General features: G+C 71.4%; 76 protein-coding genes and 1 pseudogene (1 of these 77 cut by a window edge). 25 read left to right on the top strand and 52 right to left on the bottom strand.

The genetic code is table 11. The annotated features are described in order from the left end of the window. Together AC07DS_RS11150 and AC07DS_RS11155 are read left to right on the top strand one after the other, a co-directional pair. A protein-coding gene (locus AC07DS_RS11150; RefSeq protein ID WP_479144166.1) for a DUF5925 domain-containing protein crosses the window boundary here: on the top strand, positions 1 to 1,062 show its 3' portion. The gene continues 33 nt to the left of window position 1, outside the view; only the last 1,062 of its 1,095 coding nucleotides appear in the window; the start codon falls outside the window, past its left edge; its stop codon occupies positions 1,060 to 1,062. Between the two features lie 49 nt (positions 1,063 to 1,111). Further along, positions 1,112 to 1,882 carry a DUF72 domain-containing protein gene (locus AC07DS_RS11155; RefSeq protein WP_479144167.1) on the top strand — a complete coding sequence of 257 codons (771 nt, stop codon included), beginning with the start codon at positions 1,112 to 1,114 and terminating at the stop codon, positions 1,880 to 1,882. Between the two features lie 6 nt (positions 1,883 to 1,888). Here the strand turns inward: AC07DS_RS11155 and AC07DS_RS11160 are convergent, their stop codons facing one another. Then, positions 1,889 to 2,260: a GntR family transcriptional regulator gene (locus AC07DS_RS11160; RefSeq protein ID WP_479144168.1), complete on the bottom strand. Its 372-nt coding sequence runs from the start codon at positions 2,258 to 2,260 to the stop codon at positions 1,889 to 1,891. Between the two features lie 72 nt (positions 2,261 to 2,332). On the opposite strand from AC07DS_RS11160, the gene AC07DS_RS11165 reads away from it, so the two are divergent. Both AC07DS_RS11165 and AC07DS_RS11170 read left to right on the top strand, forming a co-directional pair. Continuing rightward, positions 2,333 to 3,262 carry a GNAT family N-acetyltransferase gene (locus tag AC07DS_RS11165; protein ID WP_479144169.1) on the top strand — a complete coding sequence of 310 codons (930 nt, stop codon included), beginning with the start codon at positions 2,333 to 2,335 and terminating at the stop codon, positions 3,260 to 3,262. Next, positions 3,243 to 3,743 carry a ribonuclease FAU-1 family protein gene (locus AC07DS_RS11170; protein WP_479144170.1) on the top strand — a complete coding sequence of 167 codons (501 nt, stop codon included), beginning with the start codon at positions 3,243 to 3,245 and terminating at the stop codon, positions 3,741 to 3,743. Before AC07DS_RS11165 ends, AC07DS_RS11170 begins: the two co-directional genes overlap by 20 nt. A 42-nt stretch (positions 3,744 to 3,785) precedes the next feature. Here the strand turns inward: AC07DS_RS11170 and AC07DS_RS11175 are convergent, their stop codons facing one another. Continuing rightward, a complete protein-coding gene (locus tag AC07DS_RS11175) occupies positions 3,786 to 4,406 on the bottom strand; it encodes a class I SAM-dependent methyltransferase (RefSeq protein WP_479144171.1) in 621 nt (206 codons plus the stop codon). Positions 4,407 to 4,544: 138 nt separating this feature from the next. Here AC07DS_RS11175 and AC07DS_RS11180 point away from each other — a divergent pair, with 138 nt between their 5' ends. Next, positions 4,545 to 4,679 (top strand): hypothetical protein, encoded by a 135-nt coding sequence (locus AC07DS_RS11180; RefSeq protein WP_145882693.1) that lies wholly within the window; start codon positions 4,545 to 4,547, stop codon positions 4,677 to 4,679. 28 nt (positions 4,680 to 4,707) lie between these two features. Here AC07DS_RS11180 and AC07DS_RS11185 read toward each other — a convergent pair whose 3' ends face one another. Together AC07DS_RS11185 and AC07DS_RS11190 are read right to left on the bottom strand one after the other, a co-directional pair. Further along, positions 4,708 to 5,157: a GNAT family N-acetyltransferase gene (locus AC07DS_RS11185; RefSeq protein WP_479144172.1), complete on the bottom strand. Its 450-nt coding sequence runs from the start codon at positions 5,155 to 5,157 to the stop codon at positions 4,708 to 4,710. 177 nt (positions 5,158 to 5,334) lie between these two features. Next, positions 5,335 to 5,718 (bottom strand): hypothetical protein, encoded by a 384-nt coding sequence (locus AC07DS_RS11190; RefSeq protein WP_479144173.1) that lies wholly within the window; start codon positions 5,716 to 5,718, stop codon positions 5,335 to 5,337. A 644-nt stretch (positions 5,719 to 6,362) separates the two neighbouring features. Between AC07DS_RS11190 and AC07DS_RS11195 the strand changes: the two genes are divergently transcribed. From AC07DS_RS11195 to AC07DS_RS11205, 3 genes are all read left to right on the top strand, one after another. Beyond that, on the top strand, positions 6,363 to 7,577 hold the full coding sequence (locus AC07DS_RS11195) for a cytochrome P450 (RefSeq protein ID WP_479144174.1): 1,215 nt from the start codon (positions 6,363 to 6,365) through the stop codon (positions 7,575 to 7,577). 253 nt (positions 7,578 to 7,830) lie between these two features. Further along, a complete protein-coding gene (locus AC07DS_RS11200) occupies positions 7,831 to 8,025 on the top strand; it encodes a hypothetical protein (RefSeq protein WP_479144175.1) in 195 nt (64 codons plus the stop codon). Between the two features lie 642 nt (positions 8,026 to 8,667). Continuing rightward, positions 8,668 to 8,850 (top strand): hypothetical protein, encoded by a 183-nt coding sequence (locus AC07DS_RS11205; protein ID WP_479144176.1) that lies wholly within the window; start codon positions 8,668 to 8,670, stop codon positions 8,848 to 8,850. Between the two features lie 336 nt (positions 8,851 to 9,186). On the opposite strand, the pseudogene AC07DS_RS11210 reads toward AC07DS_RS11205, so the two are convergent. From AC07DS_RS11210 to AC07DS_RS11220, 3 genes and pseudogenes are all read right to left on the bottom strand, one after another. Continuing rightward, positions 9,187 to 10,349, bottom strand: a pseudogene (locus AC07DS_RS11210) (IS3 family transposase). 377 nt (positions 10,350 to 10,726) lie between these two features. Beyond that, positions 10,727 to 11,107, bottom strand: coding sequence for a hypothetical protein (locus tag AC07DS_RS11215; RefSeq protein ID WP_479144177.1), 381 nt, complete (start codon positions 11,105 to 11,107; stop codon positions 10,727 to 10,729). 475 nt (positions 11,108 to 11,582) lie between these two features. Continuing rightward, positions 11,583 to 12,551 carry a hypothetical protein gene (locus tag AC07DS_RS11220; protein WP_479144178.1) on the bottom strand — a complete coding sequence of 323 codons (969 nt, stop codon included), beginning with the start codon at positions 12,549 to 12,551 and terminating at the stop codon, positions 11,583 to 11,585. Positions 12,552 to 12,796: 245 nt separating this feature from the next. Here AC07DS_RS11220 and AC07DS_RS11225 point away from each other — a divergent pair, with 245 nt between their 5' ends. The 3 genes from AC07DS_RS11225 (at position 12,797) to AC07DS_RS11235 (ending at position 15,446) form a co-directional block, all read left to right on the top strand. Beyond that, positions 12,797 to 12,979, top strand: a complete 183-nt coding sequence (locus AC07DS_RS11225) for a hypothetical protein (RefSeq protein WP_336113056.1) — start codon at positions 12,797 to 12,799, stop codon at positions 12,977 to 12,979. A gap of 305 nt (positions 12,980 to 13,284) precedes the next feature. Next, positions 13,285 to 14,001, top strand: a complete 717-nt coding sequence (locus tag AC07DS_RS11230; protein WP_479144179.1) for a tetratricopeptide repeat protein — start codon at positions 13,285 to 13,287, stop codon at positions 13,999 to 14,001. A gap of 443 nt (positions 14,002 to 14,444) precedes the next feature. After that, positions 14,445 to 15,446, top strand: a complete 1,002-nt coding sequence (locus AC07DS_RS11235; RefSeq protein WP_479144180.1) for a lytic polysaccharide monooxygenase auxiliary activity family 9 protein — start codon at positions 14,445 to 14,447, stop codon at positions 15,444 to 15,446. Positions 15,447 to 15,501: 55 nt separating this feature from the next. Here the strand turns inward: AC07DS_RS11235 and AC07DS_RS11240 are convergent, their stop codons facing one another. Next, the gene (locus AC07DS_RS11240; protein WP_145882690.1) at positions 15,502 to 16,365 is read right to left on the bottom strand and encodes an esterase/lipase family protein; all 864 of its coding nucleotides are present in this window, start codon (positions 16,363 to 16,365) and stop codon (positions 15,502 to 15,504) included. A 170-nt stretch (positions 16,366 to 16,535) separates the two neighbouring features. Continuing rightward, positions 16,536 to 16,982 carry a MarR family winged helix-turn-helix transcriptional regulator gene (locus AC07DS_RS11245; protein ID WP_479144181.1) on the bottom strand — a complete coding sequence of 149 codons (447 nt, stop codon included), beginning with the start codon at positions 16,980 to 16,982 and terminating at the stop codon, positions 16,536 to 16,538. Between the two features lie 85 nt (positions 16,983 to 17,067). Here AC07DS_RS11245 and AC07DS_RS11250 point away from each other — a divergent pair, with 85 nt between their 5' ends. Then, a complete protein-coding gene (locus tag AC07DS_RS11250) occupies positions 17,068 to 17,442 on the top strand; it encodes a cupin domain-containing protein (RefSeq protein ID WP_479144182.1) in 375 nt (124 codons plus the stop codon). 17 nt (positions 17,443 to 17,459) lie between these two features. On the opposite strand, the gene AC07DS_RS11255 is transcribed toward AC07DS_RS11250, so the two are convergent. The 9 genes from AC07DS_RS11255 to AC07DS_RS11295 all read right to left on the bottom strand — a co-directional run bounded on the left by AC07DS_RS11255 (position 17,460) and on the right by AC07DS_RS11295 (position 30,027). After that, positions 17,460 to 18,470: a DNA polymerase Y family protein gene (locus AC07DS_RS11255; RefSeq protein ID WP_479144183.1), complete on the bottom strand. Its 1,011-nt coding sequence runs from the start codon at positions 18,468 to 18,470 to the stop codon at positions 17,460 to 17,462. After that, on the bottom strand, positions 18,467 to 21,907 hold the full coding sequence (locus tag AC07DS_RS11260; RefSeq protein ID WP_479144184.1) for a DNA polymerase III subunit alpha: 3,441 nt from the start codon (positions 21,905 to 21,907) through the stop codon (positions 18,467 to 18,469). The genes AC07DS_RS11255 and AC07DS_RS11260 overlap by 4 nt, the downstream gene beginning before the upstream one ends. Positions 21,908 to 22,125: 218 nt before the next feature. Next, entirely contained in the window at positions 22,126 to 23,208 is a 1,083-nt protein-coding gene (locus tag AC07DS_RS11265) for a S1 family peptidase (RefSeq protein WP_479144185.1), read from the bottom strand. Between the two features lie 346 nt (positions 23,209 to 23,554). Next, complete coding sequence (locus tag AC07DS_RS11270) at positions 23,555 to 24,454, bottom strand: S1 family peptidase (protein ID WP_479144186.1); 900 nt, start codon at positions 24,452 to 24,454, stop codon at positions 23,555 to 23,557. Between the two features lie 201 nt (positions 24,455 to 24,655). Beyond that, positions 24,656 to 25,438: a DUF1684 domain-containing protein gene (locus AC07DS_RS11275; protein ID WP_479144187.1), complete on the bottom strand. Its 783-nt coding sequence runs from the start codon at positions 25,436 to 25,438 to the stop codon at positions 24,656 to 24,658. A 14-nt stretch (positions 25,439 to 25,452) separates the two neighbouring features. Continuing rightward, positions 25,453 to 26,643 carry an LLM class flavin-dependent oxidoreductase gene (locus AC07DS_RS11280; protein WP_479144188.1) on the bottom strand — a complete coding sequence of 397 codons (1,191 nt, stop codon included), beginning with the start codon at positions 26,641 to 26,643 and terminating at the stop codon, positions 25,453 to 25,455. Positions 26,644 to 26,654: 11 nt separating this feature from the next. Next, the gene (locus AC07DS_RS11285; protein ID WP_479144189.1) at positions 26,655 to 27,416 is read right to left on the bottom strand and encodes an amino acid ABC transporter ATP-binding protein; all 762 of its coding nucleotides are present in this window, start codon (positions 27,414 to 27,416) and stop codon (positions 26,655 to 26,657) included. Further along, positions 27,413 to 29,173 carry an FAD/NAD(P)-binding protein gene (locus AC07DS_RS11290; RefSeq protein ID WP_479144190.1) on the bottom strand — a complete coding sequence of 587 codons (1,761 nt, stop codon included), beginning with the start codon at positions 29,171 to 29,173 and terminating at the stop codon, positions 27,413 to 27,415. Before AC07DS_RS11290 ends, AC07DS_RS11285 begins: the two co-directional genes overlap by 4 nt. Continuing rightward, on the bottom strand, positions 29,170 to 30,027 hold the full coding sequence (locus AC07DS_RS11295; RefSeq protein WP_479144191.1) for an amino acid ABC transporter permease: 858 nt from the start codon (positions 30,025 to 30,027) through the stop codon (positions 29,170 to 29,172). The genes AC07DS_RS11290 and AC07DS_RS11295 overlap by 4 nt, the downstream gene beginning before the upstream one ends. Before the next feature lie 424 nt (positions 30,028 to 30,451). Between AC07DS_RS11295 and AC07DS_RS11300 the strand changes: the two genes are divergently transcribed. Both AC07DS_RS11300 and AC07DS_RS11305 read left to right on the top strand, forming a co-directional pair. Further along, a complete protein-coding gene (locus AC07DS_RS11300) occupies positions 30,452 to 31,399 on the top strand; it encodes an ABC transporter substrate-binding protein (protein WP_479144192.1) in 948 nt (315 codons plus the stop codon). A 239-nt stretch (positions 31,400 to 31,638) separates the two neighbouring features. Then, positions 31,639 to 32,076 (top strand): cell division protein SepF, encoded by a 438-nt coding sequence (locus tag AC07DS_RS11305; RefSeq protein ID WP_145882679.1) that lies wholly within the window; start codon positions 31,639 to 31,641, stop codon positions 32,074 to 32,076. A gap of 39 nt (positions 32,077 to 32,115) precedes the next feature. On the opposite strand, the gene AC07DS_RS11310 is transcribed toward AC07DS_RS11305, so the two are convergent. Both AC07DS_RS11310 and AC07DS_RS11315 read right to left on the bottom strand, forming a co-directional pair. Next, positions 32,116 to 33,300, bottom strand: coding sequence for an acyl-CoA dehydrogenase family protein (locus AC07DS_RS11310; protein WP_145882678.1), 1,185 nt, complete (start codon positions 33,298 to 33,300; stop codon positions 32,116 to 32,118). A gap of 67 nt (positions 33,301 to 33,367) precedes the next feature. Next, positions 33,368 to 35,017, bottom strand: coding sequence for an MFS transporter (locus tag AC07DS_RS11315; RefSeq protein WP_479144193.1), 1,650 nt, complete (start codon positions 35,015 to 35,017; stop codon positions 33,368 to 33,370). A 260-nt stretch (positions 35,018 to 35,277) separates the two neighbouring features. On the opposite strand from AC07DS_RS11315, the gene AC07DS_RS11320 reads away from it, so the two are divergent. Both AC07DS_RS11320 and AC07DS_RS11325 read left to right on the top strand, forming a co-directional pair. Beyond that, on the top strand, positions 35,278 to 36,483 hold the full coding sequence (locus tag AC07DS_RS11320) for a mannosyltransferase family protein (RefSeq protein ID WP_479144194.1): 1,206 nt from the start codon (positions 35,278 to 35,280) through the stop codon (positions 36,481 to 36,483). A gap of 238 nt (positions 36,484 to 36,721) precedes the next feature. Then, on the top strand, positions 36,722 to 37,756 hold the full coding sequence (locus AC07DS_RS11325) for a phosphatase PAP2 family protein (protein WP_479144195.1): 1,035 nt from the start codon (positions 36,722 to 36,724) through the stop codon (positions 37,754 to 37,756). Between the two features lie 113 nt (positions 37,757 to 37,869). Here AC07DS_RS11325 and AC07DS_RS11330 read toward each other — a convergent pair whose 3' ends face one another. The 3 genes from AC07DS_RS11330 to AC07DS_RS11340 form a co-directional block, all read right to left on the bottom strand. Continuing rightward, positions 37,870 to 38,085, bottom strand: a complete 216-nt coding sequence (locus AC07DS_RS11330) for an I78 family peptidase inhibitor (RefSeq protein ID WP_145882674.1) — start codon at positions 38,083 to 38,085, stop codon at positions 37,870 to 37,872. 389 nt (positions 38,086 to 38,474) lie between these two features. Further along, positions 38,475 to 39,473, bottom strand: coding sequence for a helix-turn-helix transcriptional regulator (locus AC07DS_RS11335; RefSeq protein ID WP_479144196.1), 999 nt, complete (start codon positions 39,471 to 39,473; stop codon positions 38,475 to 38,477). Between the two features lie 91 nt (positions 39,474 to 39,564). Next, a complete protein-coding gene (locus AC07DS_RS11340) occupies positions 39,565 to 40,266 on the bottom strand; it encodes a LysM peptidoglycan-binding domain-containing protein (protein WP_479144197.1) in 702 nt (233 codons plus the stop codon). 539 nt (positions 40,267 to 40,805) lie between these two features. On the opposite strand from AC07DS_RS11340, the gene AC07DS_RS11345 reads away from it, so the two are divergent. After that, positions 40,806 to 41,591 (top strand): hypothetical protein, encoded by a 786-nt coding sequence (locus tag AC07DS_RS11345; RefSeq protein WP_479144235.1) that lies wholly within the window; start codon positions 40,806 to 40,808, stop codon positions 41,589 to 41,591. Positions 41,592 to 41,738: 147 nt separating this feature from the next. After that, a complete protein-coding gene (locus AC07DS_RS11350; protein WP_479144198.1) occupies positions 41,739 to 42,134 on the top strand; it encodes a hypothetical protein in 396 nt (131 codons plus the stop codon). Positions 42,135 to 42,198: 64 nt separating this feature from the next. On the opposite strand, the gene der is transcribed toward AC07DS_RS11350, so the two are convergent. The 5 genes from der to aroH form a co-directional block, all read right to left on the bottom strand. Beyond that, positions 42,199 to 43,683 carry a ribosome biogenesis GTPase Der gene (gene der / locus AC07DS_RS11355; RefSeq protein ID WP_479144199.1) on the bottom strand — a complete coding sequence of 495 codons (1,485 nt, stop codon included), beginning with the start codon at positions 43,681 to 43,683 and terminating at the stop codon, positions 42,199 to 42,201. 77 nt (positions 43,684 to 43,760) lie between these two features. Beyond that, positions 43,761 to 44,348, bottom strand: coding sequence for a lysophospholipid acyltransferase family protein (locus AC07DS_RS11360; RefSeq protein ID WP_479144236.1), 588 nt, complete (start codon positions 44,346 to 44,348; stop codon positions 43,761 to 43,763). Positions 44,349 to 44,401: 53 nt separating this feature from the next. Continuing rightward, positions 44,402 to 45,097 carry a (d)CMP kinase gene (gene cmk / locus AC07DS_RS11365; protein WP_479144200.1) on the bottom strand — a complete coding sequence of 232 codons (696 nt, stop codon included), beginning with the start codon at positions 45,095 to 45,097 and terminating at the stop codon, positions 44,402 to 44,404. Between the two features lie 98 nt (positions 45,098 to 45,195). Then, on the bottom strand, positions 45,196 to 46,281 hold the full coding sequence (locus tag AC07DS_RS11370; protein WP_336111028.1) for a prephenate dehydrogenase: 1,086 nt from the start codon (positions 46,279 to 46,281) through the stop codon (positions 45,196 to 45,198). Beyond that, entirely contained in the window at positions 46,278 to 46,640 is a 363-nt protein-coding gene (aroH, locus tag AC07DS_RS11375; protein WP_145882667.1) for a chorismate mutase, read from the bottom strand. The genes AC07DS_RS11370 and aroH overlap by 4 nt, the downstream gene beginning before the upstream one ends. A 222-nt stretch (positions 46,641 to 46,862) precedes the next feature. Between aroH and AC07DS_RS11380 the strand changes: the two genes are divergently transcribed. Then, positions 46,863 to 47,243 (top strand): Rieske (2Fe-2S) protein, encoded by a 381-nt coding sequence (locus AC07DS_RS11380; RefSeq protein ID WP_479144201.1) that lies wholly within the window; start codon positions 46,863 to 46,865, stop codon positions 47,241 to 47,243. 21 nt (positions 47,244 to 47,264) lie between these two features. Further along, positions 47,265 to 48,008 carry a nucleotidyltransferase domain-containing protein gene (locus AC07DS_RS11385; RefSeq protein ID WP_479144202.1) on the top strand — a complete coding sequence of 248 codons (744 nt, stop codon included), beginning with the start codon at positions 47,265 to 47,267 and terminating at the stop codon, positions 48,006 to 48,008. On the opposite strand, the gene AC07DS_RS11390 is transcribed toward AC07DS_RS11385, so the two are convergent. The 12 genes from AC07DS_RS11390 to AC07DS_RS11445 all read right to left on the bottom strand — a co-directional run bounded on the left by AC07DS_RS11390 (position 47,934) and on the right by AC07DS_RS11445 (position 61,526). Beyond that, positions 47,934 to 48,683 (bottom strand): nucleotidyltransferase domain-containing protein, encoded by a 750-nt coding sequence (locus tag AC07DS_RS11390; RefSeq protein WP_479144203.1) that lies wholly within the window; start codon positions 48,681 to 48,683, stop codon positions 47,934 to 47,936. The genes AC07DS_RS11385 and AC07DS_RS11390 overlap by 75 nt on opposite strands. Positions 48,684 to 48,687: 4 nt before the next feature. Further along, positions 48,688 to 49,710 (bottom strand): ADP-ribosylglycohydrolase family protein, encoded by a 1,023-nt coding sequence (locus AC07DS_RS11395; protein WP_479144204.1) that lies wholly within the window; start codon positions 49,708 to 49,710, stop codon positions 48,688 to 48,690. Next, entirely contained in the window at positions 49,707 to 50,426 is a 720-nt protein-coding gene (locus AC07DS_RS11400) for an NUDIX hydrolase (protein WP_479144205.1), read from the bottom strand. Before AC07DS_RS11400 ends, AC07DS_RS11395 begins: the two co-directional genes overlap by 4 nt. A 197-nt stretch (positions 50,427 to 50,623) precedes the next feature. Beyond that, positions 50,624 to 51,745 (bottom strand): pseudouridine synthase, encoded by a 1,122-nt coding sequence (locus AC07DS_RS11405; RefSeq protein ID WP_479144206.1) that lies wholly within the window; start codon positions 51,743 to 51,745, stop codon positions 50,624 to 50,626. Further along, the gene (gene scpB, locus AC07DS_RS11410) at positions 51,745 to 52,398 is read right to left on the bottom strand and encodes an SMC-Scp complex subunit ScpB (RefSeq protein ID WP_479144207.1); all 654 of its coding nucleotides are present in this window, start codon (positions 52,396 to 52,398) and stop codon (positions 51,745 to 51,747) included. The genes AC07DS_RS11405 and scpB overlap by 1 nt, the downstream gene beginning before the upstream one ends. Beyond that, positions 52,395 to 53,525 (bottom strand): segregation and condensation protein A, encoded by a 1,131-nt coding sequence (locus tag AC07DS_RS11415; RefSeq protein WP_479144208.1) that lies wholly within the window; start codon positions 53,523 to 53,525, stop codon positions 52,395 to 52,397. The genes scpB and AC07DS_RS11415 overlap by 4 nt, the downstream gene beginning before the upstream one ends. Before the next feature lie 38 nt (positions 53,526 to 53,563). Next, positions 53,564 to 54,115 (bottom strand): hypothetical protein, encoded by a 552-nt coding sequence (locus tag AC07DS_RS11420; protein WP_479144209.1) that lies wholly within the window; start codon positions 54,113 to 54,115, stop codon positions 53,564 to 53,566. After that, entirely contained in the window at positions 54,100 to 55,233 is a 1,134-nt protein-coding gene (locus AC07DS_RS11425) for a ParA family protein (protein WP_479144210.1), read from the bottom strand. Before AC07DS_RS11425 ends, AC07DS_RS11420 begins: the two co-directional genes overlap by 16 nt. 413 nt (positions 55,234 to 55,646) lie before the next feature. Beyond that, complete coding sequence (ald, locus tag AC07DS_RS11430) at positions 55,647 to 56,771, bottom strand: alanine dehydrogenase (protein ID WP_479144211.1); 1,125 nt, start codon at positions 56,769 to 56,771, stop codon at positions 55,647 to 55,649. Positions 56,772 to 56,911: 140 nt separating this feature from the next. Next, positions 56,912 to 58,987, bottom strand: coding sequence for a tetratricopeptide repeat protein (locus tag AC07DS_RS11435; RefSeq protein WP_479144212.1), 2,076 nt, complete (start codon positions 58,985 to 58,987; stop codon positions 56,912 to 56,914). 163 nt (positions 58,988 to 59,150) lie between these two features. Beyond that, positions 59,151 to 59,777, bottom strand: a complete 627-nt coding sequence (locus tag AC07DS_RS11440; RefSeq protein ID WP_479144213.1) for an NUDIX domain-containing protein — start codon at positions 59,775 to 59,777, stop codon at positions 59,151 to 59,153. 99 nt (positions 59,778 to 59,876) lie between these two features. Next, positions 59,877 to 61,526: a CTP synthase gene (locus tag AC07DS_RS11445; RefSeq protein WP_479144214.1), complete on the bottom strand. Its 1,650-nt coding sequence runs from the start codon at positions 61,524 to 61,526 to the stop codon at positions 59,877 to 59,879. Positions 61,527 to 62,054: 528 nt separating this feature from the next. Here AC07DS_RS11445 and AC07DS_RS11450 point away from each other — a divergent pair. From AC07DS_RS11450 to AC07DS_RS11460, 3 genes are all read left to right on the top strand, one after another. Continuing rightward, entirely contained in the window at positions 62,055 to 63,857 is a 1,803-nt protein-coding gene (locus AC07DS_RS11450) for a glycoside hydrolase family 15 protein (RefSeq protein WP_479144237.1), read from the top strand. Positions 63,858 to 63,924: 67 nt separating this feature from the next. Continuing rightward, positions 63,925 to 65,307, top strand: coding sequence for an FAD-binding protein (locus AC07DS_RS11455; RefSeq protein ID WP_479144215.1), 1,383 nt, complete (start codon positions 63,925 to 63,927; stop codon positions 65,305 to 65,307). A 49-nt stretch (positions 65,308 to 65,356) separates the two neighbouring features. Then, complete coding sequence (locus AC07DS_RS11460; protein ID WP_479144216.1) at positions 65,357 to 67,042, top strand: PucR family transcriptional regulator; 1,686 nt, start codon at positions 65,357 to 65,359, stop codon at positions 67,040 to 67,042. Here AC07DS_RS11460 and AC07DS_RS11465 read toward each other — a convergent pair. The 7 genes from AC07DS_RS11465 to AC07DS_RS11495 all read right to left on the bottom strand — a co-directional run bounded on the left by AC07DS_RS11465 (position 67,039) and on the right by AC07DS_RS11495 (position 74,933). Beyond that, complete coding sequence (locus AC07DS_RS11465; protein ID WP_479144217.1) at positions 67,039 to 68,175, bottom strand: glycosyltransferase family 4 protein; 1,137 nt, start codon at positions 68,173 to 68,175, stop codon at positions 67,039 to 67,041. The two genes, AC07DS_RS11460 and AC07DS_RS11465, sit on opposite strands and share 4 nt — an antisense overlap. Before the next feature lie 331 nt (positions 68,176 to 68,506). After that, positions 68,507 to 69,262, bottom strand: a complete 756-nt coding sequence (locus tag AC07DS_RS11470; protein WP_479144218.1) for a hypothetical protein — start codon at positions 69,260 to 69,262, stop codon at positions 68,507 to 68,509. 10 nt (positions 69,263 to 69,272) lie between these two features. Further along, entirely contained in the window at positions 69,273 to 70,991 is a 1,719-nt protein-coding gene (gene recN, locus AC07DS_RS11475) for a DNA repair protein RecN (RefSeq protein WP_479144238.1), read from the bottom strand. A 134-nt stretch (positions 70,992 to 71,125) separates the two neighbouring features. Then, positions 71,126 to 72,688: a S53 family peptidase gene (locus tag AC07DS_RS11480; RefSeq protein WP_479144219.1), complete on the bottom strand. Its 1,563-nt coding sequence runs from the start codon at positions 72,686 to 72,688 to the stop codon at positions 71,126 to 71,128. 165 nt (positions 72,689 to 72,853) lie between these two features. After that, complete coding sequence (locus AC07DS_RS11485) at positions 72,854 to 73,756, bottom strand: NAD kinase (protein WP_145882649.1); 903 nt, start codon at positions 73,754 to 73,756, stop codon at positions 72,854 to 72,856. Further along, entirely contained in the window at positions 73,753 to 74,568 is an 816-nt protein-coding gene (locus AC07DS_RS11490; RefSeq protein WP_479144220.1) for a TlyA family RNA methyltransferase, read from the bottom strand. Before AC07DS_RS11490 ends, AC07DS_RS11485 begins: the two co-directional genes overlap by 4 nt. A 56-nt stretch (positions 74,569 to 74,624) precedes the next feature. Further along, positions 74,625 to 74,933, bottom strand: a complete 309-nt coding sequence (locus AC07DS_RS11495) for a hypothetical protein (protein ID WP_479144221.1) — start codon at positions 74,931 to 74,933, stop codon at positions 74,625 to 74,627. Positions 74,934 to 74,975: 42 nt separating this feature from the next. Here AC07DS_RS11495 and AC07DS_RS11500 point away from each other — a divergent pair, with 42 nt between their 5' ends. Beyond that, positions 74,976 to 75,323: an SCP2 sterol-binding domain-containing protein gene (locus AC07DS_RS11500; RefSeq protein ID WP_479144222.1), complete on the top strand. Its 348-nt coding sequence runs from the start codon at positions 74,976 to 74,978 to the stop codon at positions 75,321 to 75,323. Here the strand turns inward: AC07DS_RS11500 and AC07DS_RS11505 are convergent. The 4 genes from AC07DS_RS11505 to AC07DS_RS11520 form a co-directional block, all read right to left on the bottom strand. Then, positions 75,307 to 76,119: an ABC transporter ATP-binding protein gene (locus tag AC07DS_RS11505; RefSeq protein ID WP_479144223.1), complete on the bottom strand. Its 813-nt coding sequence runs from the start codon at positions 76,117 to 76,119 to the stop codon at positions 75,307 to 75,309. The two genes, AC07DS_RS11500 and AC07DS_RS11505, sit on opposite strands and share 17 nt — an antisense overlap. A 59-nt stretch (positions 76,120 to 76,178) precedes the next feature. Then, entirely contained in the window at positions 76,179 to 77,216 is a 1,038-nt protein-coding gene (locus AC07DS_RS11510; RefSeq protein ID WP_479144224.1) for a FecCD family ABC transporter permease, read from the bottom strand. Further along, entirely contained in the window at positions 77,213 to 78,256 is a 1,044-nt protein-coding gene (locus AC07DS_RS11515; RefSeq protein WP_479144225.1) for a FecCD family ABC transporter permease, read from the bottom strand. The genes AC07DS_RS11510 and AC07DS_RS11515 overlap by 4 nt, the downstream gene beginning before the upstream one ends. A 69-nt stretch (positions 78,257 to 78,325) precedes the next feature. Beyond that, positions 78,326 to 79,354: an HAD-IIA family hydrolase gene (locus AC07DS_RS11520; RefSeq protein ID WP_479144226.1), complete on the bottom strand. Its 1,029-nt coding sequence runs from the start codon at positions 79,352 to 79,354 to the stop codon at positions 78,326 to 78,328. 73 nt (positions 79,355 to 79,427) lie between these two features. On the opposite strand from AC07DS_RS11520, the gene AC07DS_RS11525 reads away from it, so the two are divergent. After that, positions 79,428 to 80,711 (top strand): DUF1015 family protein, encoded by a 1,284-nt coding sequence (locus AC07DS_RS11525; RefSeq protein ID WP_479144227.1) that lies wholly within the window; start codon positions 79,428 to 79,430, stop codon positions 80,709 to 80,711. Between the two features lie 74 nt (positions 80,712 to 80,785). On the opposite strand, the gene AC07DS_RS11530 is transcribed toward AC07DS_RS11525, so the two are convergent. Continuing rightward, positions 80,786 to 81,601: a tetratricopeptide repeat protein gene (locus tag AC07DS_RS11530; RefSeq protein ID WP_479144239.1), complete on the bottom strand. Its 816-nt coding sequence runs from the start codon at positions 81,599 to 81,601 to the stop codon at positions 80,786 to 80,788. Positions 81,602 to 81,943: the final 342 nt, after the last annotated feature.

Consider the following 81,943-nt stretch of genomic DNA (forward strand, 5'->3'; position numbering starts at 1 on the left):
CGGCTCCACGTCGACGACTCCGACTCCCCGTCCGACGTCGTCGACGCGCTGTTCCTCGGCCGCTTCGCGACGGGCGAGCAGCCTTACTCGCACGCGGCGAACATCGACCGCGTGCGCTCCGGCGCGACCCTGCTGCCGGATGGCGCCCGGGTGCTGCGGGTCGCCCGCGACGAGGACCGCAGCGCGACCCTCGCGGAGGGCGACGGCTGGACCCTGCTGGTCTCGCGCTGGAACCGCGGCGCGGACGTCACGGTGACCGCCACCAGCGCCGAGCTGGCGAAGACGGTCCTCGACCGGGCCACGGACGGCGCGGCCGACGAGCCGGAACCGCAGCCGGAGAACGTGACCATGGGCTTCTGGTACGTCTCCCCGCGGCGTGGCCCGCACCGCACCACCCGCCAGATCTCCGCGGGCACCTGGGACGAGGTGCGCCCCAACTACACGGCCCCCGTGGCGGACGCGATGGACCGCCTGATGAAGACGACCCCACAGGACATCGCGGGCCGGCTGCTCCTGCTGCACGGCCCGCCCGGGACCGGCAAGACCTCCGCGCTGCGCACGCTCGCCCGCTCCTGGCGGGACTGGTGCCAGGTGGACTGTGTGCTGGACCCGGAGCGGCTCTTCTCCGACGTCGGCTATCTGATGGACATCGCGATCGGCGAGGAGGACGGCGCGGGCAAGGGCCGCTGGCGGCTGCTCCTGCTGGAGGACTGCGACGAACTGATCCGCGGCGAGGCCAGGCACACCGCGGGCCAGGCCCTGTCCCGGCTGCTCAATCTCACCGACGGCCTGCTCGGCCAGGGCCGCAACGTCCTGGTCGGCGTCACCACCAACGAGGACCTGGAGCGTCTGCACCCGGCCGTGGTCCGCCCCGGCCGCTGCCTGGCCCGCATCGAGGTGGGCCCGCTGACCCGCCGCGAGGCGGTGAACTGGCTGGGCACCGAGGAGGGCGTAGGCCGCGAGGGCGCGACCCTGGCCGAGCTGTTCGCACTGCGCCGGGGCACGGCACCGACGTCGGTGCCGGGGGCGCGGGAAGACGCGGACGCGGGGCTGTACCTGTAGCGGCGGCGCTGTACCTGTAGCCGATCGCCGCCGGTGCTTTGATGGATGTATGACCCTGTTCGTCGGCACGTCCGGGTGGCAGTACAAGGACTGGCGGGGAGTCCTGTACCCGGGCGGCTGTCCGACCCGGCTGTGGCTGGAGGAGTACGCGACGCGCTTCGCCACGGTGGAGATCAACAACGCCTTCTACCGGCTGCCGACGAGGGAGAACTTCGAGGCCTGGCGGAACCGGGTGCCGGACGACTTCGTGGTGGCGGTGAAGGCGAGCCGGTACCTCACGCACATCAAGCGGCTGAAGGACCCCGAGGAGCCGGTCCACCGCCTGATGACCCACGCGGCGGGCCTGGGCGCCCGCCTCGGCCCGGTCCTGCTCCAGCTCCCGCCCACCCTGCGCACGGACCCGTCCCTGCTGGACACCTGCCTGGCCTGCTTCCCCGCCGGCACGAGAGTCGCGGTCGAGCCACGCCACGACTCGTGGTGGACACCCGAGGTGCGCAGGGTCCTGGAGTCCCGGAACGCCGCGCTGTGCTGGGCGGACGTCCAGGCCCACCCGGTGACTCCGCTGTGGCGAACGACGGACTGGGGCTACATCCGCTTCCACGAGGGCCGGGCCCGGCCGTGGCCGCGCTACGGCCGGCGGTCCCTGGAGACGTGGGTGGACCGCGTCGCGACGACCTGGCCCGACGCCGAGGACGTGTACGCGTACTTCAACAACGATCCGGGCGGGGCGGCGGTGGAGGATGCGGTGGCGTTCGGGAGGACGGCGGGCAGGGCGGGTCTGACGGCGACGCGCACACCGGAGCTGACGACCCACCGCTGACCCGGCTCAGCCCTCCCCGTAGGCCGCCCGCAGGGCATCGCGCACAGCGGCCGACGCCTCGTCCTCGGTCAGCCCGAGCCGCCGGACCCGCTCCGCGTAGGCCTGGGCGGCCAGCGACGCCTCACGCACCGCGGCCGAGCCGGCGGCAGCCACGAACGTGCCGTTGCGCCCCCGCGTCTCGATCACCCCGTCGCCCTCCAGCGCCCGGTACGCCTTGGCCACGGTGTTCACCGCGAGCCCCAGCGACTCGGCCAGCCCCCGCACGGTCGGCAGCCGGTACCCCGTCGGCAGCGCCCCGGACCGCGCCTGCTCGGAAATCTGCGCCCGCACCTGCTCGTACGGCGGCGCGCTGTCATCGATGTGGATCTTCAGGCTCACACGGCCGATTGTCCCGTACCCGCCGGAAAATCAGAGGCATCCGCCACACATCTCCCCGTACGGTGCCTGCTCATGACTGTGATCGTGCGCGACCTGCAGCCCGGCGTCCGAGCCGACGCCGAGGGCTATGCCCGGGTCCGCCATCTCGCCCTGCCGTACATCCTGTTCACCCCGGAGTCCGTCCGCCACACCCTCGCCCAGAGCCACCCCGACGCCCACTTCCGCGCGCTGATCGCGGTGGAGGACGGCGAGGTGATCGGCGTGGCCGGGGTCTCCCTGGCGCACGACAGCACGGAGCCGGGCCAGGGGTACCTCAACATCTACGTGCGCCCGGACCGCGTCCGCCGCGGTGCCGGCCGGCTCCTCGCCCGGACCGCCGAGGAGCACCTCGCCGCCGTGGGCGCGACCAAGCTGTACACCTGGGTCCTCGACGAGCCGGCGCATCGCGCCTTCGCCGAACGGCACGGCTACACCCGGGGCCGTCCCGCGCACCTCCTCCGTCTGGATCTGGCGCACGGCGCCCTCCCGCCGCTCCCGGAGGTCCCGCCCGGCGTGGAACTGCGCACGGCCGCCGACTTCGCGGACGACCCACGGCCGCTGTTCGAGCTGGACGCGGAGACCGTGTCGGACGAACCCGGCGAGATCAGCGTCGAGTTCACGGACTACGACGCCTGGCTGGAGCAGAACTGGAAGCATCCGCTGCTGCACCGCGAGCTGACCATGGCCGCGGTCGTCGACGGCCGCCCGGTCGCCTTCAGCGTGGCCCACACCGACGGCGCCACCGGCTACGCCACCGCGATGACCGGCACGGCCCGGGCTCACCGCGGGCGTGGCCTGGCCAAGTTCGCCAAGATCCACTCCCTGTACCGGGCGCGTGCCGCAGGCCTCACCGAGGCCTTCACGGGCAACGACGCCGGCAACGACCCGATGATCGCGATCAACAAGTGGCTCGGGTACGAAATCTGCGCGACGGAGGTCCGCTATGTCCGCGAACTCGGCTGAGACCACGGCCCGGGTGGAGGTCGTCCTGGTCAAGGGCGGCCGCACGAAGATCCGTTATCCGGCGGAGCTGCTGGCCGACAACGGTGTCCGCGTCTCGGTCCGCGCCCCGTGGGCGGGCGAGGGCGTGCGCGACTTCGGCTTCGTGCGGTTCGAGGCGGGCGACGTGTTCACCGAGCACTACTGGCGGGACCGCTGGTACTCGGTGAAGGAGGTCCGGGCCGGGAACGGCACCCTCAAGGGCTGGTACTGCGACATCACCCGCCCGGCCGTCCTGTCCGGCACCGAGCTGATCGTCGAGGACCTCGACCTGGACCTGTGGCGCTCCGCCGACGGCACGGACGTACGGCGTCTGGACGAGGACGAGTTCGCCGAGAGCGGGCTGGCGGAGACGGACCCCGAGGCCGCGTCCGCCGCCGTGGCCGCCCTCGACGAACTGGAGGCGCTGGCCCGCGAGGGCGGCTTCGAGAAGCTGCTGGCCTGACGCCTCGCAGACCCCGCCCGCCCGGCTGCTCCCCCGGGCGGTCTACACCGTCGCGACCACCGCATACCGCTCGTCGTCCACCGTCTTCCCCCACAGCACGGGGTCGTCGGAGAGCCGCTCCACGCGCACGTGCCCGGCCACGGGCTCCAGCAGGGCGGTGAGCCGCTCGGCGGGTATGCCGGCCGGGGCGAGGGTCCCCCAGACGCCCTCGACCAGGACGAACCGGCCTCCGGGCCGCAGCAGGCTGCGCCAGTGCCGCAGGACGCGCGCGGGGTCGGGCAGCGTCCACAGCACATGCCGCACGAGGACGACGTCGTACCGCTGCTCCCCCACCGGCGGCGCGGCGGCGTCCCCGTGCAGGACCGCCGCGTCCCGCCCGGCGAGCTTGGCCCGGGCCCGCTCGACCATGGCCGGCGAGCTGTCGACGCCGGTCACCCGGTGCCCCTGCTCGGCGGCGAGCAGCGACAGGCTGCCGGTGCCGCAGCCGAGGTCCAGGACGTCGGCGGGGCGCTCGGGCAGCCAGGAGCGGAGCAGGGCCGCCCAGGCGGCGCGCACCTCGGGTGCGCGCAGGCCGTGGTCCGGCTCGTCGTCGAAGGCGTCGGCCGCCGTGTCCCAGTCCACCTCGGCACCCACCGCAACCATGTGCTCACTGTCGTTCGTCATTCCCCCAGAGTGACACCCGCCACTGACAGTCCCGACGTGACAGCCGCCACTGACAGACCGGCACCGATGAGGAACTCTCGCCCAAAGGGTCCACCTCCGTGGCACCACGGATCCAGGTGGGCGCTGAAGGAGGCAGCCATGCGCCGAGTGACCGTGCAGAAGCCCCTGAAGAGGACGGAAAGCCGCCGGATCCGCGAAGAGGCGGAGGAGCGTCCCACGGGGCGTCCGGAGGTACGCAAGGACATCGCGCGCACCTGGTGGCCGGACAGCTGACGGGGCCGGCCGGTTCCGGTGTCCGGTGTCAGACCAGTCGCTTCCGGTAGTGGATGCGGTCGTACGGCCCGTCCACGCGCCGTTCCACGACGTCGTAACCGAACCTCGGATAGATCTTCTGGTTCTCCCACATCAGCGCGTTCGTGTAGAGCCTGACCTCGGGCAGACCGAGCGCTCGCGCGTGTGCGTCCACGAACTCCAGCAGACGCCGCCCCACCCCCGTGCCGTGCGCGTCGGGGTGGACGGCGATGCTGTCGAGAAACAGATGGTCGTCGTGGGCCTCGACGACGACGAGCCCGACCGCCGGCTCCCCGCACACGAACACCCGGCCTGCGGCCACGTCCGCCGCGTGGTCGGCCTCCATGGGCTGCGGCACCACCCCGATGCGTTCGATGTAGCGGCGGTACGCCGCGTCGGTCACGGCCTTCACGGCCGGAACGTCGGCAGCCCGGGCGGGCCGGATCTCATCGTTCGTCATGACCGGAAGGCTATTCGCTTCAGCGCAGCTCCTTGACAGGGCATGCTCAAGGCGGGGATATGATCACGCCCCTGGAAACGCGAGGCTGGGGGGACCTGGTGAAGCGGCAGTTGATCTGGACGGCCTGCGGTGGCGCAGTTGCCGGCGCCCACCACGCTCAATGAGGCTCCACCGACCTCACGTCGTCGTGGTCTCCCGCGACCGCCGAGCTGTCCACACGTAGCCGGCCAGCCCGAGCGAGCCACGCACCATGAAGTCGGCCCACGACTGCATGAGCTCACCGACATCCTCCATACGCAGGGCCACCAGCAAGGCCGAGGCTGTGAGGACTCCCGCAATCGCCAGGGCCGAAGCGTAGGTGATCAAGCCCCCATGGTTGAGGCCCAGCCTCGTACCCAGAAGCCCGGACGGGATTTGCACGAATACGTGAAAGCCCACGCAGTAGACCAGCAACACAGCGGAGATCACGAACGGGGGGATGTCTGCTGAAGGGTCACTGGCTGGTGCCGCGCCGTAGGCATCGAGAGCCCAGGCCGGAGGGATCACGTAGGTGAACAGCAAGATCACACCACTCAGATGCATGGCGCCGAGGTGGCGTGCGACCTGACGGAGAGGGCCTCGCGACGGGCCGCTCGGTCCGAGCGGACAAGCCATGCCTGTGTTCACGTGCCCCCCTGGTCCCTGACAGCGCCCCTCCAACTGGGCGGCAGAGTACAGCCACCGGTCAGGCTGCTGCTGGGGTGATCCGATCAGCGGCTGCCGCAGTGATCGCCCGTTGGGCCGTCTGTGGGCCGTCCACGGGCGGCCGACGACGACAGCTGACGACAGTCGACGCCAGCTCTTCCCCTACTCGGCAACGGTGCTTCGGGTACCGGCGCAGGTGCCCATCAATGAAGCAGAGTTGAGGAACTCCAGGGTTCCCCGTGCCACATCCGTGCCAGATCCAGCGGGGAGCCACGGGGAACGGCAGTGGCCGGCGGGTGACTGTCCCCGATCCGCCCATGTGGACAGTTCGCAGGTCAGAGCAGCAGTCGCCCGACCTCGCTCCTAATGCGGTGCTGGTGTCGAGAAGGCCTCCGTGGCGACGTCCGACCGCGCCGCTCTCGCCTTGCGAGGCCTTCTCACGGAGTTGATCCTGAAAGCGAGGCGCCGCGCCAGGGCCCGTGCCTGACCATCACCCGGACCGTCGGCCCCCGGGAGACACCATGAATCTCGGCACCATCTCCGCACAGATCATCGACTTCGCGAATCGCGCCGATCCGTACCCGCTCTACGCCGCACTGCGCGAGTCGCCGGTCACGCGTCAGGACGACGGCTCCTACCTGGTCAGCACGTACCGCGAGGTGCGCAGCTTGGCCAAGAGCCCGCTGCTCAGCAACGATCAGCGCAACCGCACCCCGGGCGCCGAGAGCCCCGACGCGGCCGAGGAGGACCCGGATCTGCCGCTCAGCTTCATCCACCTCGACCCGCCCGAACACGACCGGATGCGCAGACTGGCGATGCGGCCGTTCGGTCCCCCGCACAGCCCCAGGTTCATCTACGACATGCGCGAAGACCTGGCCAGGGTGGTCGCCGAGCTGCTCGACGCGTTCGAGAGCAAGAACGAGGTCGATATCGTCGACGACTTCGCCTACCCCCTTCCGGTCACCGCCATCTGCAAGGTCCTCGGCGTACCCCGCGAGGACGAGCCACGCTTCCACGGCTGGGCCGACACCATTGCGTCCGGTCTCGATCCCAGCGTCGGGCTGGAAAAGGTACGCGGGGCACGTCAGGAGCTGGGCGCTTATCTGTCCGACCTGATCGAAACCGAGCGCAGCCATCCCGGCAGTGGGATCCTCGGTCCCCTCGCCCGCGAATCCGGCCCCGACGGCAGCATGTCGCACCCTGAGGTGGTGACCAACGCGATACTGCTCCTGATCGCAGGCCACGAGACCACCGTCAACCTGATCAGCAATGCGACACTCACGCTGTTGCGCCACCCCGACGTCCTCAAGCGGTTCCAGCACGAGCCCGCCCTGGCCGTCCCGCTCGTCGAGGAGGTGCTGCGCTACGAGCCACCGGTCCAGTTCGTGCCGTTCACCACCGCCCTGGCCGACATCGACATCGCCGACACGACCATCCCCGAAGGCGCGCCCGTCTGGCTGATGCTGGCCTCGGCCAACCGCGACCCACGGCGTTTCGAGGACCCCGACCGCTTCGATCCCGACCGCAAGGACAACCAGCACCTCGGGTTCTTCACCGGCATCCACTACTGCTTCGGCGCCCCGCTGGCCCGGCTGGAGGCACAGATCGCCCTGACCCAGCTCTTCCGCCGGATCAAGAACCCCCGGCTTCTGGCAGACCCCCCGCCGTACCGCGTCAACCCCGTCCTGCGCGGCCCCCGACACCTCCCTGTGGGGATCGACGGCATCGCCGCCTGAACATCGCGTCGAGGGCAGTGATCGCGTACTCCGGGGCCGTCTCGGTTTCCGTCTCATTCAGCAAGGTTCACCGCCGTTCAGGCAGGATCATCCGTAGGGGTCGGCCCAGCACGCACCCGCGCATGAACACAGGTGAACGGCCCTGTACTCCGCCCAGCAAGCCACCACCAGACTTGGAAAGCGTGCACGCGGCCGGCGCTGGCAGCACTCTTGGTCATCCGCCGCGCCATCTATCCTTTGGAGCAGGGGTGCCATGACCGATCGAGATTGGTACGACGACAGCGACTACGAGAGCGCAGTCGAGCGGTCCGAGCGGGTGACTCGGGTGGGATGGACCGCGATTCTGGGTGTGACGGGACTGGTCGGCGTTGCCGCGATCGCTGCCGTTGTGGTCTGCCTGACCGCCGCCGTCGGCATGGTCTATGTCGTCATGGTCGTCAACCGGTAGCACGTCACTCAGCTTGTCAAGAGCGCCTTGCTGGTCTGACACCAATGCCTGACACCAACAGCCACGGACAGTGGCGGTCGGCGTCGGATGCCAGCGGCCGAGGAGCCCGGGCGCAGAACGGATTTACCAAGGTTCCTGGCTACCCGTGATCGGACGCCGCCCCTCGCACTTGGCGCGGTCATGGAGACTCCGCCGGCCTCAGCGCCGTCTCCGCAGCCGCGACCGCGGCAGTCCGGAATCGAGGTGCCGGGGAAACGCGACCGTGGCACGATGCCGACCCACAACCTACTGGTGAGGGCGCGAGCATGACCGAAGACGAAGCGCTACGACAACTAAAACGAGTGGCCCGGGAACGGGCACTCGGCCGTCACGTCGGCTCCGACCGATTCATACAGACGGGACTCGACGCACTTCTGGCTGGTGTCGACACACCGTCGATAGCGCTCCTGGCCGGACTGACACGGCGCGAGGAGCCCGAAGCGCCAGATCTGTTCGATCAGGTCCTTAGACGAGTTGGGTCTGCACTTCGAGACTCCCGCTGACCCGACTGCCGCTTCCTGGGCCCTGATCTACTGGTTGGCTGAGCAGACAGTCGACGGCTCGCTCGATCCCGCCACTGGTGCCTGTCAGATCTGGCTAGAGATGCTAATCGAACTTGACCTCCGTTGGCCCTACCCCGAGGAGCTGCGCCCGATCGCCCTGTGCGCGAGCGATCTGGAGGACTGGAACGAGAGCTGGGATGCCTCACTGGACGACCTAAAAGCAAAGGCCTTCCAGGCCGCCCAGCACCTCCTGCGCGCTCGGCCAGCGGAGGAACCGGCGTAGGGGCGCACGTGCCCCTTGCGTGCCCGATCGTACGGACACGAGCGGGTATCACCGGGGAACACCGGATAGCGCGCCAGGATGGCGCAGGTCAGCGTCTCGCCAGGTCAGACCGCATCCGCATACGCGATCTTCCAAACCAGCTGCGCGGGTTCGGTTCCCGTCGCCCGTACTGTTCGGTCCAGGGAGCCGACCTCCTTTTTGGCGGGGCCGGCCCTCTGGGCTGTTTCCAGGAGCACGACGCCGACGCTACCCGGGCCGCTCTCCGAGTGGCATGCTCCCCTGGATACAGGCAGCACGCTCGCTCGGGTCTGATGCAGGTTCGGGTGACAGGTTCGGTCACGCGGCCTGGAAGGCCGTTGTGGTCATGACGGTCTCGAATTCGACGGGTGTGAGTCGGCCGAGTGCGGCTTGCCTGCGGCGTCGGTGGTAGGTCCTCTCGATCCAGGTCACGATCGCGATCCGCAGTTCTTCACGGGTGGCCCAGGTCCGGCGGTCGAGGACGTTCTTCTGCAGCAGGCTGAAGAAGGACTCCATGGCCGCGTTGTCGCCGGCCGCCCCGACTCTCCCTATCGATCCGGCCATCCGGTGGTGGTCGAGGGCTCGGACGAACTTCCGGGACCGGAACTGTGATCCGCGATCGCTGTGCAGGATGCACCCGGCGACGTGTTCGCGCCGGGCCACGGCATGGTCCGGAGCAGCTACGGCGAGGCGGGACTTCATCCGCGCATCGATGGAGTAGCCCACGATCCTGTTGCTGAAGACGTCCTTGATCGCGCAGAGGTACAGCTTGCCCTCGCCGGTGGCGTGTTCGGTGATGTCGGCGAGCCACAGCCGGTTCGGGCCGGTCGTGGTGAAGTTGCGGCTCACGAGATCGTCGTGCACCGGCGGGCCGGCCTTCTTGCCCTGGCCACGCTTCTTTTCGAAGACACTCCACCAGCGGTTGTCCCGGCAGATCCGCCACGTGGTGCGCTCGGCCATGCCGGCCCCGGCACCACGCGCTTCATCGGCCGGGAACCGGTAGCCGAACTCCGGGTCGTCGCGGTGGGCGTCGAAGAGCGCGTTCGCGCGAGATGCCTCCTCCAGCACGGCGTCGGCAACCGGCTTGCCCAGCCAGCAGTAGCAGGGCTGTCCGGCGAGCTTGAGCACCCGGCACGTCACCGTGACGGGCACCCCGTCCACGGCCGGCTCTTTCACGAGCGGGTAGATCCTTTTCCCGGCAGATGCGCCTGCGACAGATAGGCCGCTGCCCGGCGCACGACCTTGTTCTCCTGCTCCAGCAGCTTGATCCGCCGACGTGCTTACCGCAGCTCCGCGCTCTCCTGGCTGGTCACCCCGGGCTTGGCCCCGTCGTCGATATCCGCCCGGCGCATCCACTTCCACAACGTCATCGGGTGGACCCCGAAGTCGGTGGCTACCTGCTCCACCGTCACACCCGGGCCGCGGTTCCTCGCGACCCGCACGATGTCCTGGCGGAACTCTTCCGGATAAGGCTTGGGCACAGCGACATCCTTTCCACCCGCCCTACAAGGCAAGCCAGTTCAGATGTCACCCGATCGTGCAGCAGACCCGGGGCCGTTGATCTGGCGGTGGGTGTGGGATTTGAACCCACGGTGACTCGCGCCACGACGGTTTTCAAGACCGACCGCATTTCAGTACCGACTACGCCCGTGACCTGCCCGTTCATCGTCGCCGCGCAGCTCGCGAGCGGCGTCCTTGGCCAGAGGATGGCCAAGGACGCCGCTGGATGCCCCGCTCTCCTGATGGGCGGACTGCATTCGGGGCGGACCAGGGCATTGTGGGCCATGCGCCGCGCGTCGATGAGCACGTTTCCGCACGTCAGAGCATCAAGCAGCGCTTTAGACCACCGGCACTGAGGCTAAGATCCGATGGAGGAGATGTGAATTCCCACCATCGAGACCACGTCGCCTTTTAGGCTGGGAATCTCGGCAGGGATGAAGGGATGAATGCCCGGCTTAAAATACCACGTGGAATAGAATCCATCTTCGGTATAGAATTCGATATAGCCGGTATTATTCCCTGCGGTAACCTTGCTTGTCCAGAATCCCGATGTGGTCAGGTTGTCGTACCCTGTGTTGGTGTAGCAGATCGTGCCGTGGTACGTCGTGTACTGATGGACGTAATCGGGTGATGTGCAGCCGGTCGATCCGGTGGCATTCGCCACCCCTGCACCCGCGAACAGCAGGCCAGCGGCGGCAGCCGCACCCACGAGGCCTGTAACGGCGCGACGAATCTTCAACGGGGTTCCCCTCCCTGAAGGTTCCGCCCGGGAACGCATGACACGTCTCCGGATCAGGCTAGCCATCCTCTTGGCGGCCTGGACCTGATGTCAACGGCTTTTCAGTTGCCCCCGCAGGCGTCCAGTAGGTACCCCCACTGGGGCCACACGCCAGTGGAATGGCCTATACCGGCTAGTCCGAGGCATCACGATGGCGGTTTCCTTCCGGCAGGAAGGCCACGCGTCGGGCAGCGCCGCACGCGAACGGTCGGTCGTTACTCGATAGCCCAAATCGATCCGGTGGGCGCATGTGTGGGCCCAACCGGGCCGTCGCGCCGGGCCCGCGGTCTGGTTGTTCGGGTCGGAGTCGCCAGGTCGCCATCGGCGCGGAGCCTGGCTGTATCTGGCGCCGGCCCCGCCGCCCGTCGGGCCGCCCGCGCGGGTGGCGGGACAGTACCGGCGGTGTGCTCATAGTCGATATCGAATTCGGCTGCGCTCACCACTGGCAGAAGGCGGCGGAAGCGTCGTCGCCTGGCTTGTAGCGCGGCCACCGTCGTCCGGTCGGATCTGTGGCTTCGACGTTCCGGACAGTGTTGATCAGCTCTCGCGGGCCGCCGGTCCGGAGCGTCTTGAAGGCTTCGGACCATGTCGCCATGCCGTACTCCGTGACGAGACGCGAGACACCGTCGGAGAGGACCGCTGCGGCACGTACGTCGTCAATGGGGGTGCTGCCCACGAGCGCATGATCTGCCGCCTCCGGACCAGCCGATGCCACCCAGTAGCCGGCTGAGGTGTTGCGGATCTGCCGCTGAGCGGCCACGAATCGCTGTAGGGCTTCTCTGTGGTCTGCCGTGTGGGTTTCGTACTGTTCGACTTCGGCCCTCAGTTCGGGAAGCACGTCGTCCACGCGAAGGTCAGTGATCACGGTGAAGTCCTGGTGTCCTTCGAGTACGACTGGGGAGTCCGCCAGGACCAGATGATCGAGGAACCTTTCCCGCTGTCGGAGGACGGCGACAGTTGCTGAAGGCGTCCCAGGGTTGTCCAAGTCGCATTCGGGGTGCATTGCCGCCACTTGTTCCAGCGCTCCCGCCAGGCCGGCCGCGAGTGGTGTTCCCGAGTCGGCTAGTTGGGCTACAAGTTGACTGCCGAGGTGGGCGACGTACCACGGGACGCCATGTTGGCATCCCGTGTCCAGGCCCGCCGTGCTGAGTCCGTCCAGCACCACGGCGAGTGTCGGCGTGCCGGCCACCCAGTCTTCGTTGGGAGCGGCTCCACCGACCCCGCCGAGCACGTTCGATCCGGGGGGAGTGTCCCCGGCGGGCTTCGGATCGACATCTTTGAAGCGGTGGTCGCCCAACCCCACGTCTCCGGCGGCAGTGACGGCAACACTGACGGCAACGACGCCGGACGCCAGCGGCACCCAGCAGCCTGCCACGGTGCCGGCGGCGTGTTGGCAGAACGTCACACCACCATGTGCCCGCATCTTCTAAGCGCCTGTGCCGCTGGCAGCAGCGAGCCCACCGGGCAGCGATGGCCGGTGAGTGTCTGACTGCGTGACAGAAGCAGGAACGGGCTTCCCTGGGTGCCGATGTGAGGGCCCCGCGGTGGGGTTGTCGCCCGTTGATACCCCGGCTCACTGAGCGGGTCTTCGCGCGGTCGTACCGTTCAATTTGGTGGTGGTGGGAGAGGGTGAGTTGCTTGGATCGGCGCATGGAGAACTCGATCTGGGATGCGTTGCTGCCGGTGGTTCGGGAAGAGGTGGACGAGCTGATCAGGGGTGGTCGGCGGCTTCTCGCGGTGAAGCTCATCCGGGAGGCCCACCCCGGGCCGCTTCCTCGACTGCCCGACGCTGTGGAGGTGATGTGCGAGCGCGCGGCGGAGCTGGGGTGCTGACACGGGTGTCGGAGCCCTGGGCAGCGAGTCCAAGGGGCCGGCTGCGACGCAGAACCCCGCTGGAGTCCCGATGGTGGATATCCGACCGGCAGGCCCTCAGAGTTCTCGTGTGAGGCCCGGTCCGTGGCGATCTGTCAGCTGGCCCATCCGAAGCTGCCGACCATTCCAGCCTCTTGGCCAAACCCCACGCGCAATATCCATATCCTCCGGCCATGAGACTCTTCCGACCGCGCGCCAAGCGAACGACCGAACCCCCTGTGTCGCGGGCCATGGCCCTGTACAGGGCTGGGCGCTACGCAGAGGCGGTGGCCGAGGCCCGTGCCGTGGCCCGGTCGCTGCCACACGATGACACGTACACACCGCTGGCACTGAGCATCGCCGCAAACGCGACGGGCGCCCAGGGCCGCCACGCCGACGCTCTCGCCATATACGACGAAGTGCTGCCGGCCGTCGGAAAGACTTTCGGAGTTGATCACTGGCAGACCCTGAAACTGCGCTCCGACCGCGCCCAGACGCTGGCCGCGCTCGGTCAGTACGCCGAGTGTGAGGCAGAGTGTGCGGCCGTCGCCCAGACCGCGAGCCGCGGTACAGGGGAGTTGCAAAACGTCGCAAGGGCCGCCAGTAACGGGCTGGTCTACGCTCTCAGCGCGCAGGAGCGCCACCCGGAGGCCGAGGCACGCGCCCGCGAGACCCTGGCCGCCTGTCCTGAACCGGACCGGCTGACTCTGGCATTGCGGCTCGGCCTGGCACGCAGCCTCAACGGCCAAGCCCGCCACGAGGAGGCCCTCGCCGAGGCGGAGCGCGCCCAAGAACTGCGCCACAGCCTGCCCGGGGGCGAGAGCCGCCCGGAGACCGGCGCCATCGAGCTGGCCGTAGCCACCGCCCTCCTGGGACTACGCCGCGGCACCGAAGCTCGCCTTCAGGCCGTAGCTGCTCACGGTGCCTGTCTGACCTCATTCGGTCCGGACCATCGCCGCACAGTCGAGGCTCAGGCTCTGCTCGACCGAATAGACGGCGCCTGATCGGACGCGCACCGCGACTCCGAACAGGGGCGTCCCAGGTTTCCGACTGTCCAGTTATGGCCCTCATCTGCACAAAGAGCCCGGACAGCTCAGGGTGACGGTGTCCGGGCTGTCCGGTCACAGGCGGCTGTAACACCCATGCGGGTGTCACAGCCCGTCGGCGGAGCCGACCTCGCCCCACCGGGAGCCGTTCCGGGAGCCGACTGAGGCGTCCCACGGCGGACATTGGCGGACTACCGCGGACAGCGGCACTGCTCGAGAGCCGGCGCCGAGGGGCTCTCCACCCCTCCTTCCTGAGCCCTCAGTTAGCCCCGCCTTAACGGGACCATAAGGATCTCCGTCACCCGCCCCCAACAGGCGATTTCACGGTTTCTTGGGGCTAGCTTCTGATCGCCCCCCACGGGATCCACCCCACCCCCGAGGACCGTTCCGAGGAGTTCCCCATGCCCTTCCCCACGCTCTCGGCCTCGTTCGAGCAGGGGACACCCCGACGCCGCAGGGCCGCCGTTGTCGCCGTCCTCGGCAGCGCCGCGCTCGCGCTGTCCGCCGCGCCGGCCTCCGCGCACGGTTCGATGGGCGATCCGGTGAGCAGGGTGTCGCAGTGCTACGCGGAGGGCCCGGAGAGTCCCAGGTCGGCCGCGTGCAAGGCCGCGGTCGCGGCGGGTGGTACGCAGGCGCTGTACGACTGGAACGGCATCCGCATCGGCGACGCCGCCGGACGGCACCAGGAGCTGATCCCGGACGGCAAGCTGTGCAGCGCGAACAACGAGGAGTTCAAGGGGCTGGACCTGGCCCGCGCGGACTGGCCGGCGACGAGTGTGCGCAGCGGGTCGTACACCTTCAAGTACCGTGTGACCGCCCCGCACAAGGGGACCTTCAAGGTCTACGTCACCAAGCCCGGCTACGACCCGGCGAAGCCGCTGGCCTGGGGGGACCTGGATCTGGAGCACCCGGCCGCGACGGCCACCGACCCGGTCCCCGCGGGCGGCTTCTACACCTTCTCGGGCACCCTTCCCGAGCGCTCGGGCAAGCAGCTGCTGTACGCGGTCTGGCAGCGCTCGGACAGCCCGGAGGCCTTCTACTCCTGCTCCGACGTCGACTTCGGCGGCGGTTCGGCGGGCGGCACCACCCCCGCTCCGAGCGCCTCCGCGCCCTCCGACGAGCAGATCGCGGACGGTACCGACAAGTCGACGATCGAGCACCACGGGCACGGGGACGACGACGCGAGCACGTCCGCGGAGCCGGCCACCGCGGCCTCCGTGTCCCCGGCTGCCCCGGCCAACGAGCCGAAGGCCGCCGGGACTTCGGAGAACCTCGCCGAGACCGGTGCCTCCACCGGCACCACGTACGTGGCGATCGGCGGGGCGGCGGCGCTGGCGCTGGGTTCGGCGGCGCTGTTCATGTCGGTGCGACGGCGTGCCACGGGCGGCCGCCACGTGCGGTGATCCAGAACTCCGGGGCCTGTCCGGCGGCTCAGGTCGGACAGGCCCCGGCGACGCGTCAGCTGAAGGCCGACGCGCAGGTGGTGGCCTTGGCGTGGGCCGGGTCGAGGGCGTTGGCCACCTCGTGGAAGGCGATCCGGTCGAAGAGGCCGATCGCCACGTGCTCGGAGAGGTCGAGCGGGCACAGGTCCTGGAGCAGGACGTTGTGGACGTCCGAGCCGCTCAGGTACTGGTCGCGCCAGGGTGTGGCCACCTCGTCGTACTTGGTGGCGATGACCGTGTAGTGCACTCCGGGGACGGTGTCGCCGCCCGCGTTGAGCTTGGTGAGGAAGGCGGAGCCGGCGATCTGGTCGGCGAGGCCGGGGGTGGTGGCCTTGATCAGGTCCTCGGCGCCGGGGAAGTACGGCAGCAGGTTGGTGAGGCCGTCCAGGTTGGTGCCGTGATTGTCGGGTGCCAGGCCGACGAGGGAGTTCACCTTGGCGGATCCGCCGAGGAACTTCAGGTAGTAGCGGGGCATCATGCCGCCCTGGGAGTGCCCGACCAGGTCGGCCTTGCCGGCCCCGGTCGCGGAGAGCACCTTGTCGACGAAGGCGGACAGCTGCTCGGCCGACTTGTCGATGGGGCCGAGTCCGTAGAAGAGCGGGACGCCGGGCAGCTGACCGTAGTCGAGGGAGTAGACGCAGTATCCGCGGGTCTTCAGATACGGTGCGAGGGACAGCCAGTTGTCGATGGAGTTGCCCAGGGTCCCGTGGACCAGGATCACCGGGCGGGGATGGTCGGCGGAGGGCTTGCAGGAATAGTCGTTCCAGCCACTGCTGGGAGCGGCGTCGGCGGCGTGCGCGGTGGCGGCGGGGACGGCGGCCACGGCGGCGGTCAGGAGCAGCGCTGCGAGGGGTCTGAGCACTCGCTTCCAGGGCAGCATCGTGTGATCTCCTTGCGGCTCAAGGGAGGTGCGACGGCCTAACCCTGTGATCCGGATCACGAGGATGCTGTTCACTCGTCAAGTTACGGGCGAGTAGTGCAGCTGTGAAGTTACGCGTCAGTAAAAACTTCCAGTGGTAACCAGGGACTGGTCCAGCGGTCGATGAACCGTCACCAGGCAGGCCTGATCGGACCGTAGGGCGCGATCCGCGTCAAACGCTCCCGCAACGCCCGCACTTCACCCTCGCCCAGCAGTTCGACCCACGCGCTCACGACCTCGGCGGCCGCCTCTTCCGCGGCCCGGGTGCAGGCCCAGCCCTGCTCGGTGAGCACGACGAGCCGGGCCCGCGCGTCCTCGGGATGCGGGCGCCGCTCGACGTACCCCTTGCGTACGATCTCGTCCACCAGCTGACTGGCGGCCTGCTTGGTCACCCCGAGGTGTGCGGCGAGGTCGGTGACGGTGGCACCGTCGGGCGCGAGCCGCGCGAAGGCGAAGCCGTGAGCCGGCCGGAGGTCCGTGAAGCCGCGGGCCACGACGCCGTCATGGATGCGTTGCGTGAGGTCGCCCGCGACGGCGAGCAGGGCTGCGGACAGGGCCATGGCTTCGGAGTTCTGCACACAGGCATTGAAACACCCTTGACGGATTGGTCAAGCTGCTTGACTATGTAGTCAAGTAGCTTGACCAAATGAATCGGAGACCACCTTGCCAGTCGTCCGCTCGTCCGAGGCCGTGACCCACGAGATCCACGGCGCCCGCTTCGTCTCGTACGCAACACCCCTGACCGGGAGCAAGGAACTCTGCGCCTGGCGGGGCGAGATCCCCGCGGGGACCGATGCACCCGCCCACACCGTCAGCCGGGAGGAGATCTTCCACCTGCTCGTCGGCGAACTGCTGATCACCCTGGACGGCCGCACCGAGCGGATCTCCGCCGGCGACACGGTGATCATCAACTCCGGCGCGACCCTGGCCGTGCGGAACCCCACCGACCACACCGCAATCTCCTGGGTCACCACCTCCGTCGGCCTCACGGCGGAGCTGGCCGACGGCACGGTCATCACCCCGCCGTGGGCCAACTGACGCCACCGCAGGGGTGTTTACGCCGCCAGCGCCCCCGGCATCACGGCCCGTGGCCCGAACTTCGCCCGGGCCCGGTCCGCGACCTCCTCGATGCGGCGGACCTTCTCGTCCACGGGGTCGAAGGTGAGCTGGTAGGAGGCCTGGCCGGCGGGGGCCAGACCCTCGGCGCGCAGGGTGAGCGCGCGGACCCGGGCGCGCTGGAGGCCGAGCGCCTCGTACATGCCGTAGGCCGTCCTCGTCAGGGCCGCCGAGTGTGCGGTCGGTTCCTCGAGGGCGCGGCTGCGGGTGGTCGAGGAGCGGTCGGCGTAGCGGACGGTGAGGGTCAGGGTGCGGCAGACCTTGTCCCCCGCACGCAGCCGGGCCCCGAGTTCCTCGGTGGCGGACAGCAGTGCCGTGCGGTGCCGGCCCGCGTCCAGCTCGTCGAGGTCGAAGGAGCGGCCGGCGGCGAGGACGGTGGTCCCCCCGCCGGAGCGAAGCCGGGAGTGGGGCAGGGAGACGGCGTTCGGCGCGACCCGCCCCCGGTCGATGCCGCTCGCCTTCTCGCGCAGCTCGCGCCCCGCCTTCGCGCCGATCAGCCGCTGCAGCGTGGACAGGGGCGCGGCGGCGACCAGCCCCAGCGTGTCCAGGCCGTATTCGCACAGGGTGCGGGCGGTCGCCGTACCGACGCCGGGCAGCACGGACACGGGCCGCCCGGCAAGGAAGTCCGCGACGGCGTCCGGCTCCTCGGGCACGGCGCAGGTCACCCCGGGACGGGCGTCGCGCAGCGCCACGCGGGCCAGCATCGGCCCCGGTCCGGCGCCGATCACGCAGTCGACGCCGTACAGCGCGAGGGCCCGGACCCGGATCACCGAGGCCAGCTCCACGGCGCTGCGCCCGAAGTACCGCTCGGCGCCGCGGAGATCGGCCAGCGCCCCGTCCGGGGGCAGGGCCTCCACGACCGGGGTGAACTCCTCCAGCAGCCCGAGCAGCCCGGGCAGGGCCGCCTCGCACATCGGCGGCAGCTGGAAACGTACGCAGAGGATGGTCATCCCGCACTCCCCGGACTCTGGTGCCACAACTTCCGTACCGCTGAAGGCCCTTGTGGAGCCTCCTGACCCGCGGGCCGCAGGTCGGCCCACGGATGCATCTCGTACCCGGTCGGCAGATGGATCCGGCGGCCGCCCGTCGGGTCCTCCCCGTCCGCGCTCTCCCGAACGGGCTCGGCCAGCCGGGCGGCCACCTCGTCGAGACCGCCCTCGGTGCGCAGTTCGACCAGTTCGGCGAGGTTCCAGGCGGCGGAGCCCACCACGCTCAGACTGCGCGGGCCGCGCCGCTGCACCACCCCGCGCACCAGCAGCAGCCAGGAGTGGAAGACGGTGTGCGCGCAGGCGTCGTGCGAGTCGTCGAAGAAGGCGAGGTCGACCAGGCCCGTGCCGTCGTCCAGCGTGCTGAAGATGACCCGCTTGCCGGACCGGATCGGCGGGGTCTGGGTGGCCGCCTTGGCTCCCGCGACCAGCACCGTCTCCCCGTGCCGGGCCTCGCGCAGCCGACGCGCGGACACCACGCCCAGCTCCTCGAGGAACTCCCGGTGGTCGTCCATCAGATTGCGCGAGGCGTCCATGGACAGCACGCCCAGCTCGGCGCTGAGCCGCTCCGCCGAGGTCAGGTCGGGCAGCCCGGCCGAGGCCGTCTCCCTGCCACCGGCCAGGGGGAGCTGACCGCCGCCCCCGCCCCGGGCACCCCGGTGCAGCTCGGTCAGATGCAGCTGCAGATCCCGCCGGTTGGCGCCGAAGGCGTCCAACGCGCCCACCTGCGCGAGCCGCTGGGCGAGGGGACGGCTCGGCCGCGCCCGCTCCCAGAAGTCGAGCAGCGAGGCGTACGGCTGCGCGTCCGCGATCCGCTTCGCCTCGGCCTCGCCGATGCCGTACACGTCGGAGAGCGCGAGCCGCAGCCCCCACACTCCTGATTCAGACACCAGTTCGATCCTGTGTGCCACGCCGGACACGTTCACGTCCAACGGCAGGATCGGCACCCCGCGCCGCCGCGCGTCCGCCAGCAGCAGCCGCTTCGGATACATCCCGGGATCATGCGTGAGCAGCCCGGCGTAGAAGGCCGCCTGGTGATGGGCCTTCAGCCACGCCGACTGGTACGTCGGCACGGCGAAGGCGACCGCATGCGCCTTGCAGAAGCCGTACGACCCGAACGCCTCGACGATCTCCCAGGTTCGCTGAATCGTTTCCGCGTCATACCCGTTGGCCGCCGCCTGCTGCGCGAACCAGACCCGGATCCGCCCCTGCGACTCCGGGTCGGACAGCCCGCGCCGCACCGCGTCCGCCTCGGCCCGGCCGCAGCCGGTCATGATGTCGACGATGTGGATGATCTGCTCGTGGAAGACGACGACCCCGTACGTCTCCTTCAGCGGCCCCTCCAGATCCGGGTGCGGATACCGGATCGGCGCCCGCCCGTGCCGTGCCTCGACGAACGGCCGCACCATGTCGGCGGCGACCGGCCCCGGCCGGAACAGCGAGATGTCGACGACCAGGTCGTGAAAGGTGGCCGGCTGGAGCCGCCCCACCAGATCCCGCTGCCCGGGCGACTCGATCTGGAAGCACCCCAGGGTCTCGGCGGACCGGATCAGCCGATACGTCGCCGGGTCGCCCCCCGGCACGGCATCGAGATCGATCCGCTCCCCCGTCGCCCGCTCCACCTCGGCGACCGCGTGCGCCATGGCCGACTGCATCCGTACGCCCAGCACGTCCAGCTTGAGCAGCCCGAGGTCCTCCACGTCCTCCTTGTCGAACTGCGACATGGGGAACCCCTCGCCGCTGGTCGGCACGACCGACGTACGGGCGAGCAGCGAGGCATCGGACAGGAGCACCCCGCACGGATGCATGGCGATTCCGCGCGGCAGGGCGTCGAGGGCCTCGACCAGCTCCCACATCCTGCCGTAGTGCGCGCCTTCCCGCTGAAGCTCCCCCGCCAGCCGCTTCAGCTCGGGCAGCTCCTCCAGCGCGGCACGGGCGTCCCGGGCCCGGATGTGCGGGAAGGACTTGGCGATGCGGTCGATGTCGGCGGGGTCCATGGACAGGGCGGCCCCGACATCACGAATCGCGTGCCGCACCCGATAGGTCTCCGGCATGGCGACGGTCGCGACCCGCTCGGTGCCGAACCGGCCGATGATCGCGCGGTAGACCTCCAGCCTGCGTGCCGACTCCACGTCGATGTCGATGTCGGGCAGGGCGAGGCGGCGCTCGGACAGGAAGCGCTCCATCAGCAGCCCGTGCTCGACCGGATCGGCGTGCGCGATCCCGAGCAGATGATTGACGAGGGAACCGGCACCGGACCCGCGGGCGGCCACCCGGATCCCCATGCCCCTCACGTCGTCCACCACTTGGGCGACCGTCAGGAAATAGGAGGCGAAGCCGTGATGGGCGATGACGTCCAGCTCGTCGTGCATCCGCGCCCAGTACTCCCCGCGGTCGGCATAGCCGCGCAGCACCATGCCCGCGGCGGCCCGCGAGGCGAGCGCCCGCTGGGCGGTACGACGCCCGGCACCGACCAGATGCGCCTCGGGGAAATGAATGCTCCCCATGCCGAGGTCGTCCTCGGGATCGACCAGGCACTCGGCGGCCGTGGCCCGGGTCTGCTCCAGCAGCCGGTGAGCGGTGTCGCGCCGGTAGCCGGCCGCCTCCACCACTCGCTCGGCGACCCGCAGCATGGCCTGCGCGTCCTTCAGCCAGGCCTCACCCGAGTCCAGCTCCTTACGAGGATCGATCGGAACCAGCCGACGAGCGGCATCCAGTACGTCGGCGACCGGCCCCTGACCGGGATCGGCGTACCGCACCGCGTTGCTGAGCACGGGCCGGACCTGCTGCTCGGCGGCGAAGCCGACCGTACGGGCGGCCAGCCGCAGAGAGCCGGGCCCCGCACCTTCACGACCGTGCCAGACGGCCTCCAGGCGCAGCGCGTCACCGTAGACCTCACGCCAGGGAACGAGCAGTTTCGCGGCCCGGTCGGGACGCCCCGCGGCAAGGGCGCGCCCCACATCGGAGCCGGGCCCCAGCAGCACACTCAAACCGTCGCCGTGATTGCCGTCCCAGGGCAGCAACGGCGCGCCCTCGCCCTCGTGCGCCGCCGTGACGATCCCGCACAGATCGGCCCAGCCACGGGCACCGTCCCGGGCGAGGAAGGTCACCCGCGCTGCCGACTCGTCGACAAAGGCACCACCGCGCACCGGAGCCCGCCGCCGCTCACGCCGCGCGACCACCGGCTCGCCCACCGCGAGATTCACACCGAACAGCGGACGGACCCCGGCCTTGGCGCACGCCTTGGCGAACCGCACCGCGCCCGCAAGGGTGTCGCGATCGGTGAGGGCGAGAGCGTCCATGCCCCGCTCCGAGGCACGCTCGGCCAGCCGCTCCGGGTGCGAGGCCCCGTACCGCAGGGAGAACCCGGAGACGGTGTGCAGATGCGCGAAGCCCGGCACACGCACCTCCCGCACTCGTGAGCCCCGAACGACTCTCGAACATCTGTTCCCACCCCCACCATACCCTCATTCCCGAACAAGTGTGCGACATCCGTTCGAGCGCCTCTCACCTGCACGGATGCCACCGAGGACCGCACCCGAGCGGGCCGCCGCAGGCACGAGACAGCGAGCCCCGCCCCACACACGGGACGGGACTCGTCGAAGCGGAAGCCGGGGCGTCAGCCGATCTGCGCCCCCGTGGCCGAGAGCGCCTCGGTGACCGGCTGGAAGAAGGTCTGGCCACCGGAGGTGCAGTCACCGCTGCCGCCGGAAGTCAGCCCGATCGCGCTGCTGCCGGAGAACAGCGAGCCACCGCTGTCGCCGGGCTCGGCGCACACATCGGTCTGGATCAGACCGCTGACGGTGCCCTCCGAGTAGTTGACGGTGGCGTTCAGCCCGGTGACCGTGCCGTCGTGCAGCTTGGTGGTCGAGCCGCTCCGGGTGACCTTCATACCGACGGTGGCCTCGGCCGCGCCGGTGATCCGCCGGGCGGACCCGTTGTAGAGGTCGACCTCGCTCGGGTGATCCACGCCCGAGGTGTACTTGACCAGCCCGAAGTCGTTGCCCGGGAAGCTGGACTGCGCGTTCTTGCCGATGACGTTGCCGGAGGAGTCCGACCAGGTGGAGATGGCCTCGGTGCAGTGCCCCGCGGTCAGGAAGTACGGCTGCCCGTCCTTGACCACGTTGAAGCCGAGCGAGCAACGCCCACCCGACCCCGTGATGGCGTCACCACCGGCGATGAAGGCCTTGAACTCACCCTTCGACCGCTTCAGTTCGGCCTTGGCCCCGAGCCCGTCGACGACCTTGCCGAGCTTCGCCCACTCGCCCGCGGACACCGTCCTGTCCGCGGTGACGACGACCTTGTCGGTGACCGGGTCGGTCGCCCACGAGGTGCCGGGAATGGTGGCGTCCTTCTTCAACACCGCCCGGGCACCGTCGAGTTCGGCCAGCGAGTGGGCGACGATTCTGGCCTTGGCGCCGGCCGCCCGGACGGACTTGGCGGCGGTGGCGTCGAGCACGTTGACGACGAGGCTCTTGGTCCGGGCGTCGTAGTAGCTGCCCGCGGCGTCGGACCCGAGGTCCTCGACCAGCGCCGAGGCGAGCTTTCCGGCCGCCGGAACGGACAGAACCCGCGCTTCCGGGGCGGACTTGGCGGGCTCGCTGGCGTTCGCAGTCTGGAAGGTGACACCCGCGGCGACCAGTGCGGCGATTCCCGCGCCGGTCACGACGGCCCGCCGCCCGGGTATGCGTCGGTGCTGCAACTCACGTCCTCCTGTGGGGGGTCGGCCCGGGAGGTTGTGGGGACCTCGAGGGCCGGAAGGCTGGTTGACGGGCGCCCACTCTTCCGAACCGCACAGGGAGCACACAAGGTCGACTTCAGGACGCGCGCACCAAGTGACCGCACGCCCCGGCCGACTTGGGCGCGCGACGGTCACCCCAGGGAATTCGCACTGCAAACACTACGTGCGAGTAACCAGTCGGCGGACAGTGACGGTTGCCCCTGGCCGGAATGCAACCTTCCCCGGACAGGAACGAGCCCCCGCACGCAACCCGCGCGGGGGCTCGCCGAGCCGAAGCCGAAGCCGATCCTCGGCCCTCAATCCTGGATCAGGGAAGGGTCACACCGTAGTAGCTCAGCGCCTCGGTCACCGGCTGGAAGAACGTCGTACCGCCGGAGGTGCAGTTGCCGCTGCCGCCGGAGGTCAGACCGTAGGCCACGCTGCCCGCGTAGAGCGGACCGCCGCTGTCGCCTCCCTCGGCGCAGACCGTGGTCTGGATCAGGCCGTAGACGATGTCACCGCTGCCGTAGTTGACGGTCGCGTTCAGCGCGGTGACCCGCCCGCTGTGCGTACCGGTGGTGGAACCACGCCGGTAGACGGTCGTGCCCACGGACGGGGTGGCCGCACTGCTGATGGTCTGGCTGCCCACGGCACTCGGGTGCGCGATCGAGGAGTTGGTGTAGCGCACCAGCGCGAAGTCGTTGCCCGGGAAGCTGTAGCCGACGTTCGTGCCCAGCGTCGTGGTGTGGCCGGAGTTGCTGTACCAGGTCGAGGCGACCTCACCGCAGTGACCCGCGGTCAGGAAGTAGTACGTGTTGCCGCTGCGCACGTTGAAGCCGAGCGAGCAGCGGTAGGAGCCGCCGTAGATGGCGTCGCCGCCGCTGATCAGCTTGTTGAACTTGCCGGACGTGTGCTTGATGGTCAGCGCGCTCGCGTCGGCGCCGGCCTGCCGCTTGATCTTGGCGATCTCGGCCCTGGAGACCGTGCTGTCGACGGTGACGACGACACGGTTGGTCCTGGCGTCCACCGCCCAGGCCGTGCCGGCGATGTCGGCCTTGAGGACGGAGTCGCTCGCCTTGGTGAGCTGGGTGGCGCTGAACGTGTGGGCGTCGCTGGCGTTCGCGGTGGGGGCGGCGAACGCGGCCGCGGCCAGGAAGCCGGTGGCCACGGCGATCAGCCGGGTCCGTCTTGCGATACCGCTGCGGGGAGTGGTGCGCTTGATCCTCACGTTTCGTTCCCTCCCAGGGGAAGTCGGGGGCCCGCGTGGGGTCGGGGCCCGTGAGGCGCAGCCAGGGACCGGTCCTGGGTTCCGAACACGCATGCCCCTGACAAGCGCTGAGGGGGAGTATTCGGCCGAACGGCCGGTAGGCACAAGGGTGCCTTTCGGCCGTCAACATTTGAACCACCCGTCCACACCACCCCCCTGACGTCAGCTCAGGACGCGCTCCCCCGCCTCGATCGCCACGTCCAGCCGGTTGCCCGGCGGCGGGAAGGGGCAGATGAAGTGATCGGCGAAGGCGCACGGCGGGAGCTGGGCGCGGTTGAAGTCGACCGTGGTACGGCCCTCGGCGTCCGGTGCCTGCGGGAACAGGAACCGGAAGCGGAAGCTGGTGTCGCCGCCGGTGGCGTCGCCGAACACCGCCCACAGCCGGCCGTCGCCCTGCTGCGCGACCTGGAGCGTGAGATCGCTTCCGGCCAGGGTGAAGGCGAGTTCCCCCGCGAGGGCGAGCCCGCGCTCCCGTCCGTCCGCGTTGCCGACCCGCACGGTGCGTGTGTCGTCGTACGGCGTGAAGCGCCCCGGCACCGACCAGCGCGGGTCGTACGGGGTGGCCTCGATGCCCTGGAAGGCGCGGCGGGCCTCGGCGGCGGGATCGTAGACCCGCACCCCCCACACGTCCTCGCGGACCAGCACGACCAGCCGCTTCGCACCCAGCGCGACCCGCGACTCGCCCTCCGGCCCGAGGTCGGCCGCGAGGTGGACCTCCCCGGCGAAGGGCCGGCCGTCCAGGGTCAGCCCGTCGCTCTCGGCGGCGGCGAGCACCACCCCGTCACCATCCGCCACCCACGTCCCGGGAATGTCCGGAAGTCGCCCCTCCGGATGGTCCTCGATCCAGTGCGTGGCGGTCAGCGCGAGCGGCCCATGGGGCGCCGATATCCTCTCCACGCGCTGCTCGTGCCACTGCTTCCATGCGTCCGGTGCGTCGCCGGTCATACGATCCGTTCCTTTCATACGCGCCCGACCGTCCCACGGCGGGTCGGGCAGCCCGAGGTGTGAGCACGGGGTTGTGCCCCGGTATTCCGTGCGTACTGGTCCAGGCCCAGGTGCTCCCGCAGGGTGCTGCCCGGATAGAAGGTGCGGAACAGGCCGCGGTGCTGGAGCAGCGCCACCGTGCCGTTGACCAGCCGCTCCAGGTCACGGCGCGGTTCGACGGGCACGAGGTGGAAGCCGTCGGTGACGTCCGCCGCGTGCCAGGCGGCGATCAGCTCCGCGAGGTCGACGGGACCGCCCCGGTACAGCGGACCCTGCGCGGTGGGCCGGGGCCCGCCTCCGCCGTGCCCGGGCTCGGCCGCGTACTCGCCGTCGCCGAGGTCGACGAGCAGGCTCACCAGGACGCGCAGGGCACCCGGATTCCTGCCGAACTCCTCCGCCTGATCGCGTAGTTGTCTGCGCAAGGCGCCGGCCTGTGCGGGATCGGCGACCCGGACCAGGGCCACGTCGGCGTACCGCGCCGCGGTGGAACGGGCCGGTCCCGCGGTGGCGTCGACCACGAGGGTGGGGTGGCGGCGCTGCGGAGGCCGGGGCAGCTCAGGGTCTCGGCGCCGCATGCCGTCCTCCCCGCTGTCCCACAACCGCTCGACCTCCTCGGCGACTTCGCCCGCCTCCTGCCACAGCAACTCGGCCGGGGCGGCATGCCTTCGCCCGGAGAGGCGGGCCTCGTCCTCCGTGGTGGACACGTCGATCCGCCAACCGGCCCTGCCGCGGCCTGCCCGGTCGAGGGAGGCGAGGGCGGACCGGACCCGGAAGGGCTCGGTGTGCGCGGTGGCGACGGCCGGGACCAGCCCGATCCGCCGGGTGGCGGACGCCACGCGCGACAGCACGGCGAGTGCGTCGGACCCGGGGCACACGTCGGACCCGGGGCTCGCCTCGGGTGCCGGGCGCGCATCGGACCCGGGGCGCACCTCGGGCGCCAGGCGCACATCGGCCCCCGGGCGCACCTCAGGTGCCGAGCGCACATCGAACCCTGGGTATGCGGATGAGTCGTCCAGCGTCACGAAGTCGAGCCCACCGCGCTCGGCGAGCTGCGCCAGCTCTGCACAGGAGGCGGCGTCGAGCGAGCCCCGCTGATCGACGGCGGCGGCGAGATGCAACAGCCCACGCCCGTACCGCCTGCTCACGGCACCGTAACCAATGGCCACCACTCCCTCCCTCACAGCACCTTCGCCAGGAACGCCCGAGTCCGCTCCTCCTGCGGAGCGCCCAGCACCTCGTCCGGCGGCCCGGCCTCGACGACCTTCCCGTCGGCCATGAACACCACCGTGTCGGCGACCTCGCGGGCGAAGGCGATCTCGTGCGTGACGACGATCATCGTGGTGCCCTGGTGCGCCAAGTCCCGGATGACGTCCAGGACTTCACCGACCAGCTCGGGATCCAGCGCCGAGGTCGGCTCGTCGAACAGCAGCAGCTTCGGCTCCAGCGCGAGCGCCCGCGCGATGGCGACCCGCTGCTGCTGACCGCCGGACAGCTGCCGGGGGTAGGCGTCGGCCCTGTCGGCGAGCCCCACCCGCTCCAGCAGCCGGCGTGCCCGCTCCACGGCCTCCTTCCGGGGCCGCTTCAGCGCGGACACCGGTGCCTCGATGACGTTGTCGAGGACGGTGAGGTGCGGAAAAAGGTTGAAGTTCTGGAAGACGAAGCCGATGTGTGTGCGCTGCTTCAGCACCTCGCGCTCGGGCAGTTCGTACAGCTTGTCGCCGCTCTTCCGGTAGCCGATCAGCGAGCCGTCCACGCTGATCGTGCCCCGGTCCACCTTCTCCAGGTGGTTGACGGTGCGCAGCAGTGTGGACTTGCCGGAACCGGAGGGGCCGAGGACGACGGTGACCTCGCCTGCCCGCACCTGCAGGTCGATGCCCTTGAGGACGTCAAGCGAGCCGAAGGCCTTGTGCACCGACCTGATGTCGACCATGACGCTCATCGCGCGAACTCCTTGACAAGTGAGGCACCCAGGAAGGCCAGCGCGGCCCGCGCCGTCGCGTCGTTCTGCCGGAACGCGGGCCCGCCGGTGCGCGGCCGGGTGAAGACGCCGGGCGTGCGGGCGTCGGTGAACGGGCCGAGCGCGAACCGCCGTGGATGCGGCCGGCCGGCCCCGTCGAGGATCCGGCCGTCGGCGGGGTCGACGCGCAGCAGCCCGCCGGGGGTCTCGGCGGCCCCCTCGGCGTGCAGCTCCCGCAGCAGGGTGTCGCGGGCCCGTCCCACGGTCGGCTCGGGCAGCCGGGCCTCCACCAGCGCCCGCGCCTCGACGGAGTGTCCCGGCACGGTGGGACTGGAGGCCCGGAACACCCCGTCCTCGGCGGTGACGGTCATGTCGGCGCCGACGAACCGCAGGATCCCGGCCCGGGACAGGGCGAGCAACTGCCGCAGCCGGGGGCCGGGCGGCCCGGACGCCAGGTAGCTGAAGAAGCCGTGCCACCAGGGACCGATGTTCCCGAGCCGCACCAGTTGCCCGTAGACGGACAGCAGCCCGAGGAAGACTCCCAGGTCGGCGCTGTGCGCCGGATCGTGACGACGGCTCAGGTCACTCTCGACGTAGCCGCGCAGGCCCTCCTGGAACTCCTCGTGCGAGGCGTACCGCACCCCGTCGAGCGGGTGGTCGAGCGCGGCGAGGTCGAGGCGGTCCGCCGGGTCGGGTACGGCGGTGGCGACGAGCGCCGCGGTCTCGGCCGGGTCGGCGGCGGCCGCGTACCTCTCCTCGAAGTCGGCCCAGGTCATCGCCGTACGCTCGGCGTGGGCGGTGAACAGCCGGTGGTAGTGGGCGAAGCCCAGCTCCTTCTCCACCAGTGGCCACACATCGCGCCGGAAGTCGAAGCCGCCCGGCCTGGCCAGCAGCGCCTCGACCTCGGGCGGGCCGAGGAAGCGGGGCAGCGCGGGCCTGGGGCCGGTCCAGTCGTAGCCGATCTTCGCGTGGTACGGCACTCCGCGCCGCGAGCCGACGTAGAGCACCGGCTCACGGCCCGAGGGGACGTAGGTGTCACCCTCGTAGCGCCCGCCCCGCCCCTCGGTGAGCAGCACCATCAGGTCGACGAAGGCCAGTCCGAAGCCGCGTACCAGGACGGGTTCGCCGGCCTTCAGCGGGGACAGGTCGCTGTCGGCGGTGAAGTCGGGCGGCAGGTGGACCAGGCCGTGTTCCCGCGCGTACGCGGCCGGCTCGGCCAGGTCCGGGTCGGGCTCCGAGTCGAGGTGCCCGAGGGCGAGGACGACCAGGTCGGCGAGCAGGGGACGCGGACGGCCCTCCAGCCACACCTGCTGGCGCCCTTCGCGCGAGCCGGACACCCGCAGGGCGCGCCGGGGATGGTGGTGGACGGTGACCCCCGGGGGCAGCTCGGCGACGGCCCGCTCGTACACCCAGCTCAGATAGCTGCCCTGGAGCTGCCGGCCGGCGAAGGTGCGGCCGTCCAGCCGCGCCCATTCGTGCAGGGTGGGCCCCTCCCGCACCGGGCCGGCCATCTGCACCGTCTCGTCGGTGAACATGGTGACGTCCTCGGCGTGCGAGTTCATCCACAGGAGCGGCGACTGGGCCGCGCGCCAGATGCGTCCGCCGCCCGGCGGATGAGGGTCGACCAGATGGATGTCGAGGCCCGGACCGGCGTACAGCTCGGGTGCGTTGGCGGCGATCCGTTCGAGGAGTCCGGTCCCCCGCGGACCGGCTCCGACGATCACCAGCTGCGGCCTCATCGGGCGGACTCCGTCCCGCGCGCGTAGTGCTTCTCGACGTAGTACTGCCCGACGCCGAGGACCGAGGTGACGATGGTGTACCAGAGGGTGGCGACCATCAGCAGCGGGATGACCTGGTAGGTGCGGTGGTAGATCAACTGGGTCGAGAACAGCAGGTCGTTGACGGCGATGACGCTGACGATCGAGGTGCCTTTGAGGGCGCCGATCAGCATGTTCCCGGCGGGCGGCACGATGGAGCGCATGGCCTGCGGCAGCACGATCCGCCGCCGGCGCCGCCACCGGCTCAGGCCGAGCGCCTGGGCGGCCTCGATCTGCCCGCGGTCGACCGAGAGGATGCCGCCCCGGACGACCTCGGCGGCGTAGGCGGCCTCGTGCAGGGTGAGGCCGATCACGGCCACCGCGACCGGGCTGAGCAGGTCGACGGTCTTCACCCCGAGGATCTGCGGGTACAGCGCGCCGATGTTGAACCAGAGCAGCAGCTGCACCAGGATCGGGATCGACCGGAAGAGCCAGACGTATCCCCAACTGACCACCCGTAGAACGGGGTTGGCGGAGAGCCGGAAGCCGGCGAGCAGGGCTCCGAGGGCGAAGCCGAGGACCATGACGACGGCGGTCAGCCACAGGGTGAGCCACAGTCCGCGCAGGACGGAGTCCGAGGTGAAGTAGTCGGCGACGACGTTCCACTGGAACGCCTGGTTGCGCAGCACCGAGTTGACGGCGAGCCCGAGCAGCACCAGGAGGGCGACGGCCGCCGTCCACTGGCCGAGCCGGCGCCGCGGGACGATCGTCAGGGCGTCCGCGGGCCCGGGAATCTCCGGTGCGGCGGGGACTTTGGCGAGGGTGTCGGAAGACATGGGAAGGCTCCGTGACGGTGGGTGCCTTCACACGGGCGCGCCGTGCGGCGCGCTTACGGCCGAGCCCCTCAGCAGGGCCGTTCGTCGAGAGTACGTGGGCGTTTCCCGGCGCTGTCAAGGCCGTCCACACTGTGAGCCGTACGTCTCAACTCAGTTGACGCAGAACCGGATGCCTGTTCCACTTGCCCCATGCATCCACAGCAGTGGCTGGTCACCCGCTCCCACATCGACTTCGGTCGCGTGTGGTCCTCCTCCTGTTGAGCTGACCCCCCTGCGCGCCCGCCCATGAGCGGGCCCATGCGCTCTCCCTGCTTTCTCCTTCTCCTCGGCTGTCCTTCTCTTCAGCCCTCTTTCTCCTTCGCCTTCACACGCGCACCCCTCCCCTCGCGCCTCTTCACGCCTTCCGCTCCCAGGAGACCGCTCGATGCATACGCCTGCCCGTCGCCTCTTCCTGCCCTTCGCCGCCATCACGTCGGCCGCCCTGCTGCTCACCGCCTGCGGCTCCGGGTCCGGCGGCCCGGGCGGGGCAGCGGCCGCCGACGCGGCGGCCGGGTCCGGCAAGGTGCCCACCACGGACGTGGTCTCCGCCGTCAGGAAGGACGACGCGGCGGCGAAGTTGCTGCCGGCGGGCGTCACGAGTCTCACCGTCGCGGTCAGCGTCGGCGGCACCCCGCCCGGCACCACCTACCTGAACGACGGCAAGACCCTGACCGGCCAGGACGTCGACTTCACCAGAGCGGTCGCCAAGGTGCTCGGCATCGGGCTCAAGGTGGAGCAGGCGAGCTTCGAGGCGATCCTGCCCGCCCTGGACAGCGGCAAGTACGACTTCGGGGCGAGCAACTTCGGTGTCACCGACGAACGCCGCAGGACCATCGACTTCGTCACCTACGTCAACGACGGCCAGGGCTTCGCCACCCGCAAGGACAGCAAGCTGTCCAGAATCACCGGCCTCGGGCAACTGTGCGGCCTTGATGTGGCCACCAGTGCCGGTACGACCTTCGAGGCCACGCTGGAGGAGAACAAGCACGTGTGCGCCGACGCGGGCAAGAAGGCGTACCAGGTGCAGACGTACTCCGAGGAGGGCGCGATCTGGTCCTCCCTGCAGCAGGGCCGCAGCGACGTCGTGATGTCCACGATCAACGGCCTGCGCTACGCCGTGGCCCACCAGCAGGGCCTGAAGTTCCTCAACGAGTACCACCGCCTGGACGTCGGCTTCGCCTTCAAGAAGGGCACGAGGCTGGCCCCGGCCTTCCGGGCGGCGGTGAACCGGCTGATCGCCGACGGCACGTACGGCAGGATTCTGAAGAAGTGGGGAACGACGGGCTCGTCGATCGCCGAGTCCCGGATCAGCCCGCCGGAGCTGAAGAACTGACGTTCATTCACCCGTACGCTCCGTGCATCACCCATCCGCGCCCGACAATCATATTTCACTCACAGTCAGCAGCCGTACGAGTCAAGACCCTTGGGACACAAGGACTCTCGACGGATCGTCTCTGCACCAGTACCGTCACAAACCCCCCGCGCGGCGTCTATCCACTTGGCGCGCCGTCCGCATCATGGATGACCATAGGGATGCGGAAGCAAGAAGGACTGCTGTGAGAGGAGGCGTCCATGGGATCGGTACGCAAGGCGAGTGCGTGGCTCGGCCTCGTCGACGACAACGATGACGAGCGCTACTACGACGACGACTACTCCGAGGGCGCCGAGTCCGGGGACGCCTGGGTCACAGACCCGCGGGTGAAGGTGGCCACGGACACGGCCGAGGAGAAGGGCCGCCGGATCGGCACGGTCACCCCGGACAGCTTCCGGGACGCCCGCGCGATCGGCGAGCTGTTCCGGGACGGGGTCCCGGTCATCATGAACCTCACGGTGATGGAGCCCGCCGACGCCAAGCGCGTGGTGGACTTCGCGGCCGGGCTGACCTTCGGCCTGCGGGGCACGATCGAGCGGGTCGCCAACCGGGTCTTCCTGCTGACCCCCGCGAACACGGAGATCATCAGCGGTGAGCCGGCGGCGCGCCGCGAGGACGGCTTCTTCAACCAGAGCTGAGGCAGGGCCGCTCACCGGCCCTGCCTCGGCCCCGAGGGGTCAGCGGAAGGCGTCGAGCCCGGTGAGCGCCTTGCCCAGCACGAGCTGGTGCATCTCGACGGTGCCCTCGTAGGTGAGCACCGACTCGAGGTTGGTCGCGTGCCGCATCACGGGGTACTCCAGGGAGATCCCGTTGGCACCGAGGATCGTCCGCGCCGTACGGCAGATCTCGATGGCCTCGCGGACGTTGTTGAGCTTGCCGAAGCTGATCTGCTCGGGACGCAGGCGGCCGGCGTCCATCCGCCGCCCCAGATGGTGGGCGAGCAGGATTCCCTTGTGCAGTTCGACCGCCATGTCGGCGAGCTTGGCCTGGGTGAGCTGGAAGCCGCCGATCGGCCGCCCGAACTGCTCCCGCGTCTTCGCGTACTCCAGGGCCGCCTCGAAGCTGCTGCGCGCCGCGCCCATCGCTCCCCAGACGATGCCGTAGCGGGCGTGCGACAGACAGCCGAGCGGTCCGCGCAGGCCGGTGACCTCGGGCAGCACGGCGGTGGCGGGCAGCCGTACGTCGTCCATGACGAGTTCGCTGGTGACCGAGGCGCGCAGGGACCACTTGTGCTTGATCTCGGGCGCCGAGAAGCCGGGGCGGTCGGTCGGTACGACGAACCCGCGGATGCCGTCCTCGGTCTGCGCCCAGACGACGGCCACGCCGGCCACGGACCCGTTGGTGATCCACATCTTGCGGCCGTTGAGGATCCAGTCGTCGCCGTCACGCTTGGCGTGGGTGCGCATGGAGGCGGGGTCGGAGCCGTGGTCGGGCTCGGTGAGCCCGAAGCAGCCGATCACCTCGCCGGAGGCCATCCGGGGCAGCCACTCCTGCTTCTGCTCCTCGCTGCCGAACCGGTGGATCGCGTACATGGCGAGCGAGCCCTGCACGGAGACGAGTGACCGGATACCCGAGTCGGCGGCCTCCAGTTCGAGACAGGCGAGGCCGTACTGTACGGCCGACGCGCCCGCGCAGCCGTACCCGGTGAGCGACATGCCGAGGGCGCCGATCCCGCCGAGTTCGCGCGCGAGTTCCCTGATGCCGGGCAGCTCGCCCTTCTCGTACCAGTCGGCGACGTAGGGCAGCACGCGGTCGGCCGCCCAGCTGCGGACCGTGTCCCGTACGGCCAGGTCCTCCGGTTCCAGGAGGTCGTCGATCCCGAGCGGGTCGGCGGCATCGAACGGGGGCAACTTCGCGGACATGGAACACCCTCCGGCACACTGGGGCACGGTGAAAACTAGCAACGCTAGTTACGCTGTGCAGCCGACGTTACGGCGCGGCGTCCCGCACGTCCAGAGCCGCCACGGCGACCCTCGGCTTCTCGGCCCCCCGCGGGGCCGGCAGCTCCACCTCGGCGGACTCCTCCCCGGGCTCCTCCCCGCACTGCATGATCCGGGGCAGCCGCAGCGCCATCACCGCACCCAGCAGCAACAGGCCCGCGCTCACCAGCAGGGTCACATGCAGTCCGTGCACGAAGGAGTCCCGCGCCGCCCGGCGCAGCGCGGCCCCCACGGGCCCGCCGAGCCGCCCGGCCACGTCGTAGGCCTCGCCCAGCGAGTGGCCCGCCGCGTCCGAGGCGTGCGGGGGCACGCCCGGCACCGACGCGAGACCGGGTGCGTAGGCCGCGTTCATCACGCTGCCGAGCAGCGCGATCCCGATCCCCGCGCCGAGCTGGTACGACGTCTCGCCGATCGCCGCGGCCCCGCCAGCCTGGTCGGCCGGGGCCTCGCTCAGCATCGACTCGTACGCCCCGAAGAGGGTCGTCTCCAGGCCGAACCCGAGCAGGACGAAGCCGAACAGCAGCAGGCCCGCGTTGTCGGTCGCGCCCATCGCGGTCAGTGTCAGGACGGCCGCGGCGGTGAGACAGAAGCCGAAGCACACCATCCGGCGCGGTCCGAAGCGGCGCAGCATCCGCGCACCCGCGAGGCCCGCCGCCATCGCCGCGACGGTCAGGGGCAGCAGCCTCAGGCCCGTCTCCAGCGGCGACAGACCGAGCACCAGCTGGAGGTACTGCGCGGCGATCAGCTCCAGGCCGACGAGCGCGAGCATCGCCAGCACGATGCAGCCGACCGAGGTGCTGAACGCCGGCCGCCGGAACATCCGCAGGTCCACCAGCGGGTGCGTACGCCGGCCCTGGCGCCGTACGAAGAAGAAGAGGAGCGCCGCGCCCACCACCAGCGGTGCCAGGGTGAACGGGCTCGCCGGCGACTGACCGCCGCCGAGCTGCTTCACGCCCAGCACGACCCCGAACAGACCGACCGCCGCCATCAGCGCGCCGACCACGTCCCACGGGCCGCCCCGGTCACCGCGCGACTCGGGCAGCAGCAGCCGGCCGACCGGCAGGCTGACGAGCATCAGCGGGATGTTGACGAGGAACACCGCACCCCACCAGAAGTGCTCCAGCAGGAAGCCGCCGAGCAGCGGACCGACCGCCGCGCCGACGGCCGCGACCGCGCTCCAGATACCGATGGCCAGCGCGCGCTCGCGCCGGTCCGGGAAGACCTGGCGGAGGATCGACAGGGTCGCGGGCATGATCATCGCGCCGCCGACGCCGAGCAGCGCCCGGGCGAGGATCAGCATCTCGGCGGTCTGCGCGAGAGCGGCCACGGCGGAGGCGACGCCGAAGAGGGCGTAGCCGAGGAGGAGGATGCGCCTGCGGCCGACCCGGTCGCCCAGGGTGCCGAACAGGATCAACAGGGAGGCGCAGACCAGCGGGTAGACGTCGACGATCCAGAGCAGCTCTATCGCGCCGGGCCTGAGGTCCTCGGTGACGGCGGGGACCGCCACGTGCAGCACGGTCGCGTCGAGGGCGACGAGCAGCAGGCTGACGCAGAGGACGACGAGGACGACCCAGCGGTTTGCACCGGCCCCGGTCGCCCGACGGCGCAGCCGTACGGCAGCCGTGGTCGTCCCGGACATGTAGGTACCTCCCAGATGATCCCTCGCGAGCGGCGGATCGGCGGGGTGGGGACTCCCCGTCGTACGGCCGGAGAGGAGCGGTGTCTCCGGCCCGCGCAAACCCACGCGGGTGACTCGTCAGCGTACGCGAGTTCACTGCGGGGTCACGTGGCGGACCTCTCACACGCAGGACCGAACCCGTGTGGCGTACGCCACTGCGCCCGCTCCTGACCACGCCCCGGCGGGCCGTCCGGTTCCCCGTCCGGTCGATAATCGAGCCCGTGACCGATCTTGACACGCGCGTGGCACCACCCCGCACCCCCGCTCTGCGCCGGGCGGCGCCGGCCCTTCTCGGGTACGCGGCCGTCCGCGCCCTGGGGCTGGTCGCGCTGGCCGTGTGGAGCGGCGCGCGCGACAAGAGCGCGTACAAGCTGCTGACCGCGCGCTGGGACTCCCTCTGGTACACCCGGGTCGCCGAGCTGGGCTACGGCTACCAGGTGCGGCTGCCGAACGGCGACATCCACTCCAACCTGGCGTTCTTCCCGCTGCTGCCCTGGCTGGAGCGGCTGCTGCACGCGCTCACGCCGCTGTCGTACGCGGACGCCGGTTTCGTCGTCGGCCTGCTCGCCTCGCTGGCGGCGGCCTGGGGGATCTTCGCGGTCGCGGAGTGGGTGTACGGGCCGAGGGCGGGGCTCTGCGCGGTCCTGCTGTGGGCGGTGCTGCCGGTCGGGATCGTGCAGTCGATGGCGTACAGCGAGTCCTTGTTCACGGCGCTGGCCGCGTGGTCGCTGTACGCGGTGCTGACCGGCCGGTGGGTGAGCGCGGGCGCGCTGGCGGCGCTGGCCGGGCTGACCCGGCCGGTGGGACTCGCGGTGGTCGCGGCGGTGTGGGTGGCGGGCGTGATCTCGTTCGTGCGAGACCGAAGCGCACCGGGCACGCAGGGCGCACGCGACACAACACGCGCCCCTTCTTTCACTACCGGCGCATCCGTCTGGCGACGCGCCCTCGGCATGCTTCTCGCGCCCCTGGGCGCCGCGGGCTATGTCCTATGGGTCGGTCATCACACCGGCAGGGGTCCGCTCGGATATCTCGATGTGCAGGCCGGGTGGCGCAACGGGTTCGACGGCGGGTACGCCTTCGCACGCTTCGTAGTCGACAAGTTCACGTCATTTCCGTCGGCTCTCGCCGGCGCGGGCCTGATCGTCGGAGTGGCTCTGCTGATCTGGCTCTATGTCACCGGAGTACGCCAGGGCCAGCCCGTCGCACTGCTGGTGTACACGGGTGTCGTCCTGGCCCTCGCCCTGTGCGCGTCGAGTTACTTCGGGTCGAAACCGCGACTGCTGATGCCGGCCTTCCCGGTGCTGTTCCCGCTCGCCCGCGCCCTTGCCCGGCTGCGCACGTCCAGATCGGCGCTGGTCACGGTGGGTGTGGCGGTGGTGACGGCGGTCTACGGCGCCTTCTGGCTGAACGGCTCCGGTCCCCCGTGATCGACTTCGGCGGGTCGATGAGCACCCCCTGAATTCCACCCCATGATGCGGTGAACGAATTCATAAGCGCCATAAAACCGGCCCCCGGCATGATCAAAGGAATTGCAGGAAGCAGGCTCACAGGATTGCGGAATCCCAGGAATTCGGACCGCTCCTGAGAGGTTTCCCACATCACATCGTCATCACAAAGCCGCTGTTTCGACCGGGAACAGAGCTCACTCGCTGTAACGTCGATTGGGTGCGTACCGAACGAAACCTCACCCGGAGTCTGGACCGGGTGTTCGCCAGGCTGGACCGTGAGCCGGAACGACCGGCTCACATCGATGTGCCGAGGATGAGCCGGCACCGGGTCGTGCTGTTCACGGCGACCCTCGCCTTTTACCTGGCGATCGTCTGGGCCGTGGTGATCACCTCCTGGCTGGTCCGGCTCGACTGGCAGGTCATGTTCTTCCGGCCCTACCAGCAGTGGCCGCAGATCCACGCCTTCCTCGACTACTACGTGGTGCTCGGCCAGCGCGGCCCCACCGCCGTGATGGTCGCGGCCTGGCTCGGCTGGCGCTCCTGGCGGCAGCACACGCTCCGCCCGCTGCTGACTCTGGCCACCTCGCTGCTGCTGCTCAACATCACGGTCGGCGCCGCCAAGCTCGGCATGGGGCGGCTCGGTCCGCACTACGCGACCGTGATCGGCTCGAACGAGATGGGCCTGGGCGGCGATATATTTCCCAGCGGCCACACCGCCAACGCGGTGGTGACGTGGGGAATCCTGGCCTATCTGGCCTCCACCCCGAGAGCGCGCCGCTGGCTGTCCGCGCTCTCCGCGGTCACCTCGCTCGGCGTCGGCCTCACCACCGTCTACCTCGGTACGCACTGGCTGAGCGACGTGCTGCTGGGCTGGGCCGCCGGCCTGCTGATCCTGCTCGCACTGCCCTGGTTCGAGCCGCTGATCGCCATGGCCGAGACCGCGCTCTTCGACCTGCGCGACCGCTGGCGCGCCCGCCGCGGCGGTACGGTGCCCGCACCGGCCGTCCCGGTCGCGCCCGCGCCGGTGCTGCTCAAGCCGCGCCCGCTGCCCGCCGAGCAGGGCGTCGCCCCGGCGCGCGAGCCGGTGTCGCCGGTGCGCGGTTCCCGGGCCCCGATCCATCTGGCCCCGGGCCCGCACACGGCCCGTTCGGAGCGCACCCCGGTCACCCCGGCGGGCAGCCGCCGACCGCCGCACGCCGACCGCCTCCCGCGCGGCACCCCCCAGCCGGCCCGCCCCCTGACCGGCAACTGACGCTCCACCACGGCGGCGGGTCCGGTACGCACAGCCGACCCCCGTCATGACGAAGGCCCCGCTCCCGGGAAGAGGGAGCGGGGCCTTCGTCGCAGTGGCCTGCGGGAGCGGGCTCAGCCCTTCCAGGCGCGGGCCACCCGGCCGTCCCGTACCTCGAAGTTGAGCCGGCCCACCCGGTACTCCATGGTGATGATCGTGCCCGGCGGCAGCGACCGTACCGTCGGCCACCCGCGCTCCCGAGCGAGCCGCTCGGCGCGCGCGGCGTCGAGGCCGACGTACCCGTCCGGACTGTCCTGGGGCTCCGCTGGCGGAGTGGGAATCGGTGCCATGCGGCCACGCTAGGCCGCATCGGACGACGACGGAAGCCGGAACCGGCGGACCGCGTCCCGGGGCCCTGCGAGATCCCTCTCCGGTCCCTCCCCTGTCCCTCTCCGGTCACACTTCTGTCACAGGTTCCCGACACGCGTTTCCGTCGCCGTGACATCGGCTGCTGCCGCAACGGGCATCACACGTACGGGGGTTTCCGTACCGCTCGCCGGGGGCAATCGAACAGAATTCCCGCGTGTCGGAGCAGCCCCTCGAATTACCCGCCGGAATACGCCTCGACGCGGATCGGAGGGGGGTCCGGGTGCGATTCCCCGCGGAATCCGGGGCCATGCCCGGCGAGCTGACACCGCATAGGAAATTCACGGATTCGGCACACAATCCGACGTACGCGTCAGTCCGTCCCGGATCCGCCCCGCGGTCCCGCGGCCCGCGCCAGTGCGGCGTCCAGCCGGTCCCGGACCCTGCTGATCACCTCGTTCAGCTCGACGGGCTCCAGCACCTCGAAGGGGAAGCCCGTCATCATGATGTGAATGACCATCACCTCCAGGTTCGGGGCACCACTGCGCAGGATGCACGCGTCCTCTCCGTCGGCCTCCAGCATCCCCGCGGACGGCGAGATCCGCTCGGCCGCCACCCGCAGCGGCACCAGCAGCCGGACGGTGGAGTGCGTGGCGTACGCACTCGTGGAGACGCCCTTCGACACATAGGCGGCGAGGTCCCCGGCGGGCGGCTCGCGCGGGTCGAAGCGCGGGCCGTGCGGCGGCTTCGGCGTGATGCGGTCGACGCGGAAGGTCCGCCAGTCCTCCCGGTCGACGTCCCAGGCGACCAGGTACCAGCGCCGCTCGGTGCACACCAGCCGGTGCGGCTCGACGGTACGGCGGCTGGCGGTGCCCTCGTGGCTCAGGTACTCGAAGCGCAGCCGCTCGGCGTCCCGGCACAGGTGGGCGAGTTCGGTGAGCACGGCCGGGTCGACGGGGGCCGACGGCGGACCGCCGCGCAGCATCGGCACGGTGAAGGCGTTGAGGGCGCCCACGCGGCGGCGCAGCCGGTCAGGCAGCACCTGTTCCAGTTTGGCCAGGGCGCGTACGGAGCTCTCGCCGATGCCCTCGATGCCCTGTCCCGCCGCGGTGCGCAGTCCGACGGCGACGGCGACGGCCTCGTCGTCGTCCAGCAGCAGCGGGGGCAGTTCGGCGCCCGCACCGAGCTGGTAGCCGCCGCCGGTGCCGGGGCTCGCGTTGACCGGGTAGCCCAGTTCGCGCAGCCGGTCCACGTCCCGGCGGACCGTGCGCGGGGTGACACCGAGCCGCCCGGCGAGTTCGGCGCCGGACCATTCGCGGTGGGCCTGGAGCAGTGAGAGCAGGCGCAGCAGTCGTGCCGAGGTCTCCAACATGGGGCCGAGTCTGTCAGCCGATGCGGACAGCCGCTGTCCTCGTTCGGGACAGCGGCTGTACCGGCCGGGTGCCGGGCACCCGTCGTGTGCGTCAGAGCGCGAGGCGCTGGCCGGGCACGATCAGGTTCGGGTCGCCGCCGATGACCTTCTCGTTGGCGGCGTAGATCCGCTGCCAGGTGGTCCCGTGCCGGGTGGCGATGGCGCTCAGGGTGTCGCCCTCGCGGACGGTGTAGTCACCGCGGGACGCACTGCGGCCGGTCCGGCCGGTCGCGCGTTCCGGCGCCTTCGCCGGAACGGACCTGGCCGGTGCGGACTTCTCCGGTGCGGACTTCGTCGTCGCGCTGCTCTTCGAGGCGCTCGTGCCCGAGGTGCTCGTACTCGGGGAGCCGGCCGCCGGTGCCGTGCCGGAGGCTCCGGCGCGGGCGGAGCAGACCGGCCAGGCGCCCCAGCCCTGGGCGCCCTGGACCTTGGTGGCGACGGCGATCTGCGCGCTCCTGGAGGCCTGGTCGGCCGTCGGGGCGTAGGCGGTGCCGCCGTACGCGCGCCAGGTGCCGGCGGAGAACTGGAGCCCGCCGTAGTAGCCGTTGCCGGTGTTGATGTGCCAGTTGCCACCGCTCTCGCACTGGGCGATGCGGTCCCACACTCCGTTGTCCGCCGCCGCGGCGTTGCCTGTGACGGCCAGCAGCCCCAGCGGGGCCAGCAGCGCCGCCCCGGCGAGGGCGGCCGTCGTACGGCCCTTGCGGGCGCTGTCGTGACGAGCGGTGTTGCGGGTGGTATCGGCACACTCGGACATGTAATTCCCTCTCCACGAACCCGGGCTCCCCCAGGCGGAGCACGCCTCCCCGCGTAGGACCGCGGTTCGTCGCGCCCGCCCCGTCCGCCGCGGCCGGTGCCTGATCGTGCTCTTTCCGGTGCCGGCCGGCGGACGTACCCGAGCGGTGCTCGCTGCACACGGCGGAGGAATCTAGGGAGATGAGGCCGCCGATATCAACCAACTCCCCGTCATTCCAGGCCAGTTCGCCGTTACCCTGGGTATCGGCGATTTTCGGCCAGCCGTTTCATCCCCTGATTTCACGATTTTTCGACCACCCGCTCAGGCGATCTGTGACTCACTTCACCCATTCAAGTTCCTTGACTGCGCGACGAGTTGACGGGGAGTGGCCGATTCCGTGCTGAAGGTGACCCTGTGCGGTGATTGGTTCGATTCCATCGCCCCCTGGGCGTGACCACCACCACAGGACGCCCGTTGTCTTCTTCATGAGCCCGGATCCCCGGGGCTCAGGGCCGGGAGCCACCCGGCCGACCCAGCACCGCATCCCGATGGGAGCCACCGTGCCGCGCATGCTCGACGTCAGTGACGCCGTACGCGCCGAGATCGGCGACGAAGAAGCCGACCGGCTGCTCGCCGGAGAGAACGCCCCGGGCAGTTACGACTGCACGTCCTGCCGCACCCCGGGCGACTCCGAGCAGGAGCGCACCAGCACCGTTCTGTTCGTCGGCGACGAGACCGCCGTGCTCGCCTTCGCCCACGCCAGCTGTCTGCCCTCGCAGGTCGTCCAGGTCACCGAGGAGCAGCTGCAGGGCGCGGTCCGCTCCATCGGCGGCAGCTCCGCCGGGGTGAGCGAGTCGCACCGGGCGGTGCCCGAGCAGGCCGTGCTCGGCGTGACCAGCGGACTCGTCCTCGTCGAGGGCGAGTTGCACCCCGCGCTCGTGGTCGAGCCGACCGCGCCCATCGTGCGCCCCGGCTCCATGGCGGCCGGTGACGACTTCCTTCCGCTCCTCATCGAGCAGGGCTTCATGCCGGTGACCGAGCTGGCGACCGTTCCGTCGGTGCTGCACGGCTGGTCGGTGCTGCTCGCCGTCGGCCAGCTGCACGCGGTGCTGCAGCCGGGCGCCAACGGGGGGCAGCCGGTGGCCTGGTGGCAGGCGCATCAGCCGCTGCAGGTGACGGACAGCTGGCGGGCCGCCGCCAACAAGCACCAGCAGGTGCTGATGTTCGCCGCACCGGTGGGGTCCATCGGACGGCAGCCTCGGGAGGACCTGCTGCGGGAGGCGCTGGACAAGGCTGCGGCGAACGGGAAGCTGGTGGCCGCGGCCCTTCCTCTCGCGGGTACCTGACGGCCGGCTGAGGGGCAGGCAGCTGCCGTGCGTTCGCGGGTGCGTCGTGGCTTCGCGCACCCATTCGGCGGAGCCGCACGGTGATGCCGCCCCGCGCCCCGATTTGTCCGACCGCATCTCTTCACGGTGCCGGTCGTTTGGACATACGTGCACGCATACGACTCTCCCTCCCGCCGGTCCGCCTACCCCTCCGTTCCGTCCGCGCGGGCGGGGCAGGAGGGGGGCGGCGGGTCATCGGCCACGCCGATCTACGACTCGCTCTACGCGGAGTGGGTCAAGACCTTCCGTACGCTGCCGGGTGACCGCAGCGGCGAGGAGGGGCTGGACTTCACGGCCTTCGGGAACATGCCGCACGGCACGGGCTCGTACGGCGGTCACCGGCCGGGGTCGTTCAGCAGTTCGTACAGCGCCTACAGCGCGGGGGCCTACAGCGCGCGACAGCAGTCGCAGTGGCAGCGGATCGGCACCCTCGGGCGGCAGCAGGACACCGGGATGCACCATGTTCCGGCGGGGCTGCCGCCGGCTCCGCGCCGGAGCGTGTGACGTACATACGGCGAAGGGCGGCTCCTGGAGCAGGAGCCGCCCTTCGTGACGGGCCGTGGAGGTACTACTTCTTCTTCGTGCCGCGCTTCTCGCGCACCCGCACCGAGATGTGGATCGGGGTGCCGTCGAAGCCGAACTCCTCGCGCAGGCGGCGCTCGATGAAGCGCCGGTAGCCCGCCTCGATGAAGCCGGAGGCGAAGAGGACGAACCGCGGCGGCTTGGTGCCCGCCTGGGTGCCGAACAGGATGCGCGGCTGCTTGCCGCCCCGGACCGGGTGCGGGTGGGCCGAGACCAGCTCGCCGAGGAAGGCGTTCAGACGGCCGGTGGGCACGCGGGTCTCCCAGCCGGCGAGCGCGGTCTCGATGGCCGGGACCAGCTTCTCCATGTGGCGGCCGGTGCGGGCCGAGACGTTGACGCGGGGTGCCCAGGCGATCTGGGCCAGCTCGGTCTCGATCTCCCGCTCCAGGTAGTAGCGGCGCTCCTCGTCGAGGGTGTCCCACTTGTTGTAGGCGATGACCATCGCACGGCCGGCCTCGACGGCCATGGTGATGATCCGCTGGTCCTGCACGGAGATGTTCTCGGAGGCGTCGATCAGGATGACCGCGACCTCGGCCTTCTCCACGGCCGCGGCCGTGCGCAGGGAGGCGTAGTAGTCGGCGCCCTGCTGGAGGTGGACGCGCTTGCGGATACCGGCGGTGTCGACGAACTTCCAGGTCACGCCGCCCAGTTCGATCAGCTCGTCGACCGGGTCGCGGGTGGTGCCCGCCATCTCGTTGACGACGACGCGCTCCTCGCCGGCCACCTTGTTCAGGAGGGAGGACTTGCCGACGTTCGGGCGGCCGATCAGGGCGATGCGGCGCGGTCCGCCGATCGCGGCGCCGCCGAAGCTCTGCTCGGGCGCGGTCGGCAGGGCCTCCAGGACGGCGTCGAGCATGTCACCGGTGCCGCGGCCGTGCAGGGCCGAGACCGGGTGGGGCTCGCCGAGGCCCAGCGACCACAGGTAGGCCGCGTCGGCCTCGGCGCTCGGGCCGTCGACCTTGTTGGCGCACAGCACGACCGGCTTGCCGGCCTTGCGCAGCAGCCGTACGACGGCCTCGTCGGTGTCGGTGGCGCCGACCTTGGCGTCCACGACGAAGACGACCGCGTCGGCCGCCTCGATCGCGTACTCGGCCTGGGCGGCCACGGAGGCGTCGATGCCGAGGACGTCCTGCTCCCAGCCGCCGGTGTCGACGACCTTGAAGCGGCGGCCCGCCCACTCGGCCTCGTAGGTGACGCGGTCGCGGGTGACGCCCGGCCGGTCCTCCACGACCGCCTCGCGGCGGCCGATGATCCGGTTCACCAGGGTCGACTTGCCGACATTGGGGCGGCCGACGACGGCGAGCACGGGCAGCGGACCGTGGCCCGCCGCCTCGATGGCGCCCTCGACGTCCTCGATGTCGAAGCCCTCTTCGGCAGCGAGCTCCATGAACTCCGCGTACTCGGCGTCGCCGAGCGCCCCGTGCTCGTACTCGTGCTCGGCCGAGCCGTCGGGCTGGATCTGGTCGTTCATGAAGTCCGTACCTCGTCGTTCATCGTGGTGATCGGTGGAGCGGCCCGTCAGGGTCTGATCCACTACTCAAGTGTCGCCTAGCGCCCGGTCAGGCGCCTGGCGTTTTCCAGGTGGCCGGTGAGCTGCTTCTGGATGCGCTCGGTCGCCTCGTCCAGCGCCCTGCGCGTGCGCCGGCCGCTGCCGTCGCCCGCTTCGAACGGGTCGCCGAAGACCACGTCGACGCGGGAGCGCAGCGGGGGCAGTCCCTTTATCAACCGGCCCGGCTTCCCGGAACTTCCCAGGACCGCGACGGGCACGATCGGTGCCCCGCTGCGGACCGCGAAGTAGGCGAGTCCGGCCCGCAGCGAGGCGAAGTCGCCCTCGCCCCGGGTGCCCTCCGGGAAGATGCCGAGCACTCCCCCGTTGTCGAGGACGCCGAGGGCCTCGCTGATCGCCGCGCGGTCGACGGAGGTGCGGTCCACCTTCAGCTGGCCGATGCCGCTCAGGAAGGCGCCCAGCGGACCGATGAACGCCTCCTTCTTGATCAGGAAGTGCGTCGGCCGGGGCGACACGCCCATGACCATCGGACCGTCGATGTTGTGCGAGTGGTTCACGGCGAGGATCGCCGGGCCGCTCGCGGGCAGCCGCCAGGCACCGAGCACGCGCGGCTTCCACAGCCCGTTCATCAGGCCGACGCCGATGCGCCGCCCGACCTCGGCGCCCCGCTCGGTCGGAAGGCTCACTTCCCGGCTCGCTTCTCCTCGACCAGGGTGACGACGCACTCGATGACCTGGGCGAGGGTGAGCTCGGTGGTGTCGACCTCGACGGCGTCGCCGGCCTTGGCGAGCGGCGAGGTCTTGCGGCTGGAGTCGGCCGCGTCCCGCTTGATCAGCGCCTCGCGGGTGGCGTGGACGTCAGCGCCCTTCAGCTCGCCGCTGCGGCGGGCCGCACGGGCCTCCGGGGAAGCGGTGAGGAAGATCTTCAGGTCGGCGTCCGGCAGCACGGTCGTACCGATGTCACGGCCCTCGACCACCATGCCGTGCTCCGCGCCGGAGGCCAGCGAGCGCTGCAGCTCGGTGATCCGGGAGCGCACCTCGGGCACCGCGCTGACCGCGCTGACCTTGGAGGTGACCTCCTGGGTGCGGATCGGGCCGGCCACGTCGACGCCGTCGACCGTGATGGTCGGGGCGGCCGGGTCGGTGCCGGAAATGATCTCCGGCTTGCCGGCGACGGCCGCGATCGCGGTCGGGTCCTCCAGGTCGATGCCGTTGGCCACCATCCACCAGGTGATCGCCCGGTACTGGGCGCCGGTGTCCAGGTAGCTCAGGCCGAGCTGTGCGGCGACGGCCTTCGACGTGCTCGACTTGCCGGTGCCGGAGGGGCCGTCGATCGCGACGATCACGGGCTTGGCGGTCGGGGCGGCGCCGTTTTCCACGGGAGGGCACCTTCCTGGTGAAGGGTGGCGGGCGGGTGGGGGACGCGAGGGCGTCCCGCACAAGGTTACTGGCTCCCGGGAGGCGCCCTCACCGGGCTTTACTGCCGCAGGGCCCAGCCCCGCTCCCGCAGGGCCTCCTTCAGGACCGGCGCGGCCTTCGGCTCGACCATGAGCTGGACCAGACCGGCCTGCTGTCCGGTCGCGTGCTCGATGCGTACGTCCTCGACGTTGACCCCGGCCCGTCCCGCGTCCGCGAAGATGCGGGCCAGCTGGCCGGGCTGGTCGTCGATGAGGACGACGACGGTGTCGTACACGCGCGGCGCGCTGCCGTGCTTGCCCGGGACCCGCACCTGCCCCGCGTTCCCGCGGCGCAGCACGTCCTCGATGCCCTGGCTGCCCTCGCGCCGCTTGTCGTCGTCGGAGGACTGCAGGGCGCGCAGGGCACGCACGGTCTCGTCCAGGTCGGAGGAGACGTCGGCGAGGAGGTCGGCGACCGGGCCGGGGTTGGCGGAGAGGATGTCGATCCACATCCGGGGGTCGGAGGCGGCGATCCGGGTCACGTCCCGGATGCCCTGCCCGCACAGGCGTACGGCCGCCTCCTCGGCGTGCTCCAGGCGCGCGGCGACCATGCTGGAGACCAGGTGGGGCATGTGGGAGACGAGGGCGACGGCCCGGTCGTGGGCGTCGGCGTCCATGACGACCGGCACGGCCCGACAGTGCGAGACCAGTTCCAGGGCGAGGTTCAGCACCTCGGTGTCGGTGTCCCGGGTCGGGGTGAGCACCCAGGGGCGGCCCTCGAAGAGGTCGGCGGTCGCGGCCAGCGGGCCGGACTTCTCCCGGCCGGACATGGGGTGGGTGCCGATGTAGGAGGAGAGGTCGAGGCCGCGGGCCTCCAGCTCGCGGCGCGGGCCGCCCTTGACGCTGGCCACGTCGACGTAGCCGCGCGCCACCGACCGGGCCATGGCGTCCGCGAGGACTCCGGCCACGTGGGCGGGCGGGGCGGCGACGATCGCGAGGTCCACCGGGCCGTCGGGGGCCTCGTCGGTGCCGGCGCCGAGTGCGGCCGCCGTGCGGGCCTGCTCGGGGTCGTGGTCGTCGAGGTGGACGACGACGCCCCGCTGGGTCAGGGCGAGCGCGGCGGAGGTGCCGATGAGCCCGGTGCCGATGACGAGTGCGGTCCTCACTGGGCGATGTCCTTGCGCAGGGCGGCGGCGGCGCCGAGGTAGACGTGGGCGATGTCGGCGCGCGGTGTGTCCGACTCGATGTGCGCGAGCACCCGGACGACCCGCGGCATGGCGCCCTCGATGTCCAGTTCCTGGGCACAGATCAGCGGGACGTCGACGATGCCGAGCTTGCGGGCGGCGGCCGCCGGGAAGTCGCTGTGCAGGTCGGGGGTGGCCGTGAACCAGATGCTGATCAGGTCGTCGGTGGTGAGCCCGTTCCGCTCCAGGACGGCGGTGAGCAGGGCGCCCACCTGCTCGTCCATGTGCCCGGCCTCGTCCCGTTCGAGTTGGACGGCCCCCCGGACCGCTCGTACCGCCACGGCGCTGCTCCTTGCTGACATGCGTTTCGGCTCTTGGTCCGTCCAGCGTAGTCAGCCCACGCCGGCCGGGTGCGCGGCGCCCGCCGGCTGAGACGCGGGCCGACCCGGTGACCGCGGTCCGCCGCCCCCTCGCTTCCTTCGGCTTGGACACCTTTGATGCAAAGATGTCGCATCTTGCGGCTTTCTTCCTGTCGAGGTTCCTTCGACCTTCGGAGTGACGAGATGACCCACAGCACGACGCGGCGCACGGTTCTCGCGACGGGCGCGGCGGCACTCGCCGCCGGCTGCGGCGGCGAGAAGTCCGCGGCACCCGACGTCCAGCAGCTGACGCGGACGAGTGACGTCCCGGAGGGCGGCGGCACGATCTTCAAGGAGCAGAAGGTCGTGGTCACGCAGCCGACGAAGGGCGACTTCAAGGCCTTCTCGGCGATCTGCACCCACATGGGCTGCACGGTTAACCAGGTGACGGACGGCACCATCGACTGCCCCTGTCACGGCAGCAAGTACCACATCGCCGACGGCTCGGTGGCGCACGGCCCGGCGATCAAGCCGCTGCCGCCCAAGACGATCAAGGTGGAAGGAAATTCCATCCGCCTGGTGTGAGGGCGCGCGTACGCTCCGGGAATGCAGCCCGAGGACCTGGTACGCGACCACACGATCTACGCCTGTGTCATGGGATCGCGGGCCTTCGGCCTGGCCACGGACACCAGCGACACCGACCGCAGGGGCGTCTTCCTCGCCCCCACCCCTCTGTTCTGGCGGTTCGAGAAGCCGCCCACGCATGTGGAAGGACCGGGCGAGGAGCAGTTCTCCTGGGAGCTGGAGCGGTTCTGCGAGCTGGCGCTGCGCGGCAACCCGAACATCCTGGAGTGCCTGCACTCACCGCTGGTGGAGCACGTGGACGACACCGGCCGCGAGCTGCTGTCCCTGCGCGGCGCCTTCCTGTCCCGGCGCGCCCACGACACCTTCACCCGCTACGCCCTCGGCCAGCGCCGCAAGCTGGACGCCGACGTCCGTACGACGGGCGCCCCGCGCTGGAAGCACGCGATGCACCTGCTCCGCCTGCTGATGAGCGCCCGCGACCTGCTGCGCACCGGAGAGCTGCGGCTCGACGTCGGTGACCGACGGGACCCGCTGCTGGCGGTGAAGCGGGGCGAGGTGCCCTGGGCGCAGGTCGAGGCGTGGATGGTCCGGCTCGCGGACGAGACCGAGGAGGCCCTGCACCGCACCCCGCTGCCGCCGGAGCCGGACCACGCGCGCGTGGCCGACTTCCTGTACCGGGTGCGCCGTGCGTCAGCCTGCCCGCCGGACGCGCACCACGAAGTCGTGCAGGGCGTCGTGCGCGCTGGGTGCGTCGGGCAGGGCTGAGGCGGCCTGCGCCGCGTCGAGCACGGCGTGCAGCCGCTCCACGTCGGCCGCCACGCGCGCGTGCTCGATGTCGGCGCTGCCGTGCTCCTGCTCCGCCTTGGCGGCTATCAGCTCGGGCAGGTAGCCGGGTGCGTCCACCTGCTCCAGGAGCGTGGGCAGATGGGCCTGCACCTCGCCGCTGCGCATCAGGTGGACGCCGGTGAGCAGCACACGGAACGTGTAGAGCAGCGGCTTGAGTTCGCCGGTCTTCTCGAACAGCCGCCACTGGGTCACCGCGAACCCGCGGTAGTGGTGGGCGTGGTGACCGGTGAGCACGCCGGGCACCAGGGCGATCAGCTCCCGGTGCTCCTCGGTGGTGTGCGCGACCAGGGGCGAGAGCAGCTGCTCCAGCACATAGCCGTTGCGCCGGAGCATCAGCCGGACGAACTTGCGCACGTCGTGGGTGACGAGATCCATCTCGACCCCGAACCGCACCCACGCCCGCGACCGCGTCTCCTCCGGCTCGCGCAGCCCCACCAGGTCGGCGACGGGCAGCAGGTGGGCGCCGCGCAGGTCCACGTCGGAGTCCTGGGACGGGAAGCCGTAGAGGTGCGCTCCGGAGACGGTCGCGAACAGCAGCGGGTCGGGCTGCTCGGCGATCACCGGCGTCAGGTCCATGTCGAGGTCGTCGATCACGGGCCTAAGCGTCCCAGAGCGCTCCCAGGGCCAACAGGTCCCCCCGGTACTCGATCCGGTCGGCCCACTCGGTGGGCCAGGCGTCCGCGCCCAGCCAGGCGCCCGCGAAGGCGCCGGTGAGGCAGGCGATCGAGTCCGAGTCGCCCGAGGAACAGGCGGCCCGGCGCAGGGCGGTGAGGGGCTCGTCGGGGAAGAGCAGGAAGCACAGCAGCCCGGTGGCGAAGGCCTCCTCGGCGATCCAGCCCGCTCCGGTGGCCAGGCACGGGTCGGCCTCCGGGGAGACGGTGCGCACGGCCTCCTCGACGCGGTCGAGGATCTCGAGGCACTCGTCCCAGCCGCGCTCGATGAAGTGCTCGGGGCTCGGGTCCTGGGAACGGGTCCACAGGTCGCCGAGCCAGGTCCGGTGGTAGCGGCTGCGGTTGTCGTGGGCGTACGAGCGCAGCTGTCCGACGAGTCCGGCCGGGTCGGTGCCCCGGGCGAGCAGGTGGACGGCGCGGGCGGTCAGGTCGGAGGCGGCCAGCGCGGTGGGGTGTCCGTGGGTGAGCCCGGACTGCAACTGGGCCGCGCCGGCGCGCTGTTCGTCGCTGAGGCCGGGGGCGAGCCCGACGGGCGCGACGCGCATGTTGGCGCCGCAGCCCTTGGAGCCGATCTGGCTGGCGTCCTGCCAGGGCCGGCCCTCCTCCTTCAGCAGACTGCACGCGGTCATGCAGGTGCGGCCGGGGGCCCGGTTGTTCTCCGGCGACCGGTACCAGTCCACGAACTCCTCGCGCAGCGGCCGTTCCAGCCGCTTCGGGGCGAGCACACCGCGGTCCATGGCGGTCCTGAGGGCGCGTCCGAAGGCCAGGGTCATCTGTGTGTCGTCGGAGACGATGGCGCGCCGCGGCAGCTCCATCTCCCGCCAGGGGCCGCACTTGGCCAGGATCGAGGGCACGTCGTTGAATTCGGTCGGGAAGCCGAGGGCGTCCCCGAGGGCGAGTCCGATCAGGGATCCGGAGGCGGGGCGCTTGCTCGCGTGGAACGTGGTCATGCGGGGCGTCCTTCCCGGGACGGTCGGAGGAGGGGCGGGTGCAGGGTGGTGGCGGTGCCCGCACGGTAGAGCGCGGCCGGCTTGCCGCGGCCTCCGGTCAGCCGGGCGGCGCCGGGGACGGGCTCCACGAACCCGGGCGTGGCAAGCACCTTGCGGCGGAAGTTGGGGCGGTCCAGGGCCGTGCCCCACACCGTCTCGTAGACCTGCTGCAGCTCGCCGAGGGTGAACTCGGGCGGGCAGAAGGCGGTGGCGACGCAGCTGCTCTCCAGCCGGCCGCCGATCCGCTCGTGGGCGTCGGCCAGGATCCGTTCGTGGTCGAAGGCGAGCGGCCGGGCGGAGTCGTACGGCAGCCAGCGGGCCTGGGCCGCGTCACCGCCGCCGCGCGGCTCGGGAGGCTCGGGCAGCAGCGCGGTGAAGGCGACGGACACGACCCGCATCCGGGGGTCGCGGCCGGGCTCGCTGTAGGTGCGCAGCTGCTCCAGGTGCAGCCCGGAGACGTCGTCGAGCCCGGTCTCCTCGGCGAGTTCGCGCCGGGCCGCCGTCTCCGCGGACTCGTCGGGCAGCAGGAAGCCGCCGGGCAGCGCCCACTGGCCGGCGTACGGCTCCTGCCCGCGCTCGACCAGCAGCACGTGCAGGGCGCCGGTGCGGAGCGTGAGGACGGCGAGGTCGACGGTGACGGCGAAGGGTTCGTAGGCGTACTTGTCGTAGCCCTCCATGCCCCGGTCACCCCCTCAGGGACCGGCCTTCACGGCCGGTCCTGTCGTCAGCCCGACTAATAGTCGCTACGACCATAAAGCTGCCGCGCCGTGATCCGCAAGCCCCTGAGCGCTCCTTGGAGCCCCGTTCCCGGATACGCCGACGGCCGGTCCCAAAGAACCCGGGACCGGCCGTCAGAACGCCACTCAGGCGCCTCCTAGAGGTCGACCTCATTCATGAGCATCCCGACCTCGGTGTTGGACAGGCGGCGCAGCCAGCCCGACTTCTGGTCGCCCAGGGTGATCGGGCCGAAGGAGGTGCGCACCAGCTTCTCGACCGGGAAGCCGGCCTCGGCGAGCATGCGGCGCACGATGTGCTTGCGGCCCTCGTGCAGGGTCACCTCGACCAGGTAGTTCTTGCCGGTCTGCTCGACGACCCGGAAGTGGTCCGCGCGCGCGTAGCCGTCCTCCAGCTGGATGCCGTCCTTCAGGCGCTTGCCGAGGTCACGCGGGATCGGGCCCACGATGGCCGCGAGGTAGGTCTTCTTCACGCCGTACTTCGGGTGGGTCAGCCGGTGCGCCAGCTCGCCGTGGTTGGTGAGCAGGATGACGCCCTCGGTCTCGGTGTCGAGCCGTCCGACGTGGAAGAGCCGGGTCTCGCGGTTGGTGACGTAGTCACCGAGGCACTGGCGGCCCTCGGGGTCCTCCATCGTCGAGACGACACCGGCGGGCTTGTTCAGCGAGAAGAACTGGTACGACTGGGTCGCCACGGTCAGGCCGTCGACCTTGACCTCGTCCTTCTCCGGGTCGACGCGGCGGCCCTGCTCCAGGACGATCTCGCCGTTGATCTCGACGCGGGCCTGCTCGATCAGCTCCTCGCAGGCACGCCGGGAGCCGTAGCCCGCGCGCGCGAGGACCTTCTGCAGCCGCTCGCCCTCCTGCTCGGCACCCGGGAAGGTCTTGGGCAGCTTGACGTCCTTCTTGCCCGCGTACCGCTCGCGGTTGCGCTCCTCGGCGCGGGCGTCGTACTCACGGGAACTCGCCGGAGCCGTACGGCCGCGCCCGGTGCTCTGGCTCTGCCTGGGCCCGCCCTTGGCTCCGCCGCGCGCCGAAGCGCCACGACCCGATTTCGGGCCGTCCTGGGTGGCGCCGGGGCCTACGTCGTAGCGCCGCTCCTCCGGGCGCGGCTTCTTCGGCCGGCCGCCCTGCTTGTCGTCGCGGGCGTTCCCGGCGCCGCGGTAGTTACCGCGGCCACCGCTGCTCCCGCCGCGGCCGCCGCTGTTGCCACCACGGCTCCCGCCGTTGTTTCCGCTGCTGTTCCTGCCGCTACTGCTTCGCATCAAAGTTCCGTCTTGTCGTCTGCGTCCTCGGAATCCGGAGCGTCCGGATCGAACGACGGCACGCCCTCCTGGGTCTCGGCCTCGATCGCCTCCGCCTCCGGCAGGAAGGGCGCGAGCTCGGGGAGCTCGTCCAGGCCGCGCAGGCCCATCCGCTCCAGGAAGTAGTTCGTCGTCGTGTACAGGATCGCACCTGTTTCGGGTTCCGTGCCCGCCTCCTCGACCAGACCGCGCTGCAGGAGGGTGCGCATCACACCGTCGCAGTTGACTCCGCGCACGGCGGAGACGCGGCTGCGGCTCACGGGCCGGCGGTAGGCGACGACGGCCAGCGTCTCCAGTGCGGCCTGGGTCAGGCGGGCCGTCTGGCCGTCCAGCACGAGCCGCTCGACGGCGGGCGCGTACGCGGCTCGGCTGTAGAAGCGCCAGCCGCCCGCGACGAACCGCAGCTCGAAGCCACGGCCCTGCACGGTGTAGTCGTCGGCCAGCTCCCGAAGCGCGTCGGCGATCTGCCGCTTCGGCCGTTCCAGGATCCTGGCCAGGTGCTCCTCGGTCGCGGGCTCGTCCACGACCATGAGGACCGCCTCCAGGGCGGGCTTGAGGTCGAGATCGGCGACGGTACGGAGTCCCGCCGGGCGTTCCGCGGTCTCCTCGCTCATGCCTTCTTCTCCTCCTTGGGCTCCTCGGGCGGCCGGTCGAACTCGTCGGTGACCATCGGCCCCGCGTCCCCGTCGCCGCCGGTCCAGCGCACCAGCAGGTCGCCGAGCGCGGTCTCCTGCTCCAGGGCCACGGCCTTCTCGCGGTACAGCTCCAGCAGCGCGAGGAAGCGGGCCACGACCGTGAGGGTGTCGTCGGTGTCCTCCACCAGCGCGCGGAAGCTGGCCTCGCCGAGTTCCCTGAGCCGCGCGACCACGATGCCCGCCTGCTCCTGCACGCTCACCAGCGGGGCGTGGATGTGGTCCACGTACACCTGCGGCTTGGCCTTGGGCTGCATCGCCTTCACGGCGAGCCTGGCGAAGCCCTCGGGGCCGATGCTGATGACGACCTCGGGCAGCAGCTCGGCGTGCTGGGGCTCCAGGCCGACGGTACGCGGGTAGCGGCGGGCCTCCTCGTCCAGGCGCTGGTTGAAGATGTCGGCGATCTGCTTGTAGGCGCGGTACTGCAGCAGCCGCGCGAACAGCAGGTCCCGGGCCTCCAGCAGCGCGAGGTCGGCCTCGTCCTCGACCTCGGCAGTGGGCAGCAGCCGGGCGGCCTTGAGGTCCAGCAGGGTGGCGGCGACGACGAGGAACTCGGTCGTCTGGTCCAGGTCCCAGTCCGGCCCCATGGCCCGGATGTGTGCCATGAACTCGTCGGTCACCTTGGAGAGCGCGACCTCGGTGACGTCCAGCTTGTGCTTCGAGATGAGCTGGAGGAGAAGGTCGAAGGGGCCCTCGAAGTTGGAGAGCCGGACCTTGAAGACACCGTCGGAGGGGGTGGTGCCCTCGGGCTCGGCAACCACCGGCGAAGCCACGGGCTCCGGCTCCGGTTCCGGCTCCACGACTGTCAACGAAGCCACGGCCTCGGGCTCGGCGGCTGCAAGCGGCTCTCCGGCCTCCGGCTCCGCAGTGTCCAGCAGCGCAACGGGCTCCGGCTCGGCAGCGTCCGGCGGTGCCGCTGGTGCCGCTGGTGCCGCGGTCGGCGGCGCCGTGGCCTCGGGTGGTTCGGGCCGTATGGTCCCCGGACCCCGTCCGAGCGCACGTCTGCGGCCGGCCGCGGGGCCGGGGGCGGGAGCGTCGTTCGAGGTCATGGCCGTCGCAGGCTACCGCTTACCGCCCGCGACGCCGACTACCGACCCCGCAGCCTGCGTACCAGGATGCTCGCGTCCCCTCGGGACTCCAGGTCGGCCAGGACGACGGCCACCGCCTCGCGGACGATGCGGCCACGGTCGACGGCCAGCCCGTGCTCGCCTCTCAGGACCAGTCGCGCGTGCTCGAGGTCCATCAGCTCCTCGGCGGAGACGTACACCGTGATCTTCTCGTCGTGCCGCTCGCGCCCACTGGGCCGCCGGGCCGCCGCCCGTCCCCGCTTGCGGGGCTGCGCGGCGGCGGCAGAACCTTCCTGCTCGGCCTGGCGCCGGGCCGGCCGCGTGCGGGACTCGCCGGCCTCGGCCGGTTCCGCCTCCGCCGCGACATGCTCGGCGCCCTCTCCGTCACCGCCCTGGACGGGCACCGACGTCGGCGTGTCCTCGGCGGCGGCCACCTCGTCGCTTTCCCCCGCGGGAGCCGGCACCCGGGCCTCGCCGTTGGCCGTGCGCCGGGGCGTGGACGGCTGGAGCGCCGTCCCCCCTGTCGTACGGAACAATTCGTCGGCCCCGGGCAGACTCACTCGGCGTGACACCGGGCGAGCACCTCCCTGGCGAGCTGGCGATAGGCGGCGGCACCGACGGAGTTGGAGGCGTACGTGGTGATCGGCTCACCGGCGACCGTGGTCTCCGGGAAGCGGACCGTGCGGCCGATGACCGTGTGGTAGACGTGGTCGTCGAACGCCTCGACCACACGGGCCAGCACCTCGCGGCTGTGGACCGTGCGCGAGTCGTACATCGTGGCCAGGATGCCGTCCAGTTCCAGCTCGGGGTTGAGCCGCTCCTGGACCTTCTCGATGGTCTCGGTGAGCAGCGCGACACCGCGGAGGGCGAAGAACTCGCACTCCAGGGGGACGATCACCTTGTGGGCGGCCGTCAGCGCGTTGACCGTGAGCAGGCCGAGCGAGGGCTGACAGTCGATCACGATGTAGTCGTAGTCGGGCAGCAGGGGCTTCAGGGCCCGCTGCAGCGTCGACTCGCGCGCAACCTCGGAGACCAGCTGGACCTCTGCGGCCGACAGGTCGATGTTGGACGGCAGCAGGTCCATGTTGGGGACCGCGGTCTTCAGCAGGACCTCGTCCGCGGACATGCCCCGCTCCATGAGCAGGTTGTAGACGGTGAGGTCGAGCTCCATCGGGTTGACACCGAGACCCACCGACAGCGCGCCCTGCGGGTCGAAGTCCACGAGCAGCACGCGCCGGCCGTACTCCGCGAGCGCGGCACCCAGGTTGATGGTCGACGTCGTCTTGCCGACGCCGCCCTTCTGGTTGCACATCGCGATGATCTTCGCGGGCCCGTGGTCGGTCAGCGGGCCCGGGATCGGGAAGTACGGCAGCGGGCGTCCGGTCGGGCCGACGCGCTCACGGCGCTGACGGGCAGCGTCGGGCGCGAGCGTGGCCGCGTACTCCGGGTCCGGCTCGTATTCGGCGTCGGGGTCGTAGAAGTGCCCCTCGGGCAGTTCGTCGTAGTCGGCGAAGTGGTTGTGGGGCGCACCACTTCCGTCGCCGGCCATGGCGTTCACGTGATGGCCATCCATGCTCTGGTGTGCTGTCCGGGCGGTCTGCTGACCCGGACTCTGGCGGGCTGCGAAGGTGCGCACAGCTACGGAGCCGACAGCCTCGAATCCCGCGGAGCCCTGGCCCCGTACAGGCATTCCTGGTTGACCACCCCCGGGAGAAAATGTCGACTCATTCACAAGTCGTCTTACCTCCTTGGTGACCAGGAAACTTCTAGACAAGGTCAGCGTGGCACTATGCCGACGGTTGGCGACTCTATGGCGTGTCGGCGGTCCGCAGCAACACAATCCGCCGGACCCGGCAGGATGTGTCGGCAATGAAACATCCCGCTGTCAAGGGCGTACGGCCGTCGCACAGCAGGTTTCACGGGTGTGCGAATCGGTCGAAGGGTTACGTTCGAGGCGAGTTGACCGAGAGTCGCAAAGTGACCATACACACATCCGGCCGGACCTTGTCGGGCAAGGTCCGGCCGGGTGCGCGGTGTTGACGATGCGTGTTGACGAATCGCCTTTTACCTGTCGGTGACTTAGAGACTCACCAGGTCGCAGGCTCAGCCGAGCAGGGTCTCCAGCTCGACGTGCTCCAGGCCGTGGGCCTCGGCGACCTCCTTGTAAACGACCTTGCCGTCATGGGTGTTGAGACCCTTGGCGAGCGCGGCGTCACGGCGCAGCGCCTCGACCCAGCCGTTGTTGGCCAGCGAGACGATGTACGGCAGCGTCGCGTTGGTGAGGGCGTTGGTGGAGGTGTTCGGCACCGCGCCCGGCATGTTGGCGACGCAGTAGAAGACCGAGTCGTGGACCCGGAAGGTCGGCTCGGCGTGCGTGGTGGGACGCGAGTCCTCGAAGCAGCCGCCCTGGTCGATCGCGATGTCGACAAGGACACTTCCGGGCTTCATGCGGGACACCAGCTCGTTGGTGACGAGCTTCGGGGCCTTGGCGCCCGGGATGAGCACGGCGCCGATGACGAGGTCGGCGTCGAGGACGGCCTTCTCCAGCTCGAAGGTGTTGGACATGATGGCCTTGACCTTGCTGCCGAAGACCTTGTCGGCCTCGCGCAGCTTGTTGATGTCACGGTCGAGCAGGGTCACGTCGAAGCCCATGCCGACGGCGATCTGGGTGGCGTTCCAGCCGGAGACACCGCCGCCGATGACGACGACCTTGGCCGGGGTCACGCCCGGGACGCCGCCCGGCAGCACACCGCGGCCGCCGACCGGGGCCATCAGGTGGTAGGCGCCGACCTGCGGGGCCAGACGGCCCGCGACCTCGGACATCGGGGCGAGCAGCGGCAGCGCGCGGTTCGGCAGCTCGACGGTCTCGTAGGCGATGGCCGTGGTGCCGGACTCGATGAGCGCGTCCGTGCACTCCTTGGAGGCGGCCAGGTGCAGGTAGGTGAAGAGGATCTGGTCCTTGCGGAGGCGGTGGTACTCCTCCGCGATGGGCTCCTTGACCTTCAGCAGCAGGTCCGCGGCGGCCCAGACCTCGTCGGCCGTCTCCAGGATCCCGGCACCGGCGGAGACGTACTCGCTGTCCGTGATGGACGAGCCGAGGCCGGCGCCCCGCTCGATGACGACCTGGTGGCCGTTGCGCACCAGCTCGTGCACACCGGCGGGGGTGATGGCCACCCGGAACTCGTTGTTCTTGACCTCGCGGGGGATGCCGACCTTCACGTCGATCACGGTCCTTGGCTCAGAGGGTATGGGGGGGTGCATTACAAGACATACCCAGGCATGCAGGGGCACACCGGGAGACACCGCAGGAGAACGAGCGGCAGAGCCAGTCTAATGAAGGTGTTCTGAGTGTCTAGCCTTTCATTGCATCAATCTTCGTTGGATGCACTACGGATTTCGCAGGCGTTAGCGCCCTCTTCCGAGCCGGAGTCCTCCTCCGGGTGCTCCTCGTTCAGCATGCGCTCTGCCGTCGCGCGGTGCAGGCGGGCGGCCGTGGGGTCGCCGAGTCGCTCCAGGGTGTCGGCCAGCCTGAGCTGCAGCGCGGCCTGCAACCGGACCTCGTCGGCGCGCCGCGCCCACTCCACCGCCTCCTGGCAGGTGCGCAGCGACTCCTCGGGCCGCCCGGCGTACTCCTGGACCCGGGCCAGCTCGCTCAACGCCCGGGCGTGAGCGGCGACATCACCGTCCTTGCGGTACCCGGAGACGGCCGCCCGCCAGTTCCTGAGCGCCTCGCCGTAGCGGCCCGCGTAGGTGTGGGCGGTGGCGATCCGGCCGTACAGCCGGGCGGCCTCGGTGCGCTCGCCCCGGGCCAGCCGCTCGGCCAGGGCCCGGCCGAACCAGTCGGCGGCCCGGTCGTAGTCCCCGAGCTCCTGGTACGCGCCGCCTACGGATTCCATCGCGCGGCGGGTCGCGTACGGGTCGTTCGCCTCGCGCCCGGCGTCCAGAGCGGCCCGGTAGCGGGCCAGCGCGTCCCGGGTGCGGCCGGTCTGCGCGTCCAGATCGCCCAGGTTCAGCAGGGCCGCGGCCCGCTCCCGGTGCAGCCCGCGCCGCTCGGCGACATCCAGGACCAGGCCGTGGACCCCGTACAGATCGGGCGCGGCCGCCTGCGTGCCGAAGTGCGCCGCCATGGCTCTGACCAGCTGGGACATCAGCCGGCGGGCGAGGGTGTCCAGCTCGCCGTCGGCCACGGCCACCCGGACGGCGGCCAGCAGGGCGGGCCGGCGCACGCGCAGCCAGTCCTCGGCCGCCCGGGGGGTGGGGAAGCGCAGCGCCTTGGGCATCTCCTGCAGCTTCTCCCGGGCCTGCGGGCTGTCCGTCTCGGTGATGGCCCGGCACGACTGCAGCAGCCGTACGGTCCGCTCCAGCATGCGGGCCCGGGCCAGCTGCAGCTCCGCCGGGCGCTCCTGGCTCTCGGCGAAGGAGCGCAGCAGCGGGTGCAGACAGCCGGGGATGTCGTACTCGGGCAGCGGGGAGTCCACCGCGCGCACCAGGCCGAGCAGGACGAACTCGTCCAGGGCGGCGCGCGCGGCGCCCACCGAGCAGCCGGCCAGCGCCGAGGCGGTGTGCGGGTCGATCAGCCCGGCCGGCGCCAGTGAGAGCAGTCGCAGTATCCGGGCCGCCGGGCCCGCCAGCTGGTCGTGGACGAGCCGGAAGACACGGGCCAGCGGGGTGCTGTCGGCGCCCTCGGCACCCGGGGCGGCGTCGGTGTGCATCCGCTTGGCCAGGTCGGAGACGGCCGCCTGGGGCCGGGAGGCGAGCCAGCCGCCGGCCAGGGTGAGCGCGGCCGGGTGGCCCTGGCACGCCTCGGCCAGGCTCTCGGCGGAGCGCGGGTCGACGGTGATGCGGACCGAGCCGGTGTAGCGGGTGAGGAGTTCCACCGCTGACTTGGTGTCGAGGCCGCCCAGGGTGCAGGGGCGGACGTCCGCGATGCCGGTGAGCGGACCGCCGGAGACGGCGACCACCAGGCAGTCCGGGGCGTCCGGCAGCAACGCGTCGACCTGCTCGGCCCCGGCCGCGTCGTCCAGCAGGAGCAGCATGCGCCGCCCGGCGAGGGCCGCGCGCAGCTCCTCGGTCAGGTCGTCCTCGGCGGCCCCGGCGGGTGCCTGCACCTCCAGTACGGCGAGCAGCTCGCGGGCGATGCGCTCGATCGGTACGGGGGTGCCGTCGGGCTCGCTGAGCCTGGCCCGCAGCACTCCGTCGGGGTAACGCTCGGCGACCTTTCGCACGAGCTCCTCGGCGAGGGCGGTCCGGCCGGAGCCGGGGCGGCCCGCGATGAGGAGCACGCGCGCGCGGGGTGCCTTGCGGCCGGAGAGGGTGTCCAGGCCCGCGCGCTCGATGTCGGCACGCAGTCCCTTCAACTCCCGTGTGCGGCCCAGGAAATGGTCCGCCGCGGCCGGGTGCGCGGACAGCCGCCCGCCGCCTGTGTCCACCGCCTGATCCGTCACGGGCCACGCTCCCGTCCCACCGCACGCGCAAGCCCGCCGGATCTTCCGGTACGGGCGTTTTCCAGAGCCTAGTTCACGCTCTGCGACGTTCCGGGAAGAGCACGGCGGGCACGTCGCCCGATCGGATCAGGCGATCGTCACACCAATGCGCTGACGGGTGGGTTCAGGACTCGAAAGGGCGCGCGGGCCACGGCGCGTCGGCCGGGCGCAGCGCGTCCAGTCCCTCCCCGCCGCGGGCCGCCACCAGGGAGAGGACGCCGACGACGAGGCAGTTGTTGTGCACGTCACCGGCGAGCACCAGGCGCACCAGCTCGTCGACCGGCACGCGCGCGTACTCCATGTCGGTCTCCTCGTGCTCCGTCTCGAAGCGCTCCCCCTCGGCCTCGGACAGATCGCGGGCGAGGAAGATCCGTACGGCCTCGTCACAACCGCCGGGGGTGGTGTACACGTCGGACAGCACCCGCCAGTCCTCGGCCTTGACGTGCGCCTCCTCGTACAGCTCGCGCTGCGCGGCGTGCAGCGGGTTCTCGCCGGGCACGTCGAGCAGGCCGGCCGGGATCTCCCACAGCTTGTGCCGCACCGGGTGGCGGTACTGGCGGATCAGCAGGACACGGTCCTCCTCGTCGAGGGCGAGGACGGCGACCGAGCCGGGGTGCACCTGGTAGTCGCGGCGGACCACGGAGCCGTCGGGCATGACCACGTCGTCCGTGCGGACGGAAGTCTTGTTGCCCCGGAAGGGGGTCTCCGTCGCCCGGATCTCCCACTCCTCGGGGGTGTCCTTGATCGTCATGCCCTGTCCTCCCACACGCTCTCAAAAAAACCCGGCAAAAGTGAAGCCGGGGTGCGCACCTTCGAAGGTATGCACCCCGGCCACCGTACAACTGGTGTGTTACTTGGAATTCTTCCGCTCGACGGCGGCCTTCACCAGGCCGGCGAAGAGCGGGTGCGGACGGGTCGGCCGCGAGCGCAGCTCGGGGTGCGCCTGCGTGGCGACCAGGTAGGGGTGGACGTCACGCGGGTACTCGACGTACTCGACGAGCTTGCCGTCCGGCGAGGTGCCCGAGAAGAGGATGCCGGCCTTCTTCTCCAGCTCCGCGCGGTAGGCGTTGTTCACCTCGTAGCGGTGACGGTGCCGCTCCTCGATGTACTCCTTGCCGTCGTACACCTCGCGCACGATGGAGCCCTCGGCCAGCTTCGCCGGGTACATGCCGAGCCGCATCGTGCCGCCCATGTCACCCTCACCGGCGACGATGTCCATCTGCTCGGCCATGGTGGAGATGACCGGGTGGCCGGTGGCCGGGTCGAACTCGGTGGAGTTGGCGTCCGGGATGTCGGCCAGGTTGCGGGCGGCCTCGATCACGATGCACTGCAGGCCGAGGCAGAGGCCGAGCAGCGGGATCTTGTTCTCGCGGGCGAAGCGGATGGCGCCGACCTTGCCGAGCACACCGCGGTCGCCGAAGCCGCCGGGGATGCAGATGCCGTCGACGTCGCCGAGCTGCGCCTTGGCCCCGGCCGGGGTCTTGCAGTCGTCCGAGGTGACCCACTTGATCTTGACGCGGGCCTTGTTGGCGAACCCGCCCGCGCGCAGCGCCTCGGTGACCGACAGGTAGGCGTCGGGCAGGTCGATGTACTTGCCGACCAGGGCGAGGGTGATCTCGTGGTCGGGGTTGTGGACGCGGTCGAGCAGGTCGTCCCAGGTCGTCCAGTCCACGTCCCGGAAGGGCAGGTCGAGCTTGCGCACGACGTAGGCGTCCAGGCCCTCGGTGTGCACGACCTTCGGGATGTCGTAGATCGAGCGGGCGTCGGGGCAGGCGACGACGGCGGCTTCGTCGACGTCGCACATCAGCGAGATCTTCCGCTTGATCGCGGTGGGGACCTCGCGGTCGCAGCGCAGCACGATCGCGTCGGGCTGGATACCGATGTTGCGCAGGGCGGCGACGGAGTGCTGGGTCGGCTTGGTCTTCAGCTCGCCGGAAGGGCCGATGTACGGCAGCAGCGAGATGTGGACGACGAAGACGTTGTCCCGGCCGACCTCGTGGCGGACCTGGCGGACGGTCTCCAGGAACGGCAGCGACTCGATGTCGCCGACCGTGCCGCCGACCTCGGTGATGACGACGTCCACCTCGTCGGTGGCCATGCGCCGGATCCGGTGCTTGATCTCGTTGGTGATGTGCGGGATGACCTGCACGGTGTCGCCCAGGTACTCGCCGCGCCGCTCCTTGGCGATCACCGTGGAGTAGACCTGACCTGTGGTGACGTTGGCGGAGCCGTCCAGGTCGCGGTCGAGGAAGCGCTCGTAGTGGCCGATGTCCAGGTCGGTCTCGGCGCCGTCGTTGGTGACGAACACCTCACCGTGCTGGAAGGGGTTCATCGTGCCCGGGTCGACGTTCAGGTACGGGTCGAGCTTCTGCATCACGACGCGCAGGCCACGGGCCTTGAGCAGCATGCCCAGGCTGGAGGCGGTGAGGCCCTTGCCGAGCGAGGAGGCGACACCCCCGGTGACGAAGATGTGCTTGGTCGTCGTAGATTTCGGCGGCATGGCCAAGAGGGGGCTCCCGTGGTCGCTGTCTGTGCTGTGCGGCTGCCACCCGGAGATTTCCGGGGGTGCCGTCGCTGCGGTTCGGGGGTTTGTCGCCCACCGGTCCACGGGCTACCAGCGTATCAGCGCCTGGACGGGATGGCTTCCGGCCACGCTCCGCGCTCCTACTGACACGTTACGGCGCCACGTGCGTATACACAGGTATGCAGTGGTCACATCGATATCACCCGCTGGTCACTCGTTCGGCCCACGCAGGTTGCCCGGAGCGGCGCGCAGATCATCTACGTGCGTCGTATCCTGCTCGGACACTCGCTGCCGAGCCCGGCCGGAACGACGGCACACCCCCGCCTGCATCACCCGGAACAACGAGAGCGCGGCAGTTCGTTGAGCAAAGACTGTCGTGTTGCCTCAGGGCTCGGCAGGCTGCTTTGCTTCACCGCTCAACGACGCACAACAACGACCCCTTGACCGCACTAGCGACAGCCCCCCTTGTGCGGGGGTGACGTGGCCGTTCGACTGGAGTTGCACGTGGCCGGGCGCATCGAAGACTACGCACTCATCGGAGACATGCAGACCGCGGCACTGGTCTGCCGGGACGGCACAGTCGACTGGCTGTGCCTGCCCCGCTTCGACTCGCATGCCATCTTCGCCGGCCTGCTGGGCACCGAGGAGCACGGCTTCTGGCGGCTCGGCCCGGCGCACGCGGCCGACGCGCAGCCCCCCACGGCCGCCCGGCGCAGCTACCGCGGCGACTCGCTGATCCTGGAGTCGGAGTGGGACACCCCGCGCGGCACCGTGCGCGTGACGGACTTCATGCCGCCGCGTGACGGCGCGCCGCAGCTGATCCGGATCGTGGAGGGCGTCACCGGCCGGGTGCCGATGCGCTCCGCGCTGCGGATGCGGTTCTCCTACGGCCGGGTGGTGCCCTGGGTGCACAGGCACGAGGGCCGGACGGTGGCGGTCGCCGGACCCGACTCGGTCTGGTTCGACACGCAGGCCGAGACCTACGGGAAGTCGTTGACCACCTACGCCGACTTCACGGTCGCCCCGGGTGACCGGATCGCGTTCACCATCTCGTGGCAGCCCTCGCACAAGGAGCCGCCGCCGCTGCCGGAGCCGGAGCAGGCGCTGGTGGCGACGGAGGACTTCTGGCGCGAGTGGGTCGAGCACTGCACGTACCACGGTCCGTACCGCGAGGCGGTGGTCCGCTCGCTGATCACCCTGAAGGCACTGACGTACGCCCCGACGGGTGGCATCGTCGCGGCCCCCACCACCTCGCTGCCCGAGGACATCGGCGGCGTCCGCAACTGGGACTACCGCTACACCTGGCTGCGGGACGCGGCGATCACCCTGTCCTCGCTGCTGCGCACGGGCTACCGCGAGGAGGCCCGTGCCTGGCGCGAGTGGCTGCTGCGCGCGGTCGCGGGCGACCCGGAGAACCTGCAGATCATGTACGGCATCGCGGGCGAGCGCGAGCTGGGCGAGGCCGAGCTGGACTGGCTGCCGGGCTACGAGGCCTCCGCCCCGGTCCGGGTCGGCAACGGCGCGGCGCACCAGCTCCAGCTGGACGTGTACGGCGAGGTCACCGAGGCCCTGCACCTGGCGCACATGACGGGTCTGGCCCGCAACGACTACGCCTCCCTGCTCCAGCTGAAGCTGATCCGCTATCTGGAGGACCACTGGCAGGAGCCGGACGAGGGCATCTGGGAGGTGCGCGGCCCGCGCCGGCACTTCGTGCACTCGAAGGTGATGGCCTGGGTGGCGGTGGACCGCACCATCAAGCTGATCGAGTCCGGTGACGCGGACGGCCCGCTGGAGCGCTGGAAGGAACTGCGCGACGACATCCACCGGGACGTGTGCGAGAAGGGCTACGACCAGGAGCGCAACACGTTCACCCAGTCCTACGGCTCCAAGGAGCTGGACGCCTCGCTGCTGCTGATTCCGCAGATGGGCTTCCTGCCGCCGGACGACAAGCGGGTGATCGGCACCATCGAGGCGATCCAGCGGGAGCTTTCCACCACGGACGGGTTCATCCTGCGCTACCCGACGGAGGGCGAGAGCGAGGGAGTCGACGGCCTTCCGGGCGACGAGGGCGCCTTCCTGGCCTGCTCCTTCTGGATGGCGGACGACCTCGCGATGATCGGCCGGGTGGACGAGGCCCGCAAGCTGTTCGAGAAGCTCCTCGCGCTGCGCAACGACCTCGGTCTGCTCGCCGAGGAGTGGGACCCGCGGCTGCAGCGCCAGGTCGGCAACTTCCCGCAGGCCTTCAGCCACGTGCCGCTGATCGACACCGCGCTGCGGCTGACGGCCTCCGGGGCGTACGGCGGCTGAGCGCGACCGGGTGACCGGGCCTGCCTAGGCTGGAAGCGAACTACCCCCGGTGCGGAAGGGGGCGGCCATGGCTTCCCTCTCGAAGGCGGGCGCGGCCCTCGCCGCGCTGCGCGAGGATCTGGCCGGTGAGGTGTTCGCCCCGGGGAACGCGGGCTACGACGAGGCGCGTGCCGTCTTCAACGGGATGATCGACAAGCGTCCGGCCGTGATCGCGCAGTGCGCGGACGCGGCCGACGTGGTCCGGGCGGTGCGCTTCGGACGGGATCTCGACCTGCCGATCGCGGTGCGCGGGGGCGGGCACGGCGTGGCCGGTACGGCCCTGGGCGACGGCGCGCTCGTGGTGGACCTGCGCCGGATGCACCGGGTGACCGTGGATCCGGCGAGCGAGGCGGTCCGCATCGAGGGCGGCGCCACGATGAGCCGGCTGGACCGGGCCGCCCAGCCGTACGGCCTCGCGACCACCGGCGGCCGGATCTCGTCCACGGGCGTCGGCGGGTTCGTGCTGGGCGGCGGCACCGGCTGGCTGGACCGCGCCTTCGGCCTGGCCGTCGACAACCTCATCGCGGTGGAACTGGTGACCGCCGACGCCGAGCAGGTGCACGCCAACGCCGACGAGAACCCCGAGTTGTTCTGGGCCCTGCACGGCGGCGGCGGCAACTTCGGCGTCGCCACCGCGCTCACCCTGGAGCTGCACGAGCTGCCCGAGTTCGCCGTCGCCCTGCTGCTGTACCTGCCGGAGGCCGGCCCGGACGCGGTCCGCACCTTCCGGGAGGTCCTCGGCGGCGCCCCCGACGAGCTGGGCGGCGCGGTGCTGTACCTCACCGGCCCGTCCGCCGAGTTCGTACCGGAGCACCTGGCCGGGCGGCTCGTGTGCGCCGCGCTTCTGACGTACGCCGGCGGCGCGGAGGACCTGCGCAAGCTGGCCGAGCCGCTGCTGGCGCTGCCGCACGAGTCGCAGCTGGTCACCGCGGTGCCCTACGTGGACCTGCAGTCCATGCTGGACGTTCCGCCGGGCCTGCGGAACCACTGGTCGGCCGAGTGTCTGACGGGTCTGCCCGACGAGCTGGTGGACGTCTACTGCACCCGGGCCGCGGACATGCCCGTGCCGACCCGCACCCAGCACATCGTCTTCCCGCAGGGCGGTGCGATCGCCGCCGGCCCGCACGAGTACCCGGTGCCGTACCGGGACGCGCCCTGGACCGTGCACCCGTTCGCCGTCTGGGCGGACCCGGCCGACGACGAGCGGGCCTTCGCCTGGGTGCGGGACGTGCGCGCGGGTGTCCGGCCGTGGAGCACGGGCGATGTGTACCTGAACCTCATCGGCGAGGAGGGCGCCGAGCGGGTTCGCGCGGGCCTCGGCGCCGGGAACCTGCTGCGGCTGGAGAAGGTGAAGCGGGTGTACGACCCGGACAACGTGTTCCGCTTCAACCACAACATCCGTCCGGTGTAGCCGGCTCCCGAGCTGTCGTCCGGGCGTTTGCGCAGGTAGCGTCCGCTCCATGGACAGCGGTACGGAGAGCAGATTCGCCACTCAGGGCGCCGGGATCACCGTTCAACGGGCGCTGGAGCTGCCGGGACTGCGCAGTGGGCTCCCGGAGATCCTGGCGGGCGCCGACCGGCTCGGGCGCACGGTCCGCTGGGTGCACGCGGGCGAGGTGCCGAACATCGCCTCGCTGCTCAAGGGCGGCGAGCTGCTGCTGACCACGGGATACGGCCTCGGGACCCGCCCGGCCGAGCAGCGCGCGTTCGTACGCACGCTCGCCGAGCGCGGGATCGCCGCGCTGGTGGTGGAGCTGGGCCCGCGCTTCACCCGGCTGCCCGCCGCCCTGGTGGACACCGCCCGCAGCGCGGGGCTGCCGCTGGTCCAGCTGCACCGTGAGGTGCCGTTCGTGACCGTCACCGAGGAGATCCACACCGAGATCGTCAACGGCCACTACGCACTGCTGCAGCGCGCGGAGGAGGTGCACCGGCGGTGTACCGAGGCGCTGTTGGGCGGTGGCGGGGTGCCGCAGGTGCTGGGCATCCTGGCCGACTTCAGCGCCAACCCGGTGTTCCTGGAGACGGTGGACGGCCGGCTGCTGTACGCCGCCGGGTCCGGCCCCGAGGGCGCGGATCCGCTGCAGGTGTGGGAGGGGCTGCGGGGTCCGCACAAGGACGCGCCGCCGCCCGCCGGTTCGGTGCTCGTGGACGTGCCCGGCGGCGGACCGGGAGCAGGGCCGGGGTCGGTACGGGCCCGGCTGGTGCTGCTGCCGGTGCGCTCGCCGCTGGCCCCGGTGCACCGGATCGCCGCCGAGCGGGCCGCGGGCATCCTGGCCGTGGTGCTGATGCAGGCCCGGCAGGAGGAGGAGCTGGCGGCGCGCGGTCGCGGCGACTTCCTGACCGACCTCGCCGAGGGCCGTATCGCCGCCGAGGACGCCCCGGCACAGGCCCGGGTCCTCGGCTTCAAGCCGGGCAACAGCCCGCTGCTGCCCGTCGTGATGCGGGTCGGGGACTCCCTCTCCCCCGGTGGGGGTACCGCCCGCTCGAGCGGAGCCGAGAGTGGGGGAGGCTGGGCGGTGCTGGCGCGGGCGGTCGCCGAGGAGCTGGCCTCGGTGGGCGTGCCGGTGCTGCTGGGTGTGCGGCCGGTCGAGGGCCGGGTGCCGGTGCTGCTCGGGCTGCGCTCGGAGTCGGAGCGCTCCGCGGTCGCGGACCGGGTGGCGGCGGCGCTGCGGGCGGGCGTCGAACGGGCCGGCATGCAGCGGCCGGGCGCCCCGCCGCCGGTCGTGGTGGTCGGGGTTGCCGGTGGCTGGGCGGCCGCGTCGGCGGGCCTGCGGCACGCGGCGGAGACGGCGACGGCGGCGCAGGGCCTGACCGACCGCCCCTGGTACGACGCCCGCCGCCTGGACATCGACCTGCTGCTGTGGCGGCTGCGGGACCACCCGGACCTGGCGGCCTTCGTGGAGCGCGCGATCGGCCCGCTGCGCGACCACGACCACCGCTCCAAGCCACCGCTGCTGCCCACTCTGGAGACCTATCTGGCGCACGCGGGCCGCAAGGCGGAGACCGCCCGCGAGCTGCACCTCAACCGTCAGACCCTCTACAACCGGCTCGGCCGCATCGGGGAGTTGCTGGGCACCGACCTCGACGACCCGCAGACCGTACTGGCGTTGAGCCTCGCCCTGCGGGCCCGCCGGCATGTGCCCTAGGAGAGCGGCCTCGGCTGGGTCAACTCGTCGTAGACGCTGAGGACCTGGGCTACGGTCTCGTCCTCCGTCGGCCAGCCGGCCGCCTGCAGCGTGCCCCGTTCCCGCAGCAGCTCGCGCCGCTCCGGATCCGCGAGCAGCCGTACGACGGCGTCCGCGAGCGCCTCCGCGTCGCCGTACGGGACGAGCTCGGCGGCGTCGCCGACGAGGTCCGGAACACCGCCGACGCGCGTCGCGACGAGCGGCACGCGCGCGTGCAGCGCCTCCTGGGCGAGGACGGACCGGGACTCCCAACTACTGGTAAGCAGCGCGAGATCGGCGGCTGCGAGCAGCTCGGGCACGTCCTCGCGCCGTCCGACGAGCCGCACCGGCAGCTCCTCGTCCTCGATCCGCCGCTGCAGCACCGGCCGCAGCGGCCCTTCCCCCGCGACGACGACCAGCGGTACCGGGTCGAGGTCCCGCCAGGTGCGGGCCGCGTCCAGCAGGACCTCGTAGCCGCGCTCCCGGTCGAGGGAGCCGACCGCCATGAGCAACGGGCGTCCGGTGGCGCCGAGTTCGGCGCGGGTCTTGGGCCGCAGCCGGTCGGGGTCGTCGTGGTCGACCGGGCGGCGGCGCCCGGGCAGGCCCACGGCCGCGAGCCGGGCGTCCCGGGCGCCCGTCCGGCGCGCCCGGTCGACCAGGTCGGAGGTGGTGCCGAGCACCACGGCGGCCGTCCTGACCACGCGCCGCTCCAGCAGCCGCAGCAGATGCGCCCGCGCGCCCTCGGCCCGGGCCCGGTTGTGCCAGGTGACCACCAGCGGGGTGCGGCGCCCGCTGAGCGCGAGCACGGCACGGAAGGAGGCGTGCAGCCCGTGCGCGTGCACCAGATCGGCGTCGGCGCAGGCCGCCCGGAGCGCGGCCACGGAGCCCGGGTCGCTGCTGCGCGGTACGTGCACATGGTCGGCGCCGGCCCCGGTGAAGTCGTAGGCGTGATCGGCCTCGGCGGGGGCGCACACCGTGACCCGCACGCCCCGGGCGACGAGCCCCTCGGCCAGGGAGCGCACGTGCGCACTGCTGCCGGCGTTGCCTCCGCCCAGCACCTGCACGGTGCGCAGCGGCGACTGGCCGTGCGGTGCGTTGCTGCTCACGGGGCTCACGAGGCCGGTGCTCCTGACTCGGCGCGGGCGGTCACGAAGAAAAGTACTGAAGGAAGAAACGTACTGAAGGTATCGGGCGGAGAGGGGCGGAAGGACGTACCGCGCGCATCCCGCGCGGGCTGCGTTCGACCCGCCACCCGCGCCGCATTGCCCCGCCGCCCGCCCTGCGTTCCCTGCCAAGCATGCCAGGACGTACGGCCGTTCCGGGCACTCCGGGGAGGCGCACAGCGCGGCGGGCCGGAGCAGTGCGCCGGAGCACGTCACCCACACGGGTGAAGAGGACCCCGGCTCGGCAGTACGGCCGGTGTGGCCGTACGACAAGGTCAGAGGCTCACAGTGCGCGCACCCCGGCACTCACCCGGTCCCCGTACGCCGCGGCCGCCACCACAGCAACGGCGTGCGCGAGCAACCCCGCGCGCCGGTTGCACGCGACCACGGCGGCACCGAGCGCCGCCCCCAGGGCGTGCGCCCCGGCGTCACCGATCATCACGTGCTCCCCGAGGTCGTCGGGCAGCACGGCCGCGGCACCGCCCAGGGCAGCCGCGGTCAGCTCCCCGCCCGGCCCGCCGCGCAGCAGCCCCGGCGCTCCGAGCGCGAGCACCGCCCCGGCGGCCCGCCCCGGCCGTATGTCGACCAGGTTCACGCAGTGCGCGGCCCCGGCGATCACGACACCCGCCAGCACCTTGTCGAGGGGCCGCTCCTTCATCAGGGCGCCCGCCACCAGCCCGGCGGCGGAGATCCCGAACAACTTCACGGCCCCGCTGGTGACTTCTCCGTCCCGCAGCGCGCCCAGGTGTGCCCGGAACCCGCGCCGCGGATCCCCGGCCCCGGCGACGTCGTCGTAGGCCCCGCAGGCCCCGGCGGCCAGCACCGCGAGCCCGGCACCGGGGTGCACCCGGGCGGCGGCGACCGCCGTGCCGAGAGCCGAGGCGGGCCCGGCGTACAGCCCGACGGTCCGCCCCGCGTAGTTCTTCCGCTCCCAGCGCTCGCGCCCGCCGGGCGGCGCGGCACGCAGGAGCGCCTGGCCGGCCCGGGTGAGCGCGGCGGCCAGCAGGAACGAGCGGGACCTTCGGGCGCGGTCGGTCATCCCGACAGCGTCACAGATCCGCTCGGGCCGTGGCCAGCAGCTCCTCCGCGTGCGCACGCGCCGTCTCCGAGTCCTCCTGGCCGGCCAGCATCCGGGACAGCTCGCGGACCCGCTCCTCACCCTCCAGGACCTTCACGCCGGAACGGGTGACCGAGCCGTCGTTGGTCTTCTCGACCAGCAGCTGGCGGTCGGCGAAGGCGGCCACCTGGGGCAGGTGGGTGACCACGACGACCTGTGCGGTCCTGGCGAGCTTCGCCAGGCGCCGCCCGATCTCCACCGCGGCCTTGCCGCCGACACCGGCGTCGACCTCGTCGAAGAGGTACGTCGGCACGGGGTCGGTCCCCGCGAACACGACCTCCACGGCCAGCATGACGCGGGACAGCTCACCGCCGGAGGCGCCCTTGGCGATGGGCCGGGGCGGCGCGCCCGGGTGCGGTGCGAGCAGCAGCTCGACCTCGTCCGCGCCCGCGGGCCCGTACCCGACCGTGCGGCCGTCGACCTCGACGCCCTCCGGGTCCTCGGCCTGCCGGATGTCGAAGGACACGCGGGCGTGGGGCATCGCCAGCGAGGCCAGCTCGGCGGTCACCGCGGCGGCGAACCGCTCGGCGGCCTCCGTCCGGGCGTCCGTCAGCGCCTGGGCCAGCCCGCCCAGTTCCGTGCGGAGCGCGTCCCGCTCGGCGGTCAGCTCGTCGGTCCGCTCGTCGTCGCCGTCCAGCTCGGTGAGCCGCGCCGCACTCTGCTCGGCCCAGGCGAGAACGGCGCCGATGTCGTCGCCGTACTTGCGCGTGAGGCCGTTCAGCGCGGCCCGGCGCTCCTCCACGGCGGCCAGCCGCAGCGGGTCGGCGTCCAGGTCGTCGGCGTACCCGGCCAGCTCACCGGCCACGTCGCCGAGCAGGATCCCGACCTCACCGATCCGGTCGGCGAGGGCGGCGAGCGCGGGATCGTGGGAGCGGACGGCCTCCAGGGCCCGGTGTGCGCCCGCGACGAGGGTCGAGGCGTCGATGCCCTCGGGATCCTCGGGATTGCCCGCCAGGGCGGCGTGCGCAACGGTGGCGGCGGACGACAGCGCCTCGGCGTGCCCGAGCCGCTCCGCCTCCTCGGCCAGCTCCACGTCCTCCCCGGCACGCGGCTCCACGGCCGCGATCTCCTCCAGCCCGTACCGGAGCATGTCGGCTTCCTGGGCGCGCTCACGCGCGCGCGTGACGATCTCCTCCAGCTCGGCGGAGACCGCCCGCAGCCGCCGGTAGGCCTCGGTGTACTTGGCCAGCGGAACAGCGACGCCGTCGCCCGCGTACCGGTCCAGGGCCTGCCGCTGCCGCGACAGCTTCAGCAGCCCCTGCTGGTCCGTCTGCCCGTGCACGGCCACCAGGTCGTCGGCCAGCTCGGCGAGCAGTCCCACGGGCACGCTCCGCCCGCCCAGGTGCGCCCGCGAGCGCCCCTCGGCGGAAACGGTACGGCTGATCAGCAGGGCACCGTCGTCCAGCTCGGCCCCGGCCTCCTCGGCGCGTACGACGGCGGCGGCGTCCGTGGGGACGGTGATCCGCCCCTCCACGACCGCCTTGCCGGCCCCGATCCGCACGAGCGCCGGGTCGGCCCGCCCGCCGAGCAGCAGCCCGAGGCTGGTGACCACCATGGTCTTGCCCGCACCCGTCTCACCGGTGACGGCGGTGAACCCCGGCGACAGCTCGACGACAGCGTCGTCGATGACCCCGAGCGACCGTATCCGCATCTCCTCCAACACGGAGAAGACCTTACGAGGTCCCGGGGCCGGAGTGCGACGGGCCCCGGCCCCGTTCCGTGAAGGTGCAGGTGACGAATGCGGATCGGTGCCGCATTGTCACCCGGGCGAGTGCGGTGCTCTGCCTACAGACCCTTTTCCAGGGCCATGCCGTCGGGTACGCCCCAGCCCGTGACGGCGTCGTACCCGGGCTTGACCGGGTAACCGACCGCGGGCGGGTGCGAGGCGTTGTCGTGGCCCTCGGCGATGTCACGGCAGGCGGCCTGGCCGAGCGGCACGCCGTTGTTGCCGCTTCGGTAGAGCAGCGGAGTGAGGAAGCGCTGCTGCTTCTGCTGCGGCAGCAGCGCGTTGACGCGCGCGTACAGGGCGGCCCACAGCGGGGCGGAGGCGCTGGTGCCGCCGTTGGGCTCCGGCTCGCCGAAGAGCGTCAGGTCGTAGAACGGGGGGCCGGCGAGCGCCGCGACGTCCGGCACGACCCGCCCCTTGATCGCACCCGGGTTCAGCGAGTCGACGTTGATCTGCTGCTGATAGGCCGGACGCTCGAACTTGGTCGAGACGCCGCCGCCGCTCGAGCCGCTGCCGGGCTTGCCCCGGACCCGGCGCCCCGGCGCCACCCACCAGGAGACCTCCGTGCCGGACGCGTCGATCATGGTCCCGCCGACACTCAGCACGAAGGGACTGCTGCTCGGGAAGTCGACATGTGCCCGGCCGTCCATGACCTGGTCACCCGCGCCGTCGTCGCCGGAGGAGACACAGACCGTGATGCCCCGGTCCGCCGCGCCCTCGAGACGCTTGTTGATCTGGTCGAGCGCGGTGCCCGACCAGTTGGGGTCGTCCTCCGCGAGGCCCCAGCTCACCGACAGCGTCACCGGCTGCTGCGCGATGACCCGGTCGAGCACCTCGATCCAGCCCCGCTGGTCGAACTCCGCGAAGTAGACCGAGATCTCGGCCGCCGGGCAGAGGGCGGCGATGATCTGCACGTCCATCATCACTTCGCCCGCCGCCTCGAGCGCGAACTTCTGCTCCGCGGGCGGCAGCTGCCGGGCCTCCTGCAGCGACCTCGGCGGGTCGAAGTCCACGGGCACCACCTCGACCCGCGGAACCGGCCGGTTCTGGGCGGCACAGAAGGCCCTCAGATCATCGTCGAAGTAGCAGCCGCCGAACTCGGCGATCGCGATCTTCTGCCCGGCCCCGTCACCCGTGGGGAAGTTGTACAGCAACTCGAGGTCTTCCGGTGTGAACGACCCCTGGAAGCCCGAGCCCCCGGCGACCAGGCGCCGGGCCACCTGACGCTGGTCCAGTCCGAAGACGCCGGTCACGATGCCCTCGAGCTCGGCCGGGATCTTCAGTTCGCCCTCGCGGCCGCGGAACTCGCCCTGCTCCGCGCTGTGGTAGATACCGAGGTCCGCCTTGAAGGCGGCGTTCATGGCAGCCGCGGAACCGCTCGCCACGATGCTGCCCGGCTCGAGCCGCTCCTCGTCGACGGTGAGGCCGTACCGTTCGAGTGCGGCCTTGGTCTTCGCGGCGTCCTGGCGTCGTCCCTCCGGGACCTGGCCGGCGGGGGCCACCTTGCCGCGCAGGGTGACGGTCACCGTCACCGGGTCGTGCGCGTCGGCGTCTCTCAGCCGGGTCGCGTCGGCCTTGGCCGGGCGGGTGCTCCCGGCCAGCGCCACATGCTGTTCGCTCATCGTCGTCTCCTTGATGGCGGCATGCCGCTAGCCGGGCCTACCGCCTCGGGCTGAACTGTTCATGGGCAGATATAACCGGACATTGCCGGGAAAATATGCCAAGAGCGTTCGAGCCACCCGGACAGGGCATCGCCTGCCCGGGACGGAGTACGCGTGGACGAGCGCCTAGTGCGCCCCCCGCCACCCATGGGTCGGCAGCGCGAACTTGGCCACGAGCCGATCGGTGAACGAAGCATGATGCAACCGGGCGAGCCGGACCGGCACAGCCCCCCGCCGGACCTCCACCCGTGCCCCGGGGGGCAGCTCGATGGTCCGCCGGCCGTCGCACCACAGCACCCCGGGCGGAATGTGCGGCAGCACCTCCACGGCGAGCACCGAATCCGGCGAAGTGACCAGCGGCTTGGCGAACAGCGCATGGGCACTGATCGGCACCATCAGCAGCGCCTCCACCTCGGGCCACACCACCGGCCCCCCGGCGGAGAACGCGTACGCCGTGGACCCGGTCGGCGTCGACAGCACGATCCCGTCACACCCGAAGGCAGTGACCGGCCGCCCGTCGATCTCGAGCACGACCTCGAGCATCTTCTCGGCGCCGGCCTTCTGCACGGCCGCCTCGTTCAGCGCCCAGTCCGTGTGCACGATGTCCCCGTTGCGGTGCACGACGACATCGACGGTCATCCGCTCCTCGACCTCGTACGACCGCGCGACGACCCGGTCGACCACCCGGTCCAGGTCGTCCCGCTCGGCCTCCGCGAGGAACCCCACCCGTCCGAGGTTGACCCCGAGCATCGGCACCCCGGACGCCCGGGCGAACTCGGCGCCGCGCAGCAACGTGCCGTCGCCGCCGAGCACTATCAGCAGCTCACAGCCGTCGAGGCACTGCGGTGTCGCCTCCTTGACCAGCTCCACCTCTTCGGGCAGCGGCAGGTCGCGCGCCTCCTCCTCCAGCACCCGCACCCCGATGCCCTGCCCCAGCAGTCCCTTGACCACGAGTTCCGCACTGCGGATCGCCGCGGGACGCCCGGTGTGGGCGAGCAGGAAAACAGTACGCGCTCGGTTCTGTGTCAACGCGGCCCCTCCGCCACTGCACGGTCAACGTCGGCCGGGTCCAGTTCGGGGGCACCGGACCGCAGCCAGAGAAAGTACTCGACATTGCCCGAGGGACCGGGCAGCGGACTGGCGGTGACTGCACGCACCCCGAGCCCCAGCTCCCAGGCCTTCTCGGCCACCCCCCGCACGGCCTCCGCCCGCAGCTGCGGACTCCGTACGACACCCCCGCTGCCGAGCCGCTCCTTCCCCACCTCGAACTGCGGCTTGACCATCATCACCAGGTCGGCGTCCGGCTTCACGCACCGCTTCAGGGCGGGCAGCACCAGCCCCAGCGGGATGAAGGACAGATCACCCACGACAAGATCCACAGGTTCCCCATCGATCGCATCGAGCGTCAACTCGCGTACGTTCGTACGGTCCTTGACGGTGACGCGTTCATCGCTCTGGAGAGACCACGCGAGTTGGCCGTATCCGACGTCCACGGCGACCACGTGCGCGGCGCCCGCGCGCAGCAGGACGTCGGTGAAGCCTCCGGTGGACGCGCCGGCGTCCAGCGCGCGCCGCCCCTCGACCACGAGCCCCTGCGGTACGAAGGCCTCCAGGGCGCCCGCGAGCTTGTGCCCGCCGCGCGAGACGTAGTCGGGATCGCCGTCGTCGGACTGGACCACGATCGCCGCCGCGGTCTCCACCTGCGTGGCCGGCTTGGTCGCCACGGTCTTGCCGACGGTGACCCGCCCGGCGGCGATCAGCTGGCTGGCGTGCTCGCGCGAGCGCGCGAGCTTCCGGCGGACCAGCTCCGCGTCCAGACGGCGGCGTGCGACTCCTGCCACGTTCGGTTCAGCTCCTGCTCTGATACGACGATCCGAAAGATGTGACCCGAAGGGTCTCATCGAGGGGCGGCGGTCGGGTGACGGGCGGGAACCGGAGGTCCCGGGCGGGCGTCGAGCGCGGTGAGCGCGTCGCGCAGCCCCCGATGTACATCCTCGTACACCTCGAGATGTCCGTCGGTGGCGAGGTGGTCGGTGTCACCCAGCCGCTCGAGCTGGGCGTCGACCTCGGCGTCGCCGGTCGGGGTGCGGGGGACGTCCAGGGGTGCGGGGGCGGCGGGGTCGTACTCGGGTTCGACATCGGCCACGGCCTCCGCCCCGGCCATGAACTCGGTGCCGACCTCGGCCTCTGACACGGACTCGTTCATGCCCAGACGCTACCCCGAACCGCTGGGGTACCGTCGTGCGCGATGGCCACGATCGAGGAGTGCCGCGCCGCACTGGGAAAGCTCTCGGACAACATGCAGGGCTCCGAGGGCGACGTTCGCGCGGCCGCCGCCCTGGACCGCTCCGTGAGCTGCCACATCACCGACCTGGACGTCACCTTCGCCGGCCGGCTCACCGGCGGCCGGATCGAGGTGGACGAGACGCACCCCGGGCCACCGCGGGAGAAGGCACAGATCAGGCTCGCCATGGCCGGCGACGACCTGGTGGCCCTGGTGAACGGCGAGCTGAACTTCGCCACGGCCTGGGGCTCGGGCCGGGTGCGGCTGGAGGCGAACCTGCTGGACCTGTTCCGGCTCAGGAAGCTGCTGTGACCCGCGCCGTGCGCGCCTTCCTGGCGGCCGGAACCACCAGCGGGGTTCCGGTCTCGGGGTCTTCGATGATCTGGCAGCGCAGCCCGAAGACCTCCTCGACCAGCTCGGCCGTCACGATGTCGTTCGGGGCGCCCTCGGCGATCACCCGGCCGCCGCTCAGGGCGATGAGGTGGGTGGCGTACCGGGCGGCGTGGTTGAGGTCGTGCAGGACGGCGACCAGGGTGCGGCCCTGGGTCTCGTGCAGCTCCGCGCACAGGTCGAGGACGTCGATCTGGTGCTGGATGTCCAGATAGGTGGTCGGCTCGTCCAGGAGCAGCAGCGGGGTCTGCTGGGCGAGCGCCATGGCGATCCACACGCGCTGGCGCTGGCCGCCGGACAGCTCGTCCACGTACCGGTCGGCGAGTTCGGCGACGCCCGTGCGGGCCATGGACTCCTGGACGACCCGCTCGTCCTCGGCCGACCACTGCCGCAGGATGCCCTGGTGCGGGTAGCGGCCGCGGCCGACGAGGTCGGCGACGGTGATCCCGTCCGGCGCGACGGACGACTGCGGCAGCAGGCCGAGGGTCCGGGCGACCTTCTTGGCGGGCATCGACTGGATGACCTGCCCGTCGAGCAGCACCCGGCCCCGGCTCGGCCTGAGCATCCGCGACAGCGCCCGCAGCAGCGTCGACTTGCCGCACGCGTTCGGGCCGACGATCACCGTGAAGGAGTTGTCGGGGATCTCCACCGACAGCTGTTCGGCGATGACGCGCTGGTCGTAGGCGAGCGTGACGTTCTCGGCGGACAGGCGGTTCACAGTGCTCCTTCGGGTGTTCTTGATCGCTGAGCCGCTCGTGTCCGGCTGTCCCGAGCCGCTCATATCCGGCCCGCCCTGCGCTCGGTGACCAGCAGCCACAGCAGGTAGACGCCGCCGAGGACCCCGGTGATCACGCCTACCGGCAGCTGGTCGGCGCCGAAGGCGCGCTGCGAGGCCCAGTCGGCGGTGACCAGGAGGGCGGCGCCCATGCACAGGGACGGCAGCAGGTTGGGGCCGGGAGACCGGGTCAGGCGACGGGCGAGCTGGGGTGCGGTGAGGGCCACGAAACCGACCGGGCCGGCCGCGGCGGTGGCGGTCGCGGTGAGCAGGACGGCGGCCACCATCAGCAGCGCCCGTACGCGCTCGACGCGCACGCCGAGGGCGTTCGAGACGTCGTCGCCCATCTCCATCATCCTGAGGCCGCGCGCGTTGGCGAGGACGAGCGGCACGAGTACGGCACACAGCCCGAGCAGCGGCCAGACCTGGTCCCAGTCGCGGCCGCCCAGCGACCCCGTCATCCATACGACGGCACGGGCGGCGTCGACGATGTCGGACACGGTGAGCAGATAGCCGTTGATCGCCGTGACGATCGCGGAGACACCGATTCCGACCAGGACCAGCCGATAACCGTGCACGCCCTGCTTCCAGGCGAGCAGATAGATGGCGACCCCGGTCACCAGTCCGCCGACGAGCGCGCCCACGGTGACCTGGGCCGCGCTCCCGGAGAACAGCACGATCATCACGAGCGCCCCGGCGGTCGCCCCCTGTCCGAGGCCGAGCACGTCCGGGCTGCCCAGCGGATTGCGGGTGACGGCCTGGAACAGCGCCCCGCCGAGCCCGAGGGAGGCGCCGACCAGCAGCCCGACCAGGACCCGTGGCAGCCGCAGCTCGTTGACGATGAACTCCTGGCTGGCGTTGCCGTTGCCGAGCAGCGTCCTGACCACGTCGCTCGCCGGGATCGGGAAGTCGCCGGTGCCGATCAGCACGACGCTCGCGGCGAGCGCGGCGAGCAGCAGCAGGGCGACGACGGTGGCGGCCCGCACGTCCAGCCGCAGCGAGAGCCCGCCCGGCGTCCTGATGACACGGTTGGTCTTCACAGCTGGGCCGTCCTCCGCCGTCGTACGAGAAAGATGAAGACCGGGCCGCCGATGACCGCGGTGACGATGCCGACCTGGAGCTCCGAGGGGCGGGCCACGACCCGTCCGACGACGTCGGCACCGAGCAGCAGCACGGGTGACAGGACCGTCGAGTACGGCAGGATCCAGCGCAGGTCGGGGCCGGTGAAGGAGCGCACGACGTGCGGGACCATCAGGCCGACGAAGACGATCGGACCGCAGGCCGCGGTCGCGGCGCCGCAGAGCACGGTGGCGGCGAGCATGGCCAGTGTCCGGGTGCGGGCCAGGTTGGCGCCGAGGGCACGCGCGGTGTCGTCGCCCATCGCCACGGCGTTCAGCGGGCGGGCCAGGGCGAGCGCGAGGAGCGTGCCGGCCGCGAGGAACGGCAGCACCTGCACGATGGTCGAGTCGGTCGCCGAGGCCAGCGAACCCACCGTCCAGAAACGCATCCTGCCCAGCGCCGCGTCATCCGTGATCATCACGGCCTGGAGATAGCCGTACAACGCGGCGCTGATCGCCGTGCCGGCCAGCGCAAGCCGTACCGGTGTGGCGCCCCGGCTGCCGCCGAGGAACCACACCAGCGCGCCGACCGCCGCCGCCCCGCCGAAGGCGAACCACACATAGCCGGTGAGGCTGGTGACGCCGAAGTAGGTGATGGCCGTGACGACGGCGGCGGACGCACCGGCGTTGATGCCGAGCAGTCCCGGGTCGGCCAGCGGATTGCGGGTGAGCGCCTGCAGCACCGCCCCGGAGAGGCCGAGCGCGGCACCGGCCAGCAGACCGAGGACCGTACGCGAGAGCCGCTCGTCGACGACGACGTCGCCGTACGTCCCCGTGTCGTGGAACAGGCCGTGCCAGACCTGGTCCGGCGTCAGCGCTTTCGCCCCGATCGCGATGCTCGCCAGGGCGGCGAGCATCAGGATCGCGACTGCCAGGAGGAGCCCAAGGGCCCGCACCGCCCGGCGGGTTGGGGGCGCGGGGGCGGTCTCCGCGCGCTGTTCCGGAGGACTGTCGACCAACACGAGGTTAGGTTAGCCTACCCTCGCACACGATCTCGATCCCGAGGTCTCGATCCCGGGATCGACGCGCGGTCAGAGCCCGAGCCGCGCCAGCGCCTTCCCTCCGTCCAGCTCGCAGGAGCCGTCCCCGGCGGCCGTCCAGGCCGCCGCGCACAGGGCCCGCAGTCCGTCCAGGGCATCGCCCTCGCCCGCCAGCTCCAGCTGGTCCGCCCCGGCGGTCGCCGTCCAGCCGCCACAGCGGAAACCGGCCCCGTCCTCGGTGACCTCCGGCTGGCCGGTGAGCAACCCGCGCAGATCGGCGTCCACATACGTCGGCCGGTGCTGCGGCGGCGCGGCGAGCAGCTGCGGGCCGTCCGTGACGCCGGTCAGCACCAGCAGCGAGTCCACTCCGCCGTTGAACGCGCCCTCGATGTCCGTGTCCAGCCGGTCCCCGACCACCAACGGCCGCTTCGCGCCCGTACGCAGGATCGTCTCCCGGTGCATCGGGGGCAGCGGCTTGCCCGCCACCTGGGGCTCCGCACCGGTCGCGATACGGACGACCTCCACGGCCGCCCCGTTGCCCGGCGCGATGCCCCGCCCGCTGGGAATCGTCAGGTCGGTGTTGGACGCGAACCACGGCACCCCGCGGGCCACGGCGTACGACGCCTCGGCGAACCGCCCCCACGTCAGCTCGGGGCCGCCGTACCCCTGCACCACCGCCGCCGGATCGTCGTCCGCCGACTCCACGGGCGTCAGACCGCGCTCGCGCAGCGCCACCCGCAGCCCCTCACCGCCGATCACCAGCACCCGCGACCCGGCCGGCACCTGCTCGCTGATCAGCCGCGCGACCGCCTGCGCCGAGGTGATGACGTCGTCCGCACCCGTCGGTATCCCCAGCTCCGTCAGGTGCTCCGCCACGGCATCCGGCGTGCGCAGCGCGTTGTTGGTGACATAGGCCAGATGCATGCCGCCCGCGCGGGCCTCGGCCAGCGAGTCGACGGCGTGCACGATCGCGCTCCCGCCCGCGTACACCACACCGTCCAGATCGAGCAGCGCCGTGTCGTACGCCTCGCTCAGGGGCTGCCCGCTGCCCTCGGGCCTCGTCGTGACGCCCTGGCTCATTCCACATCGCTCCTTGCTCGACGGTCTCTCCCCCGATCATCCCGCACACCACTGACACACGTACGATGCCGGGATGAACACTGCAGGTCACTCGGAAGCAACGGCGCACCGAGGCCTGGAACTCACCCCGTTCCGCGGCCTTCGATACGACCCCGACCGGGTCGGGAGCCTGGCCTCCGTCACCTCCCCGCCGTACGACGTCGTCATCCGCCCCGACGGCCTGCACTACCTCGAGGCCGCGGACCCGTACAACATCGTCCGTCTGATCCTCCCCCAGGCCGGCACGCCCAGTGCCCGCAACGAACAGGCGGCCGACACCCTGCGCCGCTGGCTCGCCGAGGGCGTCCTGACCGCCGACCCGGTCCCCGCTCTGTACGTGTACGAGCAGCGGGACGACAACGGCATGCTCCAGCGCGGCGTCATCGGCGCTCTACGCGTGTCAGAGCCCGTGGAGGGCGTGGTGCTGCCGCACGAGGACGTCATGCTCCCGGTGGTCGCCGACCGCGCGGCCCTGATGCGCGCCACCCGCGCCAACCTGGAACCCCTGCTGCTGACCTACCACGGCAACGGCGCGGCGGCCGAGGTCGTCGAGCGCACGGCGGAACAGCCCCCGCTGCTGGCCACGACCACCGAGGACGGCTTCCACCACAGCCTGTGGTCGGTCACCGACCCCGCCGACGTGGCCCGCATCCAGTCCGATCTGGCCCACCACCAGGCCCTCATCGCCGACGGCCACCACCGCTGGGCCACCTATCGGCTGCTGCGCGCCGAGCACCCCTCCCCCAGCCCCTGGGACCACGGCCTGGTGCTGCTGGTCGACACCGCCCGCTACCCGCTGCGCGTCCGCGCCATCCACCGCCTGCTGCACGGCCTGCCGGTCGCGGACGCGGTGGCGGCCCTGGAAGGCCTCTTCCGGGTACGACGCCTCGACGTGTCGCTGGCCGAGGCGCTGGGACGGCTGGCGGACGCGGCCTGCGCCGGCAACGCCTTCCTGCTGGCCGGCGACGGCGCCTTCCACCTCGTCGACCGCCCGGACCCGGACCTGCTGGCCCGCACGATCCCCGAGGACCGCCCGGCCGCCTGGCGCTCCCTGGACGCCACGGTCCTGCACGCCACGCTCCTCGACCACGTCTGGCACATCCCCGAGGACTCCCCGGCCCACATCGCCTACATCCACGACACGGCCGCCACGGTCGCCAAGGCGGAGCGCGACGGCGGTACGGCCGTCCTGCTGCACCCGGTCCACGAGGACGTCGTACGCGACCTGGCCCGCCAGGGCGTGACGATGCCCCGAAAGTCGACGTCGTTCGGCCCGAAGCCGGCGTCGGGGCTGGTGCTGCGGGCACTGGAGATCTGACAGATCCGACAGCGCGCATACGAAAGGGCGGGACCGGTCGGTCCCGCCCTTCGTCATGTCGTCACCCGCTCGGCTCAGTCCTTGTCGTCGTCCTGAGCGGCGGTGGCGTCGGCAGGGGCAGCGCTGTCATCGCGCCGGTCCTCGTTGCCACCCTCGTCCTCGTTGTTCTCGCTCCCGCTCTCGTTCTCGTTCTCGTTCTCGTTCTCGTTCTCGTCGAGGGCGTCGACGAACTCCACGCCGTCCAGCTCCGCGAGCCGGTCGGAGGCGTCCGTGCTGCCGTCCCGGTCCGCCTCGACAGCCTTGGCAAACCACTCGCGCGCCTCGTTCTCCCGGCCGGCGGCCAGCAGGGCGTCGGCGTAGGCGTAGCGCAGCCGCGCGGTCCACGGCTGGACGGAGTTGGAGGCCAGCTCCGGGCTCTGCAGGGTCACGATGGCCGCGTCCAGCTGACCCATGTCACGCCGGGCGCCCGCCGCGACGAGCCGCATCTCGACCTGCCCGGCCTTGTCCAGCTTGTGCACCTCGGGAGCGCCGGCCATGTCCAGCGCCTTCTCCGGCCGCCCGAGCCCACGCTCGCAGTCGGCCATCACGGGCCACAGCTCGACGCTGCCGGTCATGCGCCGTGCGGCGCGGAACTCGGCCAGAGCCTCGCTGTACTTCTGGTTGGCGTACGCCGCGAACCCGGCGGCCTCACGTACGGCGGCCACACGGGAAGCCAGACGCAGGGCCACCTTGGAGTAGCCGTAGGCGCGCTCGGGCTCCTCGTCGATGAGCCGCGCGACCATCACCAGGTTCTTGGCGACGTCCTCCGCGAGCGTCTTGGGCAGGCTCTGCAGCTCCTGCCGGACGTCCTTGTCGATCTCGTCTCCGGTGACGTCCTCCGGGAACGGCAGCCGCTTGATCGGCTCACGGTCCCGGTCGCGCTCGTCGCGGAAGCGGCTGCCGCCACGCCGGTCGTCACGACGGTCACCGCGGTCGCCGTAGCCACCGCCGCGGCTGTCGTCGCGGCGGTCGTCACGCCCGCGGAAGCCGCCCGGCCGACCACCGCGGTCGTCACGGCGGGGCCCACGGCCGCCTCGGTCGTCCCGGCCACGGAAGCCACCGCGCTCGCCGCGGTCGCGGTCGTCACGACGGTCATCGCGGCGGTCGTCACGGCGGAAGCCGCCGCGGTCGCCGTAGGCGCCGCCACGGTTGTCGTCGCGCCGGTCGTCACGGCGGTAGGCGGGACGGTCGTC

Source organism: Streptomyces sp. NPDC044064 (genome assembly GCF_056434245.1).

Coding starts and splice junctions, on each gene's coding strand:
- AC07DS_RS11185 (WP_479144172.1), bottom strand. CDS start 5,157: ATGACGAACGATGAGATCCGGCCCGCCCGGGCTGCCGACGTTCCGGCC.
- AC07DS_RS11235 (WP_479144180.1), top strand. CDS start 14,445: ATGCCCTTCCCCACGCTCTCGGCCTCGTTCGAGCAGGGGACACCCCGA.
- AC07DS_RS11520 (WP_479144226.1), bottom strand. CDS start 79,354: ATGAGCCAGGGCGTCACGACGAGGCCCGAGGGCAGCGGGCAGCCCCTG.
- AC07DS_RS11165 (WP_479144169.1), top strand. CDS start 2,333: ATGACTGTGATCGTGCGCGACCTGCAGCCCGGCGTCCGAGCCGACGCC.
- AC07DS_RS11460 (WP_479144216.1), top strand. CDS start 65,357: ATGGACAGCGGTACGGAGAGCAGATTCGCCACTCAGGGCGCCGGGATC.
- AC07DS_RS11310 (WP_145882678.1), bottom strand. CDS start 33,300: ATGTCCGCGAAGTTGCCCCCGTTCGATGCCGCCGACCCGCTCGGGATC.
- AC07DS_RS11455 (WP_479144215.1), top strand. CDS start 63,925: ATGGCTTCCCTCTCGAAGGCGGGCGCGGCCCTCGCCGCGCTGCGCGAG.
- AC07DS_RS11400 (WP_479144205.1), bottom strand. CDS start 50,426: ATGGAGGGCTACGACAAGTACGCCTACGAACCCTTCGCCGTCACCGTC.
- AC07DS_RS11170 (WP_479144170.1), top strand. CDS start 3,243: ATGTCCGCGAACTCGGCTGAGACCACGGCCCGGGTGGAGGTCGTCCTG.
- AC07DS_RS11380 (WP_479144201.1), top strand. CDS start 46,863: ATGACCCACAGCACGACGCGGCGCACGGTTCTCGCGACGGGCGCGGCG.
- AC07DS_RS11275 (WP_479144187.1), bottom strand. CDS start 25,438: ATGACCGGCGACGCACCGGACGCATGGAAGCAGTGGCACGAGCAGCGC.
- AC07DS_RS11500 (WP_479144222.1), top strand. CDS start 74,976: ATGGCCACGATCGAGGAGTGCCGCGCCGCACTGGGAAAGCTCTCGGAC.
- AC07DS_RS11195 (WP_479144174.1), top strand. CDS start 6,363: ATGAATCTCGGCACCATCTCCGCACAGATCATCGACTTCGCGAATCGC.
- AC07DS_RS11425 (WP_479144210.1), bottom strand. CDS start 55,233: ATGCCTGTACGGGGCCAGGGCTCCGCGGGATTCGAGGCTGTCGGCTCC.
- AC07DS_RS11335 (WP_479144196.1), bottom strand. CDS start 39,473: ATGTTGGAGACCTCGGCACGACTGCTGCGCCTGCTCTCACTGCTCCAG.
- AC07DS_RS11495 (WP_479144221.1), bottom strand. CDS start 74,933: ATGAACGAGTCCGTGTCAGAGGCCGAGGTCGGCACCGAGTTCATGGCC.
- AC07DS_RS11255 (WP_479144183.1), bottom strand. CDS start 18,470: ATGACCATCCTCTGCGTACGTTTCCAGCTGCCGCCGATGTGCGAGGCG.
- AC07DS_RS11415 (WP_479144208.1), bottom strand. CDS start 53,525: ATGACCTCGAACGACGCTCCCGCCCCCGGCCCCGCGGCCGGCCGCAGA.
- AC07DS_RS11480 (WP_479144219.1), bottom strand. CDS start 72,688: ATGAGCGAACAGCATGTGGCGCTGGCCGGGAGCACCCGCCCGGCCAAG.
- AC07DS_RS11240 (WP_145882690.1), bottom strand. CDS start 16,365: ATGCTGCCCTGGAAGCGAGTGCTCAGACCCCTCGCAGCGCTGCTCCTG.
- AC07DS_RS11285 (WP_479144189.1), bottom strand. CDS start 27,416: ATGAGCGTCATGGTCGACATCAGGTCGGTGCACAAGGCCTTCGGCTCG.
- AC07DS_RS11300 (WP_479144192.1), top strand. CDS start 30,452: ATGCATACGCCTGCCCGTCGCCTCTTCCTGCCCTTCGCCGCCATCACG.
- AC07DS_RS11330 (WP_145882674.1), bottom strand. CDS start 38,085: ATGGCACCGATTCCCACTCCGCCAGCGGAGCCCCAGGACAGTCCGGAC.
- AC07DS_RS11385 (WP_479144202.1), top strand. CDS start 47,265: ATGCAGCCCGAGGACCTGGTACGCGACCACACGATCTACGCCTGTGTC.
- AC07DS_RS11200 (WP_479144175.1), top strand. CDS start 7,831: ATGACCGATCGAGATTGGTACGACGACAGCGACTACGAGAGCGCAGTC.
- AC07DS_RS11405 (WP_479144206.1), bottom strand. CDS start 51,745: ATGCGAAGCAGTAGCGGCAGGAACAGCAGCGGAAACAACGGCGGGAGC.
- AC07DS_RS11180 (WP_145882693.1), top strand. CDS start 4,545: ATGCGCCGAGTGACCGTGCAGAAGCCCCTGAAGAGGACGGAAAGCCGC.
- AC07DS_RS11175 (WP_479144171.1), bottom strand. CDS start 4,406: ATGACGAACGACAGTGAGCACATGGTTGCGGTGGGTGCCGAGGTGGAC.
- der (WP_479144199.1), bottom strand. CDS start 43,683: ATGAACGACCAGATCCAGCCCGACGGCTCGGCCGAGCACGAGTACGAG.
- AC07DS_RS11525 (WP_479144227.1), top strand. CDS start 79,428: ATGAACACTGCAGGTCACTCGGAAGCAACGGCGCACCGAGGCCTGGAA.
- AC07DS_RS11155 (WP_479144167.1), top strand. CDS start 1,112: ATGACCCTGTTCGTCGGCACGTCCGGGTGGCAGTACAAGGACTGGCGG.
- recN (WP_479144238.1), bottom strand. CDS start 70,991: ATGCGGATACGGTCGCTCGGGGTCATCGACGACGCTGTCGTCGAGCTG.
- scpB (WP_479144207.1), bottom strand. CDS start 52,398: ATGAGCGAGGAGACCGCGGAACGCCCGGCGGGACTCCGTACCGTCGCC.
- AC07DS_RS11395 (WP_479144204.1), bottom strand. CDS start 49,710: ATGACCACGTTCCACGCGAGCAAGCGCCCCGCCTCCGGATCCCTGATC.
- AC07DS_RS11445 (WP_479144214.1), bottom strand. CDS start 61,526: ATGCCGCCGAAATCTACGACGACCAAGCACATCTTCGTCACCGGGGGT.
- AC07DS_RS11305 (WP_145882679.1), top strand. CDS start 31,639: ATGGGATCGGTACGCAAGGCGAGTGCGTGGCTCGGCCTCGTCGACGAC.
- AC07DS_RS11225 (WP_336113056.1), top strand. CDS start 12,797: ATGGAGAACTCGATCTGGGATGCGTTGCTGCCGGTGGTTCGGGAAGAG.
- AC07DS_RS11295 (WP_479144191.1), bottom strand. CDS start 30,027: ATGTCTTCCGACACCCTCGCCAAAGTCCCCGCCGCACCGGAGATTCCC.
- AC07DS_RS11360 (WP_479144236.1), bottom strand. CDS start 44,348: ATGAACGGGCTGTGGAAGCCGCGCGTGCTCGGTGCCTGGCGGCTGCCC.
- AC07DS_RS11470 (WP_479144218.1), bottom strand. CDS start 69,262: ATGACCGACCGCGCCCGAAGGTCCCGCTCGTTCCTGCTGGCCGCCGCG.
- AC07DS_RS11205 (WP_479144176.1), top strand. CDS start 8,668: ATGCTAATCGAACTTGACCTCCGTTGGCCCTACCCCGAGGAGCTGCGC.
- AC07DS_RS11440 (WP_479144213.1), bottom strand. CDS start 59,777: ATGACGATCAAGGACACCCCCGAGGAGTGGGAGATCCGGGCGACGGAG.
- AC07DS_RS11315 (WP_479144193.1), bottom strand. CDS start 35,017: ATGTCCGGGACGACCACGGCTGCCGTACGGCTGCGCCGTCGGGCGACC.
- AC07DS_RS11290 (WP_479144190.1), bottom strand. CDS start 29,173: ATGAGGCCGCAGCTGGTGATCGTCGGAGCCGGTCCGCGGGGGACCGGA.
- AC07DS_RS11340 (WP_479144197.1), bottom strand. CDS start 40,266: ATGTCCGAGTGTGCCGATACCACCCGCAACACCGCTCGTCACGACAGC.